Origin of the sequence: Mesorhizobium sp. M0808, assembly GCF_040320025.1 — a bacterium.
GTDB lineage: Bacteria > Pseudomonadota > Alphaproteobacteria > Rhizobiales > Rhizobiaceae > Mesorhizobium.
This window is the reverse complement of record NZ_JAMYOX010000009.1, coordinates 57,672-173,014: the sequence shown is the minus strand read 5'-3', so window position 1 is coordinate 173,014 and position 115,343 is coordinate 57,672. Positions and strand designations below refer to the sequence as shown.

The following is a 115,343-nucleotide window of genomic DNA, read 5'->3' as shown; positions in this document are numbered from 1 at the left end:
CAGCTGCTGCGAGTCCTACGCCAACTATCTCGAGCACAACGGCTTCAAGGTCGACATCAAGCCGGTCAACAATCTCTCCCAGATCAGCAGCGATGCCGGCGTGCCGGCCGACCTCGAAGGCTGCCACACGCTGATGGTCGACGGCTATATCGTCGATGGCCTGGTGCCGGTCGAGATCGTCAAGAAGCTTTTGACCGAGCGCCCTGCCATCACCGGCATAACGCTCGCCGGCATGCCGGCTGGCGCCCCAGGCATGGGTGGCGAGAAGCAAGGCCCCTTCGTCGTCTACGCCTTCACCAAGGACGGCAAGGCGCCCACCGTCTACGCGACCGAGTGAGGACATTGTGAGCAAACTAGCCATGGTCCTGGTTGGCATGCTGCTGGCGTTTTCGTGGCCGGTATCAGCCGCTGAGCCGCCGCAGAACTTTGCCGTTCACGAGGCGCCCGTCCCCGTGCCGGAAATCAGCTTCGAGGATGGCAATGGCAAGCCGAAAATGCTTGCGGATTTCCACGGCAAGGTCGTGCTGCTTAACGTCTGGGCGACATGGTGCGCGCCCTGCCGCAAGGAGATGCCGACGCTCGATCGCCTACAGGCCAAACTCGGCGGTCCGGATTTCGAGGTCGTCGCGTTGTCCATGGACCGCGCCGGTCCTGAGATTGTGAAGAAGTTCTTCGCCGACATCGGCATCAAGCACCTCGCCCTCAACATCGACGTCTCGGGCAGGGCCATGTTCGCCATCGGCACCGTCGGCCTTCCGGCAACCCTGCTGGTCGACCGCGACGGCAAGGAGATCGGCCGGCTGATTGGGCCGGCCGAATGGGACGCCCCCGACATGGTCGACTTCATCCGCAGCCGCATCGCCGCCAAGTGAGAAAGGGACAGATATGTTCGGGCTAAAGGCTCGCTGCGTTGCATCGGCTTTGAACGAATGGAGGTGCTTGCTGCTAAGCGTAATTGCCATTGCGGCGCTGACCGCGGGCTTTTCGTATCAGGCGCAAGCCCACTCGCTCGACGAAATCGACGCCACGCTTGAGGCCGACGAGAAATATTTCCAGCCGATCGACAAGCCGGCGCCTGATTTCACGCTGCGCACCGCCGACGGGCGTGTCGTGCGGACGGCCGATCTGCGCGGCAAGGTGGTCGTCCTCCACTTCATCTACACGTCGTGCCCGGATGTGTGCCCCCTTCATGCCGAGAAGATCGCCGAGATCCAGAAAATGGTGAACGGCACGCCGATGAAGGACCGGGTCAGCTTTGTGACCATCACCACCGACCCGACCAGGGACACGCCGGACGTGCTCAGCAAATACGGGCCGGCGCACGGGCTCGATCCCGTCAATTGGCTGTTCCTGACCACGATGGAGGATCAGCCGGAGGATGCGACCCGCAGACTGGCGGAGGCCTTCGGCCACAAGTTCACGCTGACGGATGATGGCTATCAGATGCACGGCACCATCACCCATGTGATCGACAAGGAGGGCCGCTGGCGGGCGAATTTCCATGGCCTGGATTTCGCGTCGGTCAATCTCGTCACATTCGTCAATGCGCTTACCAACAATGTCGAGCGCCCGCACCATGAGCAGGAAACGGGATGGTGGGCGAAAATCAAGGGCATGTTCTGAGGCATCATTTGCGCGTGCCGGCGGTCCGGCGAAACAGAGGGAAGGAGAACCCTGTGACCCACAAGTCCAATCCATTGAGCGGAGCCGTCGGCAAAATGGCCCGTGCCGTCATGCTGGCCGGCGCGACGATCTGGCTCGCGCTCGGTCTCCACAATCAGGCGATCGCCGCGGGCGAGATGTCCCAGGACCAGTTCGACCAGCGCATTCACGACTACATTCTTGCGCATCCCGAGGTGCTCGTGCAGTCGCTGCAGAGACTCGACGCCCGCCAGCGCGAGGCTGCCGCAAAAGAGGCGAAAGCCGCTTTGACGGACAAGGCGGACGAGATTTTCCGGGACCCGGCGAGCCCGGTCGGCGGCAACGCCGAAGGCGACGTCACCATGGTCGAGTTCTTCGACTACAACTGCCCCTATTGCCGGCAGGTTGCGCCGATCATGGCGCAAGCAATGGCCGACGATCCGCAGCTCAAGATCGTCTACAAGGAATTCCCGATTCTCAGCACGGATTCCGTATTTGCTTCCAAGGCGGCTCTCGCCGCAGTGCGCCAGGGCAAATACATGGCGTTCCACAAGGCCTTGTATGCGGCGAAGACGCGGGTGACCGAAGCGGTCGTGCTGAAGGTGGCTGCCGACGTCGGTCTCGATGTGGCTAAACTGAAGACCGACATGCAGCAGCCGGATATCCAGGCGTCGATCGACCGGAATACGCAACTGGCCCAGGCGCTGAAGATCAGCGGAACGCCAAGCTTCGTCGTTGGCGAGCAGATTTTCCCCGGCGCGACCGACCTCGCAACGATGAAGAAACTGATCGAGCAGGCGAGGACCAGCAAATGAGCCGAATATTTTGCCCAAACCGACGGACGGTTGTTCTGGGGAGCGCCTTTGGCGCCGCTGCGGTCGTGAGCCTGCTCAAGGGGCCGGATTTGGCGATCGCCGCTGAGGATCCCGATCTGGCACGCCGTTTCAGATATCTCAGCCAGAACGGCAACAGCACGTGTTCGACCAAGTTCACGGAATCGATCGCGACCATGCCGGCAACGTCGCGGATCACGGGCTCGTGCTGCAGCCCGATGGAGACGAAGCGCTATGCCGAGCAGGTGAGCGGCCTGGCCAGGTACCGCGGGATTGCGATGATCCCAAGCGATCCGTACGATATTCCGGCCGGCATCGCACAGAAGATGATGCCCTACTACGATGTGAAACTCTCCGGCGAAGAGCAGCAGGCCTACGACTATGCGATGGCCAATTCCAACGAGAAAGGTCCATGCTGCTGCCAATGCTGGCGCTGGAAAGTGTATGGCGGGCTGGCGAAGTTCCTGATCCGCGAGCACGGTTTCACCGGCAAGCAGGTCGTCGACGTCTGGGATCTCTCAGACGGTTGCGGCGGAGGAGAGTAGAGCCGGGCGACAACTCGGCTGCGGTTCAACAAGCGCTCTCAACCTGTTCTACCTTCTTGAAAGGAGCGCTTGACCTTCGGGTGGCTGGAACCGTTAGGCTCATTGCTAACTTCCGGAGGTCGTCCAATTGCGGACCGAACCATGAATGTCGAAAGGCAGCTACTGGCCCTGTCAGAGCGGCATATCGGCAAGGCAGATCAGATGTCGCGGAACACTTGCTGCGGGCGCTGGAGGCGCTGGATTAAAGCCCTGCCCTTTCGGAGTTACCGCGCGGCCAGCATGTTCTGGCCGAAGCCTATTATGAACTCGTTCGTCGATAGCATTGAACGTGCCTTGATTGACCGGCAAGCCACCGCCTTCGTGGGCTGATCGAGTTCGCCTTGACGGGCGTACATGGCGAACTAGTTCCCCTCGCAATCGCCGGTGGCAGCGGCGGCGGGAGGGATGATTGTGATGATGATGGACGGTTCAATGTGGATGATGGGCGGCATGGCGCTCATTTGGGTCCTGGTGCTTGTCACCCTCGTGCTCGCGATCGCGGCGCTGGTCAAATATTTGCGAACCTGACGGCATAGGCAGTCGGGGTCAAAAGAGCAAAAAGGGCGGAAAGTTGTAGTCGTCATCGGAAGCAGCAGCATCATCGGGTCGGCGTCGGAACTGGTCCGGCCCCTCGGCTCTTAACGTCTGTCGCCTTCGGCCCTCTCAGGAGTGGCAAATCGCCGGCTATGAGGTCTGGATGGCGAAGCGCAAAGACACGGTTATTGTTACCGGCAGCACCGGCTTCATCGGCTCGGCTCTGGTCAACAGCTTCGCCGACCGGTTTGCTCTCGTCGGCCTCGACCGGGCGGCGACGCGTCAGCCGCCGCCGGCCGCGGAGTGCGTCTGCATCGACCTGACATCGGAGGACGCCGTGGCAGCCGGCTTGGCGCGCGTGCGGACGGCCTATGGCGCCCGCCTCGCCTCGGTGATCCATCTTGCGGCCTATTTCGATCTCACAGGCGAACGGAACCCGCTCTACGAAAAGATTACGGTTGGCGGCACCGAGAAGCTCCTGCGCGCCCTGAAACAATTTGAGGTCGAGCAGTTTGTCTTCATGAGTTCGATGCTGGCGCACAAGGCTGGCCGACCGGGCGACATCATCGATGAGGATTGGCCGCTCGAATCGAACCTACCCTACCGCACCTCGAAGATCGAGACCGAGCGCCTGATCCATGAGCAGCACGGGGCGATCCCTGTCGTCTATGCCAGGCCGGCCGGCGTCTATGATGATCTCGGCCGTAACGCATTCCTCGCCAATCAGATTGCGCGTATCTACGAGGAGGATCCGACCGGGCATGTATATCCGGGTGACCTGCGCACCGGGCAGTCGTTCCTGCATCTGGAAGACCTCACCGAGGCGGTGGCGCGCCTTATAGATCGGCGGAAGAAACTTCCCACGGAGCTGGCGCTGCTTCTCGGCGAGCCTGAGGTCATGGGCTACGGCGAACTTCAAGCCGAGATTGGTCGGTTGATCCGTGGCGAGAACTGGGAGACACGGGAGGTGCCGAAGGCGCTCGCCAAGGCGGGTGCCTGGGTCCAACAGGACGTGCTGGGCGAAGAATCATTCGTTCGTCCCTGGATGGTCGATATCGCCGACGACCACTACGCGATCGATATCAGCCGTGCCCGCAATGTCCTCGGCTGGCAGCCCCGGCATTCCCTGCGCGAGACGTTGCCGCGGATCGTCGACGCGCTCAAGGCAGATCCCGCCGGCTGGTATCGGGCCAACAAGCTGAACGCCGCCAAGGTGGCCGGCAGCGGAACAAAAGCGCGAGAGAAAGACAAGGCGTTCGAGGCCAAACACGACAAGATGAAACCCGGACACATGGCCGAGATGGCGGGGATGGGCAAGCAGATGCTCTGGGCTCATTTCCTGGTCATCACGCTTGGCGTGTGGCTCCTCACCAGCCCGCTTCAGTTCGCGCTGTTCGATCCGGCGGCGGCCGGCACTGTGCGTGACGTCACGCAAGAGCGTGGACTGTGGGAACCGGTGCTGCGCAACGCGCTCACCGGCTGGAGCGACATTGTCTCGGGCTTGCTGCTGATGCTGTTTGGCGGGCTCGCACTGTCGCCGCGTTTTTCCTGGGCGCAATGGGGCACGACGATCGCCGGCCTGTGGCTGCTGTTCGCGCCGCTGTTCTTCTGGACGCCGAGCGCCGCCGCCACCATGAACGACACGATCGTCGGCGCGCTGGCCATCGCTTTCTCGGTGCTCGTCCCGATGATGCCGGGCATGAGCCACGAAGGGATGATGGACGAGAGCACCGTTCCGCCTGGCTGGACCTACTCGCCGTCATCCTGGCTGCAGCGCCTGCCGATCATCGCGCTCGGTTTCTTCGGTTTCCTCATCGCCCGCTATCTCACTGCCTACCAGCTCGGCCATGTGGGTGCTGTCTGGGAGCCATTCTTCCTCGGCGGAGACGGCAGGAACGGCACGGAATTCATCATCACATCCGACGTTTCTCGAGCCTGGCCAGTCGCTGATGCCGGGCTTGGCGCCGTGGCCTATATGATCGAAACCCTGATGGGCGCGATGGGCACGGCGACCCGCTGGCGCACCATGCCCTGGATGGTGACCTTCTTCTTCATCCTGGTGGTGCCGCTCGGCGGCGTCTCGATCTTCTTCATCATCATCCAGCCGATCATGATCGGCACCTATTGCACACTGTGCCTCATTGCGGCGGCGGCCATGCTGGTCATGATCCCGCTGACGCTGGACGAGGTGGTCGCCATGGGCCAGTACATGCTGCGCAGCGTGCGGACAGACCGTCCGTTCTGGCGCACCTTTTTCCAAGGCGGGCCGGAGCCGAACGGCGAGGCGGACAAGAACGATCCCGGCTTTTCCGCCGCGCTTGCCGCACAGTCCGCCGCAGCCATTCGCGGTGTCACGTTTCCATGGACGCTGGTCGCATGCTGTATCGTCGGCGGTTGGCTGATGGTCTCGCGGCTGGTCTTCGGCACGGCCGGCGCCATTGCAAACAGCGATCACCTCTCGGGCGCCATGATCATCACGATCGCGGTCTGCGCCATGGCCGAGGTGGCACGGCCATTGCGTTTCCTCAACCTGCCGTTCGGGTTATGGCTGATCGCAGCGCCCTGGCTGCTCGACGGCGCGACCAGAGGTTCGACATTGAACAATGCCGTCGCAGGGCTAGTTGTGATCGGCCTCAGCCTGCCTCGGGGGCGCCGAAGCAAGGAGCACTACGGCTCATGGGACCGCTATGTCGCCTAGACGAAGCCTGGAACCGGCTTGGTCTTGCCGCTCAGTTGCGCGCCCAGCGTCAGGGCCTGCGGGAAATTCTGGACGATCGCCGCCATCAAGGTGGCGCTGCCGGGGCGAAGGGCAATTCCGGCAACGGCCGCGGCGGCGTAGACCCGTGTCGAAAACAGTCTTTTCCAGGCCGCCTCGTAGCGTCTGGCGGCAGCCTCGCGCCCTGCTCGGCCACTTGGCGCGTATGCGAGTTCGCAAGCCAGCAGCCAGCCGGACTGAAGCGCCATCGAGATGCCCTCGGCGATGACAGGATGAGACTCTCCGGCTGCATTGCCGACGCGAAAGATGTCCCCTTCGTAGCACGAGCGAATTCCCGGCCGGATCGGACCTGCGGCAAGCCACGGACCGTCGAGGAGAGCCGGTTCCAGGGCGTCCCGCACGCCCCGGCATGAATTCAGGAGATGCCGGGAGACCGCATCGGCGGCCGACACGTGGCTCCGTTGTTTGGGGCCATATTGTTTACGCAGCCGCGCGAGCATATCGCGCCGGATGCAGCACGAGATCGACAACCGGCCATGATCCGCCGAAACCATGCCGCCGTAGCCGCCGGGAAAGGCCAGCAGAGGCATCAAATCCGGCGCCAGCGACGACCCGGTGAAATGCGCCTTGAAGCCGAGCAGGTCCGACGGGCGATTGGCCTTTGCGAGCTGGCTGGGCAATGGTCCCGGTTCCCAAGAGCCGTGAGCGGCGACAATCACCGGCGCTCGCAATATCGCCGCTTCATCCCCGGCCTGAATTCGCACCCTTTGCATCTCACCGTCCGGCTCGATGGCGACGGCGCGGCAGGGCTGGAAGATTTCGACACCCGCCGATCGCGCCGCCTGTAGAAGCAGAGAGTCGAGAATGTCCCGGCCGAGCGCCCGGCCAAAGCCATCTTTCGCACGAGGCCCAGCTCCTGCACCAGGCATTGCCGCGTCGACGCAGGTCTCGCCGGAAAACAGGCCGACGCGGCGGATATCGGGGCCCGCCTTGGCACGCCAGGCATCGCCGATCTCCAGCCGGTCGAGAAGCGCAAGATTGCTTGCCGAGATGTATTCGCCGCAGACCTTGCGGCGCGGAAATGCGGTCTTTTCCACAATTGCCACGGCCCATCCGCGCCGGGCCAGCGTGAGCGCGACGGAGGTGCCCGCCGGGCCGGCACCAATGACGATCGCGTCATGAGTCGACAATCGCGTCATGGCTCGACACTGGCACTGGCGCCGACGAAGATGTGGGAGAACAGGCCGGCGCGCCGCTCCTCGACCGGTTTGCCGTTGGCCGCAAGCCAGAGACGGGAAAGCTCGCTGCCGCGAAAGCCGGCACGCACGCTTTGCGCCGCGTCGTTTCGTGTGACGTCGTTGGCGCCGATTGCCGGCAGAAGACGGGTCGCGGCCAGCGGCAGTTTCGCCCGCAGCGGCTCTGTCGCGATGAGCAACGGGGCTTTCGGCCTGATCAGCGAAAACAGACGCACGAGCTGCGCATCGTCGAGGTGATGCAGGAACAGATTGACGGTGACGGCGTCGAACGGCGCACCCTCGATCTTTCCTGCCCAGTCGAAGACATCGGCGGTGACGCCTTCGGCCTTCCATCCCAGCCTGTCAAAATCATCGCGCAATTGCGTGGTGACGAGGTCGACGCGGTCGAGCATCACCAGTTCGACCCCGGGCCAATGCCCGGCCATGCGCCGCGCCACCGCCAGCATGAAGGAGCCATCGCCGGCGCCGATCTCCAGAATGCGGCGTGGCGGCGTTGGCACGAACCTCCTGAGCAACGACGTCATGATCGGCACCTGAAACATCAGCATATTGATGCGCCGAAGGTCGCGGCGCGCGGCCAGCGCTCGCGGATCTTCGGCCGCAAGTCCGTCGAGGATTTCCGGCGCAAGCTGCCGGTGCTCCAGGCCGCTCATGACACCGTTCGAAAGAGCATGGTTTCGGCCGTCAGCCCGGGTCCGAACGACATGCCGCAACCGAGCAGGCCGGGTGGCGCCTTCAACATCTCCTTCATCACGAACATGACGGTCGCCGACGACATGTTCCCGTATTGGCGCAACACCTCGCGCGATGGTTCCAGCGCGGTGGGCTCCAGTTTCAAGGCCCTTTCGACGGCGTCGAGCACCGAACGTCCACCCGGGTGTACGGCCCAAAGGTCGATGTCTTCCGTCGGCCGGCCGCCGAGCATGGCGGCCTGGCTGTTCCGCAACGCCTCATGAATCGCTGCCGGCACCTGGCCGGAAAGAACCATTTCGAAGCCGTGGTCGCGAATATTCCAGCGCATCAGATCCCGCCGCTTCCTCGCCACCAGACAGTGAAAGCTGTCGAGCTCGATGCCGGCCGGCTCGGCGGTGACGAGCGTGGCCGCGCAGCCGTCGCCCCAGAGGCAGAACGACAGCAGTTTTTCCAGTTCGGTGGTTTCGCGCAGATGCATCGTGCAGAGCTCGATATTGACCAGCAGGATCTTGGCCTGCGGGTCCGAGCGGACGATGTGACGGGCCAGCTTGAGGCCGTTGATCGCCGCGTAGCACCCCATGAACCCGATCATCGTGCGTTCGACACTATCGGGCAGCCCGCAACGCGCGATCAGCTCCAGATCGATGCCCGGCGCCGAAAAGCCGGTGCAGGTGGTGACGATCAAATGGGTGATGCGGGAAGCGTCATCGCCAAGCTGCAATCCGTCGATGCCCTTTTGTGCCAGAACAGGTGCAGCATCGTCGAACATCGCCATTCTCATGGCCGTTCCGGGAAACGCGCCCCGGATGAAGGTCCCGGCCAGGTCGGCAGTTGGTCCTTCGGGGTCGGACGCCGGCGCAAAGCAGGAATAGCGGTGCTCGATGCCGGCAAGATCGGCCATGCGTTCGAAGATCCTCCGGCGATCGGCCGCGAGCATGGAGGCCGCGAAACGCAGGTAGAATTGATGAACCTCGTGCTCCGGCACCGCCGTCGCGATCCGGTTGATATAGGCGTTGACGGGCATATTCTGTCTCCTCGGCGTGTGCACGGTGTAACGTGCCGCCGGAGGGTCCTTGCTCATCGTTACCCGGTGTCGAACACCGGGTTTTGAGCGCTGTTCGATAAACGTTTCCGAAAACTGATTTCTTCCCGAAGGTTCAGTGTGCGCTGTTGGCAGGCAAACGGTTGGAGCGGGCGGGCGGTTGCGTCGGGCATCCAAAATCGCCACATCATGTTGACCTTCCATCTACTGGAAGGTCTATTTCCTCCGATAAAGGAGATTTCCGCCATGAACATCGGTATCGCATCCGAAAAATCCGGCCTGCCGGCCAAGACGATCCGTTACTACGAGGATATCGGGCTCTTGCACCCGGCTCGGACAGACAATGGCTATCGCGATTACTCGACGGCCGATATTCACCGGCTGCGCTTCCTGCAGCGCTCGCGAAGCCTGGGGTTTTCGGTCGACGAATGCCGCCAGCTGCTGTCGCTGTACCAGGACAGGGAACGTGACAGCGCCGACGTGAAGGCGATCGCGAAAGCCAAGCTGGTCGAGATCGACAGGAAGATCGCCGAACTGGTCGGATTGCGCGGCCTGCTCCACCAATTGGTCAGTCACTGCCACGGCGACGAGCGGCCGGATTGCCCGATCATCGACGAGCTGGCAGGACAAGGCGTCGCCCAGTGAGGCTCGCAGCCGCTGTAACGGTGCTGTCGCTTGCCTGCGCCTCTGTCGTGCTCGCCGCCGCCCATTCGGGTCGTGATGCGGTCATCCAGGCTCGCCAGGCCTCGATGAAGGAAATGGCCGCGGCGGCAAAGGCGATCGCCGGGATGTTCGACGGCAAGCAGGCGTACGACGCCGCAGCCTTCAAGGCGGCGGCCGAGACCATCCGCGCCCGCACCGGCCCTGCCCTGATTGCCGAATTCCCCAGCGCGACATTGGGCGCGCCTTCAGGCGCCAGGCCGGATATCGACCCCGCCCGCGCGGAGTTCGATGAGCTGGCTCGCCACATCGGGACGCTGGCCAGCGCCTTGGCCTCCGGCGCCGAGCGGGCGCCGCCGCGCATCACCGACGACATGAGAATGGGTTCCGGCCTGGCGATGGGCGGTGGCAGCCTGCTTGGCAAGCGACCATCACTCGCGGAAGCCGATCCCACTAAATTGCCGGCGGAGCACCTCCTGCATCTCATCTTGCAGGATTGCTCGAGCTGCCATTCGAAGTTCAGGCAAAAGGTCGAGTGATAGCGTCAGCTTCGCTGCAGCTGACCCGCCACGAAATTGCGCCAGCCGCCGAAATGCGAAATCTCCTTTGCATCGGTGAGGCCGGCACTTTCGACGAGGAAGCCTTTCGGCGAAGTTCCGTCATCGAGCAGAAGCGTGCCGATGCCGAGCGGCGGCGGGATCGCGGCAACAAAACGGCCGAAGGCTTGTGGCGAGAGCCGCCAGACTTCAACCTCGATCGCTGCGCCCTTGCCGTTGCAGATGCGTTCGAGCCCCGGTCGCGGCACCGACTGGCCGGCGAGCGCATAAAGCCGATAGAGCGGCGCCGTTCTTGCAGCCCGGGCGAAAATCGCGCCGAGCTGCTGCAGCTGGCCGTTCAGCGCCATCCCCGACAGATGCGCGCCGACCACGGCCAGCTCGATCGTGCCCTCGTCCACGTCGACGCGAACATCGCCACGCGGCAGCGGCCAGCCTGTAGCGCCCAGCGCAAGGCCGCTTGCCGCATGGACATCGCGCGCAAGCGACGCCGGCAGATGGTCCTTGCCCGCCGCGGCAAGCAAGGTGACGCTCATCGGCAGACCGTCGCTGCGGGTTCCGCTCGGCACGGCAATGCCGCACATGTCGAGCAGATTGACGAAGTTGGTGTAGGTGCCGAGCCGGCTGTTGGTGACGATCGGATCGGCCAGCACCGCTTCGACTGTGTAGTGCGTCGGCGCGGTCGGCACGCAGAATAGGTCGACCGAGGCGATGACCGGCGCAAGCCTGGCCTTATAGCCTTGCAGGGCATAGAGCCCGTTGAAAGCGTCCGCGGCGGAAAGTTTTCGCGCACCGCCGATGATCTGCCGCGTCACCGGATGCATGGCGGCCTCGTTGGCATCCATGAAGTCCCTGATCGCGGCGTAACGCTCGGCTACCCAGGCGCCTTCGTAAAGCAGGTTGGCGGTGGCGTAGAAATCGGCGAACGGGATTTCCACCAGCTGGCAGCCCAGCGTCTCCAGCGAGGCAAGGGCGGCCTCGAAACCCGCCTGCATCGCCTCGTCGCCGAAGAAGGTCCAGTCGGTCCTGGCCGGCACGCCGACAGTCAGCACCGGCGGGCGCGCGGCAAGGCCCTGGACGCCGGGGTCACGCGAATAGGGGTCGGCGTCGTCCTTTGCCGCCGCCGCCTCGAACACGCGGTAGGCGTCATCGACGGTGAGCGCGAAGACCGAGATGCAGTCGAGCGTGCGGCAGGCCGGCACGACGCCGGCGGCTGATAGCGCGCCGACGCTCGGCTTCAGCCCAACGATGTTGTTGAGGCCAGCGGGTATTCGCCCCGAACCGGCGGTATCGGTGCCGAGCGCGAACGAGACGATGCCACGCGCGGTTGCGACGGCCGAGCCGCATGAAGAGCCGCCCGGCACCAGTTTCGGGTCGATCGCATTCCTCGGGATCGGATAGGGCGTGCGAACGCCGACCAGGCCGGTGGCGAACTGGTCGAGGTTGGTCTTGCCGACGACCAGCGCGCCGGCGGCCTTGAGCCGCGCGACGACGGTGGCGTCTTTCGCCGGCAAGTAGGCATATTCGGCGCAAGCCGCCGTGGTCGGCATGCCGGCGACATCAATGTTGTCCTTGACCGCGAACGGTACGCCCCACAGCGGCTTTGCCACGGGATCGAACGGGCCGAGCTTTTCCGCCTCGGCAAGCAACTCCGCCCTGCTCGCCAGATGGATGAAGATGCCGGGGTCATCGGCCGCCGCGAGCCGCGCATCGACCGTATCGATCATCTCGCCGATGCTGACGCCGGCCTGATAGGCGGCGTGCAGGCTCGCTATCTCGAAGCGGATGTCGCTCATTCGGCCTCGCCCAGAATGACTACCGGCAGGTTCCACTGGATGAGCACGACGCAGCCATCCTTCGTCCACACCGAATGCTCGGTTCCGACCGCGTTCAGGATCACGCTGCCCGCGGCATGATCGCCGTTCTCGTCGCTCTGCGTGCCTTCCAGCACGATGATCGTCTCCAGCCCGGCATGGCGATGACGCGGCACGCCGGCGCCAGCCCGGTAGTTCAGGATGGCGACCGACGGTTCCATCGGCCCACCCTTGAGCAGCCAATGCACTGTGATGCCTTCGCGAAAATGCTCGAACGGCAGATCACGCCAGCCCCCTTGGATGAAAGCCGCGAATGCGACGTTAGGCATTGGAAAGTCCCTCGAGCACCTGGTCCGTCGTTGCCGTCCAGCCGACGATGGCGCCCTGCGCCCTGATCATGGCAAGGGCTGCCGCCTTGAACTCCGGAAAATAGCTCTCGGTAGCATCCTCGGCCAGCAGGCATTCATAGCCGCGGTCATTGGCCTCGCGCATCGTCGTCTGCACGCAGACCTCCGTCGTCACTCCGGCAAAGACCAGTTGCTGTGCGCCGAGCCGCTTCAGGTCATCGCCGAAGCTGGTGGCATAGAACGCGCCCTTGCCCGGCTTTTCGATGACGATTTCGCCAGGCAGTGGCGCAAGTTCATCGAGGATCGCCGTTCCCGGCTCGCCGACGATCAGCACACGACCCATCGGCCCGACATCGCCGATCCGGATCGATGGGTTGCCGCGGTTGCGCTTGGCCGGCGGCAGATCCGAAAGGTCTGCCTTGTGGCACTCCATCGTGTGGATCACCGGCAGGCCAGCGGTGCGGAACCCCTCGATCAATCTCTTCACCGTCGGCACAATCGCCGCCACCCGGCTGACGTCGTTGCCGAGGCTGGCGCCGAAGCCGCCGGGTTCAGCGAAATCGCGCTGCATGTCGATGACGACCAGCGCCATCGCCTCAGGCTTGAAGGAGAACGGAAACGGCAGCGCCTCGATCTCCGCCATCAGTGATGTCCCGCCATGTGCTCGCCGATCGTCTGCACGCTCGCCTGCGCAATCGGCGTCTCGTAGACCAGCGCGCCGTCCGACATGACGAAGATGCGGTCCGAGAGCTCGAGCAGCTCATCAAGGTCCTCCGACATAAGGAGCACCGCGGCGCCGGCATTGCGCGCCTTCATGATGCGGGCGCGTATTTCGGCGACGGCGGAGAAGTCGAGGCCGAAGCAGGGGTTCGACACGATGAGCAAATCGACCTCGCCGGTCAGTTCCCGCGCCAGCACCGCGCGCTGCACATTGCCGCCCGAGAGCGACGAAATCGGCGAAGCGAGGGATGCCGTCTTGACCTTGAACTGTTGGACCAGACGGGCCGCGTAGTCCCTGATCGCGCTCATCCTGATCCAGTTGACCGGCTTGCCGGCCTCGTTGAGGTCGAAGGTCCGGAAGGCCATGTTTTCCGCCACCGTCATCTTCGGTGCGCAGGCATTGCGCAAGGGCTCCTCCGGAATGAAGCGGACATTGAGAGTGCGCGCCTCGCTGCGGCTGGCGCCATAGGGCGAGCCTTTCACCAGAACGTCGCCGCCATTGCGCGCCCGCTGTCCGGCAAGGACTTCGAGAAACTCCTTCTGGCCGTTGCCGGAGATGCCGGCAATGCCGACGATCTCACCCGACTTCACATCGAGTTCGCCGATGTCGATGGTTTTCAAGCCGGTGCGGTCGGGCGCCTTCAGCGACTTTACCGTCAGCACCTGCCTGGCGCCGGCCGGCACCGGGGCGCGGCTGTCGAGCGCGGCGATCGGTTGGTCGCCGATCATCATCGCCGCCATCTGCTTGTGGGAAAGTTCGGAGACCTTTCCGGTTCCGGTCAGCCTGCCCTTGCGCAGCACGGTGATATCGTCGGCAAAGGCCGTCACCTCGTGGAATTTATGCGAGATCATCAGCACGGTGAGGTCGCCGGTCCTGGTCATGTCGCGCACCAGGCCAAGCACTTCGTGTGCCTCGCCGGGAGTGAGCACCGAAGTCGGCTCATCGAGCACCAGGAAACTGCGGCCGAGATAGAGCTGCTTGATGATTTCGAGCTTCTGCTTCTCGCCGGCCGCAAGTTCCGCCACCTTGACGTCGAGCGGCAGCTTGAACGGCATCCGCTGCATGAATTGCGCAAGTGCGGCGCGCTCCTTGCGCCAGTCGACGACGCCGGGCACCTTCTCGCGCGAAATAACCAGGTTCTCCGCGCCGGTCAGCGACGGGACCAGGGTAAAGTGCTGGTAGACCATGCCGAGCCCCAATGCCGAGGCATCCTTCGGACTGGCGATCGCGACCTCGCGGCTATCAACCAGCATGTCGCCGGCGGTCGGATGGTAAAAACCCATCATGCATTTGACCAGCGTCGACTTGCCGGCGCCGTTTTCGCCGAGCAGCGCATGGAACGATCCCGCCGGCACCTTGATCGAGACGTCGTCCAGCGCGGTCAAGGCGCCGAAGCGCATGGTCATGCCGATGGTCTCGACGCCGACGGCTTTCTTGCCGATGCTTCCGCTCAAGATCGTGTCCTCACGGCAGCTGCGCGACGAAGGATGCCGAATTCGACACCGCGCCGAACACGCCGCCCTGCATCTTGATCATCTTGATCGCGGCGAGATGGTTGCCGTAATCGGTCGCGCCGCAGCAATCCTCCAGCATGACGCATTCGAAGCCGCGATCGTTGGCCTCGCGCATCGTCGTGTGGACGCAGACGTCGGTGGTGATGCCGGTCAGCACGATGTTGTCGATGCCGCGCTGGCGCAGGATCAACTCCAGGTCGGTGGCGCAGAACGAGCCCTTGCCCGGCTTGTCGATGATCGGTTCGCCCGCCGCCGGATAGAGGTCGGGGATGATGTCCCAGCCGGGTTCGCCGCGCACCAGGATGCGCCCGCAAGGTCCGGGGTCGCCGATGCCGGCATTGATGCGGCGCGAACGCCAGCGCTTGTTGGCCGGCAGGTCGGCGAGATCGGGCCGGTGGCCCTCGCGCGTGTGGATGATGGTGTAGCCCTTGGCCCGCATGGCTGCGAGCACCGACTTGATCGGCTCGATCGGCGCCCGCACCAGCGAAAGATCGTAGCCCATATGATCGACATAGCCGCCCGGCCCGCAGAAATCGGTCTGCATGTCGATGATGATCAGTGCCGTATTGTCCGGCCGGAGCTCGCCATTATAAGGCCATGGATAAGGGTCGGCATCGATGTAGCGCTGGGTGATCTCGGCTCTGGCGTTCATCGGAAAAAACTCCAGTCATTTGGTGATCGACAATTCGCCCGGCGCGCCGGCAAGCGAGCGGCTCGGCGACGAGGTGGCGATCATGATGATGAGCGTGAGGATGTAAGGTGCGGCGTAGAAGAGATAGTAGCCCTGCGTCACCCCGACCGACTGCAACGCCGGGCCCAGCGCGCCGGCGCCGCCGAACAACAGTGCCGCGGCAAAGCAGCCAAGCGGGTTCCAGCGCGCGAAGATGACCAGCGCCACCGCCATCAGGCCCTGCCCCGACGAGATGCGTTCGGTCCAGCTGCCGGGATAATAGAGCGACAGATAGGCGCCGCCGATGCCAGCGAGCGCACCGCCGACACCTGTCGCAAGCAGGCGCACGGTGTTGGGATTGAGGCCCATGGCGCGCGCCGCATCGGAGCTGTCGCCGACGACGCGCACGATCAGGCCGGCGCGCGTATTGCGGAAGGCCCACCATAGGAACACGGCAAGTGCGGCACCAATCAGGAACAGGATGTTGACGTTGAGCGCCGCCTGCACCTGCGGGATATCCGACCAGCCACCGAAGGCGATGGCCGGCAGGTCTGGTGCCGAGGGCTGGATGAACGGCTTGCCGAAGAAGAAGGCGAGACCGGAGCCGAACAGCATCAGCGCGATGCCGATGGCGATGTCGTTCACCCCGCGGAATTTGCAGATCCAGCCGTGGAACAGCCCGAAGCAAAGACCGGCACCTGCGGCAGCCAGCAGGCCGAGCCATGGCGAGCCGGTCATCACCGCGACGGCGTAGGCGGTCATCGCACCGAAGACCAGCGTGCCTTCGAGGCCAAGATTGATGCGGCCGGAGCGCTCGGTGATGGCTTCGCCGAGCGAGACGAAGATGAAGGGCGTCGAAACGCGGATGGCGCCGCCGAGGATGGCGAGCGGCACGCCCCACAGGCCGATCTCGGTCGCGTCCATCAGGAGCCCCTCTTCCACAGATCGGGATTGAAGACCTTGAAGCGGCCGTAAAAGGTTTCGCTGAACAGGATGACGACGAAGAGCATGCCTTGCAGCACCAGCACGGTGGCGTCGGGCAGGTCCATGCGGCGCTGGATCAGCCCGCCCGAAGCGCCGGTGCCACCGAGCAGGAAAGCGACCGGGATGATGGCGAGCGGATTGTGGCGGGCGAGGAAGGCGACGAGGATGCCGGTATAGCCGTAGCCGGCGGCGAGCGAGGCGTTGGCGCTGCCTTGCACGGCGCCGACCTCCAGCATGCCGGCCAGCCCGGCACAGCCGCCGGCGAGCCCGGTGAAGCCGACGATCAGCGGCCCGACGGCAAGCCCTTGCACCTGGGCCGCCCTGACATTGCCGCCGGCGATGCGAGCGGCAAACCCCCAGCGCGTCTTTTCGATCAGCAGCCAGGACAGGACGCAGGCGAGAATGCCGACGACGAGGCCCCAGTGCACGTCCATGCCTGGAATGTTGCCGATGCGGTAGGCATCCGCCAGCGGCTCGGTCGAGGGTTTGTTGAGCGAAGCCGGATCGCGCAGAGGCCCTTCGACCAGATGGTTCATCAGCGCGATGGCGATATAGGCCATCAGCAGACTGGAGATGGTTTCGTTGACGGCGCGGTAGTGGCGGAGTGCGCCGACGGCACCGATCCAGATGCCGCCGGCGACCACGCCCGCCACGCCCATCAGCAGGATGACCAGAAAAGCCGGCGCGCCATTCGCCGCGACGCCGATGGCGGCGGCGGCAACGCCGCCCAGCACGATCGCGCCTTCGCCGCCGATGACGACGAGGCCTAGTCGTGCCGGCAGCGCCACGCAGAGCGCTGCCAGTAAAAGCGGTGCTGCCCGCGACAGCGAGTTCTGGATCGAGAACCACGAGCCGTAGCCGCCGCGCCACATCGTCTCGTAGAGTTGCACCGGCGATTTGCCGACCAGCGCGATGAACACGCTGAACAGCGCCATGCCGACGATCAGCGCCGCGAGCGGTATGACGAAGGCTTCCGCCCGCCGCGCCGTCCATTCGATCGCCGCCGGATAATTCCTGGCGCCAAACAGCGCTGGTGCGCCCGCAGTGCTGACAGTGTCTGCCATGGCCCCGTCTCCGATCCGGTTCAGGCGGTCGAACCGACGACGCCCTCGACCAGGTAGTCCATGCTTTCGAGTTCGAGCGCGGTCTCGGCGAAGGCCTGGCCTTCGGTCGCGACGACGACGCCCTTGTTGCTCTTCAGCGGACCCTTGATGACGGAAAAGCCGCCTTTCATCATTTCGGCCAGCGTGCCGTCGAACTGCTTGCGGGCGGCGTCGCCGACGGCGGGGCCGAGCGGGCTCATCTTGACGAAGCCGTCGGCCAGGCCGCCGCGCGTGAAGTTGGGCAGCGGCGTGCCGGCCACCAGATCGTCGACGAACATCTTGTAGACCTTGGCCCAGTTCCATTCCGCGCCGGTCAGGTATTTTTCCGGCGCCAGCGGGCTCTGGTTGGCATGATAGCCGCAGACGAAGGCGCCACGCCCGGCCGCCGTCTCGACCACCACCTTGGGGCTGTCGACATGGCAGGTGATGACGTCGGCACCCTGGTCGACCAGCGCATTGGTGGCCTCCGCCTCCTTGACCGCCAGCGACCACTCGCCGGTGAAGATCACCTGGCAGGTGATGGTCGGGTCGACCGAGCGCGCGCCGAGCAGGAAGGAATTGATGTTGAGCAACACCTGCGGGATCGGCTTTGCCGCGACGAAGCCGAGCTTCTTGGCTTTGCTGGTGTGACCGGCGACGACGCCGTTCAGATACTGGCCCATGCCGATATAGCCGAAATAGGAACCGGCATTCATCGGATGCTTGTCCTTGTTCCACATGCCACCACAATGGCGGAACTGCACGTCGGGGAATTTCGCGCACATGGCGAGCATGTGCGGATCGAAATAGCCGAACGAGGTCGGGAAGATCAGCGACGCACCGTCGAGATTGATCATCGATTCCATCGTCTTCTGCACGTCGACCGTCTCCGGCACGTTCTCCTCCTCGACGACGGAAATTCCTTCGATCCCCTTCAGCGTGGCGGCCCCTTCGGCATGCGCCTGGTTGTAGCCGTAATCGTCCTTTGGCCCGACATAGATGAAGCCGACGGTGGCCGTCGCGGCGAAGGCCCTGCTGATCGGAAACGATGCGGACGCAAGGCCGAGCGCCGCTCCGGCGGCGGAGGTCTTGAGCAGGTCGCGGCGGCTAAGCATGAATCTCTCGGACATTGAATGCTCCCTCTGTGGGGCCTTTCGGGGCCGGTTAACACCTCAATGAAAGAAGTGTATGCAATCAGCATGCCAGTTTCAGAAATGAGATTTATTCAGCAATATCAATGAGTGTGTCGATGTGGGCTGCACAAAGCCGGAGCAATTGCATACACTTTTTGCCTCCAAAATCGCCAATTTGACATGAAGGCTAAAACATAGGCATACAGAGATGCGGAGGAATCGAAGCCGGTGAGTGGCTTACGGCTCTAGCGAAAAGACTGGACGGAGGAGACGTGTCGGAAAAGCGCAATTTGATCAGGTCGGGCACGACCGTCGATCAGATGGTGAGGGCGATCAGCGACCGGATCGTCACCGGTTTCCTGCGCCCGGGCGAAAAGCTCGACGAGGCCTCGCTCGCCGCCCGCTTCGACGTCTCACGCACGCCGATCAGGGAAGCGCTCAGCCGGCTCAGCGCCATGGGGCTGGTCGAAAGGCGGCCGAACCGCGGCGCCACCGTCGCCGTGGTGACGCAGGAGCACCTCGCCTCGATGTTCGAAAGCATGGCCGAGCTTGAAGCGATCTGCGCGCGGTTCTCGGCCGAGCGCATGACCGCTGGCGAGCGCCGAACGCTGGAGGCCGAGCACCAGGCCTCGGCGCGCTTGGTGCAGCTCGGTGCCGAAGAAGAGTATGAGCTTTTCAACACCGAATTCCACACCCGGCTCTATCGCGGCGCCCACAGCAAGCACATTTATGAACTGACCGTCATAACCCGCGGCCGGCTGGCGCCGTTCCGGCGCGCGCAATTCATGCTGCCCGGGCGGCTGGCCCAGTCCTGGCAGGAGCATGACGCCATCGTCACCGCAATCATGCGCGGCGACAGTACGGCCGCCGGAACAGCCGCCAAGGATCATGTCTCGATCGTCAGCGAGGCGAGCGCCGTCTTTGCGATCGGCGATCGCCCCAAAGGCAGGACCGAGCCGTTCCCGACATCGGCTTCCTAACCGTCAATCGACCAGCACGGCGACCACGGCAGCGCAGTCGCCGGCCTTGACCAGCCCCGGAAAATGCCGCGCCGCCAACAGACCGGACATTTTGGCCCGGATCTCCTGCGGAGCGCCGCCGGTGCGGCCTATGGAATGGATACGTGCCAGCACCTGGTTCTCTGCCACCGGCTCGCCGAGATCGATCACCGTTTCGATCATCCCGTCGTCCTCGGCGAACGAGAAGCAATCGCCGGACGGCATGTCGAGCCAGCGGGTCGGCTGCATCTCGACCGCGCCGGCGACGATGCCGGCATGGCGCAGCACATTGAGCACGCCGCGACGTGCGATCCGCACCGTTTCCGCGCGCGAAGTCCCGCCGCCGCCAAGCTCTGTGGTGATGAACAGCTTGCCCATCTCTTCGGCGGCAGTGTCGAACATGCCGACCGCGTCGATCTCCAGCATTTTCATCGACCATGGTGCGGAGAAGGCTTCAACCGCAGCGAAACCCTTCGCTTCCAGCACCTTGTCGGGCCGGATGTGGGCGGCGCAGAACGGCACGAAGTCGAGCGTCTTGCCGCCGGAGTGGAAGTCGAGCGCGATGTCTGTACGGGGCAGAAGCTCGCGCTGGAAATAATCGGCGATCTTCTCGGTCACCGTGCCGTCGGGCCGGCCGGGAAAGCTGCGGTTGAGATTGCCCTTGTCGATCGGCGAGGTGCGCGTGCCGGCGCGGAACGCCGGATAGTTCATCGCCGGCACGATGATGATCGTGCCGCTGACGTTTTTCGGGTCGAGCGTACGGGCGAGGTCATAGAGCGCCAGCGGCCCCTCGTACTCGTCGCCATGATTGCCGCCGGTGAGCAATGCGCTCGGCCCCTTGCCGTTGCGGATGATGCAGATCGGGATCATCACCGATCCCCAGGCGGAATCGTCGCGGCTGTAAGGCAGGCGCAGGAAACCGTGCTGCACGCCGTCGCGCTCGCAATCGACGGTCGGCGTGATCGGTGACGGGCGAAGGCTGGACATCGGGCTCAATTCTTCACCACCAGTTTGCGCGGCACATTCGCCAGGCACTCGACGCCCGTCTCGGTGATCAGGATGGATTCGGTGATTTCCAGCCCCATCGTCTCAAGCCACAAGCCGGTCATGAAATGGAAGGTCATACCGGGCTTCAACTCGGTGCGGTCGCCTGGACGCAGGCTCATCGTGCGCTCGCCCCAGTCAGGCGGATAGGAAAGCCCGATCGGGTACCCGGTGCGATTGTCCTTGACGATGCCGTACCGCTTCAGCACCGCGAAGAAGGCGTTGGCGATGTCCTCGCATGTGTTGCCGGGCTTGGCGGCGGCAAGTCCCGTCTCCATGCCTTCCAGCGTCGCCTTTTCGGCATCGAGGAATTCCTGCGTCGGTTTACCAAGGAACACGGTCCGCGACAGCGGGCAGTGATAGCGGTTGTAGCAGCCGGCGATCTCGAAGAAGGTGCCCTCGCCCGATTTCATCGGCCGGTCGTCCCAGGTCAGATGCGGCGCCGATGCGTCGGCGCCCGACGGCAGCAGCGGCACGATCGCCGGATAGTCGCCGCCGATACCGTCAACGCCGCGCGTGCCGGCATCGTAGATCTCGGCGACCAGGTCGCATTTGCGCATGCCAACCTCGATCTTGTCGACGATACGCTGGTGCATGGCCTCCACGATCCGCGCGGCTTTGCGCATATAGTCGATTTCGGTCGGGCTCTTCACCGCGCGCTGCCAGTTGACCAATGCCGTGGCATCGACGAAGCGGGCATTGGGTAGATGCTTCTGCAGCGATGCGAAGGCAGCGGCCGAGAACCAGTAATTGTCCATCTCGACGCCGATGCTGAGCTTCCCCCAGCCGCGATCGGAGAGCACGCTGGACAGAAAATCCATCGGATGGCGCTCGGTCGACTGCACATAATGGTCGGCATAGCCGACGATGTTGTCGTGCGCGAGATAGGCGGTGCGCTTGGCGCCGTTGGCGTCCTGGCCGCGCCCGTACCACACCGGCTCGCCCGACGGCGGCACGATGACAGCCTGATGCACATAGAACGACCAGCCGTCATAGCCGGTCAGCCAGGCCATGTTGGACGGATCGCTGACGATCAATAGATCAACGCCCTTGGCCGCCATGGCCTTCCGCGTCTTGGCGAGGCGCTCCGCATATTCGCCGCGCGAGAATTTCAAATTGGGCTGCATTGTTCTTGGTCCTCGTTTGTTGGGCCTTGCGGCCGGTATCAGCTTTCGAAAATCGTACCGGTCTTGGCTGCACGCGCGCGGTCGCGGGCGAGCGTGGCGATTGCCGTGTCCTGCACGCCGGTGCCGGTCAGGTCGGCGATTGTGATGTCGCTGTCCGAACGCCGGCCATGCCTTTCGCCGGCGATGATGTGGCCAAGCTCGGTGATCTCGGCATCGGCCGCCATCACGCCCGCCGCGATAGCATGGTGCAGTTCGCCCAGCCGGCGCGTCTGTTTGGCGCTATCGGCGACGTAGAGATCTGCCATGCGCAGGATCGCCGGCGCGATCTCGTTCTTGTGCTCGGCATCCGAGCCCATGGCAGTGATATGCTGGCCGGCGGAGACGAAGCCGGCCTTGATCAGCGGCTCGGTCGACGGCGTCGTGGTGACGATGATGTCGGCATCGGCCGCAGCCTTTGCCGCGTCGGGCTCGGCGTGAACGGCGATGCCCAGTCTTTCGGACAATGCGTCGGCCGCGGCCTCGGCCTTGGCGGCATCCCTTGCCCAGATGCGAGCCTCGGTGATCGGCCGCACCAGCATCAGCGCTTCGAGCTGCAGTCCGGCCTGAACACCGGCGCCGAAGATCGCGGCAACGGAGGAACCCGGCCGCGACAGATGCTTGGCGGCAACCGCGCCGGCCGCCGCCGTGCGGATGTCGGTGAGATAGCCATTGTCGAGCAGCAGCGCCTCGACCAATCCGGTTTTCGCCGACAGCAGCACCATCATGCCGTTGACGCTGGGCAGGCCGAGCTTGGGATTGTCGAAAAAGCCGGGGCTGATCTTGATCGCAAAACCGTCGATACCCGGTACATAGGCGGTCTTGACGTCGACCTCGCCGCGATGCTCTGGAATGTCCAGCCGCAGGATCGGCGGCATCGCCACCGGCAAGGTGGCGAGCGCCCGGAACGCGTTCTCGACGCAGGCCATGGCATCAAGATCGAGCTTCACGATCTTGCGCAATTCAGCTTCGGTGAGGATCGTCATCCGGCTCATGCTGCGCTCTCCGCAATTGCTTCGCCGCAGATGATCTTGCGGTGCAGTGTCATATCGATGTTGCGGCCGGACAGCACGAGCACCGTCGGGCCGCTCGCCCTGACCTTGCCGGCAAGCACGGCCGCGATGCCGACCGCGCCGGCGCCTTCGACGATCTCGCGCTCCTGTTCATAGGCATGGCGGATGCCGGTGGCGATCTCGTCCTCGCTGAGCAGGATCACATCGTCGAGCAGGTCGCGGCACATGGAAAAGGTCAGCCGGTTGTCGAGGCCTATGCCGCCGCCGAGGGAATCGGCCAGCGTCGGCAGTTCCTCGACCAAAACCGGATGTCCGGCGTCGAGGCTCGCCTTCATCGCCGCACCGCGCGCCATTGAAATGCCCATCACCTTCGTCGCCGGGCTGACGCCCTTCACGGCAGCGGCGACGCCAGCCGCCAGCCCACCGCCGGAAAGCGGCACCAGCACCAAGGCGGCGTCCGGAACCTGTTCGATGATCTCCAGCCCGAGCGTGCCTTGCCCGGCGACAATGGCAGGATGGTCGAAGGGCGGCAGCATGATCAGCCCCTCTTCCGCGACCAGCCGTTCGACCTCCCGCTGCGCATCGTCCTGGCTGTTGCCGACGATGCGGATCTCGGCGCCGAGCCGACGGATCTCGTCCAGCTTGTTCTGCGGCACCAGCCGCGACATGCAGATCGTCGCGTGGATGCCTTGCAGTCGAGCAGCATAGGCAAGCGCCCGGCCGTGGTTGCCAGTCGAGGCAGCGACGACGCCACGCGCCCTCTCCTCGTCTGTCAGCGAAGCGATAGCGTTCGAGGCACCGCGCAGCTTGAAGGCGCCGGTGGTCTGCCGATGTTCGAGCTTGAGATAAACAGGAGCGTCCAAGTGCTGGGAAAGACTCCGGGAAGGAACGGTCGGCGTACGCTCGATCTTGCCTGCGATGCGCTCGCGCGCGGCGCGGATATCGGAGAGGCTTATCCTGGACGTGGTCATGGCTCTGCAATCAGTTCAACGGCAGCGTCATCAGACGGCCGAATTCAGGACGCGGCTCGTCGTCGCCGCAAAGGCGCAGGCAATTCCAGGCCGTCGCCTGGTTGCTGGTGACGACGGCGCGGCCGATGGCCTCTTCCATGCCGACCACTGCCAGCGCCGACCGCAGCGCCGTGCAGGACACGAACAGCGCGTCGGCTTGCATATCGGTCGCTTCGCGGGCCAGATCGACCAAGGATTTCGGCGCAATCCGTGCCATCTCGCGGTCGTCCTCGAAGCCGAGGCAAGTGAAGCCGGCGATCTCGAATCCATGTTCGATGAAATAGGCCGCCATCGGCCGGCTGGTCTCGACCGTATAGGGAGTGAGAATGCTGATCGTCCTGGCGCCCAGCGCCTTGAGGCCGCGCACCCCGGCCATCGGCGGCGTGACCGCCGGCAAGCCGGGCTTGGCGGCCTGCACCGCCGCCTCGATTTCGGCATCGCCGATCACGACGGAAGCCGAGGTGCAGGAATAGCAGATCGCATCGAGCGGCTCGTCGGGCAGGATCAGGGCCGCGGCCGCCGTCAGTGACGGCTGCATCTTGCGCAAATTGTCCGGCGTCGTCGGGTTGGCGTAGGGGATGCGCGCGACATAGACGCCGATGCGGTCGCTTGCCACCATGCGGTGAAAATCCGGTTCGCTCGTATGGTCGGTGGCAAGGATGATCAGGCCGACCCGCTTTTCCAGCGGACGCGCATCGAGCGGCGGCCGGGCCGAGTGCAGGCGGATATCGGGTGCAGCGCTCATCGTTCGATCCGCCCATAACGGTGTTCCAGCCAGCGCAGCAGCACCACCGAGAACAGGCTGATGGCGAGGAAGAAGGCGCCGACCAAGGTGATCGGTTCGATATACCGATAATAGGTATTGGCGACGCTCTTGGCCTGGTTCATCAGTTCCAGCACGGTGATCGCCGATAGCAGCGGCGTCTCTTTGAACATGGCGATGAAATAATTGGCAAGCGCCGGGATCATCGGCGGGATCGCCTGCGGAATGATGATGTGCGTCCAGGTCTGGGTGGCGTTTAGATTGCAGGCCTTGGCCGCTTCCCACTGGCCGCGGGGCACATTGTCTATGCCGGCGCGGTAGACCTCGGCCGTGTAAGTTCCGTAATGCAGCCCGAGACCGATGACGCCCGCCACCAGCGGCGGCAACAGGATGCCGAAATCCGGCAGCACGTAGAAGATGAAATAGAGCTGCACCAACAGCGGCGTGCCACGGATGAACTCGGCAAGGAAACCGACGGTGCGCGACAGAGCCCTGTTCGGCGACCGGCGCGCCAACGCGATGCCCAGTCCAATGATGGCCGCCAGTACCGAGCCGAGCAGCGTCGCCAGGATGGTGATCTTCACCCCCTCGATCAGCGTCGGCAGGATCTGCCGAACAAAATCCCAATCCCATTCCATTATCAGGCCCGATCCATCATACGCGCACCCCGTCGAGGCCACGAGCCATACGGCGTTCCAGCGACCGCACGCCCCATGAGATGAGCAGCGCCAGGACGAAATAGATGACGAGGATGGTGCTGAACGGCACCAGAGTATTGCCGGTCTGCGAGCGCACCACCTGCGCCTGGAAGGTCAGGTCGGCGAGCGAGATTAGCGAAACGACGGCGGTGGCCTTGAGCAATTCAATGGCGTTGTTGCCGAAGGTTGGCAGCATCACCAGAAGCGCCTGCGGCAGGATGATATGGCGCATGGCTTGCCAGCGGCCGAGATTGAGGGCGGTGCAGGCCTCATATTGTTCGCGGCCGATAGACTTGATGGCGCCACGCACCACTTCCGCCGCATAGGCGCCGACATTGAGGCCCAGCGCCAGCACCCCGGCCTGCAGCGGCGTCAACGAAATGCCGGCAAAAGGCAGCACGAAATAAGCCCACAACAGCTGCACGAAAATCGAGGTGCCGCGGAAGAACTCGATATAGGCGGTGGCCAGCGCGCGTAGCACGAAAAACCGCGACAGCCGCCCCAGCCCGGCAAGAAAGGCCATGACCAAGGCCAGCACCGACCCCATCAGCGTCAGCTCGATGGTGACAAGCGCTCCTTGCAATATCAGGCCGAAATAGCCGGACCATTGGGTCATTGGGGCTAAGCGTTTCCTCGCTTGGTGATCATTGCAGAACGCCGGCGCCGCCCCTCATCCGCCTGCCGGCACCTTCTCCCCGTTATAGGGACGGGGAGAAGGGTGAAGCTCCAGCGTTGACGCCCCCCTCTCCCCGTTTTTGACGGGGAGAGGCTAGGGTGAGCGGCACTTTTTACTTCGCCGAGCAGAGCTTGTCGCGGCTCGTCGACATTGCCGCCGCCGCCGAGAAGCCGTAAGGCTCGATGATCTTGGCGAACTCGCCGGACTTCTTCAGTTTCGCCAGCTCGACATCATAGGCGTCGCGCAGCGCTTCGTCGCCCTTCTTGAAGGCCGCGCCGTCGCAATAGACCGGCGCACCGACCACCGGCGCGATGACTTCGAGGTTCGGATCATTGGCTTTCTTGACCAGGTCGTTGATCGACAGCACGGGCAGCGAATAAGCATCGATGCGGCCGTCCTGCAGCATCTTCAGGCCGCTCTGGCCGTCCGGCACGACGATGACGCGCTCGCGCGGCACACCTGCGGTGAGCGCCAGCTTCTCTTCAGTGCCGCCACCCGGCGCGCCGATCGTGGCGCTCGCGTCCTTCGCGACGTCCTCGTAGCTCTTGAAACCCTTCGGGTTGCCCTTCTTCACCAGCATCGCCTCGGCGTCGCACAGCACCGGTTCCGAATAGGCGACCGCAGCACAACGTTCCGGCTTCATGAACAGGCCGGCAGTGACGACGTCGAAACGGCCGGCCTGCAGGCCGGGAATCATGGCGCCATATTCCGAGATCGAGGCGACGATATCGTTGACGCCAAGGCGCTTGAAGATTTCACGGGCAACGTCAGGCGCCGCACCCGAAACCTTGCCGTCGGCAGCGACCGCCGTATAGGGCGGCTCGTTGGCGATGGCGACGCGGGCAAAGCCTTGCGCCTTGAGCTCTTCGAGCTTGCTGTCGTCGGCCGAGCCGGCCGTCGAGGCGGCCAGCACCGCCGTCAGCGCAATACCGGCGACGCCGGCCAAAATGGCAAATTTCTTCATTGTTCCCAACTCCTTGTTTGTCTGTCTTCTTGGCTTGCTTGAGGCGTCGCCGCCTCGCATGGCAGTCAGACCCGATGTCCGGCCGCAATGATCTTCTTCAGGAAACCTTGCGTACGCTCCTGTTTGGGATGGCGGAAAATCTCGTCGGGCTTGCCCTCCTCGACTATTCTGCCGCGATCGAAGAACAGCACCCGGTCGGCGAAGTCATGGGCGAAACCCATCTCGTGGGTGACCAGCAGCATGGTCATGTCGGTCTCGGCGGCGAGCTTGCGCATGACGTTGAGCACCTCGTCGACGAGTTCCGGGTCGAGCGCCGAGGTGACCTCGTCGAACAGCATGATCTTCGGCGACAGCGCCAGCGCCCGCGCAATCGCGACGCGCTGCTTCTGGCCGCCTGAAAGCTGCGCCGGCATCGCCTTGGCCTTGTCGACCATGCCGACCATGTCGAGCAGTTCCATCGCCCGCTTTTCGGCGACGGCCCGCGGCACGCCTTTGGTCAGCATCGGTGCCAGCGTCACATTGTCGATGACGCATTTGTGCGGAAACAGATTGAACAGTTGGAAGACCATGCCGATCTTCTGGCGCATCTTTGCCAAATGCCGTTCATCGGCCGTCAGCAGCCGGCCGTTACGCTCCATGTGGTACAGCTGTTCGCCGTCGACCTGGATGTGGCCGCTGTCGATACGCTCTAGCGTCATCAGGATGCGCAGGATCGTCGTCTTGCCCGAACCCGATGGACCGATCAGTGCCAGCTTCTCGCCGGGCATGACTTGCATCGAGAGGCCGTCCAGCACCTTGAAGGTGCCGAAGCTTTTTGAAATGCCGTCGATCTTGATAATGGGAGCCGACAATGAATTTCCCGTGCTGGAGAAGCTTGCCTTTAACGATGCGGATCGCGGCAAATCATGTCAATCAAGAAAATAATATCATGACAATATTTCGGATTCCGCACAATTTCGCGCCATTCGCCGTCTAGATCGCAAGCAGGAGATGCTCGGGATCGCCGAGCAGAAGCTTGGTGACAACGCCGAGACCGGCACGCAGTTCCCCTTCCGTGGTCGAGCCCAGCGAAATCCGTACGGCTGGATGCCAAGGCATCTGCGAAATGCGAAACGACGTGCCGGGCGCGATCGCCACGCCCTGCAGGCGGGCCTGGGAAACAAAGCTTTCCTCACCGCGGTCATCGGGCAGTTGCAGCCAGACATGCAGCCCGTCGCGATGAGCGCGATAGTCCACTCCGGCAAGCACCTCGGCGGCTATGTCCAGACGCCGCCGCAAAGCCAGGCGCTGCCATCGCACGAGTTCCATCGCGGTGCCGTCGGTCACCCATTTGGTGGCGATCTCGGCCACCAACGGCGTCGCCATCCAGTTCGAGACGAGATGGCGATTGGCGACCGCGGCGACATAACGATCGGGCGCCGCGAGATAGCCGATGCGCAGGCCCGGCACCACGATCTTGGTGAAGGAGGTGACGTAGAGCGTGCGCTCGGGCGCGAAGGCGGCTACCGGCGGCGGCCGGTCCTCGACCAACGGGCCGAGGACGTCGTTTTCGATAATGGCGATGTCATGCCTGCGCGCAACGGCGGCAATCTGTTCGCGCCGGCCGGCATCCATCAGGGTGGCCGTAGGGTTGATCACCGACGGCTGCACGAACACGGCGCGGATGTCCGACAGCCGGCAGGCCTCGTCCAGCGCTTCCGGGATCAGCCCATTGTCGTCGATCGGCAAACCCTCAAGGTTGAAGCCGAGATAACGCGCCAGCGGGATCAGCGTGTGGTGACCGATCGCCTCGGTGGCGACGGTCGAGCCGGGCGGCGCCACGCTCATCAGCGCCACTGTCATCCCTGCGGTGGCACCGTTGGTCAGGCTGATGTTCTGCGGCGACGCGTCGAGGCCACAGAGGCGCAGCCACTCGACACCCACCGCGCGGTGGCGCGGGAACACCATGTTCGGCCTGAACGACAGTGCCGAGCTCGACGGCAGGTTTTCGGCGAGCCAGCCCAGCGCCTGCCTCAGCCGCTCCAGATGCATCGGTTCGCAGACCGGCTTCAGGATGGAGAGATCGATGACCTCGCCCAGCCGCTCCGGCAGATAGGGCGGCTCCGGCTCGCGGCGCTGTGTCTGCACGAAGCTGCCGCGGCCGACCTCGCCGGACACCAGCCCGCGGCGGATCAGCTCCTCATAGGCGCGGCTGACCGTCTGCACGGAAAGTTGCAGATCGTCAGCCAACTGCCGGTGCGTCGGCAACCGAGCGCCATTGGCCAGGCGCCCGTCATGGATGGCGCGCGCGAACTGGTCGGCGAGCGATTGATAGGCCGGCCGCCGGATAAGAGCGGGATCTGGTCGCCAAAATGTCATGACTTATTAGAGATCGAAATCAGTGCAATTGACAATCGAAATAATGCGCCGTCATGGTGTCCGGCACTGGAATTGGGCGATCATGGCTGCAGCGAAACTCGATCCGATCGATCTGAAAATCCTCGACGCCATCCAGCGCGACGGGCGCATCACCAAGCTGGCGCTGGCCGAGAAAGTCGGCCTGTCGCCGACGCCTTGCTGGATGCGGCTGCGCAAGCTGGAAAAAGCCGGCATCGTCTGCGGCTATCATGCCAGGATCGCCATGCGCGCCATCGCACCGGTCGCCACCGTGCTGATGGAGGTGACGCTGGCTAGCCACCGCCAGGCCGATTTCGACCGTTTCGAGCGCGTCATCCGCGACATCCCCGAGATCGTCGCCTGCTGGTCTGTCGGCGGCGGCGTCGATTACCTGCTGAAGGTGATGGCGCGCGACATCGACGCCTATCAGCGGCTGGTCGACACTCTGCTCGAGCGCGAGATCGGCATCGACCGCTATTTCACCTATATCGTCACCAAGACGGTGAAGGAGGAGAGTGTGCTGCCGGTGGCGGACCTGTTGCCGGCATCTTCCTGATACCGGAGAGATCGTCTGGCTGGGCAGGGCAATAGAGACAATCTCTCTACGTGCAGGCACGCCAACAGCCTCTCTGTTTGCGCGGCAGAGATAGTCTTGCGGCATCACCCGAACCGGGAGCCCGATGATGTCCGCACATTTTGCCCGCTCGCACCGCCATGAAGCGCTTGATCGCCTTGCCGACCGGCGGCTGCTGCGCGAACTCGCCTATGTCGCTGGCCACTGGACGGCGAGCGAGACCGCGGAGAGTTTCGAGGTGACCGATCCGGCCACCGGATCCACCGTCGCTTTCGTTGCCGCGCTCGATGCCCGGCAGACCACATTGGCGATCGATGCGGCATCGCGCGCCTTTCCTGCCTGGCGCGCATTGCTGCCGCAGGAACGGTCGAAAATCTTGCGAAAATGGTTCGATCTGATCGTCGCCGCCAAAAATGACCTGGCCCTGCTGATGACGCTAGAACAAGGCAAGCCGCTGAAGGAATCGCGCGGCGAGATCGACTACGCCGCCTCTTTTGTCGAATGGTATGCCGAGGAGGCCAAACGCCTCAACGCCGAAAGCGTCACCAGCCATCTGCCAAATGCCGAGATGGTGGTGCGACGCGAACCGCTTGGTGTCGTCGGCGTCGTCACCCCGTGGAATTTTCCCGCGGCCATGCTGACCCGCAAGGCGGCGGCCGCCCTCGCCGCCGGCTGCACCATCGTCGCGCATCCTTCCTCGGAAACGCCGCTGTCTGCACTGGCGTTGGCCGAGCTTGGCGAACGTGCCGGCCTGCCGGCTGGCGTGTTCAACGTTCTCACCGGCAAGGCTTCGACCATCGTCGGGCGGATGTGCGAAGATCCGCGCGTCCGCGCCATGAGCTTCACCGGCTCGACCGAGGTCGGCAGGTTGATCGCCGCGCAGAGTGCGCCGACGATGAAGCGTCTTGTGATGGAACTCGGCGGTCATGCGCCGCTGATCGTCTTTGCGGATGCCGATATCGACAAGGCGGTGAGAATAGCCGTCGACGCTAAATTCGCCACCTCCGGCCAGGACTGCCTCGCCGCCAACCGCATCTATGTCCAGCGTCCGATATACGATCGGTTCTGCGCTGCTTTCGCTAAACGCGTCGAGGCATTGCGGGCCGGCAATGGCCTCGCTGACGACACCGAAATCGGACCCTTGATGCACGAACGCGCGGTCAAGAAGGTCGAGGAGCAGGTGGCCGATGCGCTCGCCAAAGGCGCGCGTTGCCTGACCGGCGGCAAGCGCCATCCTGCCGGGCCGCTGTTCTACCAGCCGACCCTGCTCGCCGACGTTGGAGACGACGCTTTGATCATGCGCGAGGAGACCTTCGGTCCGGTTGCGGCCGTGACGCCTTTCGACAGCGAAGACGAAGTCGTCGCCCGCGCCAATGCGACAGAGTACGGCCTGGTCGCCTATGTCGTGACTGAGAATGGCGGTAGGCAATTGCGCATCGGCCGCGCGCTCGACTATGGCATGGTCGCCATCAACCGCGTCAAGATCACCGGCGCGCCGGTCCCGTTCGGCGGCGTCAAGCAGTCCGGCATCGGTCGCGAGGGCTCGCGTCACGGGCTCGAAGCCTTTACCGACTTCAAATATCTCTGCCTCGACGTGGCGTAACGCCCCGTCAGGCTTTTGCTTTCAAGGAGTAAAAAATGCTCGACCAGTCCAACGAACTCGCCGCCTGGGATCGCGATCATTTCTTCCATCCCTCGACCCATATGGGCACGCACGCACGCGGTGAATCTCCGACGCGGGTGATCGCCGGTGGCGAAGGCGTCACCATCTGGGACAATAACGGTCGCAAGAGCATCGATGCCTTCGCCGGGCTCTACTGCGTCAATGTCGGCTATGGCCGCCAGAAGATAGCCGACGCCATCGCCGCGCAGGCCAAGAACCTCGCCTATTACCACGCCTATGTCGGGCACGGCACCGAGGCATCGATCACCCTTTCCAAGATGATCATCGACCGCGCGCCGCAAGGCATGTCGAGGGTCTATTTCGGCCTCTCCGGTTCCGATGCCAACGAAACCAACATTAAGCTGATCTGGTACTACAACAACGTGCTCGGCCGGCCGGAGAAGAAGAAGATCATCTCGCGCTGGCGCGGCTATCACGGCTCCGGCATCATGACCGGATCGCTGACCGGCCTCGACCTGTTCCACAACGCCTTCGACCTGCCGCGTGCGCCGGTCCTGCACACCGAGGCGCCCTACTATTTCCGCCGCGCCGACCGCTCGCTGAGCGAGGAGCAGTTTTCGCAATACTGTGCCGACAAGCTCGAGGAGATGATTCTCGCCGAAGGGCCGGAGACGGTCGCCGCGTTCATCGGTGAGCCTATCCTCGGCACCGGCGGCATCGTGCCGCCGCCGGCCGGCTACTGGGAGAAGATCCAGGCGGTGCTGAAGAAGTACGACGTGCTTCTGGTTGCCGACGAGGTCGTCACCGGCTTCGGCCGGCTGGGCACCATGTTCGGCTCCGACCACTGCGGCATCAAGCCCGACCTGATCACCATCGCCAAGGGCCTGACCTCGGCCTATGCGCCGCTGTCGGGCGTCATAGTCTCAGACAAGGTCTGGCAGGTGCTGGTGCAGGGTTCCGACAAGCTCGGCTCGCTCGGCCATGGCTGGACCTATTCGGCGCATCCGATCTGCGTGGCCGCCGGCGTCGCCAACCTGGAACTGATCGACGAGATGGACCTGGTGCGGAACGCCGGCGAGACCGGTGCCTATTTCCGCGCCGAGCTGACGAAAGCCGTCGGTGGTCACAAAAATGTCGGCGAGGTACGCGGCGACGGCATGCTGGCGGCAATCGAGTTCGTCGCCGACAAGAACGATCGCGTGTTCTTCGACGCCTCGCAAAAAATCGGGCCGCAGGTCGCAACCGCTCTTGCGGCAAGCGGCGTCATCGGCCGGGCCATGCCGCAGGGCGACATTCTCGGTTTCGCGCCGCCGCTCTGCCTGACGCGGGAAGAGGCCGATATCGTCGTGTCGAAGACGGCCGACGCGGTGAAGAGCGTGTTTGCAAACATCTGAAGAGCCGACATGAATGCCATGACCAAAACCCTCCCCGCCACCATGGCCGCCGTGCAGCTGATCGGGCACGGCGGACCGGAAAAGCTCGTCTACCGCACCGACGTGAAAGTGCCCTCGCCCGCCCGGGGCGAGGTGCTGGTCAAGGTCACCGCTTGCGGCATGAACAACACCGACGTCTGGGTGCGCCAGGGCGCCTATGGAACGGAGGAGGATGCCGCCGCTGTGTCGACCTGGCGTCGTCAGGGCAATACGCTGAGCTTCCCGCGCATCCAGGGCACCGACACGGTCGGCAACATCATTGCCGTCCGCGACGGCGTGTCGCCGGCCCGCATCGGCGAGCGGGTGATGGTCGATTTCTCCATCTACAATCGCGACGACGATTCACTCGCCGACATCGACTATATGGGCCATGGCCGTGACGGCGGCTATGCCGAATACCAGGCAGTACCGTCCGAAAACGCCCATGTCGTCGACACCGATCTGAGCGATGTCGAGCTTGCCACTTTCTGCTGCGCCTATCTCACCGGCGAGCAGATGTTGGAACGCGCCGCATTGAAAGCCGGCGAGCGTGTGCTGGTCACCGGCGCCTCGGGCGGCGTCGGCTCGGGCATCGTGCAGCTGGCGCGGGCGCGCGGCGCCATTCCCTATGCGGTTGCCGGCAAGGGCAAGGAACAGGCCGTGCGTGACATCGGCGCCGAGGCGGTGATCACCCGTGGCGTTGCCGATCTGCCGGCCGCCGTCAGCGCGGCGACCGGGGGCCAGCCGATCGACGTGGTGGCCGATCTGGTCGGCGGCGCGATCTTCAACGACCTCCTGCGCATCTTGAGGCCGGAAGGCCGCTATACCACGGCTGGTGCAATTGCCGGCCCGGTCGTGCAGCTGGATCTGCGCACCATGTATCTGAAACAGCTGCAACTGCATGGCTCGAGCCAGGGCACGCGGGCGGATTTCCGCCGCATAGTGCGCTACATCGAGGACAAGAAAATCCGGCCGCTGGTCGGCGGCGTCTACAAGCTGTCCGATTTCCATCGCGCCCAGGCGGATTTCATCGCCAAGGATTTCGTCGGCAAGCTGGTGGTCGTTCCGGATGCGGCCGCCAAAATAGCGCGTCGACCACAAACGCCTATGACAGGCTCGGGCCGTTCGTGGACGCGGAATGAGCAAAACCCATTCTGATTTGGCTGCACGCCGGCAACAAGGATTCCTGACCTCTCCTGCGGCGTTATAAGGTTTTCGCGATTTTCTTATAACCCCCGCTTGCGTCCCTTGAGGTCATGGCGCTATAAGAGAACCGCATTTTTCTTATAACCGGAGCCGCCCGACATGAAGACGGTCGACCTCGTTTACCGCACGATGTATGCGGAACTCGTCCAGCGATCCTTGGACGCAGCCTTCGAAACGGATTTCCCTACGACGGGCAATCTCGTCAAGGTGCCCGTCAAGGGCAAGGTATACTGGTATTTCGAGGAAACGCAGCCGACGAAGACGCGACGGTATGTCGGGCCTGACAGCGATCCCGAGATTGCAAAACGCGTTGAATCCTTCCGTCAGATCAAGGACGACCTCCGCGCCCGCAGGAAGCTGGTATCCACGCTCGTGCGCGAGGCAGGGCTGACAGAACCCGAAAGGTTCACCGGGGATGTCGTCGAGGCGCTGGGGAAGGCTGGCATCTTCCGCTTGCGCGGCGTCCTGGTCGGCACAGTCGCCTTTCAGTCCTACGCGGGCTATCTGGGCGTGAAGCTGCCCGGTGCAGCGTTGCAGACGGGCGATGCAGACTTCGCCCTATTCCATTCCGTGTCGGCCGCGGTCGAGGACAGCCTGCCGCCCATCCTCGAAATCTTGAGGGAGATCGACCCAACCTTCAGGGAAATCCCTCACAGATCAGATCCCGGACACGCGACGCAATTCGAGAACGCAGTCCGATACAAGGTCGAGTTCCTTACACCGAACACGGGCAGCGATGACTACGCCGATCATGCAACCTCGATGCCGTCTTTGGGCGGTGCATCCGCGCAGCCTCTTCGGTTTCTCGATTTCCTGATCCACGAACCAATCAGAACTGTGCTGCTGCATCGATCGGGAGTGCCTGTCGTGGTACCGTCGCCCGGACGATATGCGGTTCACAAGCTGATCGTTGCCTCGCGCCGACAGAACAACGCAAACGGCGTGGGCAAGCGGGAAAAGGATGTCCACCAGGCAGCACTTCTGGTCGAGGCACTGGAAGCTACCCGTCGCCAGGACGATCTCGCCATCGCGTTTTCGGAAGCGTGGGACAGGGGGAAACATTGGCGTGAAGCGATACAAAAAGGACTTGGCTTGATTCCCCAGAAACAGCGTGGCGACGTCGAGGCGACGATCGTCAACGCACTTTCAGGAATCGGCGAGGAACTGGAAGGATTCAGCGGCTCATCTGCGAAAACAAAGCACGGAGACTAAACGGCAGCAACGGGTGTGGAGGGTAACCTTCTGCCAGCCGTCGCCGAGGCGTTTTTGTTTTTTTGTTTTCAGGTTTCAAAATCGACTTTGCCTATTCAGCTCTGCGATCGGACCTGCTTGGCGGCAGCCTCGAGCGACCGTTCAAACGCGTCGATCACCTGGTCGACCTGCGGCTCGGTGATGATCAGCGGCGGGCAGAAAGCCAGCGCATCGCCCATATTGCGCGAGATGACGCCGTTCTGCTGCATGAAGCCGTTGACGAGCCCGCCCAGTTCACCGGTCTTCCCCCACGGCGTCTTGTTTGCCTTGTCGCCGACCAGCTCGACCGCCGCGACCAGGCCGATGCCGCGCACCTCGCCGACAAGCGGGTGCGAAGCGAGCGTGCGCAGCCGCTTCTGCAAATGCGCGCCGACCGCACGCGCATTGCCGACAAGGTCGCGCTCCTCGATCAGCTTCAGGTTCTCGAGCGCGACCGCTGCCGCAACAGGATGGCCGCCGCCGGTGAAACCGTGGCCGAAGGTGCCGATACGGTTGCTCTCGTCGGCGATCGGCTCGAATACCTTGTCATTGATCAGCAGGGCTGAGATCGGCAGGTAGGACGAAGAGATCTGTTTCGACAACACCATGATGTCGGGCCTGATGCCGAAGGTCTGCGAGCCGAACATCTCACCTGTTCGGCCAAAGCCGCAGATCACCTCGTCGGCGATGAGCAGGATGTCGTATCTCGATAGCACCGCCTGTATCTTCTCCCAGTAGCCGGCCGGCGGAACGATGACGCCGCCGGCGCCCATGATCGGTTCGCCGAAAAAGGCGGCGATGGTTTCCGGTCCTTCGGCGAGGATCAGCTTTTCCAGCTCGTCGGCGAGCCGCGTCGAAAACAGCTCTTCGCTTTCACCCGGCAGCGCCTCGCGCCAATGGTGCGGCGTCGAGGTATGCAGCACATTGGCAATCGGCAGGTCAAAGGAAGTGTGGTTGTTGGGCAGTCCGGTCAGGCTTGCCGAGGCGATGGTGACGCCGTGATAGCCCTTCTTGCGGCTGATGATCTTCTTGCGCGCCGGCTGGCCGAGCGCATTCGACCGGTACCAGATCATCTTCATGGCCGAATCGTTGGCCTCGGAGCCGGAATTGGTGAAATACGCCTTGCTCATCGGCACCGGCGCCATCTGCACCAGTCTCTCGGCGAGATCGATCAGCGGCGAATGCGATTTGGAGCCGAAATCGTGATAGTAAGGCAGCTTCGACATTTGCCGTACTGCCGCATCGACCAGCCGCTTCTCCGAAAAACCGACCGCGACGCTCCAAAGCCCGGCCATCGCCTCGATATAACGGTTGCCGGCGAGGTCCTCGACATAGATGCCGTCGCCCTTCTCGATAATGAGCGGCCCCGATTCCTGATGCTTGCGCGCATTCGTATAGCCATGCATGTGAAAGCTTATGTCGCGGGCTTCGGGAGAATTCGGTCGTGCATCCATGATGGCTCCTGTGCTGCACGCGGAAACAGTCCTGCCGCCGGTCCGGCTCGGCAGGTCCCCGTGCATTATGCCGTTTGATGCATCTTTCTCGAACGGTATAGTGTCAAGCGCTTTCGACAGGGCCAGCGGATGGATGGACGCATGCAGAACTTCGGCTTGACCTGACCGTGGACCATGTCGACTGCATTGTCGCCGGCGCCGGCGTTGTTGGCCTGGCGATCGCGCGAGAGATGGCGCAGCGCGGCATCGATACGCTGGTCCTGGAAGCCGAGAGCGCTATCGGCACCGGGACAAGTTCGCGCAATTCCGAGGTCATCCATGCCGGCCTCCACTATCCGGTTGGATCGCTGAAAGCCCGGTTCTGCGTGGCCGGCCGGGAAAGACTCTATCGCTATTGCGAGGAGCGGGCGATCCCGCACGCGCGCTGCGGCAAGCTCATCGTTGCCACAAATGCCGAACAGGAGCCGGTGCTCGCCTCAATCCGGGCCAATGCACGCGCTTGCGGCGCCGGCGACCTGTTGCGCTTGAGCGAAGCCGAGGCGCATACGCTGGAGCCCAGCCTTAAGTGCACGGCGGCGCTGCTGTCGCCCGCCACCGGCATCATCGACAGCCATGCCCTGATGCTCGCCCTGTTGGGCGACGCCGAGGAGCACGGGGCGGCACTTAGTCTCAACACGCGCATCGCCTCCGGCCGCATCGAAGCAGGCCGCGTCGTGCTCGAGACGGTGGACGCTGCCGGCGGCGAGCGCTTCGAGATCGCCACTCCGCGTTTCGTCAATGCCGCCGGGCTTGGCGCCGCAGCACTTGCCGGTTCGCTTGAAGGGCTCAATCAGCAATTCGTGCCAAAGCTCCATTATGCCAAGGGCAATTATTTTTCGGTGGCCGGCCGGGCGCCGTTCTCGCGATTGGTCTATCCGGTGCCCGAACCCGGCGGGCTCGGTGTTCATCTGACACTCGACCTTGATGGCGTCGCCCGCTTCGGGCCGGACGTCGAATGGACCGATCAACTCGACTATCGCGTCGACTCGGCTCGTGGCGAGCGCTTCTACAGCGAGATCCGCAAATACTGGCCGGACCTGGCCGATGGCAGCCTGCAACCCGCTTACAGCGGCATCCGGCCAAAACTGTCCGGTCCCGGTGAGGCCAATGCCGACTTCGTCGTCCAGGACGTGGCGGTGCACGGCGTGGATAGCCTGGTCAACCTGTTCGGCATCGAAAGCCCCGGCCTGACCTCCTGCCTGACGATTGCCGACCATGTCGCGCAGTGCCTCGCGCCGAAGTTGTAGCGTGCGGCGCCCCGCGCCGCGATCTGCACTGTATCAAGGCGCATTGCGTGAACTTTCAGACGCAAGTCCCCTATGAGGCACATCGCGCACTTGCAGCCCGCTCCGCGCTCTGATTCCCTGCATTCTGGGGCTGTCCTGATTCGCACTGCCCGGTTCAGAGTTTTCGCAGTGCGCCCGGGACAAGCTTCCAGCGACCACTCGGCGTATCCAGGGAGAACGGCAATGAACACCGCGACGAGGCCGGTAATCTCGGAGATGAGGCCCAAGATCACCGTCGTCGGGGTCGGCGGCGGCGGCGGCAACGCCGTCAACAACATGATCGCCGAAGGCCTGCAGGGCGCGGAATTCATCGTCGCCAACACCGATGCCCAGGCCCTTGCCATGTCGAAGGCAACGAGGCTGATCCAGTTGGGCGCTCATATCACCGAAGGTCTCGGCGCCGGGTCCCTGCCCGAGGTCGGCCGTGCTGCGGCCGTGGAATCCATCGACGAGATCATGGATCACCTTGCTGGAACGCACATGTGCTTCGTGACCGCCGGCATGGGAGGCGGAACCGGCACTGGTGCCGCGCCTGTGATAGCGCAGGCAGCGCGGGCAGCCGGAATACTGACCGTTGCCGTCGTCACCAAGCCATTCGTCTTCGAAGGCAGGCGCCGCATGTACGCTGCCGATGAGGGCATCGAGCGCCTGCGCGAAAGCGCCGATACCGTCATCGTCATTCCCAACCAGAACCTGTTCAGGATCGCCGACGCCAGAACCACGTTCGCCGACGCCTTCGCCATGGCCGACCGGGTCCTCTATGCGGGTGTCGGCTGCATCACCGATCTGATCGTCAAGGAAGGCCTGATCAATCTCGACTTCGCCGATGTGAAGTCGGTGATGCGCGACATGGGCCGCGCCATGATGGGAACCGGCGAAGCCGCCGGAGAAGGCCGCGCCAAGAAGGCAGCGGAAGCGGCAATCGCCAACCCGCTGCTCGACGAAGCTTCGATGATGGGCGCCAAGGGCGTCCTTGTCTCGATATCGGGCGGCATGGACATGACGCTGTTCGAGGTTGACGAAGCCGCTACCCGCATCCGCGAGGAGGTCGACAACGATGCCGACATCATCGTCGGCGCCATCTTCGACAAGGCACTCGCCGGAAAATTCAGGGTGTCGGTCGTGGCGACCGGCTTGCGGCGTGGCCTGGAGATTCCACTGCTTGCCGAACCGGAAGTTCGCATGAACTGAACAGCGTTATCGCGTGCGGTTCGCTCAGCTGATTGCCAGCCTCGCGTCACCACGGCCGCGCGCCGTCGATGACTTCCATAGCGCGTGCAGCAAAACGGCCGGCCAGCGGTGCCACGTCGGCCGCATCGGCCGCAACCGCGCTGCCGGCCAGCACGCGGTCGGCGATGCCGACGAAGATCACGGCAAAGCGGAACATGGCAAACACCAGATGGAACCGCTGGAGCGGCGCCGTCGGCACGGCGTGGGCGAAGTAATGATCGAGGAATTCGCGCTGTGTCGGAATCCCGAGGGCTGCCTGATCGAGGCCGAGGATGCCGCCATATTCGTCCGATGAGGAATGCCAGGGCATCGAGCAGAAGCCGAGATCAGCAAGCGGATGGCCGAGGGTCGATAACTCCCAGTCGAGTATGCCGATCACCTCGGGCCGCTCGGGATGGAAGATGAGATTGCCGAGACGGAAATCGCCATGCGCGATCGAAACGTGGCCGTCATCTGGCGGAAGATGTCGCGGCAGCCATTCGGCGACGGCTTCGAGCGCGGCAATGCGCTCACTCGGCGATTCCCGCAACTGTCTGGTCCAGCGCGCGATCTGTCGCTCAAAATAGTTCCCGGGACGGCCATAGTCGCCGAGCCCAACCTCTTCCGGCCGGACGGCGTGCAGCTTTGGCAGCGCCTCGGCCATGCCGAAATAGATGCCGCGCCGCTCGTCCGGCGTCAGTCCCGGCAACGCGCCATCGTGGAACACCCGGCCGTCGAGCCGCTGCATCAGATAGAACGGCGTGCCGAGCGGCTCGTCGCCGTCGTGATAGAGCACCGGCCGCGGCACCGGCACCTTTGTCGATGCTAGCGCCTCGATCACACGGTACTCGCGATCGACCGCATGAGCGCCGCGCAGGATCGGTCCCGGAGGTTTCTTGCGCAGAACCATGCGGCGGCCGCCATAGTCGACGAAATAGGTCGGGTTGGATTGGCCGCCGACGATCCGCTCAAGCGACATCTGGCCATCGCCAAAATGCGCTCTCAGAAAATCCTCCAGGCGTACTGGATCGAAATCCATCCTCATTGCCGGCTCAGCGGTTCCCGCCGCGACCTGTTTCGTCTTGTCTGCCGGCTTCGACATGCCAGCGCCAGAAGCCCGCACCTTCCTCGTTGAGAAAGCGGTTGAGCACCATCTTGTGGACCTCGTCGGCGCCGTCGACCAGGCGAGCCTGGCGGGCGTAGCGGTAGATCCATTCGAGTACAGTGTCTTTCGAATAGCCGCGGGCGCCGTTGATCTGGATCGCCACGTCGGCGGCGTCATGCAGCATGTTGGCGACCTGGATCTTGGCCATGGAGATCTCCTTGCGGGCAAAGCCGCCGCGATCGAGCTCCCAAGCCGCCTTCATCACCAGCAGCCGCCCGATCTCGATGCGCATGGCAAGATCGCCGAGCATCAGCTGGATACTCTCACGGTCGGCCAAAAGCTGCCCGAAACCGCTACGCTCGGCGGCATAGGCGCGCGCGATCTCGATGCAGCGCTTGGCAAGCCCGAGCCAACGCATGCAATGGGTGAGCCGCGCCGGACCGAGCCGGACCTGGGTAACCCGGAGGCCGCTGCCTTCGCCGGCAAGCACGTCCTCGACCGGGACTTCCAGGCCGTCGAATTCCAACTCGCAATGGCCGCCATGTTCTTCCGGTCCCATGATCTCGATGCGCCGCACGATCCGCCAGCCCGGCTGGTCCTTGTGGAACAGCAAGGCCGAAAGGCCGTGACGCGGATCGTCCGAAGTGCGCGCAATGAGAATGAAGTGGCTCGCCTCTTGCGCGCCGGTGATGAACCATTTGCGGCCTTTGACGACATATCTGTCGCCACGCCGTTCGGCTCTGGTCATGATCATCGACGGGTCGGAGCCGCCGCCCGGATGCGGTTCCGTCATTGCGAAAGCCGAACGCACCTTGCCCTCGACGATCGGCTTCAGCCATCTTTGCTTCTGCTCCGGCGTTCCCAGTCGCTCCAGCACCATCATGTTGCCATCCTCGGGGGCCGCGGAATTGAACACGACCGGACCGAAGATCGAGCGGTTCATCTCTTCATAGCAGACGGCCATATCCACCTTGGAAAGGCCGGCCCCGCCGGTCTCGGGTTTGAGCTGCAGGCACCACAGGCCGGCTGCTTTCGCCTTGCCCCGCAGCGTTTCGAGCAGCGGCAGCGCGACATTGCCATGGCCGTCGTAGGAAGCCTTATCTGCCTCGAGCGGCAGGATTTCGCGCTCGACGAAATCGGCGATCCGGCTGCGGAAGGCCTCGGTTCGGACGGAAATGTCGAAATTCATGGCGCTCACAAGGATGAAACGAGATGCCGCCATCGGCTCCGATGGTCGCGCCGCTAGTGTAACTGCCGTCGTTGAATGCGAGCAACAGCAGTTCGCCGGCCGTTCCTTGCGCACGTTCAAAGCGCCGGTTCGATATGGATCGATGCCGGCGTGCTGCCGATGGCGGTCGAATTCCAGGAGTACTCAGGTTTCGTATGGCTAACGTCCGCGACAATGCTCAGATCAATTCGAGGACAGCGCAGCCATAGCCGTCCAGCGTCAACACTCCGGAGACAGGTCCTTCGCTATCGAGCAGGTTGCTGCCGAAGGGAACGCCGGTTACCGCAACGGGCGTGTCTTTGATGTTTTGCACGAACAACAGCCGGCGTTCGTCATTCTCGCGCATCGTGACCTCGACGCCGTCCGGCAGATCCGGAACCAGAGGCTCCACATTCGCATCCACGAAAGTGCGCGTAGCGAGTTGAGCTGTCAGCTCCGGGGTTAGATAAGTGCCGACATAGAGCACACGGCCCTTGCCGACGGCGCGGGAGGTAATTGCAGGCGTTCCTGCCGCGTAGCGGTTCGACCAAACCCCTACAATTTCGACTTCCGGTTCGACTGCGAGGTTCTCATAGAAATAACCGGCATCGAACTCGTGGTTTCCGACGGTGAAACGACGGATACGGCGGCTGGATTCGGCCGGTCTGTCGGGAGGAATGACGAGCCCGCCGGAGCGCGACATCGTATTGAACAGGCCATTGGCCCCAGGTGCCGCCAGCCGCCCGAAATCCTCGACGCGAACGCCGGTCAACTTCGACAGCGACCGGCCCGGCGCTGTCTCGCGGATGACGTGGTTGTTTTCGTCGCGGGTTCCCGTGCGCGCGCCGATGATGACGGTACCGCCATTTTCGGCAAAGACTTGCAGCCGCTCGGTCCAGCTGTCCTTCCAGATCACCCAATGCGGCACGTAGAACACCTTGAGCTTCGACAGATCGTCTTCCGGGTGGATGAAGCCGCAGGCGATGCCGCGGTCATAGCAATACTGATGCAGCAAGATTGCATCATCCTGCGGACTTGGCAGGCCGATGGGGAAAGTCTTGTGGGCTTCCTGATTGTCGAAGTCCGAGCCGGCGATGCCGACATCCATCCGCACATGGGTGCCTAGGATCTTGTCTTTAAGCGCCGTCATCTCGGTGGCGAACTGCCTGGCTTCGTCATAGCGGCGGCGAGCGACATCATCGTGATCGATGATGCCCATCCAGTATATCTCGGCGCCGAAATGTGCGGGACGCCAGCGGAAGAACATGATCCCATCGGCGCCACGCGCAACCGACGACATCGCCATGCGTCGCATTTCGCCCGGCTCCGGCGTCAGCGTGCAGAAGCCCGGCTGGGCGCCAAAACCCGACTGTTGTTCCGGCACTATGTAGTTGCCGGAAAATCCCCGGCAGATGTCGAGATGCAGCGCCTGGATCTTGGCGTGATTGCCGAGGCGAAAGAACTCGTCATAGAGGAACGGATAGATGTCGTAGCCGACGAAGTCGAGATCGGTGGAGAATTGGCCGCGAAAGTCGATGTCACGCAATCCGCCGAGATTGTGGAAGATGAACCAACTGGCATTCGCTTTTCTCAGGATCTCGACCTGGTCGTGCTGGAACCGTGCTGTCGAAAAGCCGAGAAAACGGTGGTAGTCCTGGAGGTGACCGGGACCGGGAAAGGACGGGGAAAAATCCAGCGGGAAGACAATTTCGCTGAAATCGCCGTAAGCCGTCGCCCAGAAATCGCCACCCCAGGCGAAGTTCAGCCTGTCTATCGTCTTGTAGGTTTCCTGGAGATAAGCCTGGAATTCCTTCAATGCCGACGGCGAATAGGATTCCGGCATGCTGGTGTTGAGTTCGTTGTCGGTCTGCCAGCCTATGACATTTGCATTGTCGCGGTAGTGGTCCGCCATCGCGTTGGTGATCTTGCGGCTATAGTCGCGAAACACCGGGCTGCTGGTGTCGGCATACTGGCGCGAGCCGTGGCCCATCGACCGGCCATTTCCATCAAGCCGCAGGATTTCCGGATGCTTTGCGGTCAGCCAGCGCGGCGGAGTGGCGGTCGGCGTGCACAAGATCGTGTTGACGCCGTGACGCGCCAGCCCCTCGATTGCCCGGTCGAACAGGCTGAAATCGAAGATGCCTTCACGCGGTTCGAAAATGTGCCAGGCGAATTCGCCGAGGCGGGCGACGTTGAAGCCGGCCTCGGCCATGCGCCTGGCGTCATTGTCCCAGTAACTCTCGTCCACATGCTCGGGGTAATGCGGCGCGCCGACCAGAAAGCGGTCGGTCTGGATCGTGCGCCAGACCGACAGGGCGCGGCCGTTTGAAGTCTTGTTCACGAAGGATACTCCTGCAGGTCAGTCGGTGATGGTGGATTTGCGGGCACTGATTGTCCGCTCATCGACAGAGGAAAAGAGATAGACGTCACGCGGCTCGACCTTGAAGCCGACGGTCGCATCGGCGGCGACGGCACTCGCATGGCCGATCTGGACGGTGACGTTGCCGCTGCCGCTTTCGGAACTGACGCATTGCAGCGGGCCGGCGTCGGCATAGAGGATGGTCTCGCGGCCGAGATGCTCGACCAGCCGTACCCGTCCTGCAAAACTCGCTGTCCCTTCCGCGGCCAAGCTGATGCTCTCCGGCCGAATCCCCATCGTCACCCTATCGCCGACCTGTACGGATGCCGCTTCCGTCAGTTCGACAGTCAAAGGAGAAAGACCGGCGGTCGACAGCGTGGCGGCGCCGCCGGAGACGGCGGCGACGGTCACTTCGAAAAAATTCATCCGGGGTGCGCCGAGGAAGCCCGCGACGAAAAGGTTGGCCGGATTGCGATAAAGTTCGAGCGGAGCGCCCACCTGCTCGACCGAGCCGCGATTGAGCACGACGATACGGCTCGCCATTGTCATCGCCTCGGTCTGGTCGTGCGTGACATAGACCATGGTGGCGCCGAGCCTGGCGTGCAGATCGGAAAGCTCGACGCGCATCTGCGTGCGCAGCGCTGCGTCAAGGTTGGATAGCGGTTCGTCGAACAGGAACACGTCGGGCGAGCGGGTTATGGCACGGCCGATCGCCACACGCTGACGCTGGCCGCCGGAAAGCTGTTTCGGCCGCTTGTCGAGCTGGTCGGTAATGCGAAGGATCTTGGCGGCTCGCAGCACGGCGGCATCGATCTCGGCCTTGGGGCGATGCGCCATGCGCAGGCCGAAACCCATGTTCTCGGCGACCGTCATATGCGGGTAAAGCGCATAGGACTGGAAGACCATGGCAATGCCGCGCTCACCCGGCTCGGTGGTGGTGACATCACGGCCGTTGATGAGAATTTCACCGGTCGAGACGGTTTCAAGCCCGGCGATGATCTTCAACAGCGTTGACTTGCCACAGCCGGACGGCCCGACGGTGACAATGAACTCGCCCTGTTCGACGCTGAGATCGATGCCGCGCAGCGCGTGGTAGCTGCCATAATTCTTTTGTATCTGCCGGAGTTCAAGACTGGTCATGGAGCCCTGCTTGCGAAATGAGTTTCGGATCGGGGCGACGCCTTGAAGCCATGGTCGCTCATCCCTTGACCGCTCCCATGGTGAGGCCGGTGATGAAGTGCTTCTGCATTAGGAAGAACATGGCAACCGGCGGCAAAGCCACAACGATGGTTCCGGCCGAGATCAAGTTCCAGGCCGAAACCCATTCGCCGCGCAGGTTGGCCAGGCCGGCGGTTACCGGTTTGACGGTATCGCTGATGGTGAGCACGACCGCCCAGAAATAATCGTTCCAGATGAAGGTGAAGAGCAGGATCGCCAGCGCCGCAAGAGCCGGCCGCACCAGCGGCACCACGACATGTACCAATGTCTGAAACGGTGTCGCGCCCTCGGCCCTGGCGGCCTGAAACAGTTCTCCCGGCAACGCGGCGATGAAGTTGCGCATGAACAGTGTCGCAAACCCGGTCTGGAAGGCGATGTGGAAGATGATCAGGGCGGCCATCGTGTCGTAGAGGTTGAGCCGCACCATGAGATCGCGCACCGGGATCATCATGATCTGGTGCGGCAGGAAGTTTCCGCCGACGAACAGGGCGAAGACGAGCATGTTGCCGCGAAAACGGTAACGGGCGAGCACGAACCCGGCGAGCGTGCTCAAGATGAGAACGCCGATCACCGAGGGGATGGTGATCGTCAGGCTGTTGAGGAAGTAGCGGGCCATCGGCGTCTGGGTGAAGACCGCCGTGTAGTTGTCGACCAGGCCGAATTGGGTCGGCCAGCCCCACAGATTGCCGCCCATGACATCCTGCGTAGAGCGGAACGAGGTAAGGATGATGGCAAAGAGCGGCGCCAGCCAGACAATCAGGATGCCGACCACCAGCACGACATAGAGGCCACGCTGCCAAATAGCAATCTCGGGAATCGGGCGGGGAAACATCAGCCGCCTCTTTCATCGGCGCGGATCATCCGCGTCAGGTACCAGGCGATGAAGACCGCCATGATCACGAACAGCACCGAGGCAATGGCCGCGCCATAGCCGAAGCGGTAGGAAAATATGGACTGCTCGAACATCTGATAGGCAAGCACCTCGGACGAACCGAAGGGGCCGCCGCTGGTCATCACCGAGACCATGTCGAAGGAACGCAGTGCGCCGACGACAGTGACGGCGATGGCGATAAAGGTGACCTGCGTCAGCTGCGGCAACACGATGTGGCGCAGCATGTTCCAGCCCCTGGCGCCGTCGACCCGCCCGGCGCCGATCAGGTCCTCGCTGAGATTGTTGAGGCCGGCGAGATAGAGCACCATGCAGAAGGCGATCTGCGGCCACAACGCTGCGATCACGACGGCGAAGGTGACGAAATTTTCATCCGACAGCACTGCCGGGGCGGTCGCGCCGAAGGTGCGGAATATCAGGGCGAGAAGTCCGAATTCCGGCGTATAGACCCAGGTGAAGACCACGCCGACGGCAACCGAAGCCAGCACCAGCGGAATGAAGAACAGCGATTTGAGCAGGCGCATGCCGCGGATTTTCTGGTTGACGAGCAGCGCGATGGCGAGGCCGAGCGGCGGCGCCAGCATGAACATCACCAACCAGATCAGATTGTTCTTCAGCGAAACATAGAACTGCGGGTCGGCGAACAGTTCGCGGTAGTTGCCGAGGCCGATCCAGACCATCGGGCTGAAGCCGTCCCATTCGTGCAGGCTGATCCATAGGCTCTCGACCGCAGATGCCAGAATGACGACGGAAAACAGCACAGCGGCGGGCAGAATCAGAAGTGTCGGTGTCAGCCACCAGCGATGGCGGCGCCAAAGCTTCGTCATTTTGGGAGACCTCATTCACGGAAAGCATCGGGGAGCAGAGCACGAACCCCGCTCCCCTCCGCTGGGAGGCGCTAGATCTTGAAGATCCGGCGACGGGTTCCCTCGAGACGCTGAAGAATGGCGTCCCGGCGCTCCGGCTTGGCCATGAATTCCTGGAAGCCGACCAGGCCGGCCTGGGCCATGTCGGGATCGGTATCGCGGTCGTAATATTGCGATGTGCCGGCCACCGTCTTCAGGCTTTCCACGGCTGCGTTGACCAGCGGATCCTTGCTGGCCGGAAGGTCGTTGCGCGGCGGAACGTTGCCGCCAGGTTCCAGATAAGGGCCGAAATTTTCCGGCTGGTAGAAGAAGGCGAGGAACTCGCGGGCACCCGCCTTGTTCTTGGCGTTGGCCGGGATGTGGACCGAATTGACCGAGAATTCTTCGTAGCGGTCGAGGGCGCCGTCAATCTTCGGGAAAGGAGCGAATGTCAGCTGCTCGAGATCCTGCTCAGGGAAAGTAGCCTTCACGAAGGCACCGAGGTTCATCATGCCGGCCTTCTTCTGGGCGAGGAAGGCGCCGGCCTCCTGCCAGCCGAACGACGTCTGATCCGGTGTGAAGAAACCCTGCTTGATCAGCTCTTCCCAGTGGTCGAAAACAGGCGTCAGCGCCGGGTCGGTGTAAGCCATCTTGCCGTTCATCAAGGCAAAGTGCTTGTCGAGACCGTTGATCCGCAGGTTCATCTGGTCGAACCATCCGGCCGCCGGCCAGAGTTCCTTGGTGCCGATGCTGACGGGAATAAGGCCGGCAGCCTTGGACTTCTGGCCGTAAGCCAGGAATTCGTCCCAGGTCGCCGGCACCGTCAGTCCGTGCTCGGCAAAGACGTCCTTGCGATAGAACATGCCCCACATCGTGCCGCCAGTCGGCAGGCCATACTGCTTGCCGTCGACAGTGACGGCACCGGTCATGGCACCCAGCACGTCCTTGTACTTTTCCTTCTCGAACAGATCCGAAATGTCGTCGAACAGGCCGCGGGTGACGAAGGCGCGCATGCGGTTTCCGGAGAACCAGAAGCAGACATCCGGCGCCCCGGCGACAAGGTAGTTGCGGATCGCGGTCTTGTGGGCCTCGTGATCCATATTGTTGATCACAACCTTGGTGCCGGACTGCTTCTCGAAGTCGGCCGCAATGCGCCGCAAGATCCGCAGGGCATCGGCATTGTTTTCGTCTGAAATGATGGTGACTTCGCTCGACTGGCTGAGTGCCGGCATCGGGAAGCCCGCGAGGGCTCCAGCGGAAATGCCCCCAGCTCCCTTCAGGAAATTGCGCCGCGTCGACGGCTTTTCAATCCACTTGAACGTCATTGTTACTCCTCCCGTGTTGTCAATTTCTCTACTGGCACACCGGCCGGCGCGGTTGTTCTTCTCACCGGCACCGCTCACCTCCCGGGCAAGGGAATATGCTTGCCCGCTCCTTCAGAGCGCGGTGATATTGCTAACCGGATTAATTTCGCTGACCCCCGGTTCGGGTGTTGAACAGTCGGGCAAACTTATGCATACGTTTTCTCGAGAGGCAATAATTAATTTACAAAATTAAGAAAGCGGATCCGTGAAGCTCAAGGGTGACCCGAGCACGACTCGGGCGATGAACCGCAGACTGATCCTCAATCTCTTGCGGCAGGAAGGAGCGCGCAGCCGGGCCGACATAGCGTCAGTTACCGGCCTTAGTCCGGCAGCGGTCACCTTCGTCGTGGCCGACCTCATCGAGGATGGCCTGCTGATCGAAGGCAAGACAGTCGTGGGCTCGGCTGGGCGCCGCCCTATCCCGGTGGATATCAACTATGCCAACGGCCTTGCCATAGGTTTCAAGCTGATGGTCGGATCGGTCGAATGCGTGGTCACCGATCTTGCGACCAATCCGCTGGGCTCTCTGCGCGTCAAGCTCTCGGACAGCGATCCCGACCATATCATAGCGACCTTGGCCAAGGCGGTGCCGGAGCTGATTTCGATTGTCGATCGGCCCGCTGCCAAGCTTGCCGGGATCGGCATTTCAATGCCTGGCGTCATAGACAACCAGAAGGCTGTGTGTATCCGCAGCAATCGCTACAACTGGGACAACGTTCCCCTTGGCCCGATGCTGGCCGAACTGGTAGACGTCCCCGTGTGGCTTGAGGACGACACCAATGCCTATGCCATTGCCCAGCAACTCTTCGGCCTCGGACGCCAGCACCGCAATATGGCCGTGCTGGCGATCGGCGTCGGAATCGGCTGCGCGCTCGTCTTCGATGGCAAACTCTATCGCGGCGCGAACGGTGCCGCCGGCAAGTTCGGCCACAGCTCTTATGAGGAGAACGGCCGCCTTTGCGAGTGCGGAAAACGCGGCTGCTTGATGGCCTATTACGCCGAGCCGGCGATCCTGCGCACCTGGCGCGAAGCCACCGGGCACAACGAAACGGATAGCAAAGTCAGCCTTATGGCAGCCTTGGCAGACCGCGAACCGCGAGCCGTCGCCATTCTCGAAGAAGCCGGACATGGCATCGGCCGGCATCTCGCCAATCTTGTCAACATCACCGACCCGGAGGTCATTGTCGTCGGCGGTGAAGCCGTGTCGTTTGGCGATGCGCTGTTTGGCCCAATGCGGCTGACGCTTGGGAAAAATACCTTTCGCGCGGCACCACCAATGCTGCTGGACTGGGAGGACAATTCCTGGGCAAGGGGAGCGGCTGCTCTCGTAACGCAGAAACTCTTTGATTTCGAAACATCTGCCGGCAACGCCGCTCCGCTTTCAAAGCCGGCCCTATGGTCGGCATAGGTGAGTGAAACAGACAGCCCTGCGCCTCAGGCCGCCCGAACGCTGCGCGCTCCACGCGCCCAGGCCGGCAGCCAATCGCCATGCGCAACCAGCAAATCATCGACCAGCGACCATATCTGGTCGAGGTCGAGCTCGGCCGCCGTGTGCGGGTCCATCATCGCCGCGTGATAGATGTGCTCGCGGTTCTCGGTCATCAGCGCTTGGACCGTCAGCTCCTGGACGTTGAGATTGGTGCGGATCAGCGCGGTGAGCTGCACCGGCAGGTCGCCAATGAACGTGGGTTGAATGCCGGAGGCGTCGACGAGGCATGGCACCTCGGCCGCGCAATTATACGGCAATGTCGTGATGCAGCCATTGTTGCGGACGTTGCCGTAGATCACCGACGGCTCGCCGGTCCAGACCGAGTTCATGATCGAGGACGCATATTCCTTCGACTGCTCCACTTCGATCTTGTCAGCCGAGCGATAGGCTTCCGCTTGCCCCTTCCAGCGTTCGATCTGCTCGATGCAGCGCTTCGGGTATTCGTCGAGCGGGATACCGAATTTCTCGATCAGATCCTCGCGCCCGTCCTTGATGAAATAGGGCGTGTATTCCGCGAAATGTTCGGAGCTCTCGGTGACGAAGTAACCGAGGCGCTTCAGCATCTCGTAGCGCACCTTGTTCGGGCAGCGCGGATTCCATCCAGGCTTCGGCGCCCGCCCTTCGCTGTAGGCGCGCAGCAGATCCGGATAGAGATTGCGGTAGGAGCCGTCCGGCTGGCGATGCTCGAACTTCAGGTAGAAGGCCATGTGATTGATGCCGGCCGAGCGGTAGCGAATCTCCTCGCAGGGAATGTCGAGATCATGCGCCAGCTCCATTGCCGTGCCTTGCACCGAATGGCAGAGGCCGACCTGCTTGATGTCGGGGTATTTCTCCGCGATCGCCCAGGTGTTGATCGCCATCGGGTTGACATATTGCAGCATGATCGCCTGCGGGCAGACCGCGAGCATGTCCTCGCAGATCTTCCAGAGATGCGGCACGGTTCTCAACCCTCGCATGATACCGCCGACACCGAGCGTATCGGCGATGGTCTGGCGCAGCCCGTATTTCTTCGGAATTTCGAAATCGGTCACCGTGCAGGGCTCGTAGCCGCCGATCTGGAAGGCGACGACGACGAAATCGGCGCCCGCCAGCGCCTTGCGCTGGTCCGAATAGGTTTCGGCTTTGGCCTTTACGCCAAGCGTCGAGATCAGCTTGCCGACGACGATTGCGCTTTCCTCGAGCCGTTGCGGATTGATGTCCATCAGCGCGATCGTCGCGCCGGATAAAGCCGGACGCTGCAATATGTCGCCGACGATGTTCCTCATGAACACCGTCGAGCCAGCTCCGATGAAAGCGACCTTGGGATTTCTTGCCACAACAACCTCCGGCATAAGCAATTAGGCTACCTCGAAAGCGGCTTTGACCAGCCGTTCGGTGTAAGCGGTCTTGGGATGGGACAGGACTTCGTCGACCGGCCCCTCTTCGACGATCTTGCCGTGCTGCATGACGATGACGCGGTGGCACAGCGCCCGCACGACCTTGAGGTCGTGCGAGATGAAGATGTAGCTCAGGCCCCGTTCGCGCTGCAGCTTGCGCAGCAATTCGATGATCTGCGCCTGGACCGAGAGATCCAGCGCCGATGTTGGCTCGTCGAGTACGATGAATTCCGGTTCGAGCGCGACGGCGCGGGCAATCGCAATACGCTGGCGCTGGCCGCCGGAAAACTCGTGCGGGAAGCGCGAGAGGATATCGCCGGGCATGCCGGCGCTGATCAGCGCCTCGCGCACCCGCTCGATCCGATCGTTCCTGGTGGCGCCCATGCGGTTGACGACCAGCCCTTCCTCGATGATCTGGCCGATCGTCATGCGCGGGTTGAGCGACGAGAACGGATCCTGGAAGACGACCTGCATGCGCGACCGCAACGGCCGCATCTGCGCGCGCGAACAGCCATGGATCGGCTGGCCATCGAAATAGATCTCGCCGCTGTCCGTGGTGTTGAGCCTGAGCAACGCCTCGCCGAAGGTGGTCTTGCCCGATCCGGATTCGCCAACGAGACCCAGCGTCTCGTGCCGCCGAAGGGTCAGGCTGAGGCTGTCGACGGCGACGAGTTCGCGCAGGTCCGGCCTCATGAACGTGCCATGCCGCAGCATGAAGGAGACGCGCACATTCCTAGCTTCAAGAATAACGTCGGCGCCTTCCGGCAACGGATTTGCCTGGCCGCGCGGCTCGGAGGCAAGCAGGTGACAGGTGTAGGGATGCTGCGGATTGGCGAACAGCTTCTCCGTCACATTGTGCTCGCGCATCTCCCCATGCTGCATGACGTAGACATAGTCGGAGAACTGCCGCACCACGGTCAGGTCGTGCGTGATCAGGATCACCGCCATGCGCAGTTTCTTCTGCAGGTTTCGGATGAGATTGAGGATCTGCGCCTGAACCGTGACGTCGAGCGCCGTCGTCGGCTCATCGGCGATCAGCACATCGGGATCGTTGGCCAGCGCCATGGCGATCATTACACGCTGGCGCTGACCGCCGGAAAGCTGGTGCGGGTATTGTTTCAGCCGCGCTTGGGGTTCAGGGATTTGCACCTGCTGCAGCAGCTCGAGCGCCCTTGCTTCGGCCTGCCTGCGGCTCATCTTGCGATGCACCCGTATCGCCTCGACGATCTGGCTGCCGATCGTGTAGATCGGGTTGAGCGAACTCATCGGCTCCTGAAAGATCATCGAGATGCGGTCGCCGCGCAGTTTGCGCCGCGCACGCTCGGAAAATTTCAGGATGTTCGCCCCGTTGTATTCGACAGTCGATTTCGGCGACACGACTGCGCGCTTCGACAACAGTCCCATGACGGTGCGCGCCGTCACCGACTTGCCCGATCCCGACTCGCCGACAATGGCGATCGTCTCGCCGCGATAGAGCTGGAACGAGATGTCCTTGACGGCTACGATCATGCCGTGTTCGACCTTGAAATCGACGGCGATGTTGCGGGCATCAATGACCGGGTTTTCCGAACGGCCGTCATGGTCGAGCCGGACAGGCGGTGCGAAGGATTTGACGAGCGCGTGTTGCATCATGTCATGCTCAATAAGGATCGACCGCATCGCGCAGTCCATCCCCAAGCGCGTTGAACGCGAAGACGGTGACAAGCACGAAGCCGACCGGCGAAAGGATCCAGGGATAAGTGCCGATGACCGAATAGGTCGCGGTGTCTTGCAGCATCAGGCCCCAGGAGATCAGCGGCGGCTTCACCGCGAAGCCGAGAAAACCGAGGAAGGATTCGAGCAGGACCACGCTGGGGATTGCCAACGTGACCGCAACGATCACGTGGCTCATCACGTTCGGAAAAATGTGTTGCATGATGATGCGGCCATCTGTGGCGCCGACCGCCATCGCCGCACGAACGTAGTCGATCCGCGCCAGTGCCAGGGTCTTGCCGCGCACTTCGCGCGACATCTGCGCCCAGCCGAGTGCCGACATGACAACAATCACGAAGGCCAGGAAAACATTCGTCGGCGCCGTCACCGGAACCAGCGAGGTCAGCGCCAGATAAAGCGGCAATTGCGGAAACGCGAGCACCAGTTCGACGAAGCGCTGGACCCAGACGTCGAATGTGCCGCCGAAATAGCCCGACACCATGCCGACCGTCGTGCCGATCACGGTGACGATGAAGACCACGGTCAATGCGATCATCAACGAGATGCGCGAACCATAGATCGCACGAGCCAGCACATCGCGACCGAATTTGTCGGTGCCAAGGAAGTGCACCGGCTGGCCGTCGGTCGAGCCGAAGAAGTGCCGGTTCGCGGGAAGCAGGCCGAGCAGTTTGTACTCCGCTCCCTTGACGAAGAAGCCGAGCAGCCGCGGATGGTCGTAGTCCGGCCCGACGACGGGTTGGAAGGTGACCGGGTCGAGGTCTTCCGAATCCGCCAGGGCATAGACGCGTGGCTGGAAGACGAAGTTGCCGTCCTTGTCATGGAAGCTCATCATCTGCGGCGGGGCGAAGCCGACATCGGTCACCTTGGGATCCATCGGTGCGAAGAAGTCGGCAAACACCGCCAGCAGCACCAGAAACGCGACCAGGATGAGCCCGGCCATGCCGGTCCAGGACCGTTTCAGGCGGCGCCAGACGAGTGCGATGTAACTCTCATTGCCGCGCGGCTTGATCTTGGCCGGTTCCTCGGCAATTGGCGGCAGCGAGGGCTCGAAAGCAAGCATCTCAGGACCCTGCATATTGGCGCACGCGCGGATCGAGCATGACGAGCAGCATGTCGGCGATGATGTTGCCGACGATCAGCGTCGCCGACAGCACCATCATGAATGTCGCCGTGACATAGACGTCGCCCACCGCCATCGAGCCAACGATCGCCGGGCCGACGGTCGGCAGGGCAAAGATGATCGCGGTCTCGATCTCGCCGGTCAGCATATAGGGCAGCACCACGCCCTGATACATGACCAGCGGATGCAGCGCATTGGGCACCGCATGGCGCATCACGACCGCACCGCCGCTAAGGCCCTTGGCGCGAGCGGTTTCGACATATTGCGCATTCAGCGTGTCGAGCAGATTGCCGCGCATCACCCGCATGTTGTAGGCGAGCCCGCCGAAGGTGGCGATGGCGACAACCGGCCAGACATGCCGGACGAGATCGACGAACTTCGCCCAGGACCACGGCGCCCCGCCAAATTGCGGCGAGAAGAAGCTGCCGATCTCGGAGACGTTGAATTGGAAGACCAGCAAATAAACGATGATCAGCGCCATCAGGAAGCGCGGCACCGTCATGCCGAGGAAGGAAATCGCTGACAGCGTACTGTCGATCCAGCTGTACTGCCTGGTCGCCGCCCAGATGCCGAAGGTGATACCGAGGACCGATGCCAGCAGATGGCACACCAGCGCCAGGAGCAGCGTGCGCGGCAGGCGCTCGCCCACCACATCGGCCACCGGCTTATTGTAATAGAGGCTGTAGCCGAAATCGCCGCGGGTGATGATGCCGCCGATCCAGTTGAGATACTGGACGGGCAGCGGCTTATCGAGACCGTGTTCTATCCGATAGGCCTTGGCCTGCGCGTCGGCCTCGGCGAATGAGGCCCCGCCCTGATTGATCAACTGCGAGCGGATGTAGTCGGCATAGTCGCCCGGCGGCGCCTGGATGATGGCGAAGGTGACCAGGCTCAGAATGGCGAGGACCGGGATCGCCGACGCTATGCGCGTGAGCAGGAATCGCAACATCGGTCGGTCCGCTTCCTTGTCTAGCCGGTCGCTCTCTTTGAGCGTACGGAGGTTTGCTTTGTCCGGCCGCGCCAACTGGCGCGGCCGGAGTTCTCAGTCAGGGGAGGTAAACCTAGTTCATCGGGCCCTTGTCTCCGGGCTTGCCGGGAAGCTCTTCGGGGAACAGCTCGTATTTGGCCTGCTTGTCGGCAGCGACAAAGACCCGCTCGCGGACAATCGAATCCTCGGCCCAGTTGAACATGAAGATCGGCGTGCCCTGCGGGATGTTGGAGAAGCGTTTGTTGATGATCAGCGCGCCGGGATATTCCGTCAGGCCGACATTGTAGACGTGCTCGGTCGAGATCTTCTGGAACTCTCTCATCAGGCTGGCGCGCTCGTCATTGTCCGCGGACGAGACAAATTTGTTGACGATGTCGACGAGGTCCTTCTCGAAAGGCATCATATCGACCTCGCCGTTTTCCGGCGCACGATGGTCCCAACTGGTTCGTGGACCGACCGGGGCCAGTTGATCGGTATTCTGGACGACGGAAGTCAGCTCCTGATCGTTGCGCCGTACCAGCCAGTCGAAGCGGCCGGAGTATTGCGAGGCATCGCGCTGGGTGCCGTTGAGTCCGTTGAGCACGATCCGAAGCCCTAGCTTTTCCATCTGGGCGACTACACCTTCGGCAAGGCTCTTGTCGGTAGTGTAGTCGTTGTTGACGAGCATCACGATCTCGACATTCTTGCCGCCGGCGGTACCTGCAGGAAAATTGACGAAGCCGTCGCCGTCCGTGTCTTTCAGGCCTGCCTTGGCGAGTTCCGCCTTGGCGCCTTCGAGATCGAAGGGGTAGTAGACCGTCGACTTCCGGTCGTAGAAGCTCGTGCCCGAGGATAAGCCGCCCGGATAGATGGCAGTGAACGGACCCTTGACCAGCGAGTCGCCGAGCGCCTTGCGGTTCAGCGCCATGGTGACGCCCTTGCGGAAATCCTCGTTGCGGTTCAGCTCGCGTATCGCCTGTCCGCGCTCGTCGGGGTTGCCCCAGCCATTGGCTGAGAAATTCATGCGCAGATTATAGCCGATCAGCCGCGCGCCGAACGCAAGCCGTGCCGGTGCGTCCTTTTGCGCCGCGCGCTTCAGCGAGGCAACGAAGTTCTCCGGCTGCTCCAGATTGGAGAAGTCGCCGGCTCCCGCGACGGCCTGAACGTCGCGGTCGGCCCAGGTCGACAATTTGTAGTGCAGTTCATTGAGATACGGCAGTTGGTTGCCCTTCTCGTCGACCTTCCAATAGTACGGATTGCGACGCATGACGATGATGTCGTCGGGGCGGTATGCCACCGGCACCCAGGCACCCATCACCGGCATGTTCATATATTCCGGCGGGAACGCGTTCTTGAACTGCTCGTAGGTGTTCTTCGAATATTTCGGATGCTGCGGCTTGAGGATATGCGACGGGCCCGGACAGAAGGTGCCGTAAGCCATGGCGTAAAGGTATTGTTTCGGAAAGGCGTCCTTGAACGTCCACTCGACGGTGTAGTCGTCGATTTTCTTCAACGTCGTGCCGACGCCGAAGGTCTCCTGCGTCGCGCCGTTCAGCGGCGACACATTGGGGTCGATCACCTCGTCGTCCCAATAGAACATCACATCGTCGGCGTTGAATGGAACGCCGTCCGACCATTTCGCGCCCTCGACCAGATGCATCGTCAGCGTGTGGCCGTCCTTGGACCAGTCCCAACTCCTGGCGAGGTTCGGCAGCGGCTCCGTGTCCTTGGCCTCGACCTGGAAAAGCGGCGCGGTGCGCGTCAGGCATTCGGAAAGGCCGATGTCGATGCCGCCCCAGCCTTGCGTCTGGCCGGCGCCATAATTCCAGCCTTCCGGCCGGCCGCCGATGACATGGCGCATCGTATCGCCGTAAACGCCGATGCCATCCGGCATGTTGCCGGTCTTGAAGACCAGCGGCTCCTTAGGCAAACGGTCCTTGACCGGCGGCAGCTTGCCCGCCTTGACGTATTTCTCGGTGACCCAATCCGGTTCGTGATATTCCGGCAGTGCCTTGAATTCCAGGATGGAGTCGCGCGCGACGTATTTGATCTTTCCCTCGGCGGGGAATTGCGCGGGCACCGGCGGCACGGTCGGCTCGGATGCATACGCGTTCAGCGCCGAGGCCGAGACGCTAAGCGCCAGCCCGGCGAGAATGCCAATGTTTCGAAAATTCCTCATCGTCTCTCCTCCCTGTTTGTTCAGGAGCGCGTTGACGCGCTCCATTTCTCCTCGAACGAATGTACAGACGGGTGCGGAAAATTCTCCCGAAAGCTCGCCGCGATCCACCCGGTGAAATTCACACGGCCTGCTTGAGAGCCGTTTTTTCCGCACGCAATTCCTCGATCGAACGGACGTCGCGCCTTGCCGCACCGGCCCATTCGCGGGTCTTGATCCTGGATTTCGAAAGCCGTTCCTTCGCGGCCGGCACCGCATCGGCATATTGCGGCAGCCAGCGAGCCTGGGCGACGACCATTTCGTCCACCATTTGCCAAACCTCTTCCGGCGTCGAAACCGCGCCGACCAGCGGGTCGTGCAGGACCGCGAGCTTCAGCAGGTCGATATCGCCGGAGATCGCCGCATGAACCGACATGCGCTGGACGTTGATGGAGGAAATGCAAGTGGCGGCGCAGGCCTCCGGCAGCGTGATGCCGGAGGCCATGTTGATACCGAAGCGGTCGACGAAGCCGGGCGACTCGACGATCGCGTCCTGCGGCAGGTTGGTGATGATGCCGTTGTTCTTGACGTTGAAATGGCCGCGATAAACGCGGTTCGTCTCCAGCGCCTCGAGAATGTGGCTGGCATGCTCGTTGGAGCGCTTGGCGGGGTCTATCGGCCTGGCGGCGGATTCCAGAAATTGCGGGAACTCCGTTTCGAACCAGTTGCGTGTTTCGGTCGAATAACGAAGGTAGCCGCCGGTCTCGCCGTGGATCCAGTCGGACATGTCGATCCAGCGGGTGATTTCGTCCGGCCGCTTGCGATACCAGGGCAGGTATTCGGAAAGATGGCCGTTGCTTTCGGTCGAATAGACGCCGAAGCGCTTCAGGACATCGATGCGCAGCTTTTCCTGCTGCGAATAGACCGGATGCGCCTCGAAGGCGGCAACCAGCTCGTCCTTACCGATCTTGCGGCCGTTGAGACGCAGGTCGATGAACCAGGTCTGGTGATTGATGCCGGAGCAGACGTAGTCGAGCTCGGTGCGCGACTTGGCGCCGAGCACTTCGGCGATCTGGTCGGCGCCATGCTGGACGCCGTGGCAGAGGCCGACGGTATCGACCCTGCCATATTCGATCGCCGCCCAGGTGTTCATAGCCATCGGATTGGCGTAGTTCAGGAATTTCGCCCCAGGCTCGGCGACTTCGAGGATATCCTTGCAGAAATCGAGGATTACCGGAATGTTGCGCTGGCCATAGAGGATGCCGCCGGCGCAGATCGTGTCGCCGACGCACTGGTCGATGCCATACTTCAAGGGAATGCGGATATCGTCCGCATAGGCTTCGAGACCGCCGACGCGAACGCAGCTGATAATGTAGCGGGCGCCCTCGAGGGCAGCACGGCGGTCTGTCGTTGCCGTAACCTTGGTCGGCAGCCTGTTGAATTCGACGACCCTGTCGAGGATCGACTTGATCATCTGGAGGTTGCGCTCGCTGAGATCGGTCAATGCGAATTCGACATCCCTGAATTCAGGAACGCACAAAATGTCGGTGAAGAGCTTCTTGGTGAACCCGACGCTTCCCGCACCGATGATAGCGATCTTGAAACTCATCAGCCTCACCTCGACCTGATCGAATGCTAGGGCAAAGGCGGAGAAAAGAGGCCTGGCCCGCCTGCCACGCTATGCAGGCTGGAATCCGGCACTTCCTCCCATCCGCTCTTTGACCGCGGTTTCTTTTGCTTTTCTCGAGGGATTATGCGCCTTATTCGGCACGCGACCAGAGAAGGATTATGCTTTTAGGGGTAATTTTGTGCTGCGGAACTTGATCGACATCGGGCCGGCGGGCAGGACGGTATCGCTGCCGCGCGGGCGCCAGCGCCTACACACCATGCCGACAAGCACCGGCTATGAAGTGCGCGAGAACGAGGTCTACGACTGGGATGGGCGCAAGCGCGGCCTGACGCCGTTTACCGTGCTCCAGCATACGATCAGCGGCACCGGCCGATTGCGCTACGAGAACCGGAACTACCGCCTGCAAAAGGGCGACACTTTGCTGGTTCTCGTGCCGCACAACCACCGTTACTGGCTGGCCAAGGGCGAACGCTGGGAGTTCTTCTGGATATCGATGAACGGCGAGGAGGCACTGCGCATCCACAAGTCGATCCTTGCCGCCGTCGGTCCGGTGCTGCGGCTGCAGCCCTCGACGATCGATCATCTGGCTGATTGCAGTGTGCGCCTGATCACGGGCGCGGTCTCGCCGGGAGCCGCCTCGGCCGTCGCCTATGAAGCAGCCATGGCGCTCTACGACGATGTCTTCGGCTCGCATGCCGTCACCGACGACAAGAGCGCCATGCAGCCGGTCATCGATCACATCAGGGCCAATCTCGACAGGCCGCTCCGCGTTGCCGATCTCGCTGAGATCAGCGGCCTGAGCCGCGCGCATTTCTCGCGCTGCTTCGCCGAGAGCGAGGGACTTCCGCCCGCCGAATTTGTGCTGCAGCAGCGACTGCAGCGCGCGGCGAAGTTGCTGACGAAGACCGATTTCCTGCCGGTCAAGGAAGTCGCCATCATGTGCGGCTTTGAGGATGCCAATTACTTTTCGAAGGTCTTCCGCCGCCTCTACGGCATCAACCCGACGCAATTCCGCACCAACGGAATGTATGCCAGCCTGGGAACCGCCCGATAGATTGGCACCGCGCGTGGCGTCGGAAGCGGGAACGCTTTTGCTTCCCCTTGGTTTAGGACAAGAGAGCCTGCTCGCCGCTGCGGCAACCCGCTCTTGGCGGAGATCAGGTCACAGTTGTCAGGGGAGTGATCGATGAACAATCCCGATCCGAATAACCCGAATCCACTGCCGGACAATCCCAATCCGGAGCCGGCCCGGCCGCCTGCCCCGCCGGAGACTCCGCCGGGAGAACCTCCAGGCGTACCCCCGCCCTCGCCGGATCCAATTCCGACGCCGGACCAGGAGCCGATCGGAGTTCCTCCCGGCACGCCTTCCGAAATTCCTTCGGAACCGACCTTTCCCGGGCCGACCGCCTGAAGGGCGGTCGGGTGGAGGATGGCAAGGGTGATTTCGGCGAAGCGCTCGAAACGGGTCTTGCCATGGAACGTTTTGCGCTGGCGCTCATTCACCCTTCCATCATGGAAACCCGCGGCGGGTCCTGCAACCAACGGAGGTTAAAATGAAAGTTAGCAACTGCATGACAAAGGACGTCGAGATCGCCAGTCCGCAGCAAACCCTGCGCGATGCGGCAGAAATGATGGGTCGCCTCGACGCCGGCGCAATGCCGGTGGGCGAGAACGATCGGCTTGTCGGCATGGTAACGGATCGCGACATCGCAATCCGCGGCGTCGCCCAAGGCAAGACACCTGACGCCAAGGTACGGGAAGTGATGAGCACCGAGGTCAGGTATTGCTTCGAAGACGAAGACGCGGAGGATGTTCTGCGTAACATGGCTGACCTGAAAGTGCGCCGCTTGCCGGTGCTGAACCGCGACAAGCGACTGGTCGGCATCGTTTCGCTGGGCGACCTCGCCACCAACAGCGAAACGGCGACAGCAGGTGAAGCGCTGAGCGGCATCTCGCAACCCGGCGGCGAGCACTCGCAAACGATACACTGACGGCGCACCACCGGCCGGCCTTTGCTACGATCGAACCGCCGGCTGGATAGACGCCGGCCTGCCGGCGAAACTGTTCAGAGCGAACTGGACTGCAACCCGACGAGGAGCAAGCCATGATTACGATGAAGGCCGTCCGTATCCACGATTTTGGTGGACCGGAGGTTCTTTCGCTGGACGCGGTTCCGTTGCCTCAGCCGCATGACGACGAGGTCACGCTCAAGGTCTACGCGGCAAGCGTCAATCCCGTCGACTACAAGGTTCGCGAGGGCTCTTCGGGCGCGGATCTGCCCGTCACGCTCGGCCGCGACGTATCCGGCGTGGTGGAACTGTGCGGCACGCGGGCCCATATGCTGAAGAAGGGCGATCCACTATATGCCATGCTCGGCAACGACCGCGGCGGCAACGCCGAATATGTCGTCGTCAAGGCAACGGAGGCGGCAGCGAAACCGCAACGCTTAAGCCACGCCGAAGCCGCCGCCGTGCCACTTGCGGGCCTTACCGCGTGGCAAGGCCTTTTCGATCACGGCGGCCTCAAATCCGGGCAGCGGGTCCTTATCCATGGCGGCGCCGGCGGCGTCGGTCATCTGGCGGTGCAGTTCGCAAAGGCCGCGGGCGCGTTTGTCGCGACGACCGTTTCCGCGCAGGATTTCGATTTCGTCCGCGCGCTTGGCGCCGACCAGGCGGTCGATTACAAGAACCAGCGCTTCGAGGAGCTTGTCGAGAACGTCGACCTCGTTTTCGACCTGGTAGCGGGTGAAACACAGGACCGCTCGTGGGACGTGCTCAAGCCCGGCGGGACGCTCGTCTCAACGCTTTCCGAACCGTCGGCGGAGAAGGCCCGCCTGCATCGGGCTCGCGGCGTTTCCTATTTGACCAAGCCGAACGCGGCGCAGCTTGCCGAGATCAGCCGCCTCATCGACGCCGGGAAGGTCAGGCCATTCGTGCAGGCAATCTATCCTCTTGAGGAAGTCGCCAGGGCCGAGGAACAGCTCGAGAAGCAGCATACGCGCGGCAAGATTGTGCTTCAGGTAGCTGCCTGAGCACTCGCCGAACAACAGGCCGCAGGCCAGTTTGCGGAGTGCTCGGACACAGGCCGTTTTCTGCTGTCCAGAAGCCCGGCGGCCGAGAGTTTGACACAGGACGGCCCGCCGGGCCTGGCCGGCTTAGGCAGGTGCCGGCTGAAGCAGCATGCGCCGGGTTTGCCGGGATGCGCAAATCAAACAAATCAAGGAGATGCAACGGATTGTGAGGCACGTCGCGACGACACCTTCGCACCGCCGCCGTCAGTTAACTGCGAAGCGCAGGACACAGCGTTTGCCGACAGGCGGGCTAGTTCCTACCGGCCGCAAGCCGCAAAAACCGCTTCAAACTGTCGGAAACCGGCGATAGGTTCGAACCATGTCTCAACCCGCCAATCCGATCTCCATTGCCCGTCGCGATCAGATGTTTCCAGTGCTGGCTGAGGCGGACCTGGACCGCATGGGCCGTTTCGGCGAAGCTGTGTCCTATGCTGCAGGCGAACAGATCGTCAAAGCCGGCGAGCTGGCGCCCGGTCTGATCGTGGTCCTGTCCGGCAAGGTGGATATCATCCAGGGCGGCAGCTTCGGCCGGCGCGAAACAATCGTCACGCACGGTGCAGGCAATTTCGTCGGCGAGTTGGCGCAGCTTTCAGCCCGACCCTCACTGGTGGATGTGGAGGCGGTCGAGCCGGTCGAGGCGCTCGTCATCCCCTCGCAAAAGCTGAGGGACCTGATGGTGCAGGAAGCAAACCTCGGCGAGCGCATCATGCGGGCGCTGATCCTGCGCCGTGTCGGCCTGCTCGAGAGCGGCACAGCCGGCCCGATCATTGTCGGACCGGTCGACAGCGGCGACGTTTTGAGGCTGCAAGGTTTTCTGGCTCGCAGCGGTCAGCCGCATCGCGTTCTCGATTCGGCTGCCGATCCCTGCGCCAGGACCCTGATCGAACGCTTCCATGTCGATATCCACCATTTGCCGATCGTGCTCTGTCCGAACGGCAAGCTGCTGCTCAATCCCGGAGAGAACGAGCTTGCCCGCTGCATCGGCCTGGTGAGGCCGATCGACGCCGGCAAGCTGTACGACGTGGCCATTGTCGGCGCCGGACCGGCCGGCCTCGCGGCGGCCGTCTACGCGGCTTCCGAAGGGTTGTCGACGATCGTGCTCGATTGCCGTGCCTTCGGCGGACAGGCGGGTGCCTCCTCGCGCATCGAGAACTACCTCGGTTTTCCGACCGGCATTTCGGGAATGGCGCTGATGGCGCGCGCTTACAACCAGGCGCAGAAATTCGGCGTCGAGATGGTGATACCGGACGAGGCGAAGCTGCTGGGCAGCGCAAGCGACACGTCCGGTGCCCACTACACGCTCGCCGTCGGCGGCGGGGAGACCGTGCGGGCACGGTCGGTGGTGATCGCCAGCGGAGCGCGCTATCGCCGCCTCGACATGGCAAACCTGGCGCAATTCGAGGGAACCTCCGTGCATTACTGGGCTTCGCCGATCGAAGCGCGGCTTTGCGCCGGGCAAGAGGTAGCCCTTGTCGGCGCCGGCAATTCGGCTGGTCAGGCTGCCGTCTACCTGGCGGCGCATGTGAAGAAGGTATGGCTGCTGGCGCGCGGCAGCAGCCTCGATGCGAGCATGTCGCGCTATCTGGTGGAGCGCGTCAGGGCACAGCCGAACATCGAAGTGCTGGCTGAGACGCAGATTGCGGCACTGGAAGGCGACGACGGCAATCTTGGCAAAGTGCGCTGGCGCAACCGCGACACCGAGACAGCACGTCCGATCCGCCACCTCTTCCTGTTCATCGGCGCCGATCCGAACACCGACTGGCTGGCGCAATGCGGCGTGGCGTTGGACGCGAAGGGCTTCGTTCGCACCGGGCCTGACATTGGCCAGGAACGTGGTGCACTGGAGACGAACCGCGGCGGGGTGTTCGCCATCGGCGACGTGCGCTCCGGCTCGATCAAGCGCGTCGCCGCTGCCGTCGGCGAAGGCGCCCAGGTGGTTGCAGCGCTGCATGCATATCTCGCGCGAAACGGCAGTCTCGCCGTGGCGCCACAACTGGTCAGGAGCGTATGATGGCAGACGAATGCAGGCACGCCGGGGACATTCGCGACGTGACACCGAGCGCGCTCGGCTGCGAGGAATGCCTGAAGAGCGGTTCGCAGTGGGTGCATCTGCGGCTCTGCCGCACATGCGGCCATGTCGGCTGCTGCGACGACTCGCCCAACCGTCATGCCACCAAGCATTTTCGGGCAACCGGCCATCCTGTCATCGAAGGCTACGATCCGCCGGAAGGTTGGGGATGGTGCTACATCGACGAAATCTTCCTCGACCTCGGCGACCGCACCACGCCGCAAAACGGTCCGATACCGCGCTTCATTTGAGCTTTTTGCGAGCGGGCCGCTACAGCAATTCCAGGAAAAGTGTGAACGGTTTTCATCCGGAATTGCGTCAAAACAAAAGATGGAGCTGTTCGGCGTTTCCGTGAAACGATGAACCATTCTAAAGCATGTCGCGCAAAAGTGCAGCGGTTTTGCGATAACGACATGTATAAAACAAGAATCTAAAGCGCGTCGCATGAGGCCGATCGAACGCGACGCGCTTTAGTCCAAGGCTGCTTCGGCTTGAGCGGGCGTATCGCGTCCCTCTGGTGGTGCCGATGACCGCTCGCGCATATGCCTGACGGTCTGGAGGACACGATCGGCAAGAAATGCAAGCGCGCCCTGTGCCGTGCGCGTCCCGATGACGGATTCCAGCGTAACCGCCTGCGTTGAGAATTTGTGTTTGAACGACTCTGCGCCACAGAGGAAATCGACCATGCTCAAGCCGTGATCGATCGACCACTGCACGTAATCCATCAACAGGATCACACCCGGCGACGCCCGGCCGAAATCCGGATCGAACGTCGTCACGAAGGCCATCATCACGTCGTGCTGGACGAAGTTGATCGACACCGCGACCATCACGCCATTGCATTCGAGGACGAAGATATGCAGCACGCCGGCGCGCGCCAACGCATCGACGAGCGCGGCGAGTACCGGCACGCCCTCTTCGAAGAGGTCTGATTCACGCATGCGCTCGGTCAGCCATTTCCGCTTCAAGGCCGCGAGGCGCTCCAGTACCGGTTGCAGCGGCTCGTCGGGCGCAAGCAGGCGAAATCTCACCTCTCCGGTTTCTTCCAGCGCCTTGATGCCGCGCCGATAGTTCTGGCGCGTCTTTTTCGACTGGTCCGCCAACCATGCCGCTCCGCTTTCCCATTGTCCGGCAACGCGATAGCTGACTTCCGTTCGGTGAAAGTGACGAAGCCTGATGCCGCCGGAAGCTCCCGGCGTGAAAATTTTGCGGGCCGCCGCATCCGGCGAGAGACGACTGATCAAGGCAAGATCGAAGCCACCTGCATCGCAGAGTTGCGTCCATAGCTCCTGCAGCGCCGATAACGAGCATTCCGGAGCAACGAGAATATCCCCATAGTCGGTATAGCTGCCGGCCGCCCATTCGAGAAACCGCAGCCCTCTGCGCCTGCCGATCGCCAGCGGAACGACAGCAACGAGTCTCTCGCCCTTCCAGACCAGGCCGATCCGCAACGCGCGCTGGTCACGGCGTTGTACGGTACTCCACCATGCCGAAATCCAGGCATGGCTTTGAAAGATCAGCCCGTCGGTACGATGCCAAAGCTCCATCCAAGCGGCTTCGACCGCAGCCAGGCGATCCGCCGAACGGACGATTTCCAGGCGCTCCGCGCCTAGGACGTCGATGGAAACAGCGGTGTTCATGAAGGAGAACTGTCCTGTGGCTGCGCGACCACATTGGGCCGTCTGTGAAACAGTCGCATGACATGCCTTGCCATCTTCTTGAGCGGCAGGATGTAGAGCCCAAAGAGCGACTGGTAATCGCGCACATCGCGATCGACCAGGCCAAATTTCAGGTCTTCATCCGGCTCCGGGACAAATTGCGTTCCGAACAGACGATCCCAGAACGAAAAAAGCAGGCCGAAATTCTTATCGTAGTGACGCGGGTCGATGCTGTGATGCACCTGGTGCCAGTGCGGACACAGGATGATGTTGTTCAACGGGCCGAACGATATCTTGAGATGCGTATGGCGAACAAAGTCCATCATCAGGATGTTGCGGATGACGTAGACGTTGATGCCGAAGATAGCGACCTCTACCGGATCGAGTGCGATCAGGCTCCAGACACCGAAGCAGATGCCCGGGATGACGCCATCCCACATACGGTTCATCAGATCGTCCAGCGGATGAACCCGGTCCTTGGTGATCCCCACCATCACTTCGGCCGAATGATGTACCTTGTGCAATTCCCACAGGAACGGGAAACGGTGCTGGGCGACGTGGTAGAGGTAGTATGAAATATCATAGGCGACCAGCATGGTTGCGGTGAAGATGACGATCGTCACCGGTCCCGCCGGGCCGCCGAGAAGCGGCGCGTGGATGTTAAGGAGCCAGCCAATTGCCTCACGTGTGCCATAGCCCACCGCGACGACGAAGGTGACGCCGGCAGGAATAAGCAGGAAAGGCATCATCGCCCGTTTCGTGATCCAGAACAGGGCGTCGGCTCGCGCCGACGGGTGCAGGATGACTTCCTGTGGGAAGGCGAAGTCGAAAAAGTCCCTGAGGGACTTATGTTCGGCAGTTCGCCAGTAGGCGATCACCGCGCTGCCCAGTGCGGTGAGGAGAAGCAGGCCGAGCGTGGTCAGATTGACGTTCGAAAGCTTTTCCACAATCGCTCTGGCAAATTCGGAAAACATTGATGCAGCGGCTCCTGGTCGTAAGTCGTAAGAAGGCGATCTGGCGAATAGCAAAGCACAAAATTCCCGCCAAACTCGCTACGCCGCCTGCAACCAGTGGCTGTTGCGGGCGCAGCGGGCAAAGCAGGCTGGATGGTGCGAGACTAGCAGATCAACGGTAACGAAACCGCTAAATGTCCAAACGTAATTAATGTCGAATACGGCTGGAACTCGCCCGGCAACTCTACGTTGGCACCGGTTTTTGCTGTTGCGGCGGGTGAATTGGGGCAAGATGGATATCGATCCCGGCTTCGCCCACTTCACCGTGCCAGGCGAGGCGTTCGGCTTGCTGCCTAGTGCCAAAACGCAGTGAAACCCAACCGCCTTGGCCCGGCATGTCACCGCCCGCGCCGATATCGAGCGCAGCATCAGGAAAGCGGATGGCCAACAGTACCTCGTCGCCGCGCAATACCGTGACCGTATCTTCGTGCCGGTCGGCATGGAGGCCGGCGGCCAGTTGGAAGACGATCTCGGACTGGCGCCTGCCGCCGAGCAGTTGGTCGGTGATGAGGATGCCATCGGCCTGGCGCGCCAAAGTGCGCTGATGCACGACGCCGAAGCGGCTTCTATAGCCGTCATGCCGGGCGCTCAGCCTCCAGTGCGGTCCCGGCTCGCTCTCCACCAGCGCTGCGACTGCCTTGTGCGACCAGTTGAAATTTCCAGCGATGGTGCTTTGGCTCTCGCCCTCGATGTTGAGCGTGTTGTGCGCCGGTGTGGAGCGGAACCAGTCGCGCCATGCGCCTCCCGAACCGTAGAGCCAGGTGCCGGGATCGACCAGCACCGGCTCATCGTCGATGCACAGGGTGAGCGACAGCGCGTCGGCATGGCCGTGCGCCGCTATCGAGAGATAGCCGAGCGGTCCATGGTCGAACGTCAGTTCGACATTGCGGCCATTCATTGCTCCGCGCCAGACGGAGAGCCCGCCTTGCGTGAATGTCTGCAAGCCATGCACCGCGGGCGCCGGGCCTGACGGCGCACCAAAGAAAAGCGAACGAAAATCGTCAGGCTCCGGCGCGTTGCCCGGCGTCCCCAGTAAGCCGTGGATGGCGGCCGCGACGGATCGGATATAGTTCGGCTCGTCGCCCAGCTTCAGCACATGGCCCTCATCGTCGTCGCCGAAGCGGGCGGCTTTCTGTGGCAGCCAGCCGACGAAATTGGCGAAGGCGCCCAGACGCGCTTCGACGGCCGAGGGAAACGGCGTTCCCGCCTGGCGTGCCGCGGCGGCGCACAGCAAGATGAGTTCGGCGCTGAAGGCTGCATAGGTCGGCGTTTGCTCGGCACCGGCGCCGTCGGCAAGAATCTGCTTGTGCGTCTCATTTAAGAGGGCGCTGCGGGCAATTTCGGATTCGGCCCCGAGCGCCAGGCAAACCAGATATTCGCCAGCCAACTCTGCGACGAGATGGTTGTTGGCGGAGGAATATCGCGACGGAAACCGCGGCAGCCAATAGGCGCTTGCCGCGAGTATCTCACCAGCTTTCCGCAGCGTCGCCGGGTCAAGCCGGTCACCGATAAGGTCCAGGGTGACGATCAGGCTGATGGCTCGCAGCGCTACTTCGATGCCGGAAGCCCAGCCAATGCCTCGGAACGGCGGATTGGCGGAATGCCAACTGCCGATTGCCGCCTCAATGGCACTCCGGGATCGATTGTCCTCGCTGAGGAGCAGGTGTGCAGCCAGTACTGGCAATTGCTGCAGCCGGTTGACCTCCCAGACATATTTTATATCGCCAAGGTCGCCGCCATCGCGAAAATCGATATCGAAAGTATGAGCCTCGGCGCCAGGCCAAAGCCTGCCGGTTACCGGATCAAGACGCCAAAGCTCAGCAGGAAACAAAAGATCGGGCTCACGCTTTGGCCATGTCCGCCCGAGTGCCGAAAACCGGCCATGAAGCATCTCTTGCGCGGCCGCCGCTATGGCCTGCCGTTGAGCGTCGGTCGCTGCCAGCGCAGCATGGCGAAATCCGGGCAGCACTGGGTGCAACTGCGGCGATGGATAGCGCTCCCACCCATCATCGCGGCGGCGCGACACGATCCTTCGACGTTGCTCGCCCAGCCGGTGCAACACCTCGGCCGGTCCCATGCTGCGCAATCGGTTGATGTACCAGCCGATTCTCATGCACGCCCCGTCAACGTTTCGGTCCTTGTATACCATGCCGTCGAAAAGCTGCGGGCCGGCAATCTTCTTTCCCGTTCGTTGCGGTTAATATCTCCCGCGAGCATGCGGAGGGAGCGATGCGAAAAGCGGTGTATGTTGTTGCCTGGGTGCTCGCCTTGCTTGTGGCGGCCGCGGCAGAGCCCATCCCTCTCAAGCGCGGCGTTGGCGTGCATCAGTGGCTCAACTGGTCGCCGGTGGAGAAAGACGGAACCTACGTTTGGCCGCCCTATCGCAGCGAAAAGGAGTGGCTTGCGGAAAGCAGGCCGCTCACCGACTGGCCGGCCGGGGAGGTGTTTGCCCACATCCGATCGATGGGCTTCGACTTCGTCCGGCTGAGCGTCGATCCCGGCCCGCTGCTTGCCAGCGGGGACGCCAAGCGGCAGCAGGCGCTGGACATACTTGCCGCCGCCGTTGAGCGGATCACGTCGACCGGCCTCAAGGTGGTTTTCGACCTGCATGGCGTCACTCAGGTTCCCGACTACAGCATGGAGATGATCTATGGCGGCGCCGACAGCGAGGGCGTTGCCCGCTATCGTCAAATGGTTGTGGCGGTCGCCGCCATGCTGGTCAAGATGGGCACCGACAAAGTCGCCCTCGAACCTTACAACGAGCCCGCATACTACCCTTGCGATGCGAGCGGCAGCGATCACTGGCAGCGGATCATGGCAGGGACCGTCCACGACATTCGAGCGGTCAGCAGCGAACTTACCATCGTTGCAACCGGCGCCTGCGGCGGCAGCATTGCCGGATTGGTCAACCTCAGCCCCAGCTTTGATGACCCAAACCTCTATTACAGCTTCCATATGTATGAGCCGCACAGCTTCACCCACCAGCGGCCCGATGACACGATCAGCTTTGCTTCGGGACTTCCCTGGCCGGCCGACAGCAGTACACCCGAAGTGGTGACCGAAACCCTTAGAGCGCGGATGGAAGCTGCCGGCTTGAGCAGGGTCGAGCAGGTCATGAACATGGCCACCGCGCGCCAAGCAATCGCGAACTATTTCGAGCAGAACTGGGGCCAGAGCCAACTGGAGGCGAGCTTTCGCCAGGCTGTCGACTGGGCTGAAGGCCATGGCATTCCCAGCCGGCGGCTCTTCATGGGCGAATTCGGCGCTATCCTCATGTCCGCGGACGGCCGCATGGGCGCCTTTGAGGCCGACCGTTCGCGCTATCTCAAGGCAGTGCGCCGACAGGCCGAACGCTTCGCGATCCCATGGTCTGTCTGGGAGTTCTCCAATCCCTATGGGATGAGCCTCATCCCGCCCGATGGCCCCCCGGTTCCCGACCCGGAGATGCTGCAGGCATTGGGCCTGCCATAGGTGCCGTCACTCCCCCTCACCGGTGAATAGCCGGCGGCGAACCTTGACCGCCGGGCCTGATCGAGGAACGGCCTGTGGCAGCTTTTCTCGCGGTTGGGTTGTGTTGGCACGAAGTGTTTAACACATTTGTTGTACTGAAGTGAGGAATGCGCGCGCCTAGGGGGAACGATGTGTGGAATTGCCGGATGGATCGGTCGAAGGGCTAAAAATCCACAAGAGCGGGCCGCCAGAATGTCAAACGCATTGCGGCATCGCGGTCCCGATGCCGAAGGCACCGAGATATTGGACCTGAATACCGGCGAGCAACAATTGGCATTGGTCCATCGCCGCCTGGCGATCATTGACTTGGCGCCCGAGTCAAATCAGCCGATGCAGATTGAGGACGGTCGTCTCAAAATAATTTTCAACGGAGAGATATATAACTACATCGAGTTGCGCCAGGAACTGATCGGCCTTGGCCATCATTTTCGAACGCGCTCCGATACCGAGGTGCTGCTCCGAGCCTACGATCAGTGGCGCTTGTCCATGTTCGACCGGCTGAGCGGCATGTTTGCCTTTGCACTCTGGGATGCTCAGAGGCAGGAATTGATCCTCGGCCGGGATCCCTTCGGGGAAAAGCCGCTTTACCTCATGCAAAGCGAAAGATTGCTGCTGTTTGCCTCGGAGATCAACGCATTGTTGTCGGCGCAGCAAGATGCGCAGCAACTCGATCTGGATGCGGTGGACAAGTATCTGAACTGGCGTTATGTGCCGGGACCACGCACGCTTTTTAAACAGATCCGCAAGCTCAATCCCGGAAGCTATGCTGTCTGGTCGCAAGGGGTGGTTAAGGAAACGCGCTACTATACGCCTCCGGATCAGGCGGCCCTGACCGAGCGGATCGACGGAAAAACCGCCAAGAAGCGATTTCTGGAACTGCTCGACCATTCCGTCGAGATCAGGATGCGCAGCGATGCACCTTTTGGGGCCTTTCTCTCCGGAGGACTCGACTCCTCGGCTATCGTCGCGCTGATGGCCAGGCACAGCGCTACGCCCATTCGCACGTTTTCCGTCGGGTTCGACGACGCGGCCTATAGCGAACTTGCATTCGCCCGGCGCGTTGCCGATCATTTCAAGACCGATCATTGCGAACTTGTCATCCAGCCAGGCGATCTGATGGATCACCTGCCGGCGATGGTTCGCCAACGCGGTGCACCTGTTTCGCAAAGCAGCGATATTCCAATTTACCTGATGTCGGAGCGCGCCGCCCAGGACGTCAAGATGGTGCTCACCGGAGAAGGAGCCGACGAGATTCTCGGCGGCTATCCCAAGCATCGCGCGGAATCACTGGCCGGGATCTACCAGTCGCTTGTTCCAGCCTCGCTGCACGATAACGTCCTTTCCCCTTTGGTACGCGCCATGCCGGGCGCGTCGGCCAAGGTCGATACGTTTGCCCGCACCGCGGGCGAAAGGGACTTTGCCGCCCGGATGGTCTCCTGGTTTGGAGCCGTTTCGGCGCAGCAGAGCGCTTGCCTGATCGGCGCGTCCGCAAATCGCCGTTATGAGCGCAACGACTTTCCGTTCTCGTCAAGCGCTGCGGCTTCCCATCTTCGCCGCGTGCTGTTTTTCGATCAGACATCGTGGCTGCCTGACAATCTCCTGGAACGAGGCGACCACATGATGATGGCCGGTTCAATCGAAGGAAGAATGCCGTTCCTCGATCGAGACCTGGTTTCATTCGTCAGCAAATTGCCCGATCGCCACAGGCTGGGTTGGTTGCACAGCAAGCAGATCCTGCGCGACAGCATGGCCAATATCCTCCCGGAGGAAATTCTCCGCCGCCGCAAGGTCGGGTTCAAGGTACCGGTCGCCGAATGGTTTCGCGGATCTATGAGGAACTACGTGCATGACCATCTTTGCTCGCCTCACTCCGTCATTCGCAGCTATCTGAGTCCGAAACAGCTAGATCAAATCGTCTCGGAACACACCACGCGTGCTGCAGACCACGAAAAGCTGATATGGGCGCTGTTGAATTTGGAGATATTCCACCGCGAATTCAGGCTCGACGCGCCGCCGCGATCGTCGGCCTCAGCGCTTGACCGGTTGACGGCTTGACGCGGCCGACCGCCAGACATCGCAGATTGCGCCGACAAACGGGGCGAGCTCAAGCCGTTCCCGATGCACGGCCATGGCACCGGCACCAAGCTTTGCCCGCAGTGCCGGGTTCTCCACGAGGCGGCTCAGCGCCTCGGTCAACGCTGTAACATCGCCTGGCGGCACCAGCAGCCCGGATTGCCCGTCGGTGATTATGTCTTCGACGGCGCCAACCGGGGTCGCCACCACCGCCAAACCGGCTGCCATGCCTTCGATCACCGACATCGGCAGATTTTCGGCGAAGGATGGAAGAACCAGAATATCGGCCGAAGAAATCAGCGATGCGACATCGTCCGGTCCCACCCAACCCGGAAAGGCGATCCGGTCTGCAATCCGCAGCGCGGCTGACTTTGCCCGTGCCGCCTCGACTTCGCCATCGCCGGCAATCGTGGCGCGCCAATTCTTGACAGGGCTCATGCGGTGCAGTGCCTCGAGCAATTGCGGTACGCCCTTGCGGTCGCCGATGCGGCCCAGGAACAGGATATGCACATGGTCGCCGCCGCCGACATGCGCCAGCGACGGGACTTCGGTCGCATTGGGCACGATCACGATATTGCCGGCTGCGCCCGGCGCCCGGCTGGCGACGAAATCGCGCCAAAGCCTGCCCAAAACGATCACCCGATCGGCATGCTCGAACAGAGCTTTGATACGGCGGCTTATGAAACCGCGGTCGGCTTTCCAGAATGTCTGATACTGCGCCCCGTGCAAATGCAGGACATAGGGTATCGACAGCAGCCGTGCGCAGGCGGCGATCACCATCTTGCGGTAGGTGCTGCCGGAAACTGAGATGTTGATATGAATGACATCGGCGCGTCCAGCCAGACACGCTTTAAGCATCCGTAAGCAAAAACCGAGCATATAGAAGATCGAAAGTCCGACATGCCCCGGGCCACGACTGGCAAGGAAGCACACATCGATGTCGGCGATTTCTTGCCGTTCGAACTCCTGCTTCAGCGCCCCCATGATGCGGTCGATGCCGCCCTGCCCCGAAACGCCCGAGGGCGTCGCGACCAGGACATGTATTTTTCGATCGGATATGAGGCGCTGCAACATGATGGTACTCTAAATAACACAGACCGGGTAACTGCAAAGCAAACGTTCCCGATAAGGTTTACGGCAAATCTTTTAGTTCAAACTGAATCTGTTCACCCTTCGGCGTCATCGGGCTGGATTTTCCGCCAGTCGGCGGCTAGTCGAAGGTGAGTTTTCCAGGGACACGCCCTTGCTGCTCCGTTCCACGCTCATTTATGCTCCGGCGATCCTGCTGACGCGAATTTCGGCGCTGCTCCTGCTGGTCGTCGTGACGCGTTTGATCGACCAGACCGAGTATGGCCTGCTCACCCTGGTGGTGACCGTCGGGGAAATGACCGACATTGCCGTCACCAACTGGCTGCGCATCGCCTTGCTCAGGCTTGGCGGCAAGGGCGAAATCAGCCGCGGCAGCCTGATGCTGGCCGGGCAGGTGTTGCTTGCCACCACGGCACTGGCGCTGGTCATATCGGTAGGCGCGTCGGCGGTGATCGTGCCTGAACGCTGGGTCGAGTTCGCGATCGCAGTCTGCGGCTATTTGGTCGCCGGGTCCATCAGCCGCTTCGCGTTGACGGTGCTGCAGATGCAGCAGCGCCATTCGGTCTATTCGATGCTAGAAGCCCTGCGTGCCCTGCTGCAACTGGCGCTGCCGATCGGCGCCATCCTTATCTTCCAGGATAGCTTTCTGACGGTATCGCTCGGCTCGAGCTTCGGCGCCTTGATTGCCGGCATCGTGGCCGGCATCATGGCATCGCGACGGCTCGTTGCCGGTCCGCCGCGCTTCACCCACAGGGACTTCTTTGCGCTCGGTGTGCCGCTGATCATCATGGCGCTGGTTGGCTTCGGGCTCAACAGCGCGGAGCGTCTGTTCCTCAAGTTCTATTACGATGCCAGCGCCGTGGCGATCTTCGCGGCAGCCTATGCGCTGGCCCGCCAACCGATCGATATGGTCGCCAACGCCATCAACATGGGCGCCTTTCCCGAGGTGGTTAGCCGGTTCGACGAGGATGGGCCCGCGGCATCGGGTCGGTTGCTGTCGCAGTTAATGGCCTTGATGATGCGGCTTTGCCTGCCGATTGCAGCGATGCTGGTCGCGCTCAGCAGCGATATCACCGAGCTCATGCTGCCCTCGCAATATCACGGCCGCTTCGGCCTGCTGTTTCCGATCATTGCCTTCAGCGTGCTGTGTGCCAACCTCACGAGCTTCGTCTATGGCGTCGTGGTGCACGCGCACAAGCGGCCGTGGCTGCTGATCATCGCCAATCTCTTCGGCTCGGTGGCAACAATCGCATTGTCCCTGCTGTTGATCCCACCGATGGCGGAGATCGGCGCCGCTTTGGCGCTGGCGGGCGGCTCGGTGGTGGGCTCCATAACCTGCATTATCATCAGCGAGCGGCTCACACCGGTGCCGGTGCCATCGCGCGACATCGGTGTCTCGGTGGTCATCTCGCTCAGCACGGGGGTGGCCGCCAAGCTTGCCAGCATGGTGGCCGGCGACGTGCCGGCGATCTTCTCGCTTGTCGCCGGCGGCACTGCCGGTGCTGCGGTTTTCTTCGGGCTGACCTCGTTGTTCCACCCTGTGGCAGCGACGCAATTCGTCGCCCAGCTGCGAGCGCGGCTACGGATCGCGTAAAGCGAAGTCCAGGGTCAACGCCTGTTTTGTGGGGGAACGCGAATCTATAAACCGGCGTTTCGGCGCCAGCGACGCTCCCAGAACTCCCGGCACAGCAGTCCCGCATAGGCAGTGTTGGTGTCGTAGTAGCGGCGCCACAAGCGTCGCGGCTCCTGGACGACGCGGAACAGCCACTCCAGGCCGGCCACTTGTATCAGCTTCGGCGCGCGGGCAACCTTGCCCCCATAGACGTCGAAACTGCCGCCCACGCCCATCACGAAGCTTGAGGCGAGTTCATCGCGGTAGCGTTTGAGAAAGCGTTCCTTGCGCGGTGTCGGCATGGCCACCAGCAGGCAGTCGGCGCCCGAGGCGTTGATCGCCGCGACGATCCCGGCCTCGTCCTCCGGCTTGAAATAGCCGTTGCGCATTCCCGCTATGACGAGGCTCGGATGGTCCTTGGCAAGTCTCACTACAACCGCGTCGAGAACGTGCTGTTCGGCCCCCAGCAGATACGGCCTGAATCCACGCTTCGCGCAGAGGCTCAGCAGATTGATCATGATGTCGACGCCCGCCACCCGCTCGGGCAGCGCGACGCCGCACAGACGTGCACCCCAAAGCACGCCGATGCCGTCGACATTGACCACGTCCGCCCCAGCCACGTCCTCGCGCAGCTCGGCATTCTGGCGCATGGTCACCAGCTTGGCGACGTTCACGACCACATGATGCAGCGGCCGCCCCAGGGTCATCGCCTCGTCGGCGATGGCCAGTGTCTCGGCCATGGTCAGCGCATGGATCGGTGCGCCAAGGAACTCCCGGCGCCGTGATGCCAACAGGGAATGCTGCGCCCATGCCGGGGCGTGCGCGTTCATGCGGCCTGCTCCCTTGCAAGCGTCACTTGTGCGACCTCTGGTTTCTTGCCTTCGATGCGGGCGTCGGGCTTGCGTGCCTTGCGCCACGTCCACAGACCCCTCGTATCGACGAGCTTCTTGTCCTTGAGCGCTTCGGGGTCGACCAGATTGAACTGCCGATGGTCGACCAGGAGGACGACGATATCGGACTTGTCGATGGCCGAAAGTGCGTCGGTGAACACGATGCCCCTGCCCTCGAGCTCATGCGGCAGCGCATTTGTGTTGGGTTCAGCCGCAATGATCTTCACATTGGGGATATCGGACAGAAGTTTCACCACCTCGACGGCCGGGCTCTCGCGCAAATCGTCGATGTTGGCTTTGAAGCTGAGGCCAAGACAGGCGATCGTCTGTTTGCGGGAGGGGTCGAGCAAGGCCTCAATATCCCTGACCACCGACATGGGCCGTTCGGAATTGATCCGGCGTGCCGAAGCCATAAGCCGCGTGCTGTTGGGTGCGGCGTCGATGATAAAATATGGATCGACCGCAATGCAGTGACCGCCAACGCCCGGGCTCGGCTGGAGGATGTTCACGCGAGGGTGTCGATTGGCGAGATCGATCACTTCCCATACATTGAGCGACAGATCCTGACACACGGCGGCAAGCTCGTTGGCAAAGGCGATGTTGACGTCGCGGAACGCGTTCTCCGTCAGTTTCACCAGCTCAGCACTTTCGGCCGTTGTCATGAACAGGTCGCCGGTGACGAAGGTCGAATAGAGTGCCGCGGTCCGCTCCGACGATTTGCGGGACAATCCGCCGATCGAGCGATCGTTGTTGATCAGCTCGGTCAGCACCTTTCCCGGCAGCACACGCTCGGGCGAATAGGCGACCAGCACATCGGCGTCTTCGCCATGCTGGACAGGAAATTTGAGATCAGGCCGCAACTCGGCAAGCAGCCCGGTCATGATACGCGTGGTTCCAACCGGCGATGTCGATTCCAATACCACAAGGTCTCCCCGCTTCAGCACGGGGGCGATGCTTCGTGCCGCCGCGAGCACGTAGGTCACGTCCGGCTTATGATCGTGGGTCATCGGGGTCGGCACGGCGATGATATAGGCGTCCGCCGGCTGCGGCGTGCTGTAGGCCATGAGCTTGCCGTTCGCCACGACCTTCTGGATCAGACCGTCAAGGTCCGGCTCGACGATGTGGATTTCGCCGCGGTTGACCTTCTCGACCACCGCTCGGTTGACATCGACGCCAATGACGTTGAGCCCGCGGCTGGCGAAAATGGCGCAGGTCGGCAGGCCGATATAGCCCATGCCGATTACGGAAACGGTTTTGATTTCAGCCATGATGCAGCAGTTCCTCAACAATCCGGTTACTGGCCCGGCCATCGCCATATGGGTTGTGTCGTTCCGCCATGCCGCAATAGGCAGCCTGATCGTCGAGCAGGCGATTGGCGTTGAACAGGATTTTCTCGACGTCGGTGCCGACAAGACGGGCGGTGCCGGCCACGATCCCCTCGGGTCGCTCGGTATTTTCGCGCATTACCAGCACCGGCTTGCCGAGTGAAGGCGCTTCTTCCTGCACGCCACCGCTATCGGTAAGCACCAGATAGCTCTGCTTCTGCAGGTACAGGAACGGCAGATAGTCCTGCGGCTCGACCAGGTGGATGTTCGGCACGCCTTCCAGCTCTGCGTTGACCACTGAGCGCACATTGGGGTTTGGATGGACAGGGTAGACGATCTGCACATCTCCGCGCGCCGCCAATCCCTTCAATGCCGTACAGATGCGCTGGATGCCGCCGTCGAAATTCTCGCGGCGATGACCGGTGACGAGGATCATCTTCTTGGAAGGGTCGAGGAAAGGGAAGCGGGCAGCGAGCTTCGCGTTCATCAGCCTGTCAGCATCGATCGCGCTTGAAAAATGCAACAGCGTGTCGATCACCGTGTTGCCGGTCACGAAGATGGTGCTTTCGGCCTTTCCTTCGGCGATGAGATTGTCGCGCGCTTGAACGGTCGGCGCAAAATGCCAGGTAGCGATGTCGCCGGCAATCTTGCGGTTCAGTTCTTCAGGAAACGGCGAGTTGATGTTGTGGCTGCGCAATCCTGCTTCGACATGAGCGACGGGGACACGCTTGTAGAAGGCAGCCAGCGCCGCGGCCATTGCCGTGGTGGTGTCGCCCTGTACCATGACGATATCGGGCTGCGACTTTTCCAGCACCTCGGCCATGCCCAGGAGCACGCGCGAGGTCACGTCGAACAGCGACTGGCCGGGTTGCATGATGTTGAGATCGTGATGCACCGGCAGGCCGGTCAGCTCGACAACCTGGTCGACCATTTCACGATGCTGGGCGGTGATGCATATTTCGGTGATGAAGCCTGGATGAGCAAGGGCGGCACGCGCCACTGGAAAGCATTTGAGTGCCTCCGGCCTAGTGCCGAACACGATCAGCAGTTTCTGCCTGGATGGCAGTTTTGGACGTGAAAGGACGTTCATCGCTGATCCTGGTCGCCTGCAGCCTTCGGGACATGCCGACTATTGCCCGCAAGAGCCATAATAGCGCCGGAAAGCGCCTTCGTGATCTCAATTCTTAATATATGATTAACAACCAAGGCCGCGTTCTCCCGGTTTAACTCTTGTGAAAGGTTGGGCTGACAAGTAGTCTATGACAGTAGTCTTGAAAAAGAATATATTGGATTGACTAATATTTTAATCATCGGCCACGCCGACACATCCCGGCGCTGGGAAAATGAGCTTCTGGCGCGGTTGAGTGCAGCTGGACATGCGGTTTCGAGTTGCCGCGCGCCGACGCCTGAACCCAATGCGCGCACGATGGATAACGTGCTGGCGCTCGAGGGCCGGCGCTTCGGCCCCTCACTGGCAAGCCGTTCCCGGCCGTTGCCGTCCGGCGACACCGGCCCAGTCGATCTTATGGTCGATCTCACCGCTACCGCCGCACGACGGGGCACGCCTGTCCTGACGCTCGAATTTTGCGGCCAAAGCAGCTTTGCCGCGGGCATGACCGAGATGCTGGCGAGCGGGCGGCTGCCCGAACTCACCGCTCGGCTCGACGGCGTTGCCGTCGCCAGAGCGCGGCCGATGATCAGCGACCGGTTGTGGCTGTCTCGAACCAGCAACGACCTGCTCGCCGGCGCCATCTCCCTGATTGCCCAATGTGTCGCCCGCTTTTCCGCGGGCAAACTTGCGCCGATTGCCGAGAGCCCGGCGCCGCCCCTGCAGAAAGGCGGATTTATCGGGCACTATCTGCCCTTTTTCGGCAGGGGGTTGGTCGACCGCGCCGTGCAAAAACTGCGACGTGGTCGGCGCCCCTTCTATTGGCAGGTTGCTTATCGGCTGATCGACGGTCCAGGCGTCGCCGAAACCGGACAGCTGGATGGTAAGCCGTTCACCGTGCTTGCCGATGACGGGCAGCGCTTCTACGCCGATCCGTTCGTTCTCGAGCGCGACGGCCGTCATTTTCTGTTTGTCGAGGAGTTTCCCTACTCCACCGGCCGCGGGGTGATTTCTGTCGCTGAACTTGGCACCGACGGCACTTTCGGCGTGCCGAAAGTGGTGCTGGAGGAAGCGCATCACCTGTCATATCCGCAGGTGTTTGCTCACTCCGGCGAGATTTTCATGATCCCTGAAAGCGCTACGGCGCGAGAACTGGTGCTCTACCGTGCCGAGCAGTTTCCGGATCGCTGGGTACGCGATACGGTGCTGATGACGGACAGGGATTTCAACGACGCCACGCTGCTCGAATCCGACGGTCGCTTCTGGCTGTTGGGGACTGAGCGGTTCGGTCACGGCAGCGCGTCCGACACGATGGCCGTCTATTCCGCCCCGGCGCTGCGTGGGCCGTGGGCTGCGCACGCGCTCAATCCCGTCGCAGTCGACCACTCCGCCACTCGGCCGGGCGGCGCCTTTATCCGCCAGGGCGACGCTTTGCTGCTGCCGGTGCAAAACGGGTCTAGAGCCTATGGCGGCGGCCTGGGATTGATGCGGCTGGATCGGCTTGATGATTTCGACGTCCGTTTTGAACTGCCCCGCTCAATCGATCCCGGGCCGGCATGGGCTCGGTCCGGCATTCACACGCTCAATCGCGCGGGCGGTGTCGAGGTCGTGGACAGCGCCGGCTGACCGGATCCGAGGTCCGTGCTTAACGAGATCCAGCCGGGTTTGGGCTGGATGCAGCAGCCGAAGGCATGCTCTCGAGCGAGCCTCCATGGGGCTGCTTCCTGTAGGCAAGCAGCAACACCACGATGATCGTCATGTCCGGCGTTTTTGACGAAAGCGCGTTGTTTGACAGCGCGGCAAGCAAGAACGTTATGGTGCCGATCCATGCCGGCAGCGGCGCCCCGCGCAGCAGCCGGAAGACGAACCAGAATATCAGCGCTGTAAACAGCAGGGCTATGGGCAGGCCGAAGAGCAAGATAATTACCACCGGCGCGCTTTCGATGTAGGGCAGATGCAGCTTCTGCCGGACGATCGCCAGCAGGTCGTCAACGTTCATGCCGAACAGGATGTCGTTCCAGCTGACCAGTCCGAACACCTGATAAATGGTCACCCGGGCCATGAAGTTTTCGTCGAAGATGGTGTTGCTGAACCGATTCAGCAGACCGCCCGCAAACAGTACCGCTACGAGCACCGCGCCACCCGTCACGGTGAACATCAGCACGACAAATTTGGCCTGCCGCTCATATTTGAGCGACAGGCCCGGCCAAGGCACGAACAGCAGCAGAATGAGGATTTCGCCGGTGGCGAGCATCAGCGCGGCGCGAGCGCCCGATGCAGCGCAACCGATGAACAACAGGAAGATCGCCATCACCCGCGCCCATATGCGCCAGTGCGTCAGCGGCACGAATCCGATGGTTGTGGCGCAGAGCGCGCCCAGTGCCAGCGGATGGGCCGACAGGCCAGTTGGCCTGAATTGCAGTTCGTTCAACCCATAGGGCAACAGCCGATGTTGAGTCACCGCCTCGATGGTGCCGATGACAGCGCTCAGGATCGCCATTCCAAGCACGACGTCCCCCAGCGCCCGCCGCACCTCTGCATTCAATGCCAGCATCAACAGGCCTGTGGCGCCGGCCACCAGATAGGTATCGATGATGAACCCGGAGGAGCCCGCACGGCCGGTAACGAACAGATAGGGCACCAGCGCGAACATCAGCACCGAATAGCGGATCAACGCCTTGAATATTCCAATTTCGTCGCCGTGCAGCAGAAACGGCCGGCTGAAAAGAACGATAGGAAGCAGCAGGATGATCGCATAGGTGCCGAAATGCAGCTTCTCGTAGAACGAGCCTCCCTGGGCCGTATAGTCGACGACCATGTTCATCACCTGCGGTGATACCGTAAAGCGAAGCAGGAGCGCGAACGCTGCGCATAGGAAAAACAGCAGCGACAGCGCGTTCTGACGGCGCGCTCGGCTGGACGATAATCGTTCCGAAGCGGCAGCGGGATAGCTCATGGCCCATCCAAATGGCGATATTCGAACGGCATTCTGGGCAACGAAATCCCTTCAACGTCCGCCGGACGGACAGCGTGAGCGGTAAAATGGGCCAACTTGGAAAATAAGATGTTAACGATGTTTCTGTAGAGCAGGCCAAGCGTAATGATTTAACAAGGGTTGTCACCATGTCTGCCGGTTCCGGCACACCCCCCATCTCCGCGACGGCTTCCAATAACAGTGCATTCGAGCGTATCGCCAATGCACGGCGCAGGGCATTGCTGCAACAGCATGGCCCAGTCGCGGCGCTAAGCTCCGCGCCGGTGACGCCGCAACCTCCAGAGCCTGTCGCAACGGTGACCCTGGACAAGATCGGCGATTTCCTCGAGCTCGATTTTCGACGCCTGTTCGTCTGGCTGCGGGCCGGCCTCGCCCTGGCCTTCATGCTGGCGGTAATCGGCGGCATTGTCGGCGGCGCCTATGCATTGCTGAGCAAGCAGCGTTACACCGTCACGACCGAGGTCCTCATCAACCCATCCAATTTGCAGGTTGTGGAAAACGACCTCTACTCGCAACCGGGCCAGATCGATAGCCAACTGCTCAGCACGCGCAGCAAGCAGCGCATCCTGACCTCGGGCAACGTGCTTTCCCGTGTGGTGGACGAACTGAATCTGACTCACGATCCGGAGTTTTTCGATCCGGACCGGAGCACATCCTCGTCCGGCGCTGTGGCGAAGCCCGACCCGAGGCTCATCGCCTTGAAGAACCTGGCGGACCGGGTAGACGCCATCGCGGATCCGACCTCGTTTGTCACAACCCTCTCGGTATCTGCGGAAACCACCGCCAAGGCGATCCTGATCTCGCAGGCCATAGTCAAAAACTTCCAGGAAGAACTGGCTAAGGCGGAAGCTGCCGGCGCCAGCCGTGCCGCGGCTGCCCTTGACAGCCGGCTTGGCCAACTCAAGAGCGACGTGCAGGCAGCCGAAGAGAAGGTCGAGAGCTACAGGCGCAGCCACAACCTGTCGTCCAGCAATGGCCAGCTCGTCAGTTCGCAGACGCTGACGCAGCTCAATGGCGAAATCGTCGATGCGCAATCGCGTGTCATCGCCGCGCAGGCAAGCTACGACGCCCTGGTTGCCTCCGGTATCAACGGGGCCAATCCCGACCCCACGGTTTCGGAAGCGCTCGCGGCGCTGCGCGACAGGTCAAACAGCCTGCGGCAGCAGATCGATTCACAGTCGATGACCTTCGGTCCGCGCCACCCGACGATTGTCAGGCTCAGGACGGAACTCGAGACCGTCAACTCGCAACTCCGGGCCGAGTTCTCCCGCACCATCGGCACGGCAAAGGCCAGCCTGGACAAGGCCGGGGCCTCGTTGGCTTCTCTCAACGCCAGGATGAACGATCTGAAGAGCAATGTATTCACCGACAGCGAATCCGAAGTCGCCCTGCGTGAACTTGAACGCGATGCCGCCTCGAAGAGAGCGGTCTATGAGAGCTTCCTGTCACGTGCGCGCCAAATCAGCGAGCGCGAGCAGATCGACACCACAAACGTACAGGTGATTTCGACCGCGGTGCCCCCGCCAGCGCGCTCATGGCCCCCGCGCACTGCCCTGGTGGCAGGCGCAGGAGCGTTCGCAGGCTTTGCCCTGGGCATGCTGCTGGCCATCGGCATGGGCATCATCCGCGACATGCGCCGGCCGCCGAACCGATCAGGCCTTGCCGCCAGCCGAGCCTGAAGCAAGGCATGGTGAAGCGCATCGTTTTCCACATCGCCAGCCTGAGGGGCGGCGGCGCCGAACGTGTTTTCGTCCTGATGGCAAATGAACTGGCGTCGCGTGGCCACGAGGTCACGCTTTTTACCTGGAACGCGGAAGGCCCTAACGCCGCGCTGCGTTCAGCTGCCGTGCATCTGGTCGACTTCGGCCTTCTCTTGCGCGGCGAGGGTTACGCCAAGTCGGCGACGCTGAAAGGCATCGTGCGAAGCGCAAATTTGTTCCGCCGCCTTGATCCTGATGCGGTCTATAGCGCCCCGGAATTCGCCAATCTGGTGATGGCGCTGTCACTCATGTTGGCCAGAAGCCGGGCAAAATTCTTTCCAAGCTTCCATGCCGCCGCCTCGCTGCCTGCCAGCGGCCTCGGCGCGAGGCTGGCGATCTGGCTTTCCGCGCTGGTTGCAGCGCGCGCAACCAAAGCCATCGCCGTTTCAGCGGGTGTCGGCCGTGACATCATCGCCCGCGGCTTCCCCGAATCCAAGGTCGTCGTCATCAATAACCCGCTGCCGCCGGCTGAAGCACCGCCGGGGACTTCCTATGCCTGGCAGGCAGCGTTGGCGGCGATGGGCGATGCGCCGGTCATTGCCACCGCCGGGCGCCTGGTGCCGGTCAAGGACCACCGGACTTTGCTGCGGGCCTTCGCTGCCCTGCGCGCCGGCCGCCCCGCCCGGCTTGTTATCTTCGGCGAAGGTCCGCTGGCTGCCGAATTGCACGCCTATGCCGAAGAGACAGGCATAGGCGGGGACGTGCTCTTTGCCGGCTATGTCAACGATCCCGCGGCTTGCTATGCCGCGGCCGATCTGTTCGTTCTGTCATCGACCAGCGAAGGCTTTGGCAACGTCTTGGTCGAGGCCATGGCCGCCGGTGTCCCCGTAATCTCCACCGATGCTCCGCATGGCCCGCGCGAAATACTCGCTGACGGCCGTTTCGGCACCTTGGTGCCGGTCGGTGACGCCGCGGCCCTGGCGAAGGCGATGGCCGAGATGCTGGACCACCCCACCCCTGCTGCCGTGCTGAAAAACAGGGCGGCGGATTTCACAGTCGACAAGATTGGCGATCAATACGAAGCGTTGCTCTAGTCGTTACGCACTGCCAGCAGATCGCGGTTGGATGCGGTCGACGTGGTCGGGCTTTGATTGCGATAATCTCTTCACGGGCTGGGGCGCAACGAATTTATCGTGAGGCATTCCCTCGTTCCTTGAGTTGTTGGGCGAGGAAATCCTTGACCGAATCGAGAACCGCATCCCGTTCATGAGATACGCCTGGCAGCAAATCGAAGCGCACGCGCGCCCCCGCCTCCTCGAACGATCGACACAATGCCATGAGGCGTTCCGGCCGTGTTCGCCCCGCATCGTTGGCGCCCGGCATCCAATGGGTGCTGCCTTGGACATGAGTGATCTCCCAAGTCTCCAGGTCAGCGTCGCCGACGATCATCTGGAAAGGCACTTTTGCCAGCGCTGCGGCATCGAAGGTGATGCCGAACTTCTCCGGCAGATCGCGAATGCCCACCCACCAGTCACGCGTCGGATCGAGCAAGGTCACCGAGCCTGGCGCGCCGATTGAGGCCGCCCAGAGCCTGTCGGGATGCAGGATAGCAAAACGATGCGTGAAATGCCCGCCGCCGGAAAATCCGAACATGGCAAAGCGGCTCCAATCCTGACTGTATTTGGCGCTGACCTCCTCAACCATGGCGAGCAGCACCTGATCGTAGCGTATGTTGCCCTCGAGCAAATATTTGTATCCGCTGCGGGCATCATCCCCGAGAACGCCGATTGGAAACAGCGGACACAAAACGGCGCAGCCGTTCCAGCGTCCGAACTCGGAAAATGCATCGCGGAATCCAAGAAAAGAGGTGCGGCCGGTGCCATGGACAGCGACCATCAGATCGACTTTGGCCCCTTCCCCAACCGCGGGAGGCACATACAGGCAATAGTGAAAGCGCGGGTCTGATTTGGAAGCAAAGATGGCGGTCGCGCCAAGGTCATAGGTAGCGCGACCGCGATCCGCGACAGGCCCCTTGGCAACGCTTGTCAAATCGATAACTCCTTAATAGGCCCGGCATTCCGGCAACAATATACCGGTCGGCCGACCTCGTGAACTGGAGGCGCCTCCAGGCAGCCGCGAGGAGGACCTCGTCGTGCATCGGAAGCAGGGCGCCGGCGGGGCGATCAGGGGCAAAAAGAATGCCTCCGCCAACGCCTCGGGAAGCCGCCATTAACTTTTCGTTAACCATGCCGGGCTAGCCTTAACCAATCAGTAAGGACTCGCCTCTGTGACCTGCGTCTCTCCCATCCAAAACAAGTCCATACGCTTTCGAGCGCGCTCGTTTGTAGCCTTCACCCTCACCCCTGAGGCCCCGCTAGGGGAATGGCTGCAAAGCCTCGATCACTGGACCGAAAACTCTCCCGGCTTCTTTGCCGGCCGCCCGGTCGTGCTCGATCTGAATATACTCAAGCCCGAGGTGGGCGAGATGCGGGATCTGGTCTTACAACTCGCGGAGCGCGGGATTCGCATCTACGCGATCGAGGCCGATGGCAATGTAGCTCTCGATGCCGATCTGCCGCCGCTCCTCGTTGGCGCCAAGGAGGCCACCGCCGACGCGCTTTACGTGCAGCCGGACCCGAAGGCCGCAGCTGAGGCCAAGACGGAAGAGCCGCAGGCGCCGAACTCATTGATGATCAAGGCACCGATCCGCTCCGGCCAGTCGATCTTTCATCCCGATGGCGATGTGGTCATTGTCGGCTCCGTCAGTTCCGGTTCCGAGATCATCGCCGGAGGATCGATCCACGTCTACGGCACGCTGCGTGGACGTGCGTTCGCCGGCGCCACGGGAAATTCCGCGGCTCGCATCTTTTGCCGGAAAAACGAAGCCGAACTTCTGGCGGTGGACGGCTGGTACCGCACTGCCGAGGAGATGGACGCCTCCTCGCGAGGAAGGCCGGTACAGGCCTTTCTCGAGGACGGCGCACTTTGCGTCGCACCGCTCAACTAACAACATTGGAGGCACAAATATGGGCAAGGTAGTGGTTGTCACATCCGGCAAAGGGGGTGTCGGCAAGACGACCTCGACGGCCGCTCTCGGCGCCGCGGTCGCGAAAACCGGCAAGCGGGTGGCTCTCGTCGATTTCGACGTCGGCCTGCGCAACCTCGATCTGATCATGGGTGCCGAGCGGCGCGTTGTTTTCGATATCGTCAACGTCATTCAGGGAACCGCCAAGCTTTCGCAGGCGCTGATCCGTGACAAGCGACTCGAAACGCTGTTCCTGCTGCCGGCCTCGCAAACGCGCGACAAGGATGCTCTCACCGAGGAAGGCGTCGCCGATGTCATCGACAAGCTGCGATCGGTTTTCGACTACGTCTTCTGCGACAGCCCAGCCGGCATAGAGCGGGGCGCGCAACTTGCCATGCGCTTTGCCGACGAGGCGGTAATCGTCACCAACCCGGAAGTGAGCTCGGTCCGCGATTCCGATCGCATCATCGGCCTGCTCGACTCCAGAACGATGAAAGCCGAGCAAGGTGAATCGATTGTCAAACACGTCCTCGTCACGCGCTACGATGCTGCGCGCGCTGCCCGCGGCGAGATGCTGAGCATCGATGACGTGCTCGAGATCCTGTCGACGCCCTTGCTGGGAATAATTCCCGAGAGCCAGGACGTGCTGCGCGCATCCAATGTGGGCGCGCCGGTTACGCTCAGCGAAAACACCAACCCCGCCGCACGCGCCTATATCGACGCGGCAAGAAGACTCGAGGGCGAGGACCTGCCGGTCATTCTGCCTTTCGAGCGGAGGGGCCTCCTCGACCGGCTGTTGGGAAGGAGGGCAGCATGAACCTGCTCGATATCTTCAAGCGCCGCGGCAGCGCGCCGGTGGCGCGCGAACGCTTGCAACTGCTGTTGGCTTACGAGCGTCGAAGCCGCAACCAGCCCGATCTCGTCTCGGTGTTGCGCGAGGAGATCATGGCGGTGATCGCCCGGCATGTTCAGGTCGACCAGGATTTCCTGCAGGTGAGCATGGATCACGGCGAAACGACGTCGAGATTGGAGATCGACATCCAGATCCCCAACAAGGTCGCAATGCCCATGGCCGCGGCGTTCTAACGGAATCCTCCGGCCAGGGCTTGCGTCGGCTGCTGCCGAGGTTGCGGCGCCGTGGTTGGCGTGTTTGACCCGGTCGCCACCGGCAAGTTCTCGCAATTCGAGGACAATAACCACTCCCTCACCAAAACCCCGCGGCCGTTTCCAGCCGCGGGGGCCTTGGGAGGGCCTTTCGAAACCGTGGTCAGATGTTGGCGAGCAATTCGTTGACGCGGCTTTCCATGTCGGCAAGGGCGGTGTCGACGTCCTTCTGGCCACTGATTGCTGCACTCATCTCTTCGCCGATAATGTCCTGGATCGCAAACTGACGCTGTACGGCGGACGGCAGCGGCTTGCCGAGATCAGCGACCGCAGAGATCGTGTTGCGATGCGGCAGGGCCTTGAACGCGTCCGAGGTGATGACGGCCTTATAGGCCGGCAGGTGACCGGTGCGTGACCATTCGAAGTCGTTGTCGGCGAAGAACTTCAGGAATTTACCGATGGCCGCGATCTGTTCAGGCGTGCGGTCTTTCTGCGAAACGGCCCAGGTGTGGCCGTCGGCATATTGCGCGTGGGCGCCGCCAAACAGCTGCGGATACGGATAGACCGCATAGCCGCCCTTGTTGAGCGCCGTACCCTTGGTCTCGGACTGGGCGTTGTAATCGCCGACCACCCAGGTGCCGTTAAGGTGGACGCCACCCTCGCCGGCAAGGAAGGCGTTGATCGAGCCGCCATAATCGAGATCCTTGGTGGTGTAGCCCTTCTCGAAGATCGCCTTGTACATCTCGACGACCTTCTTGGCTTCCGGCGTATTCAACTTCACATGCTTCGGATCGGCGAAGAAATCGGAATCCTGCTGGAAAAGATAGGTGTAGAGGTTGCGTGTGTAGAGTGCAGTCTCATTGGTCAGGTTCTGGACGAAATAAGGCTTGCCCGTCTTCTGCTTGAACTGTTCGGCCTGGGCGAGCAGTTCCTCGGGCGACTTTGGAAAAATCGGCGTGCCGTCGGCATTGACCAGGCCGGCTTGTTTGAAAAGATCCATGTTGACGTGATAGAGCATCGTCCAGCTGTCGATCGGCAGGCCATAGACCTTGCCGTCTTTGGTGGCGCCATTGCGTGCCGCGTCGGTGAAGGCGTCGGGTGTCACGCCGACCGACTTCAAGAGATCGTCGAGCGGCATCAACAGGCCCTTCGACTGATAATCCGACAGTACGGATTCATGGATCGTGACGATGTCCGGAGCGTCGCCTGAAGCGAACTGCGCGGTCAGCTGATCATAGCCGGGCCATTCCACGGTGGTGACGTTGACATGGACATCGGGATTGTCGGCGTTGAACTTGTTGATTAGCGAGGTGATGATGCCGCATTCGCCAACGGCCTTGGTGGCATCGGTGTTGGTGCCGAAATCGGCATCGCAGGCGCCGAAAAAGCGCTGCACGCTCAGCTCCGTGGCCGCGAAGCTTGGACTTGCGAGCATCATTGCGCCCGCAGAGACTGCTGCAAACAGTATTTTCTTCAGTTTCATATCAGTTCCTCCTACTGAGTTTCCGCCGCTCCACCCTGGATTGGCTTTCGTGCTTCAATCGCTGCGCATTCCCCCGGCCGTCAGGCAATCTTCGTTATCTCACCGCAGCGCCGGAGACCGCCGTGACGATGTATTTCTGGAAGAACAGGTAGACGATCAGGATCGGTGCACCGGCGAACACCGCCTGCGCCATCAGGAAGCCGATGCCTTCGGACTGGGCGAAGTTGGTCTGGGTCGAGGCCATGCCGACCGTCAGCGTGAACATGTCCTTCTTCGTCGCCGAAATCAGCGGCCAGAAGTAGTCGTTCCAGGCGCCGAGAAAGGTGAAGATGCCGAGCGTCGCCTGCGCAGGCAGCGTGAGCGGCAGAAGCACCTTCCAGAAAATTCTGAGCCGGCTGGCGTTATCGAGCATGGCGGCTTCGTCCAGCTCCTTCGGGATGGCCTTGAAATACTGGGTCATCAGGAAGACACCGAACGGAGCCGAAAGGCCCGGCAGAATGAGCCCTTGATAGGTGTTGTGGAACTTCAGCATGCTGAAGATCTGGTGACGGGCGACAAGCACGGCCTGTTCCGGGACCGCCAGACCGAACAGCACGATCACGAACAGCACGTCTCGGCCGGGGAAATTCAGCCGTGCAAAACCGTAGCCGGCGAGCGACGACAGGATCAACGTGCCGAGCGTCAATCCGCCCGAGACGATGATGCTGTTGCGCACCCAGATGAACACGGACGAGGTGCCGACGGTGTTGATGTAGTTCTTCAGCGTATAGGGCGCGTGAAACACCGAATTCGGATCGGCCATCAGCTCCGTATTGTCCTTGAGTGACAGGCCGATGACCCACAGAACCGGCGCGATCATGACGATCGAAAGCAGGATGACCAGGGCCAATAACAAATGGTCGCCAAATGCCCGGCCCTTGATGGAAGCTGCTGTGGCGCTCATGCCTGGTCTCCGCTGCTGCGTGTCACCAGGTACTGGGCCATGGCCGCGACCAGGATGAGGATGAACAGGATTTCCGATGCAGCGGCGCCCAGGCCGAGATCCCAGCGACGGAATGCGGTATCGTAGATGTAGAGCACGATCGGCTTGGTCAGGTTGTTCGGACCGCCGCGCGTCATCAGCCAGGCCTGGCCGAACAGCTGGAATTGCAGCACGATCTGGATGATGATCACCAGGATGAAGGTCCGCTTGATCGACGGCAGCGTGATCGAGCGTAGCGTCTGCCAGCGATTGGCATTGTCCAGCGCTGCCGCCTCGTAAATATCCTGTGGAATCTGCTGGAGCGCCGAGAGAAAGAGCATCATCGGCAGGCCGATACACCACCAGATGGTGGCAATGGCGATGCCGACCATCGCCAGGCTGGGATCGGAAATGAAGGCCGGAGCCGTTGCGCCGAACCATCCGTAGATCGTCGACAACAGGCCGACATTCGGAATGAAGACGATGCGCCAGATCAGCGTGACGATGGTGACCGATAGCACCGACGAGGAAAAGAACAGCGTCCGCAAAACCGCGGCAGTGCGCGTGCGGCGGTTGAGGCAAAGCGCCAGGAAAAGGCCGATCAGCGCCAGCGTCGGCACCGTCAGAAGCACGAAATAGAAGGTGTTCCAGATCGATTGCAGGAAGACCTTGTCGTGATACAGCCTGGCGTAATTGCCGAGACCGACAAAATTTCCGGACGAAAACGTGTCGGCCTTGTGGAAACTCAGCCACATCCCCCAGAGCAGCGGGAAGAGCAGCAGCGTGGTGAAGAAGAACAAGAATGGCGCAACGAAAATGACGTTTCGCCATTGCGGCGCATAGATGTCGGCGGTAGGGGCTCTGACGCCGACAGCAAGCGTCGCGGTCGGGGACATCGCCAGCCGGTCAGCCATCTCAGGCCTCCCTCGCATGCCAGGCGCGGCCGGTCTCGTTGAACAGATGCGATTTCTGGCCATCAAAGGCGAGCCCGATTCTGTCGCCGACGGCGACGCGGCTGTTGCCGGCATCCGAGCCGACGATCTGCTGGCCATCGCCCAGCCGCGCGTAGATCAGGGTGCGTTCGCCGAGGCGCTCGAGCACATCGACCACGCCGCCGGAATTGCCCTGTCCGGCGGCAACGATGCGCACGTCTTCAGAACGGATGCCGAAAGTGTACTTGCCATCGGTCAGTTGGCTGGAGGCGATCTCGGTCTGCACCGAGACGCCGTCCGCAAACCTGGCCGTGGCGTTCTCGCCGGATCTGTCAAGCGTCGCATCGACGAAGTTCATCGCTGGCGCGCCGACGAAACCCGCGACGAATTTGGTCGCCGGGCGCTCGTAGATCTCCATCGGGGTACCGATCTGGTCGATCTTGCGATTGTTCATGACGACGATGCGGTCGGCCAGCGTCATTGCCTCGACCTGGTCATGGGTGACGAAGATCATCGTCGATTGCAGCCGCTGGTGAAGCTGGGCAAGCTCGATGCGGGTGCGGGTGCGCAACGCGGCATCGAGATTGGAAAGCGGCTCGTCGAACAGAAAGGCCTTCGGCTCCTTGACGATCGCACGGCCGATGGCGACGCGCTGGCGCTGACCGCCGGAGAGCTGGCCCGGCTTGCGATCGAGCAGATGCGGCATTTCGAGGATGCGAGCGGCTTCGTTGATACGCGCCTCAATGACCTTGCCTGGTACGCCGATATTCGCAAGGCCGAAGGCCATGTTGTCGCGCACCGTCATATGCGGATAAAGCGCATAGGACTGGAACACCATCGCAATGCCGCGCTTGCCCGGCGGCAGATGATCGATGCGCTCGTTGTTGATGGCAATCTCGCCGCTATCGACAGCTTCAAGACCGGCGATCATCCGAAGAAGCGTCGATTTTCCGCAGCCGGACGGCCCCAGGAACACGATGAATTCGCGTGCCCTTATGGAGAGCGACAGATGATCCAGCACCGTCATGGCACCGAACTGCTTGCTCACGTTCCTGATCTCGATATCGGCCGTCACGTCGACGCTCCTCCTCAGCGTTTGCGCTTTCTCGATGATCCGCCTGAACTCAGAGCCTCAGGCGTATGACCTGGTAGGAATAGGCGGGCAGTGACAGGCTCAGCTTGCCGCCGGCGAGCGAGGCGCCCTCACCCTTCCTGGGGCCGACATTGCCAGGGTTTTCGGCCGAATTGACGGCTTTCAGATCGGCGTGTGCCATCACCTGGTGATCGACGATCTCCGCCGCGCCGAAGCCGGTGAGGTCGACCACTGTTTCGATTGCCTCGCTCGAATGGCGGTTGACGGCGAAGAAGGTGACGTGGCCGGTTTGCCTGTCGTGCACGCCGGCAACATCGACATAGGCGACGTCGCCCGCAACGCTGGATTTGTAGGTCGGGCTTTCCACCTTGAGATCCAGCGCATTGCCGCGACCATAGTTAGAAGCAAACAGATAGGGATAAAAAATCGTCTGCCGCCATGCCGGGCCATTCGGAACGGTCATGATCGGCGCGATGACATTGACCAGTTGTGCCAGGCAGGCGATCTTGACGACATCGGAACGGCGGATGAAGGTGTTGAGGATCAGGCCGACCTGCAGCACATCCTCGAAATTATAGATGTCTTCGAGCAACGGCGGGGCGAACGGCCAGCCGTTGCTGCCGCCGAGTATCTTCCTGTCCTGCTCCTTGGAATGGTACCAGACGTTCCATTCGTCGAACGAGATGTAGACCTGCTTGTTGGAGCGCTTCTTGGCCTTGATATACTCGATGACGCCGGCGACCGAGACAATGTAGTCGTCGAGCTTTTCGCTCATGGCGAGATAGTTCGGAGCGTCGTTGGCTTCGTTGTCGAAATACATGTGCAGCGAGATGTAGTCGACCTCGTTGTAGGTATGGTCGAGAACCGTCGCTTCCCATTCAGGGTAGGTCGGCATCTTGGCATTCGAAGAGCCGCAGACCACCAGCTCGAGTGACTTGGAGAAGGCGCGCATGGCCTTGGCCGTCTCATGCGCCAGCCGGCCATACTCGTCCGCGGTCTTGTGGCCGATCTGCCAGGGGCCATCCATTTCATTGCCGAGGCACCAGAGCTTGACGTCGAAGGGCTCCTTGCGGCCGTTGGCGATGCGCCTGTCGCTCCATTTGCTGCCGCCGGGATGGTTGGCGTACTCCAGCAGATTGCGGGCTTCGTCGAGGCCGCGCGAGCCGAGATTGACGGCAAGCATCATCTCGGTGTTGGCGGAGGTGCACCAATCGGCAAATTCATGCAGGCCGACCTCGTTGCTTTCCGATGTGTGCCAGGCGAGGTCGAGGCGCACTGGGCGCTGTTCCTTGGGGCCAATGCCGTCTTCCCAATTGTAGGCCGAGACGAAATTGCCGCCGGGATAGCGGACGATCGGAACATTGAGTTCCCTGACGAGATCGATGACGTCCTGACGCATGCCGTTGGCATCCGCTGTCGGATGGCCGGGCTCATAGATGCCGGTGTAAACTGCCCGCCCCAGATGCTCGATGAAGGATCCGTAGAGCCTCGGATCGATTTCCGAGACGACATAATGCGGATGAGCCGTAACGGCTGCCTTCATGCATTCCTCCCATCGATATCACAAACGATGATTTAAATCATCTTGCCCGATATCAAAGAGGAATTGGCAGCCCTTCGTCAAGCCAAAATACCCAAATGTAGGACAATTAGACGAACGCTTTGGCACAGCAGAAAGCCAGATAGTTGAAATTGCTGCGTTATCCTCAGAACCCGGTTTCATGATATCAACCAGTTTTGATCCTGAGCAGGATGTCCTGATCGTAATTTCCAAAGCCCTTGCCGAAAATATTGATCCCGCCAGGGCGCTTGGCGTCGTCCTTGACGCCGATACGGACGCGGATTGAATGATGGCTCTTCAGATCGAGTGCGGCGAGGCCGGTTTCGGAAATCCTGAGGCCGTCGACATAGGTGCCGTCATTGGCAATTCGCCAGTTCTTCAGCTTACCGTATTGCGAGCCCTTGAGCTTCCACCAGGAGGGCGTGAAGACGCCGCGCTTGTCGCCGAAATCCCCCGGCGACGTCCAGGTGCCGACATCGACGCCATTGATCGTCAGCGTGATGTCCGAGGGCCAATCGGCGCTGGTGCCCGGCACTTCCGAAGACAGTTCTATCGCCACTTCGAGTCCGGTGATCTCGGCATTGGCGAGCTTGGCATTGTTGGGGAACTGGTATTCGACAAAACCGCGCGTGAACCATAGCAGACCGGCTTTCATGCGGTCCGGATCAAGGAAAGTGTTCGGCACATCGAGCAAGCCGATGATGCCGTCCGGCGAACAAAGGCCGCAGGGCGCGGTAACCTCAAAGCCGGTATAAAGCCCGATCGGCATCGACACTTCGATCGCGTCGTTCTTGACCGCACGATATTCGCTCTTGAACACGACGAGCACTTCTTCGGCCGTCGGATAACAGATTTTCTGACTGCCTTTCTTCGCTTTCAGGTTCTCGGTGCGGATCAGCCCCGCATCCTCCAGCACCTGGATGTTGGTCGAGACGGTCGACTGCGGAAGCGACAGCACGGCGGCGATTTCGTTGACATTCATCGGCCCCTTCTCATGCAGCAGTTTCAGCATCGAGATCCGCGCCGAGGAGGCAAGCCCCTTGAGCACGGCAATGCCTTCCTCAGGTTCAATCACCAGAAAATTGCGACTCATGAAATTGCCCGGCCCATGTAAAATCTATATCCGAAATTACCCTGTATATCGGGATATCTGATTTAATCAATGTGCAGGCGGAACGCCGGGCAATTTGTTGAATCCGGCAGGGCGAGGGTCGCGCGGTGGCCCTGCACAGAATTTGTGCAGGAGCCATATGCAGAGTGGACACCTGAACGCCGATCGCCCAATCTAGTCCGGAGCCGAGCCCGGTGATGGCGGCTTGCACATAGAGTGGTTGGACGGGTCGTGACCAAAGGGTGGAAATTATACGATCAGCGACTGGCCTGGGTCCTCGTCGCGCCTGTGCTTTTACTGCTTACCCTGCTTCTGCTGCTGCCGATCGCGATGATGACGGTCTACACGTTTTTCACCTTCGTCACCGCGGGGGTGGAATCGGCAGTGCTGACCTTCGACAACTGGAAGGAATTCCTCACCGACAGCTACTATCACGGTTTTCTTTGGAAGACCGTTCGCGTCGGCGCCATCACCGCTGTGATCTGCGCGATCCTTGGCTATTTCCCCGCCTATTTCATCTGGGCCACGACCTTCAGGCACAAATGGCTGCTGTTGCTGCTGCTCATCGTGCCGTTCTGGATCAGCTTCACCATCCGGACATTCTCGTGGATCCATATTCTCGGCGAACAGGGGCTGATCAACGTCGTGCTCATCAGGCTGGGGGTTATCAACGAGCCGTTGCCGATGCTCTACACCGAGGGCGCCGTCATCATGGGGCTGCTGCATTTTCTGCTGCCCTATATGATCCTGAACGTCTATGTCAGCCTGGAAAGCATCGACCGCACGCTGATCGCCGCCGCCCGCTCGATGGGCTGTACCAGCGCGCAGGCGTTTCGCGAAGTGACCCTGCCGCTATCGATGCCGGGGCTGGGCGCCGGGCTGCTGCTCTGCTTCGTGCTGGCGGCCGGCTCCTATGTGACGCCGCAGCTGCTCGGCGGCAGCCGCGATGCGCTGTTCGGCAACTTGATCTACGACACCATCATGGGGCAGCTCAATTGGCCGATGGGCGCCACGCTTTCCATCGTCCTGTTCGTCCTGCTCGGCGCGGCCGCGGCCGCCTACAGCCGCTATATGGGCCTATCGCAGATCATGAAGGGCCTCAGTGCATGAGAGCGGATCATCCCAATCGCGAAGGCAGATGGGCGTGGCGGCTGACCGGCGCGATCACGGTGTGCGTCTACATCTTCATGTTTGCGCCGATCCTCGCCACGGTCGTGCTTTCCTTCAACGCCTCGATGTTCGGCGGCTTTCCCCTCACCGGCTTCAGCCTGCGATGGTACGAAAAGCTGCTCACCAACGAGCCGGTTCTCGACGCCTTCCGGACATCGATGTGGATTGCCCTGGTGACGGCAACGGTGACGACGCTGCTCGGCATCATGGCGGCATTGGCGCTGGTGCGCTTCGAGTTCCGTGGCAAGCAGGCGATCAACACGCTTGTCATTCTTCCCGCGCTGGTCCCCGAAACGATACTCGGCGTCGGCCTGCTGGTCATGATCAAAGCCGTCGACCAGCCGCGCAGCATGACGCTGCTGGTGCTCGGCCACATTCTGCTCACGCTCCCCTACGTGGTGCTGATCGTCCAGGCGCGCATGGTCGGCATAAAACGTTCCTATGAGGAGGCGGCGCTTTCGCTCGGGGCGCCGCGTGTGTCGACATTCCGCGAAATCACGCTGCCGCTGCTCATTCCCGCAGTGCTTGCCAGTGTTCTGCTCGCTTTCACCATTTCGTTCGACAACACCTCGGCCAGCCTGTTCTGGCGGCCGGCGGGCGTCGAGACCATGCCGACGCAAATCCTTTCGATGCTGAAGATCTCGATCAGCCCCGAGGTGAACGCGCTCGGAACCGTCATGATCCTTTTGACGGTCGGCATTCCCTTGGCTGGCGGGCTCGTCCTGCAAAGCCTCACCTGGTTCAAGGCAGGCAAGTGAAGATGAAAATGGGAGAATGGAAATGAAACTGACAACCACCAAACGACTGGAACGGCTCAACGAACGCTATGCCAATGGCGACATCAGCCGCCGATCGTTCCTGACGCTGACGGCCGCCGCTGCCGCCGCCACCGGGCTTTCCATGCCCTGGATGGGACGGGCGCTCGCCGCGGTTTCGGAAGTGCGCTTCGACGGATGGGGCGGCGTGGTGCAGGAGGCGATCGATAAGTACGCGTTCCAGCCTTACACCGCCAAGTCCAAGGTCAAGGTCGTCCAGGGCACCTTTGGCGACGAGAACGAGATCATCACCAAGATCAAGACGTCGAAACCAGGCGACTTCCAGATCGTCCATTCTTCCGGCGTCAACTACTATATCAAATACGTCAATGGCGGTTTCAATTCCGAGATCAACGAGGCGAACATTCCGAACATGGCGAATGTGCTGACCGCCATGATCGAGCCGTTCCGTAAGATCACGCCGAAGCTGTCGGCGGTGCCATATGATTACGGCACCACCGGCATCGCCTACAACAACAAGGTCATCTCGCCGGAAGAAGCCAAGGAAAAGGGCGCCAACCTGCTTACCGACACGAAATATGCCGGCAAGATCGGCGGCTACGCCGATATGACGACGCGCGTCTGGTATGCGGCACTGCAGATGAAACAGGACCCCAACAACATCCAGGACATGGATGCGGTCTGGGCCAAGGTTCGCGAGACCCGCGACCTGGCCAAGAAGTTCTGGAGTTCCGGCGCGGAACTCATGGACCTCCTGTCGCGAAACGAGATCGTCGTCACTGACGCCTGGTCAGGACGTGTCGCCGCCCTGCAGCAGCAGGGCCAGCCGATCGGCTATCTCGACCCTGCCGGCTCATACGCATGGATGGAGGACATGCTGGTGCTCAAGGGATCGCCGATGGCCGAATGCGAGGAGCTGATCAATTTCATGCTGGATCCGGCCACGTCGATCGCCGTCGCCGAGGGCCAGAACTATCCGCCATCGCTTGACCCGACCAAGGTGAAGCTGACCGACAAGATCGCGGCGCTTCCGGCCTTCGACCCGACTGGATCGATGAAATCGCTGACCTTCGCCGATCCGCTCTACTGGGCGAAGAACGAAGACGCCTGGACCAAGCAATGGGACAGGGTGTCGAAAGGTGCATGACGACAACAGCCACGACCAGCAGCCCCGGCCGGCTTCGGCCGGGGCTGATGGCGACCCGCTCGCCCAGAGCGAGCGGCAGCCGATAGGAAAGCCTGCGGTCGAGTTTCGCGACATCGATATTTTCTACGGCAAGTTCGCCGCTGTGCGCGATTTTTCACTGGCGATCCGCAAGGGTAGTTTCGTCACCTTGCTGGGGCCGTCCGGGTGCGGCAAGACGACGATCCTGCGCTCGATCGCGGGCCTGGTCGACATCTCCGGTGGCCAGATCTCGATCGGCGGAAAGCGGGTCGACGACATCCCGATCTACAAGCGCAACATTGGTCTGGTGTTCCAGAACTACGCGCTCTTTCCGCACAAGAACGTCTTCGACAACGTCGCATTCGGCCTGAAATACCGAAACGTGCCGAAACCGGAAATCGTGCGCCGGGTCAAGAAGGCGCTGGATATGGTGCGGCTGCCCGGCAGTGAGACAAAGCTGCCGTCGCAGCTCTCGGGCGGCCAGCAGCAACGCATCGCACTGGCCCGCGCCATCGTCTTCGAGCCGGAAGTGCTGCTGCTGGATGAGCCCTTGTCGGCGCTCGACGCCAATATGCGCGAGGACATGCGCGTCGAGATCAAGAAAATCCAGAGGGAGACGGGCATCACCGCTATCTTCGTGACGCACGACCAGGAAGAAGCCTTGTCGATGTCCGACCACATCGTCGTGATGAACGCCGGCCTGATCGAGCAGATCGGCTCTCCCGCGCAGGTCTATGACCAGCCGGCCACCGCATTCGTCGCCAATTTCCTTGGCAAGGCCAACATGCTGCCCGGCAGCGTGACAGTGATGGACGGCAAGATGGCGACGATCGCGCTGGCCAGCGGCCATGTCGTAAAGGCGGCCGCGCCGAAGGCGCTCGCGACCGGCAGCGCGGTCACCGTCGTCGTTCGCCCGCAGAAGCTTACCGTCGGTACCGCCGGTGCTGCCAACAGGCTGGCGGGACGGATCGTCTCGACCTCCTATCTCGGCGGCAATGCGGTCTACGAGATCGACATCGGCGCCGGCACGCTGGTGCGCGCCAACACGTTGATCGACGGCCAGCCGCTGCGTGAAGGCGAAGCGGTCGATGTCTGCTTCGACCCGCTGGGCTGCGTGCTTCTCGACGCGCAAGGCTTACGCATCGCCTAGCGAGGCGGAACTGAGCCGTTCAGTCTTTCGCGTCACCCTTTGGCCCGAGAAACCGCGCATAGACCTCACCGACAATACCGCGCCGGAAAACCAGCACGCAGACCATGAAGGTCAGGCCGGTGGCGATGGTCACCGGAAAGTTCGAGGTGGCGAGCGTGTTTTCCAGGCCGACGACCAGACTGGCGCCGATGATCGGCCCGGCCATGGTGCCGATGCCGCCGAGGAGCGTCATCAGGATCACCTCGCCCGACATCTGCCAGGTGACGTCGGTGAGCGTGGCAAACTGAAAAACGATCGCCTTGAGCGCGCCGGCCAGCCCGGCCAATGTTGCCGACATGACGAAAGCCGCCAGCTTGTAGTTGGCGACGGAATAGCCGAGCGAAATGGCCCGGCTCTCGTTGATGAGGCCGACCAGCAATTGGCCGAGGAATGCCTGAACGGGTATTCCGAAGATCATCGCAACATAGCGTCGGATCGTGCGGCGTCCAGATCGGCCGCTATCCTCGCCGAAAGGACGATTACGGCTGAACGGTCCTGATCCGATATCGCTGAACGAGAATTCCCGTCGTCAACCGCCGGCTGGATGATGGCAAGCAACCAGGCGGCCCTCGCCAATGCTTTGGAGAAGCGGACGCTCGCTGCGGCAGATCGGGGTGGCAGCTGGGCAACGGGTGTGGAACCGGCACCCTGAGGGTGGGCTCATCGGGCTGGGCAGGTCACCCTTGAGCACCAGCCGGCCGCGCCGCGCCCGGTCGATGCTGGGTATCGGCACGGCGGAACGCAGCGCCGCGGTGTAATGATGTCTGGGCGCCGCAAAGACCTCGTCGGTCGGCCCGCTCTCCACGATCGATCCCAGATACATCACCGCCACACGGCTCGAGATCTGACGCACCACGGAAAGGTCGTGAGCGATGAACACATAGGTCAGGTTGTACTCCTCGCGTAGGTCGGCGAGCAGATTGACGATCTGCGCCTGGATCGACACGTCGAGCGCCGAGACCGGCTCGTCGGCCACGATCAGCCGTGGCCGCAGCGCCAGCGCGCGGGCGATGCCGATACGCTGGCGCTGGCCGCCGGAGAATTCGTGCGGGTAGCGCGATGCGTGCTGGGGCGACAAGTCGACCCGGCGCAGGAGCTCGGCCACGCGGTCCGCCATTTCCGATGCCGAGAGGCGTTCATGGATGCGGAACGGATCGGCCAGCAGATCGCCGACCCGCCGGCGCGGATTGAGCGAAGCGCTGGGATCCTGAAAGACCATCTGCATCTGCCGCCGCAACGGACGAAGCTGGCGCTGGGAGGCGTCGCTGATGTCGCGGCCCTCGAATTCCAGCGACCCCGAGCTGATTTCGGTCAGACGCACCAGACACCGGCCAAGCGTGGATTTGCCGCAACCGGACTCGCCGACGATGCCGAGGGTCTCCCCAGGCCAGATGTCGAGCGACACCGTATCAACCGCATGCACGGTCCGGCGCTGCGCCGGGAAGATCGAGCGGCCGACGCTATAGCGCTTCGACAGGTCGCCGGCACGAAGCAGCGGACGTTCGCGTGGCATGGCATTCATCGTTGCATCTCCACCACGCCGCCAGGCCTCTGGGCAGCGAATTGTCTGCGCGTAGGCTCCGGCAACAGGCACGCGGCGCGATGGCTCTCGCCTTGCATGATCGGCAGTTGAACCAGACAGGCGTCGTGGCGAAAGGCGCAGCGGGGGCTGAAGGCGCAGCCCTTCGGCAGGTTGGAGAGCGACGGCGGAATTCCCGGAATGGCAGCGAGCCGGGCTGGACGTGGTCCCTCCATCGGCGGGATCGAGCCGAACAAGCCCCATGTGTAGGGATGCAGCGGCGCCCGGAACACGCTGCTCTTGCCGCCCTCCTCGACAAAGCGTCCGCCATACATCACCAGTACCCGGTCCGCGACTTCGGCGACGACGCCAAGATCGTGCGTGACCACGATCACAGCGGAACCGAACTGGTCGCGCAATCGTCCGATCAGTTCGAGGATCTGCGCCTGCACGGTAACATCGAGGGCTGTAGTCGGTTCATCCGCGACGAGCAGCGCCGGGTTGCACGAGAGCGCCATGGCAATCACCGCGCGCTGGCGCATACCGCCGGAAAGCTGGTGCGGGTAGCTGTCGATGACCCGATCCGGATTTGCGATGCCGACCGCATCCAGCAATTGCACGGCCCTCGCCCGTGCCGCTTTCGCCGACACTTTTTCATGCGCGCGGACCTGCTCGCCGATCTGGTTGCCGATCGTATGCACCGGGGTGAGCGCAGACATCGGATCCTGGAAGATCATCGCGATCTGGCGGCCGCGAATGGCATCGAGCGCACGCCGCTTGAGCCCGATCAGCTCCTGTCCCATGAAACGGATGGAACCGGAGACGATAGCGTTGGGGCTGTCGATCAACCCCATAATGGCGAGCAAGGTCTGGCTTTTGCCCGAACCGGATTCGCCGACCACACCGACGATCTCGCGCTGCTCGACGGAGAACGAAACACCTCCCACCGCGCGCACCAGGCCCTCGTCGCTGCGGAAGGAGACGGTGAGGTCCTTGACCACCAGAAGAGGAGCATCAGCCGACATCGCGAGCCCTCGGGTCGATGAAGACGAAGACCACGTCGACGACGAAGTTTGCCATCACCACGAAGAAGGCGGCGTAGATCACCGTGGCAAGGATCATCGGCAGATCGAGCGTCTGCAGCGCCTCGTAGGTCAGTTTTCCGACGCCCTGCAGTCCGAAGACCACTTCGGTCAGCAGCGCGCCGCCACCGACCAGGGCACCGAAGTCGAGGCCGAACATGGTAACAAATGCGACCAGCGAGGTCCTGAGGCCATGATGCAGCACCACCCGCCGCTCGCCGATCCCCTTGGCTCGGGCGGTGCGGATGAAATCCTCCTGCATCATCTCGATCAGGCTTGCCCGCAGCACCCGGCCGTAGAGGCCGACATAAAGGGTTGCCAGCGTGAACCACGGAATGACGAGCGCCTTGAACCAGCCCCAGGGATTCTCGGTCAGGGGGATGTAGCCGAGCGGAGGAACCCAGGAAAACAGCCAGCTGTCGTGCCAGCGGCTTTGCGTCAGCAGGTTGGCGACCTCGCCCAGCCAGAAGACCGGGATCGACACGCCTACCAGGCTCAGGATCATCAGCGCGCGATCAATGAATGTACCGCGCGTTGCGCCTGCGATCACACCGACGATCAATCCGCCGAGCACCCACAGCACTGCCGCGCCGCCGACCAGCGACAGCGTCACGGGAATGGCGCCTATCACGGTCGGAATGACGCGCTGCCCGCGATTGACGAAGGAGGTGAGATCGCGGCTGACGAAAAGCCGGTTCATCATCAGCCCATATTGCACCGGCAATGGCCGGTCGAGACCGAAATCGTGGCGCACCTGGATCAGCGTCTCTTGCGAAGCATTGCGGCCGGCAATGCGCGCCGATGGATCAGCGCCAGGCGTCGCAAAGAAGATCAGGAAAGCGACGACGCTGATACCGAACATAACCAGCACCATCTGGCCAAGCCGGAAGCCGAGCGCGGCAACCACTAGACGCCCCTCGGCGAGGATTTCGGATCGAGCGCGTCGCGCACGCCGTCGCCCAGAATGTTTAGGGCCAGCACCGTGATCACAATGGCTAGCCCCGGCGCCAGTGCCACGACCGGCCGCGAATAGAGCAGGCCCTGGCCGTCCTGGATGATCGTGCCCCAGCTGGCATCCGGCGGCTGCACGCCGATCGACAGGAACGACAGCGAGGATTCCGTCATCATGTTGAGCGCCAGGATCAACGGCACGAAAACGATGATGCGGGTCACCACATTGGGCATGATGTCGCGCAAAAGGATGCGCCAGGGCGATGCGCCAAGGCCGATCGCAGCGGTGACGAATTCGGCATGCATTAAGGTCAGGACATGGCCGCGGATCGGCCGCGCCACATAGGGCACATAGACGATGCCGATGATGAAGACCGGTAGCCACAGGCTGCCGGAGCGGATTTCGAACGGACCGATCTGGATACTCTGCGCAATCAGCACGATCGACAACGAAATCGCCAACAGGAAAATCGGAAAAGCCCAGAGCACGTCGAGAATGCGCGACAGGCCGATGTCGACGATGCCGCCGAAGAAGCCGGAAACGACCCCCAGGAATGTCGCGAGGACAAGGCACAGCACGGCTGCAGCACCCGAGATCAACAGCGAATCCCGTCCGCCGTAAAGCAGCCGCGCCGCGACGTCACGGCCCTGGTTGTCGGCACCGAGCATATAGGGGCCGATGCGCCAGGTCGGCCCGACCGGCGTCATGCCGAGGCCAAGGCCTTCGGTGGAGGGCTGCAGCACCGGCTGGGTCACCCCATCGACGACGATCTCGCCATTGAGATTGGTCACAAATGGATCGGTGCCGGAGACGTATCGCGCATAAAGCGGCGCCGCGAGCGAGGCGATCACGATGACGACGAGCACGGCGAAGGCAGATATTGCCGAACGATCGCCTTTCAGCTTGCGCCAAGCGGTGCGCCACGGGCCATCGGTGGCCCGGCGAACCGGGATGGCAGGCTGGTCCGCAATGACATTGACCATGAACAGGATTGCCTGGGAAAAATCGCGGCCTGGAAGATGCGCTGATCCGCCGGAAAAGGAAATGCGACGGAGAGCCAGCGGCACTCCGTCGCATTGGCTCCGGTCGGCTATTCCACCCAGGACTGGCTGACAATCCAGTAGAATTGCGGGCTGAAGGTGAAGTTCTTCAGCCTGGAAGAGATCACATCGACGCGCTTTGGCGTGAACAGGACAGCGACCGGAGCCTTGTCCGTCACAGCCTTGTCGATGGCGGTCCAGAGTGTCGCGCCCTTGGCCGGATCGGCGATGGTGGCTGCCTCTGCCTCGTCCATCGAGGCGTCGATCGACTTGTCGCAGAACCCCGAAATATTGACCGAGGCGTCGGAGCCCGGCGTGAACGAGGCACAGCTGAACAAGACCTGCAGGAAATTCGATGGCGCCGGGTAATCCTGGAACCATTGCGAGATCGAAATCTGCACCTTGTTATTGGTGTTCTGGATGTAGGTGAACTGTATGTTCTGCGAGATCGGCTTGACCGACGTCTTGTAGCCAAGCTGGTTGAGCACATCCTGCAGGTAGACGCCGATCGCCTTGGAGACCGTGGTGTCCTCGGTGATGATCGTCACCTCCTGACCTGCGGTTCCCGATTCCGCGACCAATTGCTTGGCCTTGTCCATATCCGGCGCCGACCACTTCTCACCTGGATTGGCGGTGAACGGGCAATAGGCTGCGAATGACGGGAAGCCCGGCGGCAGGATCTGACAGGCCGGCTGCGCCAGATTGCTGCCGCCGAACAGCTTGACGATCGCGGCGCGGTCGATCGCGAAGTTCACGGCTTGGCGAACGCGGATGTCGTTGAACGGCGCCAGATTGGTGTTCATCGGCGCATACCACATTGCCGTCAGCGGGTGAACCGTGACCTGCGCGGCATATTTGGTGCCGAGTTCGGCGAGACGGTCGGACGGCGGTGGGTCGAACATCCAGCCCGCCTGGCCATTCTCGACCGCCGTCACCGCCGCCTCGTCGGTAAGGCCGAATTCATAGTCGATCTCGTCCGGATATCCGGCCGGCTGCGCTTCCTTGCTCCATTCCTTGAAGTGAGGATTGCGCACAATCTTCATTAGCTTGTTGGGGTCGTAGCTGGCGATCATGTACGGTCCGGTACCCGGGATCGGATCGGTGCCGGCGTCCTTCAGCGGCGCGCTCGCCGGCAGGATCGACGCGTGTGGAACGGCCAGCTTCTGCAGGAACTCGGCATCCGGCTGGACCAGGTTGAAGGTAATGCTTCCGGCCGCATCGTCGACCGACAGGCCACCTTCGAGGGTGCATGCAGCGGGGGCCTTCAAGCACGCATCCGCGCCGACGATGCCTTTGTAGAAGGTCCCGGCCGTCGGCCCGCTGATCTTGAAGATGCGTTGGAACGAAGCCACCACGTCCTTCGTGGTGACATCCGAGCCATCCGCGAATTTGATGCCCTTGCGCAGCTTGAAGACGTAGGTCTTGCCGCCGTTCTCGACCTGCGGGAGGCTTTCCGCCAGGTCCGCGACGACTTCGAAGCCGGTCTTGTCCCCGGCCTTCTTGTAGGTCACCAGGCCATCGTAGAGGACATAATTGATCTGGAAATACTGCAGCGTGTAGTTGATGTGCGGATCGGCGGTGCCTGCCGCGGCATTGGCCAGCAGTCGGAGTGTGCCGCCTGGCTTGCCCTCGGTGGCCAAGGCACTGCTTGCCGGCGACATCATGGTCACGCCGAGCAGAGCCAGGCAGGGTATCAACGCTGCAAATGCTTTTTGGGGTCGCATATTTATTCCCTCATGGAGGCGTGTCGGCTTTTGCCGCGCTGAACCCGATCGATCGACCATTGCGCGGCTGAAACAGTCTGGGTTTGCGAACGGTGTCCGCTACTTGGCCCAATCACAAAAGACTACGGCGAGCGAAGCCGGACGGGATAGCTATTAAGATAGATAGGGTCGGACAGGCTTACCCCCGCCTATTTGTTGAGCAGCCGGCCGACATGGCTATTTGACAAGCAATCATCAGCGGGTAAGCTTGCCCGATGCAAAGCCTTCCAGGCGATCTAGAGAGCCGGTTCCAAACCGGAATGAGCATCGACGCTGCCATGGCGGTGGCAACGGAGGTGCTGGAGCCCATCGGTTTCACCGCGTTCATCTACGACTATACGCCCGTGCCGGTCAGTCACAAGGGCGAGCTTATCACGCCCTCGTTGATGGCTCTGCGCAACGTGCCGCGCGACATGCAGGATCTCTGGTGCAAGGGCGGATATTATCAGCTTGACCCGGTGCAGGAGGCCGCGCTCACCGTATCGAGACCGTTTCTCTGGTCGCACAGCGGCGTTCAGAGCACCGTCATGCAGCGCGTGCTCCAGTCCAAGCACGATCCTGTGGTCAGCTATTTGCTTGACACCAGGATGACCTGCGGCGTCACCGTACCCATTCGCCTTGCCGGCGGCGATCTCGCCACCTTCACCGCGATCCGTGCCGATCCGGAGGCCGGGTTCGAGCTCGAAGCCAGACCCTTGATCGCCGAGATCGGAGATCTGGGTCATCTGCTGCATGACTCCGCCTACGCCGGTTTCGACGCCGGAATCCGCACCTGCCAACATGTCCATCTGACGTCGCGCGAACGTCAGTGCCTGCGCCTGGCCGCTGCCGGACTGACGGCCAAGCAGGTCGCGCGTGAGATTGGCCGCGCGGTGCCTACCGCAACGCTGCACCTCAACGCGGCGACGCGAAAGCTTGGCGCGCGCAACCGCTTCCATGCCATCGCGCTCGCCGCCCATTACCGGCTGCTCGAACCGGAGCATTGAGGCTCGCGACCTGCGGGGGATCGGCCTTGCCCCGGGCAAACCCATAACCGGCGAACCTATAAAAAGTGCTAGCTGTAAATGCGCTGGGCCGCTTAGTACCGTCGGCCGCAAACAAGGCTTGGGAGGGGTGCACCAAAGTGGCTCCTGCCGCGCCATGATGCGGAGCTTGGACTGTGACGGCACATGCGATCACCGAAGGATTTAGCGACTACAAGGGCTATCGCACCTGGTACCGTGTGACCGGGGACCTCGGGTCGGGCAAGCTGCCCCTGGTCGTCGCTCATGGTGGACCGGGCTGCACCCACGACTATGTGGACTCATTCAAGGAGCTTGCCGGAACCGGGCGAGCCGTCATCCACTACGATCAGATCGGCAACGGCAAATCGACCCATCTGCCGGACAAGGGCGGCGACTTCTGGACCGTCGATTTCTTCCTGGGCGAACTCGATGCGTTGCTCGCCCATCTCAGCATTGCCGGCCATTATGCCCTGCTCGGCCAGTCCTGGGGCGGCATACTCTCGGCCGAGCACGCCGTGCGCCGCCCTGAGGGGCTCAAGGCATTGATCCTGGCCAATTCGCTGGCCTCGATGGCGCTGTGGGTGGAAGGGGCCCGGCAATTGCGCACCGAGTTGCCAGCCGATGTGCAAAGTGCGCTCGACCGGCACGAAGCGGCGGGAACCACCGATCACCCCGAATATGTTGCGGCGACGAAGGCTTTCTACGACCGTCATGTCTGTCGCGTCGTTCCGATGCCGCCAGAGGTCGCCCGGACATTTGCGGCAATCGAGGAAGATCCGACCGTCTATCACACCATGAACGGTCCCAATGAGTTCCACGTCATCGGCACGATGCGGAATTGGACCATCGTCGACCGCCTGCATCGGATCGAGGCGCCGACCCTGGTTTTCCGCGGCTTCTACGACGAAGCGACCGAGGCCTGCGTCCAGCCCTTTCTGGATCTTATCCCGTACGTTGAAGGCCTGGTCTTCCCGAATTCCAGCCACATGCCGCATGTGGAGGAAAAGTACGACTGCCTCAGCGCCGTCGGGCGCTTCCTGGCCAAATACGATTGACGTTCCAGCGCCAGGTCTTCTGTTCCAACGGATCGTCGACACGACGCAGTCGTCGTGAGGCAGGTTCAGAAAACCTCGAACCGTCCCATTTCTCTGCCGACGCACATTGCTATGCCTCGGTGATGGCGACGCCACGCTATGTGGATGTCCCGCAAAGGCCTGCAGGGTCGTCCGATGAGGCCAAATCACGGGCAGAATGCCAGATCACGGACAGCATAAAGGAGCCCATTCGAGCGCCTTTTCCATTGCCCGCGGAGGCAGGGGCCTAACGTTGCGGCGCAGATTGGCATGTCGCCGGCATGGCCGCAATCAGCCTGCCCTCCCCTGAACTGGCATCCCGTCGCTGAAAAACCTGACGGATACGGAGGACCAAGTTGCCGGTGGGTACGGAAAGTATCGGACCCAAAGTTTCGCCAAGCAGTTGCAACCGAATTCATTAGCCGGCGTTAAAGTGCGGGTGATCTAGCGGGGCATGGGGAGGCTTTCATGCAGACGTATCTCGTCGAGCGTATGGACGGCGACGATGTTATCTCGGTGCGCGTTGTCAACGCGCCGAGTCCGTTCAGAGCCGCAGCTATGATGACGGGCGGGCGTATTACCTTCCGAACGTGGGAAAAGGATTGGATCCGCGTGACCGACGAAAATCGGGGACAGATCTATGCCTATTGTTTCGTCCCCGGCAGCTATTCCGACACCGAAGCATCGCCGGTGTCGTCCGGAAGAACCACCGAATAGGCAATATGCCTGAATAGCGGCAATTCCATCTTCGACCCCACCTTGGTCTTCGAGCCCGCCTTGGCATGTGTCCGTGTCATGCGCACCACAACAGCCAGCGAGCCCGGCATGATTGGCTCGGCCGGCGGCTTGCGAAACAGGCGAAGTGACTAACCAAGCGCCCTTGAGGGAAGATCAGGGCATCATCAGAATGATCGATGAAAAGATTGGGGCGGGGGGCGATAAGTGACCCTAATCTTAGCGTAGGCAACTCATGTCTTCGGCATATTTGGGATCAGAAGTCGCGGATCAGGATCTAGCGGTGGATTGTCAGACAACGACCTCCGATAATTGGTCCAGTGTCCCACAATACGCACTGGATCAGGGTGGTCCCGTACTGCGCCCATTTCAAAGATTGGGCGTCGATTTTACCAACATTGCGGCCTTCGATCACCTGAGAAATGTCGTCCGCCAGTACCCCGACAAGCTTGCAATCAGCGACGGCGCCAATCGTCTGACCTATTCCCAGCTCCTCCGGTCAGTCGAGACGCTGTCCCACCAGATCGCGGCGACCGTCCCAGACGGACAGGCGATAGGGATTCTTCAGGCCAACTCGGCCTGGTATCCCATTGCCATGCTGGCAAGCATGACGGCTGGGCGGCCTTCGGTGCCACTCAACGCGCGAGATCCTAGCTCGCGTATCCTTGAAATCGTGGCCGGGGCGCGGCTCTCAGCTGTCCTGGGCGAGGGCAATGTCCGACCCGATGGATTGCCCCACCTGGTCAGTTGGATCGATGTGTCGACCAGTGCGGCCTCGCAGGCTGGGCAAGTGCCTCGTTCTTATTCCGTCTCGGTCGATGCGCCCGCCATCGTGCTTTATACGTCAGGGAGTACGGGCCGGCCCAAAGGCATCGTTAACAGCCAGCGCAGCTTGCTGTGCCGGGTCCAGCAATATGTCGATGCGTGCCACATCAACTCGGATGATGTTTTCCTGCCATTGACCGGACCCGCCACAATCGCCGGGTGCCGGGAGATTCTTGCTGCTCTTCTCACCGGCGCCACCTTGCATCTGGTCGAAGTCGAAGCGGTCGGCCTGCGCGCCGTTCAACGCCTGGTGCGATCCGAAGACGTGACAATCACCTATCTGGTGCCGGCACTGCTTCGCGCGCTTATGGCAGACGGACCTGCAGAAGCGTTCCATTCACTCAGAGTCGCCCGGATCGGTGGCGAGAAGGTGCCCTGGACCGACATCGCCCTGCTGCGCAAGGCCGTCTCCGATACGTGCCTTATCCAGATCGGTTACTCGTCAACCGAGACCACCGGCTCGCAATGGTTCCTGCCGCGAGACTGGCCAGAGCATGGAGATTCGGTTCCAGTTGGCTGGCTGCTGCCTGGAATCACCTTCGCAATTGTCGACGAAGCGGGCCGCCGCGTTCAACCGGGCCGCAGCGGAGAGCTTCTGATCAGGAGCCCGTATGTCTTGCTTGGCCATTGGGAGGACGGGGCGGTTGTGCCGGCAACATCAGACCCGCACGATCCAGGCCTTCGGATTTTCGCGACAGGTGACCTCGTTCGACTTGATGATCAAGGCCTACTGCACATCGTCGGTCGCAAGGGGCGCCAGGTAAAAATCAACGGTCGACGCGTCGAGCCAGCCGAACTCGAACGGGTGCTGCGTTGTGCACCCTCTGTCGCGGATGCCGTGGCAATCGTGACGGCCGCGAATGAGCTTGTCGCCTTTGCTGTTCCTCGGCGCTCGGCCGAAGCGACCTTTTCGGACGAGCTTCGCCAGCTTGTCAGGACCAATCTGCCGCCGCCGCTGCGTCCCTTGCGGTTGCACACGATCGCCGAGATTCCGCGTCTGCCGAGCGGCAAAGTCGACATCACGACACTTGCAGAGATGGATCTTTCAGCCAGAGAGACAGCGGCGACCGCGCGTCCGCTCGAGCCGCGAGGCAAGCTGACCGCGCAGCAGGTTGTCCAGCGGGCATGGACCAGCATTCTCAATACGCGCGTGGCGGCAGGACGCTGGGATGACGCCGGAGGAGATTCGCTGAAGCTGCTGCACTGCGTCATGGAAATCGAAAGCGCCATCGGGCAGGAACTCGGCCTTGAGGCCTTCACCGTCGGGATGAGCCTGGAGCAAATGGTCAAGGCGGTCGTGTCCGCCCAGGCAGGCGATCAAAGCGCGCGCGCCCAGAAGCACGACCCTCCCATTCTTTTTCTGTTCCCGGGGTCCGTCGGCTATGGCCCGAGCCTTGCAGCCTTTGCAGCAGCGATGGGCAAGGTGACCCGCGTTGCCCCGATCAGGTATCCGGCCCTGGCTATGATACTGCGCGGACAAGACAGCCTCGCCGATATGGCCGACGCCGCCGTCGACCAGATCCGCCGCGCCCAACCCTCGGGCCATGTACGACTTCTCGGCCATTCGCTCGGCGGCGCTGTTGCCTTCGAAGTTGCGGCGCGGCTGCTGGCAGCGGGGCGAACCGTAAAGTTCCTCGGCATCCTCGACACCAGCCTCGTCGGGGAGCGAAGCGCCCGCTGGGAGACGTTTACGCGCACATTCAATCGAATCCGAACCAACCGCGTGTCCGCTTACCGGATGGCATGCCGCGCCCTCGCGAAAGTCGCCGTGGCAATGAAGCGCGAGGCACAACTGGTCCAGTTTCTCGACCGCTTCGCTCAAGGACAGTTCAACGCGACGAGCTTTAGAACCAAACTGGAACTGCAAGAGGTTTTGCGCGCGCAAGCCTTCTTCCAGTGGGTGGCCGAGCCAAAGCCGGCTCTGCCGATCACAGGCACCCTGTTCCGCTGTGCTCGACCCGGAATGCCTCTGGCAATCGGCTGGGATAGCGTCTTCGCCCATCTGGACGTGATTCCGATCGTCGGCAGCCACATCGATCTGGTTGTAGAGCCTCACCTTACCACCAATCGTCCCCTTATCGAGAAAGCGGTGGCGAAAACCTATTCGCCAATCGAGTCTCGCAAACTGGAGTACAAGCCATCGACCTGATCTCAACATTCGGCAAAGACGCCCTGGTGCTCGACGCTGGCGCGGAAGTCGATCGCATCGTCCAGATCTTGCGCCAGCAGGTCTTCGGCACGCTGCGACGTCGAGGGGTGGTTGTCGGCCTCTCAGGCGGCATCGACAGCTCCGTCGTTGCGGCGTTGTGTGTTCGCGCCTTTGGGAAAGGCAAGGTCCTCGGGATATTCATGCCGGAGCGCCATTCCTCCGGCGACTCACTGAGGCTCGGCCGCATTGTCGCCGCACACCTTGGTATCGAAACGATCCTGGAGGATATAACGCCGGCCCTGGAAGCGATCGGCGCCTATAGACGGCAGACCGAAGCAATCCAGACCGTCGTTCCCGAATATGGGGACGGCTGGAAATGCAAGCTGGTGCTCGCCTCGGTTCTCGAGAGCAACGGTCTCAACATCACGCGCCTCACGGTTCAGGACCCCGAGGGCAGGACCGACACGGTGCGCCTGCCGTCGGCAGCCTATCTGCAGATCGTCGCTGCAACCAACTACAAGCAGCGCCTGCGCAAGATGACCGAATACTACCATGCCGACCGCCTCAACTACGCGGTAGCGGGCACGCCGAACCGCCTGGAGTACGACCAGGGCTTCTTCGTCAAGCAGGGCGACGGAATTGCCGACCTGATGCCAATCGTCCACCTCTACAAGACCCAGGTCTACCAGTTGGCCGAATATCTTGGGGTGGAGGAAGAGGTCCGGCGCAGACCGCCCACCACAGACACCTTCTCGATGGCGCAGAGTCAGGAGGAGTTCTACTTCGCGCTTCCTTATTATCTGATGGATCTGTGCCTCTACGGCTTGAACCATGGGATCGCCGACGAAGACGTCGCCGAGGCAACCGGCCTCACCGTGATGCAGGTCCAGAAGGTTTTCAAGGATATCGACAGCAAGCGGCGCGCCGCACGTTATCTTCACGCGCGGCCGTTGGTGTCCTCTTCAATGGGCGAGGGCTAGGCGATGTGCGGCATCGCCGGAATTGTGTCGCTGAGCGCCGCAGCGGCGCCCCCTTCCCGCGATGCGCTGATACGCATGGCGGGCGCGCTGGCGCATCGCGGCCCGGACGAACGCGGCCTTTACCGGGACAGACGTGCGGGATTGGCGCATGCCCGCCTGTCCGTCATCGATCTCGCAAGCGGCCAGCAGCCACTCGCCGGCGCGGGCGACACAATGTGGATCGTCTTCAACGGCGAAATCTTCAATTACGTCGAGCTGCGACAAGACCTGGTCGCGCTCGGTTATCGCTTTCGCACACGCAGCGACACCGAGGTCATCGTCCATGCCTATCATGCCTGGGGCGAGGCCGCCTTCGAGCGAATGAATGGGCAGTGGGCAGTCGCCATCTGGGACTCCGTGGCAGGTCGTCTTGTCTTGTCGCGGGATCGGTTCGGCATCTGCCCGCTGCACTTTTGCGAGCATGGCGGACGGCTTTACTTCGCCAGCGAGGTGAAGGCCATTTTCGCGGCCGATGCGGATATACCCCGCGCCTTCGATCCAGCCGGCATCGATCAGACTTTCACACTCTGGACTGTCGCGCCGCCACAAGGCGTGTTTGGAGGAGTAAGCGAACTCACGCCGGGGCATGTCCGCATTTATGACAGCGGCGTCGTCCGGGAGCGGGCTTTTTGGAAGCCTGACTATCCAGAGGTTGACGGACCCGGCGATGATGAATTCACCGGCTCGCTTGATGACGCGGTGGAGGAAGTGCGCAGCGCCCTGGAAGCCGCGACGGCGCTCAGGATAGTACGCGCCGACGTGCCGGTCGGCTGCTATTTGTCCGGCGGGCTCGACAGCTCGCTGGTCGCCACGCTGGGGAGACGCTTCGCGGGCGAGCGCTTCCAGACTTTCTCGCTGCGTTTTGCCGACGCCGAGTATGATGAGACGCATTTCCAGCGCCTGGTTGCCGGCGTGGCCGGCAGTGACCATCATGAGGTGGTTGTTTCGCGCAGCGATATCGCTGGCATCTTCCCTGAGGTGATCTACCACACCGAGCGGCCAATCCTCAGGACCGCGCCGGCGCCGCTGTTCCTGCTCTCGAGACTGGTGCGCCAGCACGGCATCAAGGTCGTGCTGACCGGCGAAGGGGCCGACGAAATGTTCGCCGGCTACGATTTGTTCCGCGAGGGCAAGGTCCGCCGCTTCTGGGGACGCCAGCCCGCCTCGACGCGACGCTCGCGGCTGCTGGAGCGCCTCTATCCCTATCTCAGCCGCTCGCCGGTGCAGCAGCAGGCGATGGCACGCCAGTTCTTCGGGCGCGACATCCACGCCTGTGACGCGCCTGGTTTTGCGCATGGCACGCGCTGGCGTACCACAAGCGCCATCAAGCGGCTGTTTTCGGCAGACATGCGCGCCCAAACGGAGCGCCGCAACGCCGTGTCCGAGCTGCTTGCCCGCCTGCCGCCGGAGTTTTCGCGATGGGGCTCTCTTGCGCAGGACCAGTATATAGAGATTCAGACGCTGATGTCGGGATACCTGCTTTCCTCACAAGGGGACAGAATGCTGATGGCTCATTCCGTCGAGGGGCGCTTCCCGTTCCTCGATCATGAACTCGTGAGACTCGCGAATTCGCTTCCTGCCGCCTACAAGCTGCGCGTGCTCGATGAAAAGCATGTGCTGAAGCGCGTAGCGCAACCGATCGTGCCGTCGGAAATCGTCACCCGCAAGAAGCAGCCTTACCGGGCCCCCAACGCGCTCTGCTTTGTCGCAGATGGCGCTCCGGCCTACATTCGCGAAGCACTTTCGGAGGCGGCGCTGCGCGAAGCGAACGTCTTCGATCCCAAGTCGGTTACCCGGCTCCTGAACAAGTGCCAGGCCAGCGCCGGCGACGGCGACCTGTCCAACTCCGACAATATGGCGCTTGTCGGGGTGCTGTCGACGCAGCTTCTTCATCGGCAATTTATCGCGAGCCTTCCAAGTGGGGCTCGCACGCTCAAGCTCAGCATCGATATCGACCGCGAACACCGCGAAGAGGTGCTCGCATGATGCATGGCGCCGTACCGCTCCTGCATGACTATCTCACCCACTCTGCCAGCCGGCTCGGCGAGAAGGTGGCCCTGGTGTGCGGCAATCAACGTGTCACTTATGGCGATCTCGATATGCGTTCGAACGCCATAGCGCACCATTTGACCGATGCCGGAATTGCGCGTGGCGATCGCGTGGTGGTCTTCGCCGACAACACTGTCGAGGCCGTCATTGCGTTCTGGGCGGTGCTCAAGGCCAACGCCGTGGTGTGCATCGTCAATCCGCTCACCAAAAGCGACAAGCTTGATTATCTGCTCAACGATTGCCGCCCGACGGCACTGATCACCGACAAACACCTGCACTCGATTTTCAGGGAGCCGGCGCGGAATTGCCCATCGTTGCGCCGCATGATCGTCTCCGGGCCGATCGAACACAGCGACCTGCAAGAATTGCCGCATGCTGTGCGCTGGGACGCCGCGGTCGCGGCAGCCCGCAGCACGCCGCCCTCGCGCCGCTGCATCGACATCGATCTCGCTGCGATCATTTATACATCCGGCTCGACGGGCGAGCCCAAGGGGGTGATGCTGACGCATCGAAACATGATCGCCGCGTGCGCCTCGATTTCCTCATACCTGGCGCTTGCCGAAGACGAGGTGATCCTCAATGTCCTGCCGCTCGCCTTCGACTACGGTCTTTACCAGATGATCATGGCATTCGGCGCGGGCGCCCGGCTGGTGCTTGAGCGCTCGTTCGCCTTCCCGGCGCAGATCCTTGGGCTGATCAAGCAAGAAAGGGTGACGGGTTTTCCCGGCGTACCGACCATCTTCGCCGCACTCGGGGAGCTCAGGTCTCTCAGGGATCAGGATTTTTCGAGTATTCGCTACGTCACGAACACTGCGGCCGCCCTGCCGCTCAAGCACATTCTCCTGCTGCAGGAGCTGTTTTCTGGCGCCCGCATCTATTCGATGTACGGCCTTACCGAATGCAAGCGCTGCACCTACCTGCCGCCGGAGGATCTGGAGCGAAAGCCGTCGAGCGTCGGGATCGCCATCCCCAATACGGAAATGTGGATTGTCGACGAGCATGACAGGCGGGTCGGCCCCGGCATCGTTGGTCAGCTCGTCATCCGCGGAGCGACGGTGATGAAGGGCTATTGGGGCAAGCCGGAGGCGACAGCCAGGAAGCTCAAGCCTGGCCCGCTGCCGGGTGAGCAGGTCCTATACACCGGCGACTACTGCCGGATGGACGCCGAGGGCTATCTCTACTTCGTCGGTCGCGGCGACGAGATCATAAAATCGCGCGGAGAGAAGATAGCGCCGAAGGAGGTGGAAAACGTGTTGATGAACATTGCGGGCGTACGGGAAGCCGCGGTCATCGGCGTTCCGGACGAGCTGCTCGGGCAAGCAGTGAAGGCATTTGTCGTGATGGAGCAGGGAAGCATGATCGGTGAAAAGCAGTTGCAGAAAGAGTGCCAGAGACGGCTGGAAAACTTCATGGTTCCGAAGTCCATCGTCATCGTACCCAGTCTGCCGATGACCGACACGGGTAAGCTCAAAAAAACGGCCCTGTCATGAGTCGGTAC

General features: G+C 62.1%; 97 protein-coding genes and 2 pseudogenes (1 of these 99 only partly in view). 43 read left to right on the top strand and 56 right to left on the bottom strand.

Annotated features, from left to right (window positions below; genetic code table 11):
- From NKI25_RS14405 to NKI25_RS14375, 7 genes are all read left to right on the top strand, one after another.
- A protein-coding gene (locus NKI25_RS14405) for a DUF411 domain-containing protein (protein ID WP_352452325.1) crosses the window boundary here: on the top strand, positions 1-337 show its 3' portion. The gene continues 104 nt to the left of window position 1, outside the view; only the last 337 of its 441 coding nucleotides appear in the window; the start codon falls outside the window, past its left edge; its stop codon occupies positions 335-337.
- 7 nt (positions 338-344) lie between these two features.
- On the top strand, positions 345-872 hold the full coding sequence (locus NKI25_RS14400) for a TlpA family protein disulfide reductase (RefSeq protein ID WP_352621413.1): 528 nt from the start codon (positions 345-347) through the stop codon (positions 870-872).
- A 67-nt stretch (positions 873-939) separates the two neighbouring features.
- Positions 940-1,623, top strand: coding sequence for an SCO family protein (locus NKI25_RS14395; RefSeq protein WP_352576484.1), 684 nt, complete (start codon positions 940-942; stop codon positions 1,621-1,623).
- Between the two features lie 53 nt (positions 1,624-1,676).
- A complete protein-coding gene (locus tag NKI25_RS14390; RefSeq protein WP_352998629.1) occupies positions 1,677-2,456 on the top strand; it encodes a DsbA family protein in 780 nt (259 codons plus the stop codon).
- A complete protein-coding gene (locus tag NKI25_RS14385) occupies positions 2,453-3,019 on the top strand; it encodes a hypothetical protein (protein WP_352998628.1) in 567 nt (188 codons plus the stop codon). The genes NKI25_RS14390 and NKI25_RS14385 overlap by 4 nt, the downstream gene beginning before the upstream one ends.
- 141 nt (positions 3,020-3,160) lie before the next feature.
- Positions 3,161-3,388, top strand: coding sequence for a hypothetical protein (locus NKI25_RS14380; protein WP_352587254.1), 228 nt, complete (start codon positions 3,161-3,163; stop codon positions 3,386-3,388).
- Positions 3,389-3,755: 367 nt separating this feature from the next.
- Positions 3,756-6,290, top strand: coding sequence for an NAD-dependent epimerase/dehydratase family protein (locus NKI25_RS14375; RefSeq protein ID WP_352998627.1), 2,535 nt, complete (start codon positions 3,756-3,758; stop codon positions 6,288-6,290).
- Here NKI25_RS14375 and NKI25_RS14370 read toward each other — a convergent pair.
- From NKI25_RS14370 to NKI25_RS14360, 3 genes are read right to left on the bottom strand one after another with little or no spacing between them, the layout of a single operon-like run.
- Positions 6,287-7,507: an NAD(P)/FAD-dependent oxidoreductase gene (locus NKI25_RS14370; RefSeq protein WP_352998626.1), complete on the bottom strand. Its 1,221-nt coding sequence runs from the start codon at positions 7,505-7,507 to the stop codon at positions 6,287-6,289. The two genes, NKI25_RS14375 and NKI25_RS14370, sit on opposite strands and share 4 nt — an antisense overlap.
- On the bottom strand, positions 7,504-8,217 hold the full coding sequence (locus tag NKI25_RS14365; RefSeq protein WP_352455397.1) for a methyltransferase domain-containing protein: 714 nt from the start codon (positions 8,215-8,217) through the stop codon (positions 7,504-7,506). The genes NKI25_RS14370 and NKI25_RS14365 overlap by 4 nt, the downstream gene beginning before the upstream one ends.
- Entirely contained in the window at positions 8,214-9,281 is a 1,068-nt protein-coding gene (locus NKI25_RS14360; RefSeq protein ID WP_352998625.1) for a type III polyketide synthase, read from the bottom strand. The genes NKI25_RS14365 and NKI25_RS14360 overlap by 4 nt, the downstream gene beginning before the upstream one ends.
- 264 nt (positions 9,282-9,545) lie before the next feature.
- Here NKI25_RS14360 and cueR point away from each other — a divergent pair, with 264 nt between their 5' ends.
- Together cueR and NKI25_RS14350 are read left to right on the top strand one after the other, a co-directional pair.
- Positions 9,546-9,944, top strand: a complete 399-nt coding sequence (gene cueR / locus NKI25_RS14355) for a Cu(I)-responsive transcriptional regulator (protein WP_352455395.1) — start codon at positions 9,546-9,548, stop codon at positions 9,942-9,944.
- Positions 9,941-10,498 carry a cytochrome c gene (locus tag NKI25_RS14350; RefSeq protein ID WP_352998624.1) on the top strand — a complete coding sequence of 186 codons (558 nt, stop codon included), beginning with the start codon at positions 9,941-9,943 and terminating at the stop codon, positions 10,496-10,498. Before cueR ends, NKI25_RS14350 begins: the two co-directional genes overlap by 4 nt.
- 5 nt (positions 10,499-10,503) lie before the next feature.
- Here NKI25_RS14350 and atzF read toward each other — a convergent pair whose 3' ends face one another.
- Genes atzF through NKI25_RS14310 form a run of 8 tightly spaced genes read right to left on the bottom strand, consistent with a single transcriptional unit; the run spans position 10,504 to position 18,775 of the window.
- On the bottom strand, positions 10,504-12,309 hold the full coding sequence (gene atzF, locus NKI25_RS14345) for an allophanate hydrolase (RefSeq protein WP_352998623.1): 1,806 nt from the start codon (positions 12,307-12,309) through the stop codon (positions 10,504-10,506).
- On the bottom strand, positions 12,306-12,656 hold the full coding sequence (locus tag NKI25_RS14340; protein ID WP_352998622.1) for a cupin domain-containing protein: 351 nt from the start codon (positions 12,654-12,656) through the stop codon (positions 12,306-12,308). The genes atzF and NKI25_RS14340 overlap by 4 nt, the downstream gene beginning before the upstream one ends.
- Positions 12,649-13,317: a cysteine hydrolase family protein gene (locus NKI25_RS14335; RefSeq protein ID WP_352998621.1), complete on the bottom strand. Its 669-nt coding sequence runs from the start codon at positions 13,315-13,317 to the stop codon at positions 12,649-12,651. Before NKI25_RS14335 ends, NKI25_RS14340 begins: the two co-directional genes overlap by 8 nt.
- A complete protein-coding gene (locus NKI25_RS14330) occupies positions 13,317-14,849 on the bottom strand; it encodes an ABC transporter ATP-binding protein (protein WP_352587279.1) in 1,533 nt (510 codons plus the stop codon). Before NKI25_RS14330 ends, NKI25_RS14335 begins: the two co-directional genes overlap by 1 nt.
- A gap of 10 nt (positions 14,850-14,859) precedes the next feature.
- Complete coding sequence (gene biuH / locus NKI25_RS14325; RefSeq protein WP_352587282.1) at positions 14,860-15,561, bottom strand: biuret amidohydrolase; 702 nt, start codon at positions 15,559-15,561, stop codon at positions 14,860-14,862.
- Between the two features lie 15 nt (positions 15,562-15,576).
- Positions 15,577-16,503 (bottom strand): ABC transporter permease, encoded by a 927-nt coding sequence (locus tag NKI25_RS14320; protein ID WP_352587285.1) that lies wholly within the window; start codon positions 16,501-16,503, stop codon positions 15,577-15,579.
- Complete coding sequence (locus NKI25_RS14315; protein WP_352998620.1) at positions 16,503-17,627, bottom strand: ABC transporter permease; 1,125 nt, start codon at positions 17,625-17,627, stop codon at positions 16,503-16,505. Before NKI25_RS14315 ends, NKI25_RS14320 begins: the two co-directional genes overlap by 1 nt.
- Before the next feature lie 20 nt (positions 17,628-17,647).
- Positions 17,648-18,775, bottom strand: a complete 1,128-nt coding sequence (locus NKI25_RS14310) for a BMP family ABC transporter substrate-binding protein (protein WP_352576456.1) — start codon at positions 18,773-18,775, stop codon at positions 17,648-17,650.
- Positions 18,776-19,098: 323 nt separating this feature from the next.
- Between NKI25_RS14310 and NKI25_RS14305 the strand changes: the two genes are divergently transcribed.
- Positions 19,099-19,758, top strand: coding sequence for a GntR family transcriptional regulator (locus NKI25_RS14305; RefSeq protein WP_502897377.1), 660 nt, complete (start codon positions 19,099-19,101; stop codon positions 19,756-19,758).
- Between the two features lie 3 nt (positions 19,759-19,761).
- Here NKI25_RS14305 and doeB read toward each other — a convergent pair whose 3' ends face one another.
- The 10 genes from doeB to ehuR form a co-directional block, all read right to left on the bottom strand.
- Entirely contained in the window at positions 19,762-20,763 is a 1,002-nt protein-coding gene (doeB, locus tag NKI25_RS14300) for a N(2)-acetyl-L-2,4-diaminobutanoate deacetylase DoeB (RefSeq protein ID WP_352998618.1), read from the bottom strand.
- Between the two features lie 5 nt (positions 20,764-20,768).
- Positions 20,769-21,947, bottom strand: coding sequence for an ectoine hydrolase DoeA (doeA, locus tag NKI25_RS14295; protein ID WP_352998617.1), 1,179 nt, complete (start codon positions 21,945-21,947; stop codon positions 20,769-20,771).
- Between the two features lie 38 nt (positions 21,948-21,985).
- Positions 21,986-22,978, bottom strand: coding sequence for a cyclodeaminase (locus NKI25_RS14290; protein ID WP_352635947.1), 993 nt, complete (start codon positions 22,976-22,978; stop codon positions 21,986-21,988).
- A complete protein-coding gene (eutB, locus tag NKI25_RS14285) occupies positions 22,975-23,967 on the bottom strand; it encodes a hydroxyectoine utilization dehydratase EutB (RefSeq protein WP_352635945.1) in 993 nt (330 codons plus the stop codon). The genes NKI25_RS14290 and eutB overlap by 4 nt, the downstream gene beginning before the upstream one ends.
- 10 nt (positions 23,968-23,977) lie before the next feature.
- On the bottom strand, positions 23,978-24,751 hold the full coding sequence (gene eutA / locus NKI25_RS14280) for an ectoine utilization protein EutA (protein ID WP_352998616.1): 774 nt from the start codon (positions 24,749-24,751) through the stop codon (positions 23,978-23,980).
- Complete coding sequence (gene ehuD / locus NKI25_RS14275; protein WP_352635941.1) at positions 24,748-25,407, bottom strand: ectoine/hydroxyectoine ABC transporter permease subunit EhuD; 660 nt, start codon at positions 25,405-25,407, stop codon at positions 24,748-24,750. The genes eutA and ehuD overlap by 4 nt, the downstream gene beginning before the upstream one ends.
- A 16-nt stretch (positions 25,408-25,423) precedes the next feature.
- Positions 25,424-26,083 carry an ectoine/hydroxyectoine ABC transporter permease subunit EhuC gene (ehuC, locus tag NKI25_RS14270; protein WP_352998615.1) on the bottom strand — a complete coding sequence of 220 codons (660 nt, stop codon included), beginning with the start codon at positions 26,081-26,083 and terminating at the stop codon, positions 25,424-25,426.
- A 172-nt stretch (positions 26,084-26,255) separates the two neighbouring features.
- The gene (ehuB, locus tag NKI25_RS14265) at positions 26,256-27,107 is read right to left on the bottom strand and encodes an ectoine/hydroxyectoine ABC transporter substrate-binding protein EhuB (RefSeq protein WP_023677200.1); all 852 of its coding nucleotides are present in this window, start codon (positions 27,105-27,107) and stop codon (positions 26,256-26,258) included.
- Positions 27,108-27,172: 65 nt separating this feature from the next.
- Positions 27,173-27,958 carry an ectoine/hydroxyectoine ABC transporter ATP-binding protein EhuA gene (ehuA, locus tag NKI25_RS14260; protein ID WP_352998614.1) on the bottom strand — a complete coding sequence of 262 codons (786 nt, stop codon included), beginning with the start codon at positions 27,956-27,958 and terminating at the stop codon, positions 27,173-27,175.
- Positions 27,959-28,079: 121 nt separating this feature from the next.
- Positions 28,080-29,465, bottom strand: a complete 1,386-nt coding sequence (gene ehuR, locus NKI25_RS14255) for a MocR-like ectoine utilization transcription factor EhuR (RefSeq protein WP_352452352.1) — start codon at positions 29,463-29,465, stop codon at positions 28,080-28,082.
- Between the two features lie 82 nt (positions 29,466-29,547).
- Between ehuR and NKI25_RS14250 the strand changes: the two genes are divergently transcribed.
- The 5 genes from NKI25_RS14250 to NKI25_RS14230 all read left to right on the top strand — a co-directional run bounded on the left by NKI25_RS14250 (position 29,548) and on the right by NKI25_RS14230 (position 35,511).
- Positions 29,548-30,039 (top strand): Lrp/AsnC family transcriptional regulator, encoded by a 492-nt coding sequence (locus NKI25_RS14250; RefSeq protein ID WP_031211913.1) that lies wholly within the window; start codon positions 29,548-29,550, stop codon positions 30,037-30,039.
- Between the two features lie 127 nt (positions 30,040-30,166).
- Positions 30,167-31,660 carry an NAD-dependent succinate-semialdehyde dehydrogenase gene (locus NKI25_RS14245; protein WP_352998636.1) on the top strand — a complete coding sequence of 498 codons (1,494 nt, stop codon included), beginning with the start codon at positions 30,167-30,169 and terminating at the stop codon, positions 31,658-31,660.
- 35 nt (positions 31,661-31,695) lie between these two features.
- Positions 31,696-33,075, top strand: a complete 1,380-nt coding sequence (locus tag NKI25_RS14240) for an aspartate aminotransferase family protein (protein WP_352998613.1) — start codon at positions 31,696-31,698, stop codon at positions 33,073-33,075.
- Between the two features lie 9 nt (positions 33,076-33,084).
- Positions 33,085-34,251 (top strand): alcohol dehydrogenase family protein, encoded by a 1,167-nt coding sequence (locus NKI25_RS14235; protein WP_352998612.1) that lies wholly within the window; start codon positions 33,085-33,087, stop codon positions 34,249-34,251.
- Positions 34,252-34,398: 147 nt separating this feature from the next.
- A complete protein-coding gene (locus NKI25_RS14230) occupies positions 34,399-35,511 on the top strand; it encodes a nucleotidyltransferase family protein (RefSeq protein ID WP_352455374.1) in 1,113 nt (370 codons plus the stop codon).
- 95 nt (positions 35,512-35,606) lie between these two features.
- Here NKI25_RS14230 and NKI25_RS14225 read toward each other — a convergent pair whose 3' ends face one another.
- A complete protein-coding gene (locus NKI25_RS14225; RefSeq protein WP_352998611.1) occupies positions 35,607-36,983 on the bottom strand; it encodes an aspartate aminotransferase family protein in 1,377 nt (458 codons plus the stop codon).
- A 167-nt stretch (positions 36,984-37,150) separates the two neighbouring features.
- On the opposite strand from NKI25_RS14225, the gene NKI25_RS14220 reads away from it, so the two are divergent.
- Positions 37,151-38,269 carry an NAD(P)/FAD-dependent oxidoreductase gene (locus NKI25_RS14220; protein ID WP_352998610.1) on the top strand — a complete coding sequence of 373 codons (1,119 nt, stop codon included), beginning with the start codon at positions 37,151-37,153 and terminating at the stop codon, positions 38,267-38,269.
- Between the two features lie 222 nt (positions 38,270-38,491).
- Positions 38,492-39,499, top strand: a complete 1,008-nt coding sequence (gene ftsZ / locus NKI25_RS14215) for a cell division protein FtsZ (protein WP_023677189.1) — start codon at positions 38,492-38,494, stop codon at positions 39,497-39,499.
- A gap of 46 nt (positions 39,500-39,545) precedes the next feature.
- Here ftsZ and NKI25_RS14210 read toward each other — a convergent pair whose 3' ends face one another.
- The 7 genes from NKI25_RS14210 to NKI25_RS14180 all read right to left on the bottom strand — a co-directional run bounded on the left by NKI25_RS14210 (position 39,546) and on the right by NKI25_RS14180 (position 48,465).
- Positions 39,546-40,562, bottom strand: a complete 1,017-nt coding sequence (locus NKI25_RS14210) for a phosphotransferase family protein (protein ID WP_352998635.1) — start codon at positions 40,560-40,562, stop codon at positions 39,546-39,548.
- Between the two features lie 7 nt (positions 40,563-40,569).
- Positions 40,570-41,811: an acyl-CoA dehydrogenase family protein gene (locus NKI25_RS14205; protein WP_352699496.1), complete on the bottom strand. Its 1,242-nt coding sequence runs from the start codon at positions 41,809-41,811 to the stop codon at positions 40,570-40,572.
- A gap of 217 nt (positions 41,812-42,028) precedes the next feature.
- Positions 42,029-44,170 carry a beta-galactosidase gene (locus NKI25_RS14200; protein WP_352998609.1) on the bottom strand — a complete coding sequence of 714 codons (2,142 nt, stop codon included), beginning with the start codon at positions 44,168-44,170 and terminating at the stop codon, positions 42,029-42,031.
- An 18-nt stretch (positions 44,171-44,188) separates the two neighbouring features.
- Positions 44,189-45,328, bottom strand: coding sequence for an ABC transporter ATP-binding protein (locus NKI25_RS14195; protein WP_352455369.1), 1,140 nt, complete (start codon positions 45,326-45,328; stop codon positions 44,189-44,191).
- Positions 45,329-45,386: 58 nt separating this feature from the next.
- Positions 45,387-46,238, bottom strand: coding sequence for a carbohydrate ABC transporter permease (locus tag NKI25_RS14190; RefSeq protein WP_352576430.1), 852 nt, complete (start codon positions 46,236-46,238; stop codon positions 45,387-45,389).
- Complete coding sequence (locus NKI25_RS14185) at positions 46,238-47,122, bottom strand: carbohydrate ABC transporter permease (RefSeq protein ID WP_023677182.1); 885 nt, start codon at positions 47,120-47,122, stop codon at positions 46,238-46,240. The genes NKI25_RS14190 and NKI25_RS14185 overlap by 1 nt, the downstream gene beginning before the upstream one ends.
- A gap of 71 nt (positions 47,123-47,193) precedes the next feature.
- Positions 47,194-48,465, bottom strand: coding sequence for an ABC transporter substrate-binding protein (locus tag NKI25_RS14180; protein ID WP_352576428.1), 1,272 nt, complete (start codon positions 48,463-48,465; stop codon positions 47,194-47,196).
- Between the two features lie 244 nt (positions 48,466-48,709).
- Here NKI25_RS14180 and NKI25_RS14175 point away from each other — a divergent pair, with 244 nt between their 5' ends.
- Positions 48,710-49,912, top strand: coding sequence for an ROK family transcriptional regulator (locus tag NKI25_RS14175; RefSeq protein ID WP_352569054.1), 1,203 nt, complete (start codon positions 48,710-48,712; stop codon positions 49,910-49,912).
- A 26-nt stretch (positions 49,913-49,938) separates the two neighbouring features.
- Here the strand turns inward: NKI25_RS14175 and NKI25_RS14170 are convergent, their stop codons facing one another.
- The 6 genes from NKI25_RS14170 to NKI25_RS14145 all read right to left on the bottom strand — a co-directional run bounded on the left by NKI25_RS14170 (position 49,939) and on the right by NKI25_RS14145 (position 58,933).
- Positions 49,939-51,309: an alpha-glucosidase/alpha-galactosidase gene (locus tag NKI25_RS14170; RefSeq protein ID WP_352587335.1), complete on the bottom strand. Its 1,371-nt coding sequence runs from the start codon at positions 51,307-51,309 to the stop codon at positions 49,939-49,941.
- Positions 51,310-51,330: 21 nt separating this feature from the next.
- On the bottom strand, positions 51,331-52,998 hold the full coding sequence (locus NKI25_RS14165; RefSeq protein WP_352569193.1) for an ABC transporter ATP-binding protein: 1,668 nt from the start codon (positions 52,996-52,998) through the stop codon (positions 51,331-51,333).
- A 10-nt stretch (positions 52,999-53,008) separates the two neighbouring features.
- Positions 53,009-54,142 carry an ABC transporter permease gene (locus NKI25_RS14160; protein WP_352576427.1) on the bottom strand — a complete coding sequence of 378 codons (1,134 nt, stop codon included), beginning with the start codon at positions 54,140-54,142 and terminating at the stop codon, positions 53,009-53,011.
- Between the two features lies 1 nt (position 54,143).
- Positions 54,144-55,151 (bottom strand): ABC transporter permease, encoded by a 1,008-nt coding sequence (locus tag NKI25_RS14155; protein ID WP_031211897.1) that lies wholly within the window; start codon positions 55,149-55,151, stop codon positions 54,144-54,146.
- A 112-nt stretch (positions 55,152-55,263) separates the two neighbouring features.
- A complete protein-coding gene (locus NKI25_RS14150) occupies positions 55,264-57,348 on the bottom strand; it encodes an ABC transporter substrate-binding protein (RefSeq protein WP_352569049.1) in 2,085 nt (694 codons plus the stop codon).
- Between the two features lie 118 nt (positions 57,349-57,466).
- Positions 57,467-58,933 (bottom strand): alpha-glucosidase/alpha-galactosidase, encoded by a 1,467-nt coding sequence (locus NKI25_RS14145; RefSeq protein WP_352449637.1) that lies wholly within the window; start codon positions 58,931-58,933, stop codon positions 57,467-57,469.
- Positions 58,934-59,004: 71 nt separating this feature from the next.
- Here NKI25_RS14145 and NKI25_RS14140 point away from each other — a divergent pair.
- The 5 genes and pseudogenes from NKI25_RS14140 (at position 59,005) to NKI25_RS14120 (ending at position 64,343) form a co-directional block, all read left to right on the top strand.
- A pseudogene (locus NKI25_RS14140) lies at positions 59,005-60,008 on the top strand (AraC family ligand binding domain-containing protein).
- A gap of 499 nt (positions 60,009-60,507) precedes the next feature.
- Positions 60,508-60,945, top strand: a complete 438-nt coding sequence (locus tag NKI25_RS14135) for a CBS domain-containing protein (RefSeq protein WP_031211895.1) — start codon at positions 60,508-60,510, stop codon at positions 60,943-60,945.
- A 113-nt stretch (positions 60,946-61,058) separates the two neighbouring features.
- Positions 61,059-61,985, top strand: coding sequence for an NADP-dependent oxidoreductase (locus tag NKI25_RS14130; protein ID WP_352998608.1), 927 nt, complete (start codon positions 61,059-61,061; stop codon positions 61,983-61,985).
- A gap of 358 nt (positions 61,986-62,343) precedes the next feature.
- Positions 62,344-64,035, top strand: coding sequence for an FAD-dependent oxidoreductase (locus NKI25_RS14125; RefSeq protein ID WP_352635915.1), 1,692 nt, complete (start codon positions 62,344-62,346; stop codon positions 64,033-64,035).
- Entirely contained in the window at positions 64,032-64,343 is a 312-nt protein-coding gene (locus tag NKI25_RS14120; protein WP_036238601.1) for a UBP-type zinc finger domain-containing protein, read from the top strand. The genes NKI25_RS14125 and NKI25_RS14120 overlap by 4 nt, the downstream gene beginning before the upstream one ends.
- A 219-nt stretch (positions 64,344-64,562) precedes the next feature.
- On the opposite strand, the gene NKI25_RS14115 is transcribed toward NKI25_RS14120, so the two are convergent.
- From NKI25_RS14115 to NKI25_RS14105, 3 genes are all read right to left on the bottom strand, one after another.
- Complete coding sequence (locus tag NKI25_RS14115; protein ID WP_023677168.1) at positions 64,563-65,732, bottom strand: GNAT family N-acetyltransferase; 1,170 nt, start codon at positions 65,730-65,732, stop codon at positions 64,563-64,565.
- Positions 65,729-66,724 (bottom strand): sterol desaturase family protein, encoded by a 996-nt coding sequence (locus tag NKI25_RS14110; protein ID WP_023677167.1) that lies wholly within the window; start codon positions 66,722-66,724, stop codon positions 65,729-65,731. The genes NKI25_RS14115 and NKI25_RS14110 overlap by 4 nt, the downstream gene beginning before the upstream one ends.
- A gap of 223 nt (positions 66,725-66,947) precedes the next feature.
- Positions 66,948-68,876: a heparinase II/III family protein gene (locus NKI25_RS14105; RefSeq protein WP_031211889.1), complete on the bottom strand. Its 1,929-nt coding sequence runs from the start codon at positions 68,874-68,876 to the stop codon at positions 66,948-66,950.
- 116 nt (positions 68,877-68,992) lie between these two features.
- On the opposite strand from NKI25_RS14105, the gene NKI25_RS14100 reads away from it, so the two are divergent.
- Positions 68,993-70,234: a glycoside hydrolase family 5 protein gene (locus tag NKI25_RS14100; protein WP_352998607.1), complete on the top strand. Its 1,242-nt coding sequence runs from the start codon at positions 68,993-68,995 to the stop codon at positions 70,232-70,234.
- 168 nt (positions 70,235-70,402) lie between these two features.
- Positions 70,403-72,328 carry an asparagine synthase (glutamine-hydrolyzing) gene (gene asnB, locus NKI25_RS14095; RefSeq protein ID WP_352998606.1) on the top strand — a complete coding sequence of 642 codons (1,926 nt, stop codon included), beginning with the start codon at positions 70,403-70,405 and terminating at the stop codon, positions 72,326-72,328.
- Here the strand turns inward: asnB (NKI25_RS14095) and NKI25_RS14090 are convergent.
- Entirely contained in the window at positions 72,302-73,420 is a 1,119-nt protein-coding gene (locus tag NKI25_RS14090) for a glycosyltransferase family 4 protein (protein ID WP_352998605.1), read from the bottom strand. The genes asnB (NKI25_RS14095) and NKI25_RS14090 overlap by 27 nt on opposite strands.
- 169 nt (positions 73,421-73,589) lie before the next feature.
- On the opposite strand from NKI25_RS14090, the gene NKI25_RS14085 reads away from it, so the two are divergent.
- Entirely contained in the window at positions 73,590-75,029 is a 1,440-nt protein-coding gene (locus NKI25_RS14085; protein ID WP_352998604.1) for a lipopolysaccharide biosynthesis protein, read from the top strand.
- 44 nt (positions 75,030-75,073) lie between these two features.
- Here NKI25_RS14085 and NKI25_RS14080 read toward each other — a convergent pair whose 3' ends face one another.
- The 3 genes from NKI25_RS14080 to wecB are packed head-to-tail and all read right to left on the bottom strand — an operon-like array spanning position 75,074 to position 78,352.
- A complete protein-coding gene (locus NKI25_RS14080) occupies positions 75,074-75,877 on the bottom strand; it encodes a WecB/TagA/CpsF family glycosyltransferase (RefSeq protein ID WP_352998603.1) in 804 nt (267 codons plus the stop codon).
- Positions 75,874-77,205 (bottom strand): UDP-N-acetyl-D-mannosamine dehydrogenase, encoded by a 1,332-nt coding sequence (wecC, locus tag NKI25_RS14075; RefSeq protein ID WP_023677160.1) that lies wholly within the window; start codon positions 77,203-77,205, stop codon positions 75,874-75,876. Before wecC ends, NKI25_RS14080 begins: the two co-directional genes overlap by 4 nt.
- Positions 77,198-78,352: a non-hydrolyzing UDP-N-acetylglucosamine 2-epimerase gene (gene wecB, locus NKI25_RS14070; RefSeq protein WP_023677159.1), complete on the bottom strand. Its 1,155-nt coding sequence runs from the start codon at positions 78,350-78,352 to the stop codon at positions 77,198-77,200. Before wecB ends, wecC begins: the two co-directional genes overlap by 8 nt.
- Positions 78,353-78,553: 201 nt before the next feature.
- On the opposite strand from wecB, the gene NKI25_RS14065 reads away from it, so the two are divergent.
- Complete coding sequence (locus tag NKI25_RS14065; protein ID WP_245274719.1) at positions 78,554-79,996, top strand: glucosamine inositolphosphorylceramide transferase family protein; 1,443 nt, start codon at positions 78,554-78,556, stop codon at positions 79,994-79,996.
- Positions 79,997-80,015: 19 nt separating this feature from the next.
- Here NKI25_RS14065 and NKI25_RS14060 read toward each other — a convergent pair whose 3' ends face one another.
- Complete coding sequence (locus tag NKI25_RS14060; RefSeq protein ID WP_352455347.1) at positions 80,016-81,326, bottom strand: VpsF family polysaccharide biosynthesis protein; 1,311 nt, start codon at positions 81,324-81,326, stop codon at positions 80,016-80,018.
- Positions 81,327-81,493: 167 nt separating this feature from the next.
- On the opposite strand from NKI25_RS14060, the gene NKI25_RS14055 reads away from it, so the two are divergent.
- Both NKI25_RS14055 and NKI25_RS14050 read left to right on the top strand, forming a co-directional pair.
- On the top strand, positions 81,494-83,044 hold the full coding sequence (locus tag NKI25_RS14055) for a GumC family protein (RefSeq protein ID WP_031211881.1): 1,551 nt from the start codon (positions 81,494-81,496) through the stop codon (positions 83,042-83,044).
- Between the two features lie 8 nt (positions 83,045-83,052).
- Entirely contained in the window at positions 83,053-84,159 is a 1,107-nt protein-coding gene (locus NKI25_RS14050) for a glycosyltransferase (protein ID WP_352455346.1), read from the top strand.
- 94 nt (positions 84,160-84,253) lie between these two features.
- Here NKI25_RS14050 and NKI25_RS14045 read toward each other — a convergent pair whose 3' ends face one another.
- Complete coding sequence (locus tag NKI25_RS14045; RefSeq protein WP_023677154.1) at positions 84,254-85,114, bottom strand: hydrolase; 861 nt, start codon at positions 85,112-85,114, stop codon at positions 84,254-84,256.
- Positions 85,115-85,352: 238 nt separating this feature from the next.
- On the opposite strand from NKI25_RS14045, the gene minC reads away from it, so the two are divergent.
- From minC to minE, 3 genes are read left to right on the top strand one after another with little or no spacing between them, the layout of a single operon-like run.
- Complete coding sequence (gene minC, locus NKI25_RS14040) at positions 85,353-86,072, top strand: septum site-determining protein MinC (protein WP_352998602.1); 720 nt, start codon at positions 85,353-85,355, stop codon at positions 86,070-86,072.
- Positions 86,073-86,091: 19 nt separating this feature from the next.
- Positions 86,092-86,907, top strand: a complete 816-nt coding sequence (gene minD, locus NKI25_RS14035; RefSeq protein WP_023677152.1) for a septum site-determining protein MinD — start codon at positions 86,092-86,094, stop codon at positions 86,905-86,907.
- On the top strand, positions 86,904-87,176 hold the full coding sequence (gene minE, locus NKI25_RS14030) for a cell division topological specificity factor MinE (protein ID WP_023677151.1): 273 nt from the start codon (positions 86,904-86,906) through the stop codon (positions 87,174-87,176). The genes minD and minE overlap by 4 nt, the downstream gene beginning before the upstream one ends.
- 181 nt (positions 87,177-87,357) lie before the next feature.
- Here minE and NKI25_RS14025 read toward each other — a convergent pair whose 3' ends face one another.
- The 6 genes from NKI25_RS14025 to NKI25_RS14000 form a co-directional block, all read right to left on the bottom strand.
- On the bottom strand, positions 87,358-88,677 hold the full coding sequence (locus tag NKI25_RS14025; RefSeq protein ID WP_352449655.1) for an ABC transporter substrate-binding protein: 1,320 nt from the start codon (positions 88,675-88,677) through the stop codon (positions 87,358-87,360).
- Between the two features lie 94 nt (positions 88,678-88,771).
- A complete protein-coding gene (locus tag NKI25_RS14020; RefSeq protein WP_031211878.1) occupies positions 88,772-89,620 on the bottom strand; it encodes a carbohydrate ABC transporter permease in 849 nt (282 codons plus the stop codon).
- Positions 89,617-90,534, bottom strand: coding sequence for a carbohydrate ABC transporter permease (locus NKI25_RS14015; RefSeq protein WP_502897375.1), 918 nt, complete (start codon positions 90,532-90,534; stop codon positions 89,617-89,619). The genes NKI25_RS14020 and NKI25_RS14015 overlap by 4 nt, the downstream gene beginning before the upstream one ends.
- A gap of 19 nt (positions 90,535-90,553) precedes the next feature.
- The gene (locus tag NKI25_RS14010) at positions 90,554-91,645 is read right to left on the bottom strand and encodes an ABC transporter ATP-binding protein (RefSeq protein ID WP_352587364.1); all 1,092 of its coding nucleotides are present in this window, start codon (positions 91,643-91,645) and stop codon (positions 90,554-90,556) included.
- Between the two features lie 49 nt (positions 91,646-91,694).
- A complete protein-coding gene (arfA, locus tag NKI25_RS14005) occupies positions 91,695-93,206 on the bottom strand; it encodes an arabinosylfuranosidase ArfA (RefSeq protein ID WP_352449659.1) in 1,512 nt (503 codons plus the stop codon).
- Between the two features lie 184 nt (positions 93,207-93,390).
- The gene (locus NKI25_RS14000) at positions 93,391-94,317 is read right to left on the bottom strand and encodes an ArsR/SmtB family transcription factor (RefSeq protein WP_352455343.1); all 927 of its coding nucleotides are present in this window, start codon (positions 94,315-94,317) and stop codon (positions 93,391-93,393) included.
- A 249-nt stretch (positions 94,318-94,566) separates the two neighbouring features.
- Here NKI25_RS14000 and NKI25_RS13995 point away from each other — a divergent pair, with 249 nt between their 5' ends.
- Genes NKI25_RS13995 through NKI25_RS13980 form a run of 4 tightly spaced genes read left to right on the top strand, consistent with a single transcriptional unit; the run spans position 94,567 to position 98,596 of the window.
- Complete coding sequence (locus NKI25_RS13995) at positions 94,567-95,445, top strand: ABC transporter permease (RefSeq protein ID WP_023675645.1); 879 nt, start codon at positions 94,567-94,569, stop codon at positions 95,443-95,445.
- Positions 95,442-96,263 (top strand): ABC transporter permease, encoded by an 822-nt coding sequence (locus NKI25_RS13990; protein ID WP_023675644.1) that lies wholly within the window; start codon positions 95,442-95,444, stop codon positions 96,261-96,263. The genes NKI25_RS13995 and NKI25_RS13990 overlap by 4 nt, the downstream gene beginning before the upstream one ends.
- Before the next feature lie 22 nt (positions 96,264-96,285).
- Positions 96,286-97,428, top strand: a complete 1,143-nt coding sequence (locus tag NKI25_RS13985; RefSeq protein WP_352587371.1) for an extracellular solute-binding protein — start codon at positions 96,286-96,288, stop codon at positions 97,426-97,428.
- Complete coding sequence (locus tag NKI25_RS13980) at positions 97,421-98,596, top strand: ABC transporter ATP-binding protein (protein WP_352587374.1); 1,176 nt, start codon at positions 97,421-97,423, stop codon at positions 98,594-98,596. Before NKI25_RS13985 ends, NKI25_RS13980 begins: the two co-directional genes overlap by 8 nt.
- A gap of 19 nt (positions 98,597-98,615) precedes the next feature.
- Here the strand turns inward: NKI25_RS13980 and NKI25_RS13975 are convergent.
- From NKI25_RS13975 to NKI25_RS13950, 6 genes and pseudogenes are all read right to left on the bottom strand, one after another.
- Positions 98,616-98,996, bottom strand: a pseudogene (locus NKI25_RS13975) (branched-chain amino acid ABC transporter permease); the annotation flags it as partial.
- A gap of 168 nt (positions 98,997-99,164) precedes the next feature.
- Complete coding sequence (locus NKI25_RS13970; protein WP_352690761.1) at positions 99,165-100,157, bottom strand: ABC transporter ATP-binding protein; 993 nt, start codon at positions 100,155-100,157, stop codon at positions 99,165-99,167.
- Positions 100,154-101,179, bottom strand: a complete 1,026-nt coding sequence (locus NKI25_RS13965; protein WP_352690760.1) for an ABC transporter ATP-binding protein — start codon at positions 101,177-101,179, stop codon at positions 100,154-100,156. Before NKI25_RS13965 ends, NKI25_RS13970 begins: the two co-directional genes overlap by 4 nt.
- Complete coding sequence (locus NKI25_RS13960) at positions 101,169-102,143, bottom strand: ABC transporter permease (RefSeq protein WP_352998601.1); 975 nt, start codon at positions 102,141-102,143, stop codon at positions 101,169-101,171. Before NKI25_RS13960 ends, NKI25_RS13965 begins: the two co-directional genes overlap by 11 nt.
- Positions 102,143-103,171 (bottom strand): ABC transporter permease, encoded by a 1,029-nt coding sequence (locus NKI25_RS13955; RefSeq protein ID WP_352449667.1) that lies wholly within the window; start codon positions 103,169-103,171, stop codon positions 102,143-102,145. Before NKI25_RS13955 ends, NKI25_RS13960 begins: the two co-directional genes overlap by 1 nt.
- Before the next feature lie 107 nt (positions 103,172-103,278).
- A complete protein-coding gene (locus NKI25_RS13950) occupies positions 103,279-104,952 on the bottom strand; it encodes an ABC transporter substrate-binding protein (protein WP_352998600.1) in 1,674 nt (557 codons plus the stop codon).
- A gap of 299 nt (positions 104,953-105,251) precedes the next feature.
- On the opposite strand from NKI25_RS13950, the gene NKI25_RS13945 reads away from it, so the two are divergent.
- The 7 genes from NKI25_RS13945 to NKI25_RS13915 all read left to right on the top strand — a co-directional run bounded on the left by NKI25_RS13945 (position 105,252) and on the right by NKI25_RS13915 (position 115,335).
- Entirely contained in the window at positions 105,252-105,977 is a 726-nt protein-coding gene (locus NKI25_RS13945; RefSeq protein WP_245274646.1) for a LuxR family transcriptional regulator, read from the top strand.
- A gap of 173 nt (positions 105,978-106,150) precedes the next feature.
- A complete protein-coding gene (locus tag NKI25_RS13940) occupies positions 106,151-107,050 on the top strand; it encodes a proline iminopeptidase-family hydrolase (RefSeq protein WP_023675634.1) in 900 nt (299 codons plus the stop codon).
- A gap of 486 nt (positions 107,051-107,536) precedes the next feature.
- Positions 107,537-107,785, top strand: coding sequence for a hypothetical protein (locus tag NKI25_RS13935; protein WP_156937305.1), 249 nt, complete (start codon positions 107,537-107,539; stop codon positions 107,783-107,785).
- Between the two features lie 253 nt (positions 107,786-108,038).
- Complete coding sequence (locus NKI25_RS13930) at positions 108,039-110,777, top strand: non-ribosomal peptide synthetase (protein WP_023675632.1); 2,739 nt, start codon at positions 108,039-108,041, stop codon at positions 110,775-110,777.
- Entirely contained in the window at positions 110,774-111,757 is a 984-nt protein-coding gene (nadE, locus tag NKI25_RS13925; protein ID WP_352449782.1) for an NAD(+) synthase, read from the top strand. Before NKI25_RS13930 ends, nadE begins: the two co-directional genes overlap by 4 nt.
- Before the next feature lie 3 nt (positions 111,758-111,760).
- On the top strand, positions 111,761-113,782 hold the full coding sequence (asnB, locus tag NKI25_RS13920) for an asparagine synthase (glutamine-hydrolyzing) (protein WP_023675630.1): 2,022 nt from the start codon (positions 111,761-111,763) through the stop codon (positions 113,780-113,782).
- Positions 113,779-115,335 (top strand): class I adenylate-forming enzyme family protein, encoded by a 1,557-nt coding sequence (locus tag NKI25_RS13915; RefSeq protein WP_352569014.1) that lies wholly within the window; start codon positions 113,779-113,781, stop codon positions 115,333-115,335. Before asnB (NKI25_RS13920) ends, NKI25_RS13915 begins: the two co-directional genes overlap by 4 nt.
- Positions 115,336-115,343: the final 8 nt, after the last annotated feature.

Bases quoted from the DNA above. Each gene is read 5' to 3' on its own strand.
- NKI25_RS14385 (WP_352998628.1), top strand. From the start codon at position 2,453: ATGAGCCGAATATTTTGCCCAAACCGACGGACGGTTGTTCTGGGGAGC.
- NKI25_RS14380 (WP_352587254.1), top strand. From the start codon at position 3,161: ATGAATGTCGAAAGGCAGCTACTGGCCCTGTCAGAGCGGCATATCGGC.
- NKI25_RS14375 (WP_352998627.1), top strand. From the start codon at position 3,756: ATGGCGAAGCGCAAAGACACGGTTATTGTTACCGGCAGCACCGGCTTC.
- NKI25_RS14370 (WP_352998626.1), bottom strand. From the start codon at position 7,507: ATGACGCGATTGTCGACTCATGACGCGATCGTCATTGGTGCCGGCCCG.
- NKI25_RS14365 (WP_352455397.1), bottom strand. From the start codon at position 8,217: ATGAGCGGCCTGGAGCACCGGCAGCTTGCGCCGGAAATCCTCGACGGA.
- NKI25_RS14360 (WP_352998625.1), bottom strand. From the start codon at position 9,281: ATGCCCGTCAACGCCTATATCAACCGGATCGCGACGGCGGTGCCGGAG.
- cueR (WP_352455395.1), top strand. From the start codon at position 9,546: ATGAACATCGGTATCGCATCCGAAAAATCCGGCCTGCCGGCCAAGACG.
- atzF (WP_352998623.1), bottom strand. From the start codon at position 12,309: ATGAGCGACATCCGCTTCGAGATAGCGAGCCTGCACGCCGCCTATCAG.
- NKI25_RS14340 (WP_352998622.1), bottom strand. From the start codon at position 12,656: ATGCCTAACGTCGCATTCGCGGCTTTCATCCAAGGGGGCTGGCGTGAT.
- NKI25_RS14335 (WP_352998621.1), bottom strand. From the start codon at position 13,317: ATGGCGGAGATCGAGGCGCTGCCGTTTCCGTTCTCCTTCAAGCCTGAG.
- biuH (WP_352587282.1), bottom strand. From the start codon at position 15,561: ATGAACGCCAGAGCCGAGATCACCCAGCGCTACATCGATGCCGACCCT.
- NKI25_RS14320 (WP_352587285.1), bottom strand. From the start codon at position 16,503: ATGGACGCGACCGAGATCGGCCTGTGGGGCGTGCCGCTCGCCATCCTC.
- NKI25_RS14315 (WP_352998620.1), bottom strand. From the start codon at position 17,627: ATGGCAGACACTGTCAGCACTGCGGGCGCACCAGCGCTGTTTGGCGCC.
- NKI25_RS14310 (WP_352576456.1), bottom strand. From the start codon at position 18,775: ATGTCCGAGAGATTCATGCTTAGCCGCCGCGACCTGCTCAAGACCTCC.
- NKI25_RS14305 (WP_502897377.1), top strand. From the start codon at position 19,099: ATGGTGAGGGCGATCAGCGACCGGATCGTCACCGGTTTCCTGCGCCCG.
- doeB (WP_352998618.1), bottom strand. From the start codon at position 20,763: ATGTCCAGCCTTCGCCCGTCACCGATCACGCCGACCGTCGATTGCGAG.
- doeA (WP_352998617.1), bottom strand. From the start codon at position 21,947: ATGCAGCCCAATTTGAAATTCTCGCGCGGCGAATATGCGGAGCGCCTC.
- NKI25_RS14290 (WP_352635947.1), bottom strand. From the start codon at position 22,978: ATGAGCCGGATGACGATCCTCACCGAAGCTGAATTGCGCAAGATCGTG.
- eutB (WP_352635945.1), bottom strand. From the start codon at position 23,967: ATGACCACGTCCAGGATAAGCCTCTCCGATATCCGCGCCGCGCGCGAG.
- eutA (WP_352998616.1), bottom strand. From the start codon at position 24,751: ATGAGCGCTGCACCCGATATCCGCCTGCACTCGGCCCGGCCGCCGCTC.
- ehuD (WP_352635941.1), bottom strand. From the start codon at position 25,407: ATGGAATGGGATTGGGATTTTGTTCGGCAGATCCTGCCGACGCTGATC.
- ehuC (WP_352998615.1), bottom strand. From the start codon at position 26,083: ATGACCCAATGGTCCGGCTATTTCGGCCTGATATTGCAAGGAGCGCTT.
- ehuB (WP_023677200.1), bottom strand. From the start codon at position 27,107: ATGAAGAAATTTGCCATTTTGGCCGGCGTCGCCGGTATTGCGCTGACG.
- ehuR (WP_352452352.1), bottom strand. From the start codon at position 29,465: ATGACATTTTGGCGACCAGATCCCGCTCTTATCCGGCGGCCGGCCTAT.
- NKI25_RS14250 (WP_031211913.1), top strand. From the start codon at position 29,548: ATGGCTGCAGCGAAACTCGATCCGATCGATCTGAAAATCCTCGACGCC.
- NKI25_RS14245 (WP_352998636.1), top strand. From the start codon at position 30,167: ATGTCCGCACATTTTGCCCGCTCGCACCGCCATGAAGCGCTTGATCGC.
- NKI25_RS14240 (WP_352998613.1), top strand. From the start codon at position 31,696: ATGCTCGACCAGTCCAACGAACTCGCCGCCTGGGATCGCGATCATTTC.
- NKI25_RS14235 (WP_352998612.1), top strand. From the start codon at position 33,085: ATGAATGCCATGACCAAAACCCTCCCCGCCACCATGGCCGCCGTGCAG.
- NKI25_RS14230 (WP_352455374.1), top strand. From the start codon at position 34,399: ATGAAGACGGTCGACCTCGTTTACCGCACGATGTATGCGGAACTCGTC.
- NKI25_RS14225 (WP_352998611.1), bottom strand. From the start codon at position 36,983: ATGGATGCACGACCGAATTCTCCCGAAGCCCGCGACATAAGCTTTCAC.
- ftsZ (WP_023677189.1), top strand. From the start codon at position 38,492: ATGAACACCGCGACGAGGCCGGTAATCTCGGAGATGAGGCCCAAGATC.
- NKI25_RS14210 (WP_352998635.1), bottom strand. From the start codon at position 40,562: ATGAGGATGGATTTCGATCCAGTACGCCTGGAGGATTTTCTGAGAGCG.
- NKI25_RS14205 (WP_352699496.1), bottom strand. From the start codon at position 41,811: ATGAATTTCGACATTTCCGTCCGAACCGAGGCCTTCCGCAGCCGGATC.
- NKI25_RS14195 (WP_352455369.1), bottom strand. From the start codon at position 45,328: ATGACCAGTCTTGAACTCCGGCAGATACAAAAGAATTATGGCAGCTAC.
- NKI25_RS14190 (WP_352576430.1), bottom strand. From the start codon at position 46,238: ATGTTTCCCCGCCCGATTCCCGAGATTGCTATTTGGCAGCGTGGCCTC.
- NKI25_RS14185 (WP_023677182.1), bottom strand. From the start codon at position 47,122: ATGACGAAGCTTTGGCGCCGCCATCGCTGGTGGCTGACACCGACACTT.
- NKI25_RS14180 (WP_352576428.1), bottom strand. From the start codon at position 48,465: ATGACGTTCAAGTGGATTGAAAAGCCGTCGACGCGGCGCAATTTCCTG.
- NKI25_RS14165 (WP_352569193.1), bottom strand. From the start codon at position 52,998: ATGCAACACGCGCTCGTCAAATCCTTCGCACCGCCTGTCCGGCTCGAC.
- NKI25_RS14160 (WP_352576427.1), bottom strand. From the start codon at position 54,142: ATGCTTGCTTTCGAGCCCTCGCTGCCGCCAATTGCCGAGGAACCGGCC.
- NKI25_RS14155 (WP_031211897.1), bottom strand. From the start codon at position 55,151: ATGTTGCGATTCCTGCTCACGCGCATAGCGTCGGCGATCCCGGTCCTC.
- NKI25_RS14150 (WP_352569049.1), bottom strand. From the start codon at position 57,348: ATGAGGAATTTTCGAAACATTGGCATTCTCGCCGGGCTGGCGCTTAGC.
- NKI25_RS14145 (WP_352449637.1), bottom strand. From the start codon at position 58,933: ATGAGTTTCAAGATCGCTATCATCGGTGCGGGAAGCGTCGGGTTCACC.
- NKI25_RS14135 (WP_031211895.1), top strand. From the start codon at position 60,508: ATGAAAGTTAGCAACTGCATGACAAAGGACGTCGAGATCGCCAGTCCG.
- NKI25_RS14130 (WP_352998608.1), top strand. From the start codon at position 61,059: ATGATTACGATGAAGGCCGTCCGTATCCACGATTTTGGTGGACCGGAG.
- NKI25_RS14125 (WP_352635915.1), top strand. From the start codon at position 62,344: ATGTCTCAACCCGCCAATCCGATCTCCATTGCCCGTCGCGATCAGATG.
- NKI25_RS14120 (WP_036238601.1), top strand. From the start codon at position 64,032: ATGATGGCAGACGAATGCAGGCACGCCGGGGACATTCGCGACGTGACA.
- NKI25_RS14115 (WP_023677168.1), bottom strand. From the start codon at position 65,732: ATGAACACCGCTGTTTCCATCGACGTCCTAGGCGCGGAGCGCCTGGAA.
- NKI25_RS14110 (WP_023677167.1), bottom strand. From the start codon at position 66,724: ATGTTTTCCGAATTTGCCAGAGCGATTGTGGAAAAGCTTTCGAACGTC.
- NKI25_RS14105 (WP_031211889.1), bottom strand. From the start codon at position 68,876: ATGAGAATCGGCTGGTACATCAACCGATTGCGCAGCATGGGACCGGCC.
- NKI25_RS14100 (WP_352998607.1), top strand. From the start codon at position 68,993: ATGCGAAAAGCGGTGTATGTTGTTGCCTGGGTGCTCGCCTTGCTTGTG.
- asnB (WP_352998606.1), top strand. From the start codon at position 70,403: ATGTGTGGAATTGCCGGATGGATCGGTCGAAGGGCTAAAAATCCACAA.
- NKI25_RS14090 (WP_352998605.1), bottom strand. From the start codon at position 73,420: ATGTTGCAGCGCCTCATATCCGATCGAAAAATACATGTCCTGGTCGCG.
- NKI25_RS14080 (WP_352998603.1), bottom strand. From the start codon at position 75,877: ATGAACGCGCACGCCCCGGCATGGGCGCAGCATTCCCTGTTGGCATCA.
- wecC (WP_023677160.1), bottom strand. From the start codon at position 77,205: ATGGCTGAAATCAAAACCGTTTCCGTAATCGGCATGGGCTATATCGGC.
- wecB (WP_023677159.1), bottom strand. From the start codon at position 78,352: ATGAACGTCCTTTCACGTCCAAAACTGCCATCCAGGCAGAAACTGCTG.
- NKI25_RS14060 (WP_352455347.1), bottom strand. From the start codon at position 81,326: ATGAGCTATCCCGCTGCCGCTTCGGAACGATTATCGTCCAGCCGAGCG.
- NKI25_RS14055 (WP_031211881.1), top strand. From the start codon at position 81,494: ATGTCTGCCGGTTCCGGCACACCCCCCATCTCCGCGACGGCTTCCAAT.
- NKI25_RS14050 (WP_352455346.1), top strand. From the start codon at position 83,053: ATGGTGAAGCGCATCGTTTTCCACATCGCCAGCCTGAGGGGCGGCGGC.
- minD (WP_023677152.1), top strand. From the start codon at position 86,092: ATGGGCAAGGTAGTGGTTGTCACATCCGGCAAAGGGGGTGTCGGCAAG.
- minE (WP_023677151.1), top strand. From the start codon at position 86,904: ATGAACCTGCTCGATATCTTCAAGCGCCGCGGCAGCGCGCCGGTGGCG.
- NKI25_RS14025 (WP_352449655.1), bottom strand. From the start codon at position 88,677: ATGAAACTGAAGAAAATACTGTTTGCAGCAGTCTCTGCGGGCGCAATG.
- NKI25_RS14020 (WP_031211878.1), bottom strand. From the start codon at position 89,620: ATGAGCGCCACAGCAGCTTCCATCAAGGGCCGGGCATTTGGCGACCAT.
- NKI25_RS14015 (WP_502897375.1), bottom strand. From the start codon at position 90,534: ATGTCCCCGACCGCGACGCTTGCTGTCGGCGTCAGAGCCCCTACCGCC.
- arfA (WP_352449659.1), bottom strand. From the start codon at position 93,206: ATGAAGGCAGCCGTTACGGCTCATCCGCATTATGTCGTCTCGGAAATC.
- NKI25_RS14000 (WP_352455343.1), bottom strand. From the start codon at position 94,317: ATGAGTCGCAATTTTCTGGTGATTGAACCTGAGGAAGGCATTGCCGTG.
- NKI25_RS13990 (WP_023675644.1), top strand. From the start codon at position 95,442: ATGAGAGCGGATCATCCCAATCGCGAAGGCAGATGGGCGTGGCGGCTG.
- NKI25_RS13985 (WP_352587371.1), top strand. From the start codon at position 96,286: ATGAAACTGACAACCACCAAACGACTGGAACGGCTCAACGAACGCTAT.
- NKI25_RS13970 (WP_352690761.1), bottom strand. From the start codon at position 100,157: ATGAATGCCATGCCACGCGAACGTCCGCTGCTTCGTGCCGGCGACCTG.
- NKI25_RS13965 (WP_352690760.1), bottom strand. From the start codon at position 101,179: ATGTCGGCTGATGCTCCTCTTCTGGTGGTCAAGGACCTCACCGTCTCC.
- NKI25_RS13955 (WP_352449667.1), bottom strand. From the start codon at position 103,171: ATGGTCAATGTCATTGCGGACCAGCCTGCCATCCCGGTTCGCCGGGCC.
- NKI25_RS13950 (WP_352998600.1), bottom strand. From the start codon at position 104,952: ATGCGACCCCAAAAAGCATTTGCAGCGTTGATACCCTGCCTGGCTCTG.
- NKI25_RS13945 (WP_245274646.1), top strand. From the start codon at position 105,252: ATGAGCATCGACGCTGCCATGGCGGTGGCAACGGAGGTGCTGGAGCCC.
- NKI25_RS13935 (WP_156937305.1), top strand. From the start codon at position 107,537: ATGCAGACGTATCTCGTCGAGCGTATGGACGGCGACGATGTTATCTCG.
- NKI25_RS13930 (WP_023675632.1), top strand. From the start codon at position 108,039: ATGTCTTCGGCATATTTGGGATCAGAAGTCGCGGATCAGGATCTAGCG.
- asnB (WP_023675630.1), top strand. From the start codon at position 111,761: ATGTGCGGCATCGCCGGAATTGTGTCGCTGAGCGCCGCAGCGGCGCCC.
- NKI25_RS13915 (WP_352569014.1), top strand. From the start codon at position 113,779: ATGATGCATGGCGCCGTACCGCTCCTGCATGACTATCTCACCCACTCT.